84 protein-coding genes and 1 tRNA gene (2 of these 85 only partly in view) are annotated in these 115,343 nt (G+C 54.8%); 40 read left to right on the forward strand and 45 right to left on the reverse strand.

Annotated elements, in window-relative coordinates; genetic code table 11:
• Window positions 1-490: the 5' portion of an acetylglutamate kinase gene (gene argB, locus C5Y83_RS17540; protein ID WP_105331063.1), read on the reverse strand. It extends 389 nt beyond the left edge of the window; the window shows 490 of its 879 coding nt (coding positions 1-490); it begins with the start codon at window positions 488-490; its stop codon lies beyond the left edge, outside the window.
• A 745-nt stretch (window positions 491-1,235) separates the two neighbouring features.
• Here argB and C5Y83_RS17545 point away from each other — a divergent pair.
• Together C5Y83_RS17545 and C5Y83_RS17550 are read left to right on the forward strand one after the other, a co-directional pair.
• Window positions 1,236-1,793, forward strand: coding sequence for a peroxiredoxin-like family protein (locus C5Y83_RS17545; RefSeq protein ID WP_105331064.1), 558 nt, complete (start codon window positions 1,236-1,238; stop codon window positions 1,791-1,793).
• Window positions 1,794-1,892: 99 nt separating this feature from the next.
• Window positions 1,893-3,341: an MATE family efflux transporter gene (locus tag C5Y83_RS17550; protein WP_105331065.1), complete on the forward strand. Its 1,449-nt coding sequence runs from the start codon at window positions 1,893-1,895 to the stop codon at window positions 3,339-3,341.
• A 258-nt stretch (window positions 3,342-3,599) separates the two neighbouring features.
• Here C5Y83_RS17550 and C5Y83_RS17555 read toward each other — a convergent pair whose 3' ends face one another.
• A complete protein-coding gene (locus C5Y83_RS17555) occupies window positions 3,600-5,243 on the reverse strand; it encodes an FAD-dependent oxidoreductase (RefSeq protein ID WP_158262398.1) in 1,644 nt (547 codons plus the stop codon).
• Between the two features lie 214 nt (window positions 5,244-5,457).
• Between C5Y83_RS17555 and C5Y83_RS17560 the strand changes: the two genes are divergently transcribed.
• Window positions 5,458-6,222 (forward strand): MBL fold metallo-hydrolase, encoded by a 765-nt coding sequence (locus tag C5Y83_RS17560; protein WP_105331067.1) that lies wholly within the window; start codon window positions 5,458-5,460, stop codon window positions 6,220-6,222.
• 1 nt (window position 6,223) lies between these two features.
• Here C5Y83_RS17560 and C5Y83_RS17565 read toward each other — a convergent pair whose 3' ends face one another.
• From C5Y83_RS17565 to C5Y83_RS29865, 5 genes are all read right to left on the reverse strand, one after another.
• The gene (locus tag C5Y83_RS17565; RefSeq protein WP_105331068.1) at window positions 6,224-7,279 is read right to left on the reverse strand and encodes a dihydrodipicolinate synthase family protein; all 1,056 of its coding nucleotides are present in this window, start codon (window positions 7,277-7,279) and stop codon (window positions 6,224-6,226) included.
• A gap of 181 nt (window positions 7,280-7,460) precedes the next feature.
• Window positions 7,461-8,924: a glutamate synthase subunit beta gene (locus C5Y83_RS17570; RefSeq protein ID WP_105331069.1), complete on the reverse strand. Its 1,464-nt coding sequence runs from the start codon at window positions 8,922-8,924 to the stop codon at window positions 7,461-7,463.
• Window positions 8,917-13,527 carry a glutamate synthase large subunit gene (gltB, locus tag C5Y83_RS17575; protein WP_105331070.1) on the reverse strand — a complete coding sequence of 1,537 codons (4,611 nt, stop codon included), beginning with the start codon at window positions 13,525-13,527 and terminating at the stop codon, window positions 8,917-8,919. The genes C5Y83_RS17570 and gltB overlap by 8 nt, the downstream gene beginning before the upstream one ends.
• A 133-nt stretch (window positions 13,528-13,660) precedes the next feature.
• The gene (locus C5Y83_RS17580) at window positions 13,661-14,659 is read right to left on the reverse strand and encodes a LysR family transcriptional regulator (RefSeq protein ID WP_105331071.1); all 999 of its coding nucleotides are present in this window, start codon (window positions 14,657-14,659) and stop codon (window positions 13,661-13,663) included.
• A gap of 460 nt (window positions 14,660-15,119) precedes the next feature.
• Window positions 15,120-16,250 (reverse strand): peptidylprolyl isomerase, encoded by a 1,131-nt coding sequence (locus tag C5Y83_RS29865; RefSeq protein ID WP_233207268.1) that lies wholly within the window; start codon window positions 16,248-16,250, stop codon window positions 15,120-15,122.
• A gap of 304 nt (window positions 16,251-16,554) precedes the next feature.
• Between C5Y83_RS29865 and C5Y83_RS17590 the strand changes: the two genes are divergently transcribed.
• Window positions 16,555-17,487 (forward strand): metallophosphoesterase family protein, encoded by a 933-nt coding sequence (locus tag C5Y83_RS17590; protein ID WP_105331072.1) that lies wholly within the window; start codon window positions 16,555-16,557, stop codon window positions 17,485-17,487.
• Between the two features lie 8 nt (window positions 17,488-17,495).
• Here the strand turns inward: C5Y83_RS17590 and C5Y83_RS17595 are convergent, their stop codons facing one another.
• The 4 genes from C5Y83_RS17595 to argH form a co-directional block, all read right to left on the reverse strand.
• Window positions 17,496-18,512, reverse strand: coding sequence for an endonuclease/exonuclease/phosphatase family protein (locus tag C5Y83_RS17595; RefSeq protein WP_105331073.1), 1,017 nt, complete (start codon window positions 18,510-18,512; stop codon window positions 17,496-17,498).
• On the reverse strand, window positions 18,509-19,495 hold the full coding sequence (locus tag C5Y83_RS17600) for a sigma-54-dependent transcriptional regulator (RefSeq protein ID WP_233207312.1): 987 nt from the start codon (window positions 19,493-19,495) through the stop codon (window positions 18,509-18,511). Before C5Y83_RS17600 ends, C5Y83_RS17595 begins: the two co-directional genes overlap by 4 nt.
• A 108-nt stretch (window positions 19,496-19,603) precedes the next feature.
• Window positions 19,604-21,817 carry a hypothetical protein gene (locus C5Y83_RS17605; RefSeq protein WP_105331075.1) on the reverse strand — a complete coding sequence of 738 codons (2,214 nt, stop codon included), beginning with the start codon at window positions 21,815-21,817 and terminating at the stop codon, window positions 19,604-19,606.
• Window positions 21,818-21,891: 74 nt separating this feature from the next.
• Window positions 21,892-23,280, reverse strand: coding sequence for an argininosuccinate lyase (gene argH / locus C5Y83_RS17610; protein ID WP_105331076.1), 1,389 nt, complete (start codon window positions 23,278-23,280; stop codon window positions 21,892-21,894).
• 757 nt (window positions 23,281-24,037) lie between these two features.
• On the opposite strand from argH, the gene carB reads away from it, so the two are divergent.
• From carB to C5Y83_RS17625, 3 genes are all read left to right on the forward strand, one after another.
• Window positions 24,038-27,313, forward strand: a complete 3,276-nt coding sequence (gene carB / locus C5Y83_RS17615; RefSeq protein WP_105331077.1) for a carbamoyl-phosphate synthase large subunit — start codon at window positions 24,038-24,040, stop codon at window positions 27,311-27,313.
• Between the two features lie 184 nt (window positions 27,314-27,497).
• Complete coding sequence (locus tag C5Y83_RS17620; protein ID WP_105331078.1) at window positions 27,498-27,935, forward strand: hypothetical protein; 438 nt, start codon at window positions 27,498-27,500, stop codon at window positions 27,933-27,935.
• A gap of 285 nt (window positions 27,936-28,220) precedes the next feature.
• The gene (locus C5Y83_RS17625; RefSeq protein ID WP_105331079.1) at window positions 28,221-29,006 is read left to right on the forward strand and encodes a class I SAM-dependent methyltransferase; all 786 of its coding nucleotides are present in this window, start codon (window positions 28,221-28,223) and stop codon (window positions 29,004-29,006) included.
• Here the strand turns inward: C5Y83_RS17625 and C5Y83_RS17630 are convergent.
• The 3 genes from C5Y83_RS17630 to C5Y83_RS17640 form a co-directional block, all read right to left on the reverse strand.
• The gene (locus C5Y83_RS17630) at window positions 29,003-29,359 is read right to left on the reverse strand and encodes a hypothetical protein (protein WP_105331080.1); all 357 of its coding nucleotides are present in this window, start codon (window positions 29,357-29,359) and stop codon (window positions 29,003-29,005) included. The genes C5Y83_RS17625 and C5Y83_RS17630 overlap by 4 nt on opposite strands.
• 3 nt (window positions 29,360-29,362) lie before the next feature.
• Window positions 29,363-30,469, reverse strand: coding sequence for a DUF1559 domain-containing protein (locus C5Y83_RS17635; protein ID WP_105331081.1), 1,107 nt, complete (start codon window positions 30,467-30,469; stop codon window positions 29,363-29,365).
• A 163-nt stretch (window positions 30,470-30,632) separates the two neighbouring features.
• A complete protein-coding gene (locus C5Y83_RS17640; RefSeq protein WP_105331082.1) occupies window positions 30,633-31,121 on the reverse strand; it encodes a chemotaxis protein CheD in 489 nt (162 codons plus the stop codon).
• Between the two features lie 368 nt (window positions 31,122-31,489).
• On the opposite strand from C5Y83_RS17640, the gene C5Y83_RS17645 reads away from it, so the two are divergent.
• Window positions 31,490-31,771 carry a hypothetical protein gene (locus tag C5Y83_RS17645; protein WP_105331083.1) on the forward strand — a complete coding sequence of 94 codons (282 nt, stop codon included), beginning with the start codon at window positions 31,490-31,492 and terminating at the stop codon, window positions 31,769-31,771.
• A gap of 154 nt (window positions 31,772-31,925) precedes the next feature.
• The gene (locus C5Y83_RS17650) at window positions 31,926-32,312 is read left to right on the forward strand and encodes a hypothetical protein (RefSeq protein WP_105331084.1); all 387 of its coding nucleotides are present in this window, start codon (window positions 31,926-31,928) and stop codon (window positions 32,310-32,312) included.
• A gap of 24 nt (window positions 32,313-32,336) precedes the next feature.
• Here C5Y83_RS17650 and C5Y83_RS17655 read toward each other — a convergent pair whose 3' ends face one another.
• The 4 genes from C5Y83_RS17655 to C5Y83_RS17670 all read right to left on the reverse strand — a co-directional run bounded on the left by C5Y83_RS17655 (window position 32,337) and on the right by C5Y83_RS17670 (window position 34,877).
• Window positions 32,337-33,086, reverse strand: a complete 750-nt coding sequence (locus C5Y83_RS17655; protein ID WP_105331085.1) for a hypothetical protein — start codon at window positions 33,084-33,086, stop codon at window positions 32,337-32,339.
• A 44-nt stretch (window positions 33,087-33,130) separates the two neighbouring features.
• Window positions 33,131-33,613, reverse strand: a complete 483-nt coding sequence (locus C5Y83_RS17660; RefSeq protein ID WP_105331086.1) for a hypothetical protein — start codon at window positions 33,611-33,613, stop codon at window positions 33,131-33,133.
• Between the two features lie 113 nt (window positions 33,614-33,726).
• Window positions 33,727-34,044, reverse strand: coding sequence for a hypothetical protein (locus C5Y83_RS17665; RefSeq protein WP_105331087.1), 318 nt, complete (start codon window positions 34,042-34,044; stop codon window positions 33,727-33,729).
• 5 nt (window positions 34,045-34,049) lie between these two features.
• Window positions 34,050-34,877, reverse strand: coding sequence for a metallophosphoesterase (locus C5Y83_RS17670; RefSeq protein ID WP_233207269.1), 828 nt, complete (start codon window positions 34,875-34,877; stop codon window positions 34,050-34,052).
• Between the two features lie 320 nt (window positions 34,878-35,197).
• On the opposite strand from C5Y83_RS17670, the gene C5Y83_RS17675 reads away from it, so the two are divergent.
• From C5Y83_RS17675 to C5Y83_RS17685, 3 genes are all read left to right on the forward strand, one after another.
• Complete coding sequence (locus C5Y83_RS17675; protein WP_105331089.1) at window positions 35,198-36,097, forward strand: hypothetical protein; 900 nt, start codon at window positions 35,198-35,200, stop codon at window positions 36,095-36,097.
• Between the two features lie 258 nt (window positions 36,098-36,355).
• On the forward strand, window positions 36,356-36,574 hold the full coding sequence (locus C5Y83_RS17680) for a hypothetical protein (RefSeq protein WP_105331090.1): 219 nt from the start codon (window positions 36,356-36,358) through the stop codon (window positions 36,572-36,574).
• Between the two features lie 373 nt (window positions 36,575-36,947).
• Window positions 36,948-40,034 carry a Tex-like N-terminal domain-containing protein gene (locus C5Y83_RS17685; protein ID WP_105331091.1) on the forward strand — a complete coding sequence of 1,029 codons (3,087 nt, stop codon included), beginning with the start codon at window positions 36,948-36,950 and terminating at the stop codon, window positions 40,032-40,034.
• A gap of 68 nt (window positions 40,035-40,102) precedes the next feature.
• Here the strand turns inward: C5Y83_RS17685 and C5Y83_RS17690 are convergent, their stop codons facing one another.
• Complete coding sequence (locus C5Y83_RS17690) at window positions 40,103-41,131, reverse strand: dihydrodipicolinate synthase family protein (protein ID WP_105331092.1); 1,029 nt, start codon at window positions 41,129-41,131, stop codon at window positions 40,103-40,105.
• Between the two features lie 168 nt (window positions 41,132-41,299).
• Here C5Y83_RS17690 and C5Y83_RS17695 point away from each other — a divergent pair, with 168 nt between their 5' ends.
• The 3 genes from C5Y83_RS17695 to hpnH all read left to right on the forward strand — a co-directional run bounded on the left by C5Y83_RS17695 (window position 41,300) and on the right by hpnH (window position 46,783).
• The gene (locus C5Y83_RS17695) at window positions 41,300-43,477 is read left to right on the forward strand and encodes a hypothetical protein (RefSeq protein ID WP_146117817.1); all 2,178 of its coding nucleotides are present in this window, start codon (window positions 41,300-41,302) and stop codon (window positions 43,475-43,477) included.
• 85 nt (window positions 43,478-43,562) lie between these two features.
• The gene (locus C5Y83_RS17700; protein WP_233207270.1) at window positions 43,563-45,665 is read left to right on the forward strand and encodes a terpene cyclase/mutase family protein; all 2,103 of its coding nucleotides are present in this window, start codon (window positions 43,563-43,565) and stop codon (window positions 45,663-45,665) included.
• Window positions 45,662-46,783 carry an adenosyl-hopene transferase HpnH gene (gene hpnH / locus C5Y83_RS17705; protein ID WP_105331094.1) on the forward strand — a complete coding sequence of 374 codons (1,122 nt, stop codon included), beginning with the start codon at window positions 45,662-45,664 and terminating at the stop codon, window positions 46,781-46,783. Before C5Y83_RS17700 ends, hpnH begins: the two co-directional genes overlap by 4 nt.
• Before the next feature lie 178 nt (window positions 46,784-46,961).
• On the opposite strand, the gene C5Y83_RS17710 is transcribed toward hpnH, so the two are convergent.
• From C5Y83_RS17710 to queC, 5 genes are all read right to left on the reverse strand, one after another.
• A complete protein-coding gene (locus tag C5Y83_RS17710; RefSeq protein WP_105331095.1) occupies window positions 46,962-47,861 on the reverse strand; it encodes a hypothetical protein in 900 nt (299 codons plus the stop codon).
• 53 nt (window positions 47,862-47,914) lie between these two features.
• Window positions 47,915-55,606, reverse strand: a complete 7,692-nt coding sequence (locus tag C5Y83_RS17715; protein ID WP_105331096.1) for a type I polyketide synthase — start codon at window positions 55,604-55,606, stop codon at window positions 47,915-47,917.
• A 65-nt stretch (window positions 55,607-55,671) separates the two neighbouring features.
• On the reverse strand, window positions 55,672-55,944 hold the full coding sequence (locus C5Y83_RS17720; RefSeq protein WP_105331097.1) for an acyl carrier protein: 273 nt from the start codon (window positions 55,942-55,944) through the stop codon (window positions 55,672-55,674).
• Window positions 55,945-55,984: 40 nt separating this feature from the next.
• Entirely contained in the window at window positions 55,985-56,758 is a 774-nt protein-coding gene (locus C5Y83_RS17725) for a 4'-phosphopantetheinyl transferase family protein (protein WP_158262399.1), read from the reverse strand.
• A 468-nt stretch (window positions 56,759-57,226) separates the two neighbouring features.
• A complete protein-coding gene (gene queC, locus C5Y83_RS17730) occupies window positions 57,227-57,886 on the reverse strand; it encodes a 7-cyano-7-deazaguanine synthase QueC (protein WP_105331896.1) in 660 nt (219 codons plus the stop codon).
• Window positions 57,887-58,151: 265 nt separating this feature from the next.
• On the opposite strand from queC, the gene C5Y83_RS17735 reads away from it, so the two are divergent.
• The 4 genes from C5Y83_RS17735 to C5Y83_RS17750 all read left to right on the forward strand — a co-directional run bounded on the left by C5Y83_RS17735 (window position 58,152) and on the right by C5Y83_RS17750 (window position 64,922).
• On the forward strand, window positions 58,152-59,561 hold the full coding sequence (locus tag C5Y83_RS17735; protein ID WP_233207271.1) for a c-type cytochrome domain-containing protein: 1,410 nt from the start codon (window positions 58,152-58,154) through the stop codon (window positions 59,559-59,561).
• Between the two features lie 43 nt (window positions 59,562-59,604).
• On the forward strand, window positions 59,605-62,904 hold the full coding sequence (locus tag C5Y83_RS17740; protein WP_105331099.1) for a DUF1549 and DUF1553 domain-containing protein: 3,300 nt from the start codon (window positions 59,605-59,607) through the stop codon (window positions 62,902-62,904).
• Window positions 62,905-63,063: 159 nt separating this feature from the next.
• Complete coding sequence (locus tag C5Y83_RS17745) at window positions 63,064-63,951, forward strand: ABC transporter ATP-binding protein (protein ID WP_105331100.1); 888 nt, start codon at window positions 63,064-63,066, stop codon at window positions 63,949-63,951.
• Window positions 63,948-64,922 (forward strand): ABC transporter permease subunit, encoded by a 975-nt coding sequence (locus C5Y83_RS17750; RefSeq protein WP_105331101.1) that lies wholly within the window; start codon window positions 63,948-63,950, stop codon window positions 64,920-64,922. Before C5Y83_RS17745 ends, C5Y83_RS17750 begins: the two co-directional genes overlap by 4 nt.
• 217 nt (window positions 64,923-65,139) lie before the next feature.
• Here the strand turns inward: C5Y83_RS17750 and C5Y83_RS17755 are convergent.
• A tRNA-Arg gene (locus tag C5Y83_RS17755) sits at window positions 65,140-65,212 on the reverse strand.
• A 210-nt stretch (window positions 65,213-65,422) separates the two neighbouring features.
• On the opposite strand from C5Y83_RS17755, the gene C5Y83_RS17760 reads away from it, so the two are divergent.
• From C5Y83_RS17760 to C5Y83_RS17775, 4 genes are all read left to right on the forward strand, one after another.
• Complete coding sequence (locus tag C5Y83_RS17760; RefSeq protein WP_105331102.1) at window positions 65,423-66,112, forward strand: FHA domain-containing protein; 690 nt, start codon at window positions 65,423-65,425, stop codon at window positions 66,110-66,112.
• A 139-nt stretch (window positions 66,113-66,251) separates the two neighbouring features.
• Entirely contained in the window at window positions 66,252-69,794 is a 3,543-nt protein-coding gene (gene dnaE / locus C5Y83_RS17765) for a DNA polymerase III subunit alpha (protein WP_105331103.1), read from the forward strand.
• A 303-nt stretch (window positions 69,795-70,097) separates the two neighbouring features.
• A complete protein-coding gene (locus C5Y83_RS17770; RefSeq protein ID WP_105331898.1) occupies window positions 70,098-71,501 on the forward strand; it encodes a DUF1598 domain-containing protein in 1,404 nt (467 codons plus the stop codon).
• 185 nt (window positions 71,502-71,686) lie between these two features.
• On the forward strand, window positions 71,687-72,118 hold the full coding sequence (locus C5Y83_RS17775; protein ID WP_105331104.1) for a peptidylprolyl isomerase: 432 nt from the start codon (window positions 71,687-71,689) through the stop codon (window positions 72,116-72,118).
• 77 nt (window positions 72,119-72,195) lie between these two features.
• Here the strand turns inward: C5Y83_RS17775 and C5Y83_RS17780 are convergent, their stop codons facing one another.
• From C5Y83_RS17780 to C5Y83_RS17790, 3 genes are all read right to left on the reverse strand, one after another.
• Complete coding sequence (locus C5Y83_RS17780; protein ID WP_105331105.1) at window positions 72,196-73,584, reverse strand: glycerate kinase; 1,389 nt, start codon at window positions 73,582-73,584, stop codon at window positions 72,196-72,198.
• A gap of 36 nt (window positions 73,585-73,620) precedes the next feature.
• A complete protein-coding gene (locus C5Y83_RS17785; protein WP_146117818.1) occupies window positions 73,621-74,244 on the reverse strand; it encodes a hypothetical protein in 624 nt (207 codons plus the stop codon).
• A gap of 104 nt (window positions 74,245-74,348) precedes the next feature.
• The gene (locus tag C5Y83_RS17790) at window positions 74,349-77,078 is read right to left on the reverse strand and encodes a hypothetical protein (RefSeq protein ID WP_105331107.1); all 2,730 of its coding nucleotides are present in this window, start codon (window positions 77,076-77,078) and stop codon (window positions 74,349-74,351) included.
• Window positions 77,079-77,332: 254 nt separating this feature from the next.
• Here C5Y83_RS17790 and C5Y83_RS17795 point away from each other — a divergent pair, with 254 nt between their 5' ends.
• The gene (locus C5Y83_RS17795; protein ID WP_105331108.1) at window positions 77,333-77,632 is read left to right on the forward strand and encodes a transcriptional regulator; all 300 of its coding nucleotides are present in this window, start codon (window positions 77,333-77,335) and stop codon (window positions 77,630-77,632) included.
• A gap of 170 nt (window positions 77,633-77,802) precedes the next feature.
• Here the strand turns inward: C5Y83_RS17795 and C5Y83_RS17800 are convergent, their stop codons facing one another.
• The gene (locus C5Y83_RS17800; protein WP_199195067.1) at window positions 77,803-78,222 is read right to left on the reverse strand and encodes a carboxypeptidase regulatory-like domain-containing protein; all 420 of its coding nucleotides are present in this window, start codon (window positions 78,220-78,222) and stop codon (window positions 77,803-77,805) included.
• A gap of 62 nt (window positions 78,223-78,284) precedes the next feature.
• Window positions 78,285-79,298 carry a DUF1559 domain-containing protein gene (locus tag C5Y83_RS17805; protein ID WP_105331109.1) on the reverse strand — a complete coding sequence of 338 codons (1,014 nt, stop codon included), beginning with the start codon at window positions 79,296-79,298 and terminating at the stop codon, window positions 78,285-78,287.
• 558 nt (window positions 79,299-79,856) lie between these two features.
• Here C5Y83_RS17805 and C5Y83_RS17810 point away from each other — a divergent pair.
• The 3 genes from C5Y83_RS17810 to asnB all read left to right on the forward strand — a co-directional run bounded on the left by C5Y83_RS17810 (window position 79,857) and on the right by asnB (window position 83,030).
• Entirely contained in the window at window positions 79,857-80,351 is a 495-nt protein-coding gene (locus tag C5Y83_RS17810; protein WP_199195096.1) for a glutathione peroxidase, read from the forward strand.
• A 67-nt stretch (window positions 80,352-80,418) separates the two neighbouring features.
• Window positions 80,419-81,009, forward strand: coding sequence for a MarR family winged helix-turn-helix transcriptional regulator (locus C5Y83_RS17815; RefSeq protein WP_233207272.1), 591 nt, complete (start codon window positions 80,419-80,421; stop codon window positions 81,007-81,009).
• 98 nt (window positions 81,010-81,107) lie between these two features.
• Window positions 81,108-83,030 carry an asparagine synthase (glutamine-hydrolyzing) gene (gene asnB / locus C5Y83_RS17820; protein WP_105331111.1) on the forward strand — a complete coding sequence of 641 codons (1,923 nt, stop codon included), beginning with the start codon at window positions 81,108-81,110 and terminating at the stop codon, window positions 83,028-83,030.
• Between the two features lie 4 nt (window positions 83,031-83,034).
• On the opposite strand, the gene C5Y83_RS17825 is transcribed toward asnB, so the two are convergent.
• Both C5Y83_RS17825 and C5Y83_RS17830 read right to left on the reverse strand, forming a co-directional pair.
• Window positions 83,035-85,746: a hypothetical protein gene (locus C5Y83_RS17825; protein WP_146117819.1), complete on the reverse strand. Its 2,712-nt coding sequence runs from the start codon at window positions 85,744-85,746 to the stop codon at window positions 83,035-83,037.
• A gap of 139 nt (window positions 85,747-85,885) precedes the next feature.
• A complete protein-coding gene (locus C5Y83_RS17830; protein WP_105331113.1) occupies window positions 85,886-86,530 on the reverse strand; it encodes an RsmD family RNA methyltransferase in 645 nt (214 codons plus the stop codon).
• A gap of 91 nt (window positions 86,531-86,621) precedes the next feature.
• Here C5Y83_RS17830 and C5Y83_RS17835 point away from each other — a divergent pair, with 91 nt between their 5' ends.
• From C5Y83_RS17835 to C5Y83_RS17860, 6 genes are all read left to right on the forward strand, one after another.
• The gene (locus C5Y83_RS17835) at window positions 86,622-86,837 is read left to right on the forward strand and encodes a hypothetical protein (RefSeq protein WP_105331114.1); all 216 of its coding nucleotides are present in this window, start codon (window positions 86,622-86,624) and stop codon (window positions 86,835-86,837) included.
• Window positions 86,838-86,918: 81 nt separating this feature from the next.
• On the forward strand, window positions 86,919-87,491 hold the full coding sequence (locus C5Y83_RS17840; protein WP_105331115.1) for a hypothetical protein: 573 nt from the start codon (window positions 86,919-86,921) through the stop codon (window positions 87,489-87,491).
• A 274-nt stretch (window positions 87,492-87,765) separates the two neighbouring features.
• A complete protein-coding gene (locus tag C5Y83_RS17845) occupies window positions 87,766-88,275 on the forward strand; it encodes a TadE/TadG family type IV pilus assembly protein (RefSeq protein ID WP_105331116.1) in 510 nt (169 codons plus the stop codon).
• A 55-nt stretch (window positions 88,276-88,330) separates the two neighbouring features.
• On the forward strand, window positions 88,331-88,813 hold the full coding sequence (locus C5Y83_RS17850; protein WP_105331117.1) for a TadE/TadG family type IV pilus assembly protein: 483 nt from the start codon (window positions 88,331-88,333) through the stop codon (window positions 88,811-88,813).
• A gap of 90 nt (window positions 88,814-88,903) precedes the next feature.
• Window positions 88,904-90,781 carry a pilus assembly protein TadG-related protein gene (locus C5Y83_RS17855; RefSeq protein WP_105331118.1) on the forward strand — a complete coding sequence of 626 codons (1,878 nt, stop codon included), beginning with the start codon at window positions 88,904-88,906 and terminating at the stop codon, window positions 90,779-90,781.
• Between the two features lie 234 nt (window positions 90,782-91,015).
• Window positions 91,016-91,501, forward strand: a complete 486-nt coding sequence (locus C5Y83_RS17860; protein ID WP_105331119.1) for a DUF6960 family protein — start codon at window positions 91,016-91,018, stop codon at window positions 91,499-91,501.
• A gap of 40 nt (window positions 91,502-91,541) precedes the next feature.
• Here the strand turns inward: C5Y83_RS17860 and C5Y83_RS17865 are convergent, their stop codons facing one another.
• Together C5Y83_RS17865 and C5Y83_RS17870 are read right to left on the reverse strand one after the other, a co-directional pair.
• On the reverse strand, window positions 91,542-92,486 hold the full coding sequence (locus C5Y83_RS17865) for an endonuclease/exonuclease/phosphatase family protein (protein ID WP_158262400.1): 945 nt from the start codon (window positions 92,484-92,486) through the stop codon (window positions 91,542-91,544).
• Window positions 92,487-92,682: 196 nt separating this feature from the next.
• On the reverse strand, window positions 92,683-93,168 hold the full coding sequence (locus tag C5Y83_RS17870) for a hypothetical protein (RefSeq protein ID WP_158262401.1): 486 nt from the start codon (window positions 93,166-93,168) through the stop codon (window positions 92,683-92,685).
• A gap of 178 nt (window positions 93,169-93,346) precedes the next feature.
• Between C5Y83_RS17870 and C5Y83_RS17875 the strand changes: the two genes are divergently transcribed.
• Both C5Y83_RS17875 and C5Y83_RS17880 read left to right on the forward strand, forming a co-directional pair.
• On the forward strand, window positions 93,347-94,087 hold the full coding sequence (locus C5Y83_RS17875; RefSeq protein WP_105331122.1) for a sensor histidine kinase: 741 nt from the start codon (window positions 93,347-93,349) through the stop codon (window positions 94,085-94,087).
• Window positions 94,088-94,253: 166 nt separating this feature from the next.
• The gene (locus C5Y83_RS17880; RefSeq protein ID WP_158262402.1) at window positions 94,254-95,327 is read left to right on the forward strand and encodes a PP2C family protein-serine/threonine phosphatase; all 1,074 of its coding nucleotides are present in this window, start codon (window positions 94,254-94,256) and stop codon (window positions 95,325-95,327) included.
• A 3-nt stretch (window positions 95,328-95,330) separates the two neighbouring features.
• Here C5Y83_RS17880 and C5Y83_RS17885 read toward each other — a convergent pair whose 3' ends face one another.
• Window positions 95,331-97,406: a spermidine synthase gene (locus C5Y83_RS17885; RefSeq protein ID WP_105331124.1), complete on the reverse strand. Its 2,076-nt coding sequence runs from the start codon at window positions 97,404-97,406 to the stop codon at window positions 95,331-95,333.
• Between the two features lie 526 nt (window positions 97,407-97,932).
• Between C5Y83_RS17885 and C5Y83_RS17890 the strand changes: the two genes are divergently transcribed.
• The 3 genes from C5Y83_RS17890 (at window position 97,933) to C5Y83_RS17900 (ending at window position 100,080) form a co-directional block, all read left to right on the forward strand.
• Window positions 97,933-98,364 (forward strand): nuclear transport factor 2 family protein, encoded by a 432-nt coding sequence (locus tag C5Y83_RS17890; RefSeq protein WP_105331125.1) that lies wholly within the window; start codon window positions 97,933-97,935, stop codon window positions 98,362-98,364.
• Window positions 98,365-98,588: 224 nt separating this feature from the next.
• Window positions 98,589-98,975 (forward strand): aspartate 1-decarboxylase, encoded by a 387-nt coding sequence (gene panD, locus C5Y83_RS17895; protein ID WP_105331126.1) that lies wholly within the window; start codon window positions 98,589-98,591, stop codon window positions 98,973-98,975.
• Between the two features lie 790 nt (window positions 98,976-99,765).
• A complete protein-coding gene (locus tag C5Y83_RS17900) occupies window positions 99,766-100,080 on the forward strand; it encodes a hypothetical protein (protein ID WP_105331127.1) in 315 nt (104 codons plus the stop codon).
• Window positions 100,081-100,161: 81 nt separating this feature from the next.
• Here the strand turns inward: C5Y83_RS17900 and C5Y83_RS17905 are convergent, their stop codons facing one another.
• The 4 genes from C5Y83_RS17905 to C5Y83_RS17920 form a co-directional block, all read right to left on the reverse strand.
• Window positions 100,162-102,027, reverse strand: coding sequence for a transketolase (locus C5Y83_RS17905; protein WP_233207273.1), 1,866 nt, complete (start codon window positions 102,025-102,027; stop codon window positions 100,162-100,164).
• A 117-nt stretch (window positions 102,028-102,144) separates the two neighbouring features.
• Window positions 102,145-102,780, reverse strand: coding sequence for a protein-L-isoaspartate(D-aspartate) O-methyltransferase (locus tag C5Y83_RS17910; RefSeq protein WP_105331901.1), 636 nt, complete (start codon window positions 102,778-102,780; stop codon window positions 102,145-102,147).
• 123 nt (window positions 102,781-102,903) lie between these two features.
• Window positions 102,904-105,168, reverse strand: coding sequence for a DUF1549 domain-containing protein (locus tag C5Y83_RS17915; RefSeq protein WP_105331128.1), 2,265 nt, complete (start codon window positions 105,166-105,168; stop codon window positions 102,904-102,906).
• Between the two features lie 9 nt (window positions 105,169-105,177).
• Window positions 105,178-105,705: an RNA polymerase sigma factor gene (locus tag C5Y83_RS17920; protein WP_105331129.1), complete on the reverse strand. Its 528-nt coding sequence runs from the start codon at window positions 105,703-105,705 to the stop codon at window positions 105,178-105,180.
• 432 nt (window positions 105,706-106,137) lie between these two features.
• Between C5Y83_RS17920 and C5Y83_RS17925 the strand changes: the two genes are divergently transcribed.
• Window positions 106,138-107,586 carry a trypsin-like peptidase domain-containing protein gene (locus C5Y83_RS17925; protein WP_105331130.1) on the forward strand — a complete coding sequence of 483 codons (1,449 nt, stop codon included), beginning with the start codon at window positions 106,138-106,140 and terminating at the stop codon, window positions 107,584-107,586.
• A 271-nt stretch (window positions 107,587-107,857) separates the two neighbouring features.
• Window positions 107,858-108,607: a hypothetical protein gene (locus tag C5Y83_RS17930; RefSeq protein WP_105331131.1), complete on the forward strand. Its 750-nt coding sequence runs from the start codon at window positions 107,858-107,860 to the stop codon at window positions 108,605-108,607.
• 35 nt (window positions 108,608-108,642) lie between these two features.
• Here C5Y83_RS17930 and C5Y83_RS17935 read toward each other — a convergent pair whose 3' ends face one another.
• The 6 genes from C5Y83_RS17935 to C5Y83_RS17960 form a co-directional block, all read right to left on the reverse strand.
• Complete coding sequence (locus C5Y83_RS17935) at window positions 108,643-111,654, reverse strand: DEAD/DEAH box helicase (protein ID WP_105331132.1); 3,012 nt, start codon at window positions 111,652-111,654, stop codon at window positions 108,643-108,645.
• Between the two features lie 128 nt (window positions 111,655-111,782).
• Entirely contained in the window at window positions 111,783-112,532 is a 750-nt protein-coding gene (locus C5Y83_RS17940; RefSeq protein WP_146117820.1) for a hypothetical protein, read from the reverse strand.
• A gap of 113 nt (window positions 112,533-112,645) precedes the next feature.
• Window positions 112,646-113,392, reverse strand: coding sequence for a DUF1559 domain-containing protein (locus C5Y83_RS17945; RefSeq protein WP_105331134.1), 747 nt, complete (start codon window positions 113,390-113,392; stop codon window positions 112,646-112,648).
• Window positions 113,382-114,098, reverse strand: coding sequence for a DUF1559 domain-containing protein (locus C5Y83_RS17950; RefSeq protein WP_105331135.1), 717 nt, complete (start codon window positions 114,096-114,098; stop codon window positions 113,382-113,384). Before C5Y83_RS17950 ends, C5Y83_RS17945 begins: the two co-directional genes overlap by 11 nt.
• Window positions 114,099-114,138: 40 nt before the next feature.
• A complete protein-coding gene (locus C5Y83_RS17955) occupies window positions 114,139-114,891 on the reverse strand; it encodes a DUF1559 domain-containing protein (protein ID WP_105331136.1) in 753 nt (250 codons plus the stop codon).
• A gap of 11 nt (window positions 114,892-114,902) precedes the next feature.
• On the reverse strand, window positions 114,903-115,343 hold the 3' portion of the coding sequence (locus C5Y83_RS17960; RefSeq protein ID WP_105331137.1) for a DUF1559 domain-containing protein. 342 nt of this gene lie beyond the right edge of the window; the window shows 441 of its 783 coding nt (coding positions 343-783); the start codon falls outside the window, past its right edge — the gene reads right to left on this strand; its stop codon occupies window positions 114,903-114,905.

Consider the following 115,343-nt stretch of genomic DNA (forward strand, 5'->3'; position numbering starts at 1 on the left):
AGTTTTCGATCGTGGCTCGGTCGACTTCCGTCACGGTGCCTACGTGCCCCAGGTCGATCTCTTCGCCGTTCTCACCCGGCAAGGTCATCCGTTCACCGAATAGCACACATTGCGGATCGAGATTCAAGCTCATCGCGCGACCGCCGATATCTTCGACCTCTTGCGTAATGTGCTGACACACTTTACCAGCGAGGACTTCTTCGACGATCTTCAGCGTGGCGTCATCGGTATAGCGGCGTCCCTGAATGAAGTTGGGTTCGATCTTCGCTTCCGCCATCGCGCGGCTGATTGCTGCGCCACCCCCATGGATCACGACCGGACGCATGCCGACGGTTTCCATGAAGACGATATCAATCAAACAGTGGCGCAGGGCGTCTGGATTTTCCATGACGCTTCCGCCCAACTTGATGACCGTGACTTTGTTGCGGAAGCGGCGGATCCATCCCAAGGCTTCGATCAGGACGTCCGCTTTTTCAATGGCATCTCTCAATGATTGATCTCTCTCGTTGGAGCGAACTCCAAGGGGGAAAACCGGGGTGAACCTAGCAGGGCAGTCCGCGATGGCGACTCGAAGAGAAAAACCCTTATCGAGAGCCCTAGGTCCGGGAAAACCCAACATTTTACGGTTCGGGAATTCGCCCTGTCAACGCAAAACCCGGCTGGAATTCGACTTAAAGCCAACACTGGCCGAAGAGGTGGTTAAACATTGACCCATCTCGGAAGTCGTCCGTTAGCACATGACCATCGTCCGGTTATCGACGAACCAAATGTCCTGTGAGAAAGAACTTATCGCGACGCATACGCCTGCGGAACACCGAGGCTTCGTGCTAGCAAAAACCACATGAGCCAACCTTGGTTTCGCAGTACGAGACAAATGAAACATGACGTCTGTCCCGCCTGATTATCAAACAGTCAAACCGCCTTCATCAGTGAACAAACTAAGTATGAGGAACGGGTTACGTCAAAAAGACGAATGAACGCACCGACTCCTTCCTCGCTGACGGTGATATGCCTGTTAAATGTAAAGTCAACGCATGTCTTATTAGCGGCCAAGCCCAGAAAAAGCCGACCAAACCGACCGATCGGTACTGGGGCTAAAAAGAACGCGATTCCCGGAGGTGCGTCCCCCTTGAAACACTGCCCAGCGAGTAGAATTACTCAGACGATGCGGTCGGAAGTTGAGGCCTAGATGAACTGGGCCGAGACCCCGCCAACCACTTCCAGGCGTTAGTCCGATGCACGAATATTATCCTGCCGCGCCCGCCCCAAAAGGGGAACTGCTTACTGCGGACGGCCGTAAGGTTTCCGTATCGAGCCTCTACCTACTGCGACCAGTTCTGCTGCAGTTCTCTCGCCATTTGGGTTGCGTGTTTTGCATCGATCACGCCAAGCAGCTTCTCAAGCATTACGAGATGCTTAAGCGACACGGGATCGACATCGCGTTGATAATCATGGGCGATGCCAAAGATGCCCAGACCTTCCACGATACGTTGAAGCTCACTTACCCGGTTTACGCCGACCCGAATCAAAAGGTCTATCGGGCATTCAATGTGCCGCGTGGCAACGTGTGGCAAGTTGCCGGACCACAGTTATGGTGGGAAGGCCTCAAGGCCCTCTCTCGAAGCGGTATGGGGCGACCGCGAGGTGACTTAATGCAGCTGGGTGGGAGTTACCTGATTGATACCAACGGGCAGATCGTGTGGTCGTTCCGTCCCACTTCTTCGGTCGAGTTTCCGAACATCGACGAAATTGTCGTCGCTGCGGATACGCTTTCTCCGATCGCGGACGCCTAGAGATTTGGCTCTGTAACCGAACCCACACCCACTGATCGGTTTCTCTGTCTATAATTCACCCTTTTCCGATCTTGCGCCCTTTCGTACGAGAGCCCCTGCATGTCGACGACGCAGGCCGAGAAGACTGCGCCACGAATATCGATGACTTCGAAGGGGGACCTGCGCGCGGTGATGACCATTGCGACGCCTGCCTTGGCAGAGCAATTCCTCGAATTCTGCGTTGGCATGGTCGATACTTGGCTGGCCGGCAACGTTCTGTCCGAAGCGAACTCCGTCCCGGCGATGGCCGCCGTGGGTTTGATGGCCTACAGCTGCTGGATGATCTTTGTGATCTGTGCATCGGTCGGCATCGGTGCCACGGCCGTTGTGGCGCGACGCATCGGGGCCGACAAATGGGATGAAGCCGAACTGGCGACCGAGCAAGCGATTGCGTTGGCGTTGTTCTTCTCGGCAATCACGACCGTGGTGTTTTGGTTCTTAGCGCCGAACTACGTCAGCGCCATGCAGCTACATGGCCAAGCTTACGACATGGCGCTGCAATATTTATACATCCTGATTCCAGCAATCCCTGGGTTCATGATGATTGCTGTCACCACGGCTTGCCTGCACGGGGCAGGCGATACGGTAACCGGGCTGATGGTGATGACGGTCGTGAACGTGCTGAATATCGGTATCAGCGCGGCGTTCGCCATTGGCGTCGGTCCGATACCGCAGCTAGGCTGGAGCGGAATTGCGATTGGCACGTCGGTCTCGCACATTGTAGGCGGACTGTTGTTGTTAGCGATTCTGTTTCATGGCCGCTCCCATTTGAAAGTTCAATGGCGCGGCATGTGGCCGAATATTCCGCTGATGAAGCGTCTACTGAGCATCGGCCTGCCGGGAGGAGCGAACGATGCCATGGTGCTGGTTTGCCATCTGTGGTACTTGAGCATCATCAATAGCCTGGGCACAACGCAAGCGGCCGCCCATGGACTCGCGGTGCGAATCGAATCGCCTGGTTACCTTTCGGCTTGGGCGTTCGCAGTGGCGGCGTCCGCACTAACAGGCCAGCACTTGGGTGCGAACAATCCGAAGCGAGCTCAGCGGGCGACGCTTGTTTCGATGAGCATTGCGGTGACAATGCTGGCAACCTATGCGTTGATCGTTGCCCTCTGCGGACCGTGGCTGGCGGGCTTCTTTTTAGGCTTTCCCAGCGAATCAGCCGAGTCATTTCAAACAGGCGAGGCGGTCATCAAGATCGTGGGCATCATGGCATTGTGCTTGCCATTCTTAGCGATGTTTTCCGTCACCAGTGGCGCCTTGCGCGGCGCCGGCGATACGGCCTGGCCGCTGTTGATCACGATCATCGGCTTCCTTCTTATCCGCGTGCCGCTGGCTTACTGGATGTCGTGGAAAGAGGTTTCCATTCCGGGGACGAACTACGTTGTTCCAGGCCTCAACTGGGGACTCACCGGAGCGTGGTTGGCAATGCTGATCGATACGCTGGTCCGCACTGCGCTCATCCTCGGCCGCTATTGGCATGGAGCTTGGAAGCGGATTGAAGTTTGAGTGGGACGCCCACGACTTGCCACTTCCATCGAGCTCGAAAACATGCCGCTTGCGCTTCCCCACGACCTACAGGAATTCTTAGAGCACTTGGTGGCTGAAGGAAAATACGCTTCAGTCGAACAGACGATGCTGGATACGATCATGCTCTTGGAGCGTCGGGAATTGCTTCGTGTGAAGTACAGAAAGGTCTCGATGATGTCGATGCTGGCAAACTTTGCGTCAAGACCAGCAATCAGAATATCCAACTGCGGTAATCGGTCATTCGTCCGTCGCGCTATCCGCCGTTTGTTCCTCCCTGTTTCGCTGTAAGCGATCTTGATGAATCTTGTTCATCGCGTCAGCGGCGCCTGGGACGTACTTGATGATTTGATCGAACGCGTCACTCGGCAAGCTGACTAAGTCGGTTGGCTGCACCGCGCGGACCGTAGCACTGCGGGCCTTGTGGGCCAGCAAGGCCATTTCGCCGATGACGTCTCCTTTGCCGGTGGTCGCAATCACGTTACCGTCGACCTCGACCTCCACTTCGCCGTCGACCACAAAATACAAGCGATCGCCGAAGTCGCCTTGATGAAACAACGTTTGCCCGGCGGCGAGATGCTCGCGGCGAACTTGCTGTTCATCGTGCACGTTCAACTGTGTGATGTCGCGGGGCAGGAAGATGTCTTTCATCCAGTCGATAAACACACGAATCTTACGATCGAGACCGGGCATCTTCTCGACGTAGATAGCTCGCCACATCAACCAAGCGAAGAAGCCAGAGAAGGTGAAACCAAATACTTCGGCAATCGCACGCCGACCACCGAGCGAGGCCAATTTACCGAGCCCAGCAAACTTGAAATGACGTCGCGGTTGATTGCGAATTGTCGCCAAGATGTTCTCGGCACAGATCGTTGCCTGACGGACGGCATACTGGGCGGTTGGAGGACTCGTGTAACCTTCACCACTTGGGACGGCGGCGCAGTCGCCGAGACTCCAGACGCCAGGATGGCTGGCTGATTCCATTTCGTCAGAAACCACAATGCGACCTTTCTCGCACTGCAATGGTGTGTCCCGAATCACCGAATGAGGCTCGGTCGGGACGGTGGCAACGACGGTCCGCGAGCCGATCACTTCCAGCTCTTTGGTTTCCTTGTTCATGACGATCGCGCGGTCGGCCGAGACTTCGTGCAGTCGATGATTGAGCACGATTTGAATCCCGCGTTTGCGGAGCAACTTGTCGGAATACGCCGCCAGGTTTTCTTTCATTTCAGGCAAGATGCGGTCGGCACTTTGTACCAAGATCATCCGCAAGTCGGTCTCGCTGATATTCGGGAAAGCACGCACCGCTTTGCGGAGGAAGTCCTCCATTTCCGCAATACACTCGACGCCAGAGAAACCACCCCCAGCAACAGTGAACGTTAGCAGCCGCTGTCGCTCTTCAGCGTCTTCGCAGACGCTGGCCTCTTCGAGCATTTGCACGACGTGGTTTCGTAAGCGAAGCGCGTCACCCAGATACTTGAACGGGATCGCATGTTCGTACAAACCTGGCACCATTCCATGAGCCAAGGTATTTCCCATGGCGATGACCAGGTGATCGTAGTGAATCGTTTCCGTGCGTGGAACGCGGCCAGGAGCTAGCTGAATGGTTTTGTTTTCGACGTCAATCTTGTCGATATGCCGCACGTAAAGCACCGCCCCAGGAGCAATTCTCCGAATCGGGCTGATCACGTGCAACTGCTCGACCGCACCAGAGACAACCTCCGGGAGAAGCGGCTGAAAGGTGATGTAGTTTTCTTCGCTTACCAGAATGACTTCAACGTCGATTTCGTGCTTGGAAATCCGTTTGACACGGCGCATCAGTTCACTGGCCGTGTAGACGCCGCCAAATCCGCCGCCGAGAATTACTATGCGTTGTTTTTCCATCGCCATTTCCATGCCAGGTCAAAACTGCGGACTACGAAAGCTCCCCCTCGTTAGCCTTTTATTGTAGCCCTTTTCGTCGAGCCGATCGATTTGTCTTCTTGCTTCAGAAATCAGGGCTTTTTAAAGTAGGGACTCCGTTTTCACATCGTGGAAAGCATACCCCACCTTTTATGTCGTGCCCCTCGTCGGCCGGAAGTCTTCACCGGAAACCTGCATGAAAATTCGACTTCTGATGCCAGCGGCCGATCCTGCCAGCCCGCTACAATTTACGGTGTCAATGCTGATCGACGACCATATCGCTATCGATACAGGGGGCCTTTCTTATCTCGGCTCGATCGACGCTCAGAAACAGGTCGAGCACTTATTTTTGACACATTCGCATCTCGATCACGTTGGTGGGCTGCCACTTTTTTTGGATAACATTTTTCAGCCGGGGCTGGATTGTCCAGACATTTACGCGGGAGAAGCGACCTGGCAGGCGATTGAAACCGATTTATTGAACGATCGGATCTGGCCAGACTTGAATCGCCTTACCGGGGACGAGTTGGCCTTTTATCACAAGCATATTCTTGATGCTCATCGGCCCGTTCAGGTGGGTGAGTATCAAATCACGCCCATCCCCCTTGAACATGTCGTCCCCACGCTGGGCTACGTGATCCAAACCGCGCAAAGTAGCGTGCTGATGGCCTGGGATACGGCGCCATTTGTCGAGTTTGAATCGATTGTGACGTCGATCCCGAATCTGAAAGCGATCTTCCTGGATGCCAGCTTCCCCGATGAACTGCAGTGGCTGGCCGAGCGGAGCATGCATAACACGCCCGGCCGATTCAAACGGATGGTCGAGAAGGTGCCTGACGACGTACGTCTGATCGCGACGCATTTGAAACCGGCGTACTACGATCAGTTAGTCGAGCAGTTAAACGGACTCGAACTTCCCAACCTCGAGATTGCTTGCCGCGAGACGATTTACGAGTTTTAGTTCAGTACAGCTTGGCCAGGCGATCGTGATACGGCCCGTCTTGCATCAGATCCAGGCTTTGCGCGAGTCGTTTCTGATCGGACTTGCGCGGCAAGCGTTCGAGTGCGGTGAAGACGCGTTCGACCTTTTCGCGATCGAGGCCCGATGTGAGAGGCAATCCTAATCCCATGATGAACTTGGCTCGCTGCAAATCGGCGAACTTGGTGGGATCGTCCTGCATGGCTTCGAACAGCGCGGTTACCGCCTTTTGAGCGACTTCCAGTTCGTGCCAATCATGCTCGTTGGCCGCTTCTAACATGTACAGATATTGGTAAACGGCAAATGACATCGGACCGGAAGTGATGCCGACGCGCTGCTTGTTCTCGATATTCGATCGCGGCCCTTCCATTAGGGCTTGGGCCAGGTGAGGATCCCAACCTTGCACAATCTTCAGCTTCGAGAGTCGCGGACTTAACAGGTATTCACGAGTGCTCGAAACGTAGTCAGCTTCGGTGATCTTGGCGGCCACAATGGCATCGCCGCCAGGGACGTCGAGAAGCTTTTCGGTAGACGCAACCGGCAAACGGACGCCACTGACATCAGGGATCGAGTAAACCCCGACTGCCATACCAGCCGCGGCGATCATCTCGACCAGGGGTCGCATGTTCTCCGCAATTTGATTATCGGTGGCATGTGCTGGCAAGTTGGTCCCTGGCCGCACGAAGACGACGGGATAGTTGTTCTTTTGGAGTAAATCGACCAATCGCTGGTTCGCTTCCTCGCCATCTTCAGGACGAAGCAGCGCCATACGAATCAAGTTCCCGGCCTTGGCTTCCGCAGCTACCTCAAACCAACGCTCGAGCTCTTCGACCGTTCGCAGGTGGCCATGTCCGGTGGAAGCCGCCAGCAAGACGGCCTCGGCTCCAGCCTCCGCCAAACGCTCGAGATACCGCTTGAGACCAGCCTCGTCCAGTTTTCGCCGCGGAAGATCACCACACGTGGGATCAAAACAGGCGACAGTGGCTTGCGGATAGTGCTCGATCGGATCGCTGAGGATCTTGCGGACAACTTCGTTCATGACGACGCTCGGGGGGAAGCTAGGGTGAGTTCGTGATAACGGCTTACCCTAGCTTAGGGCATCTGAGCGGAAAGAAAACACCCGGGTATCGGAGTGCGTTGTGAATGGCGCATAAAGAAATCCCTTGACGAAGGGTAATATCGCCAAGGGATTCTCGTTTTCCGAGTTGTTCGACTGCTCGTTACGGAAGCGAGCTGACGCCCATCAAGTACTTATCGCATTCGCGAGCGGCGGCGCGGCCTTCGTTGATGGCCCAAACGACGAGGCTTTGACCGCGACGACAATCGCCAGCAGCGAATACGCCGTCGATCGAGGTGGCGAAGCGTCCGTAGTCGGCTTTGAAGTTGGATCGCTGATCCGTTTCCATGCCGAGCTTTTCGACCAGCGTTGCTTCAGGCCCAAGGAAGCCCATAGCCAGCAGGACAAGATCAGCCTTGAAGACCTTCTCGCTGCCAGGAACTTCGCTCATGTTCCAGCGTCCGCTATCGTCTTTGGTCCATTGAACCGTGACGGTCTTGATGCCAGCGACGTTGCCGTTGCCGTCGTCGATGAACTCTTTGGACAGAATGCAGAACTCGCGAGGATCGTTACCGAACTTCGCTTCCGCCTCCTGGTGCCCATAGTCGACGCGGAAGATGCGTGCCCATTGCGGCCACGGGTTATCGGGTGCACGCTCTGCTGGCGGCTTCGGCAGCAATTCGAAGTTGACCATGCTGGTGCAGCCATGGCGAATCGAAGTGCCGATGCAGTCGGTACCGGTATCACCACCACCAATGACGATCACATCCTTGCCTTCGGCCGAGATGTAGTTGCCATCTTCCAGCTTGGAATCGAGCAGGCTCTTGGTGTTGGCCTTCAGGAATTCCATGGCGAAGTGAACGCCCTTCAGCTCGCGACCAGGAATTGGCAGGTCGCGCGGCTTGGTGGCACCAACGGCCAAAACGATCGCGTCGTTCTTTTCTTTGAGCTCGGCGATATCGAGATTCACACCGACGTGCGCATTGGTGACGAACTTAATGCCGGCTGCTTCCATCAAATCGACTCGACGCTGGACGGTATCCTTGTCGAGCTTCATGTTAGGAATACCGTACATCAGCAGCCCACCGATTCGGTCGTCACGTTCGTAAACGGTGACGTTGTGTCCGGCTCGGTTGAGCTGTTCCGCAGCGGCCAAACCGGCAGGGCCGGAACCGATGACCGCGACCTTCTTACCGGTGCGATGTTCTGGCACTTTGGCATCGACCCAGCCTTCCTCGAAACCGCGATCGATGATCGAACATTCGATGTTCTTGATCGCGACGGGCGGATTGGTGATGCCGAGCACACAAGCATTTTCACAAGGTGCCGGGCAAACACGACCAGTGAACTCGGGGAAGTTGTTGGTCTTGTGCAAACGATCGAGTGCTTCCCGCCAACGACCTTTGTAAACCAGGTCGTTCCACTCTGGAATCAGGTTATCAACCGGACAACCGGTGGTGCTTTGGCAGAAGGGAACGCCGCAATCCATACACCGAGCACCCTGCGTTTGCAGGTGACTGTCGGTGACCTCGACGGGGAATTCGTTGTAGTCGTTGATACGGACCAGCGGATCGCGATAGGGAACCGTGCTCCGCTGAAACTCCATAAATCCAGTTGGCTTACCCATTGCTTTCAGCTCCGCTTAGTTGAACGTCTTCTTCTTCATCGTGTTGCATGCGCTCTTGGAGAACACGCTTGTAGTCAATCGGCATGACCTTCACGAACTGATTGACCGCGTTGTCCCAATCGGCAAGCACCTTTTCGGCGACCGGCGAATTGGTGTACTTGGCATGCATCGAGATAAGGCCTTTGACCTCCACGATGTCGCTGGGGTTGTCCAACTTTTCGAGCTCGACCATTCCCAGATTGCAGTTTTGCAGGAAGTTGCCTTCGTGATCCCAAATGTAGGCGACACCGCCACTCATACCAGCTGCAAAGTTGCGACCGGTCGAGCCCAGGACAACCACGCGGCCGCCTGTCATGTACTCACATCCGTGATCTCCGACTCCCTCAACAACAGTGTGCGCACCGCTGTTCCGAACACAGAATCGTTCCGCAGCTCGCCCTCGGAAGAAGGCCAAGCCTCGGGTTGCCCCATAGAGACAAACATTACCGACGAGCATGTTCTCTTCTGCCTTGAAGGAACTTTGCTTGTGCGGATAGATGACAATCCGACCTCCCGAGAGGCCCTTGCCGACGTAATCGTTCGCATCCCCTTCCAGTTCCAGGGTAACCCCGGCTGCTAGAAAGGCCCCGATACTTTGACCAGCCGAACCATGCAGCTTGACGTGGATGGTGTCGTCCGGCAAACCGTTTTCGCCGTAACGCTTCGCGATCTCATGGCTGAGCGTCGTACCGACGGTGCGGTTGATGTTGATGATCGGAGTTTCGATCTTCACCTTTTCTTTTTTATCGAGAGCAGGCTGCGACTTTTCGATCAGCATGTTATCGAGTGCCAGCTCTAAGCGATGATCCTGCTTCATCACGCAGTACTGCGGCGATTGAGGATTCTTATTCTGGGCTGGCTTCAAGAGCGGCGTCAGATCAAGGCCGTCTGCTTTCCAGTGCTGGATGGCCTTGTTTGGCTCGAGCAGGTCGACGCGGCCAATCAATTCTTCCAGGGTGCGGACGCCCAGCTTGGCCATCAGTTCGCGAGCTTCCTCGGCGACCATAAACAAGTAGTTGACCACATGTTCTGGCTGACCCTTGAACTTCTTACGCAGTTCTGGATCTTGCGTGGCGATACCGACTGGGCAGGTGTTCAAGTGACACTTTCGCATCATGATACAGCCCAGGGTAATCAGCGGAGCGGTCGAGAAACCCATTTCCTCGGCACCCAGGATCGCGGCGATCACGACGTCGCGGCCCGTCTTCAAACCACCATCGGTTTGCAGAACGACGCGGCTTCGCAGATCGTTCATGACCAGCGTTTGATGGGTTTCGACGATACCTAGCTCCCACGGCAAACCAGCATGCTTAATACTGGTTAGCGGCGAAGCACCGGTACCACCGTTATCGCCGGCGATCAGAATGTGATCGGCCTTGGCTTTGGCCACACCAGCGGCAATCGTTCCGACACCGATTTCGGAAACCAGTTTCACGCTGATACGAGCCGCCGGATTGGCATTCTTCAAATCGTGAATCAGCTGCGAAAGGTCTTCAATCGAGTAAATGTCGTGGTGCGGCGGAGGGCTAATCAGACCGACGCCTGGGGTCGAGTAACGGAGACGAGCAATATACTCGTCAACCTTCTTACCAGGCAGTTCACCACCCTCGCCCGGCTTAGCACCTTGCGAGATCTTGATCTGCAGTTCGTCGGCGTTGGTCAAGTAATTGATCGTCACGCCGAAACGGCCGGAAGCAATTTGCTTAATGGCCGATCGCTTCGAGTCGCCGTTAGGCAGTGGCTTAAAGCGGACCGAGTCCTCACCACCTTCACCGGTGTTACTCTTTCCACCGATGCGATTCATGGCGATCGCCAATGATTCGTGTGCTTCTCCGGAGATCGAACCATAGCTCATCGCCCCGGTGCAGAAACGTTTGACGATCTCGCTGGCTGGCATTACTTCGTCGACCGGAATCGACTCGGTGTTTTCGTTGAAACGAAGAAGGCCTCGCAACGTACAACGATTGCGAGCATCTTCGTTCATCAGCTTCGCGAAGTTGCTGTAAGCTTCCCGGCTGTTGGTGCGAGCAGCGACTTGAATATTAGCGATCGCGTCAGGGCTCCAAGCGTGGCGTTCCCCTTCGGCTCGCCAGTGATATTCACCGTGGTTCGGCAGAACCGGCAAACGACCATCTTCTCGCACGGGGTAACCAAGTTCGTGACGGCGAAGAAGTTCTTCGGCCAAGACCTTGAAGTTCACCCCTTGAACGCGGCTGGAGGTTCCCTTGAAGCAACGCTTGATCACTTCTTCTTGCAGGCCGAGGGCCTCGAAGATCTGAGCACCCTTGTACGACTGAAGGGTACTGATCCCCATCTTGCCCATCACCTTCAGGATGCCTTTGGCAACACCCTTGCGGTAGGCGGCAACCATCGAGTCGTCGTCAGGATAATCCTCTGCTTTGACCATACCTTCGGCACGGCACTTCCAAAGTGCTTCGAATGCCAGATAAGGATTGATGGCGTCCGCACCGTAACCGACCAGTAAGCAGTGGTGGTGTACTTCGCGAGCTTCGCCCGTTTCCAGGATGATGCCGATCTGAGTACGTTTGGCGACGTTGACCAGATGATGGTGAACAGCACCGCAAGCCAGCAGCATGCTAACCGGGACACGTTCGGCACCGATCTTGCGATCACTGAGCACGATGTTGCTGTAGCCTTCGTCGATGGCCGATTCTGCTTCCGCACAAATGCGATCCAGCGCGGTGGTCAGGCCAGCGGTACCTTCGCTGCGAGCGAACGTGACATCGATGACCTTCGTCTTCCAGCCGCGATGATCCATATGCGCCAACGCTGCCAATTCTTCATTGGTCAGAATTGGATGTGGAATCAGCAGACGATGGGCATGCTCTGGCGTGGTTTCCAGAAGGTTGTTTTCTGGGCCGATGTAGCATTCCAGCGACATGACCACTTCTTCACGAATCGAGTCGATCGCCGGATTGGTCACCTGAGCGAACAACTGCTTGAAGTAGTCGTACAGCATGCGCGGCTTATCGCTGAGGCAAGCCAGGGCCGAGTCGTTACCCATCGAGCCGACCGGGTCACGCTTTTGCTCGATCAGCGGCAATAGCATGAAGTTCAGCGTTTCGGTCGTGAAACCGAAGGCCTGCATGCGATTGAGCAAGGTTTCTGGATCGAAGCCGTGTGGTTCTTTATTTGGGCTGAGTTCAGCCAACTCGATGCGTTGCTCTCGCAGCCACTGGGCGTACGGACGCTGACGTGCGAAGTCGCTCTTAAGTTCGCTGTCAGGGATCAGGCGACCTTCTTCGAAGTTGATCAGGAACATACGTCCCGGTTGGAGTCGTCCCTTTTCGATCACGATGGAAGGGTCGACGGGAATCACGCCCACTTCACTAGCCATGATCACGCGGTCGTCAGAGGTGACGTAGTAGCGGCTTGGACGCAAACCGTTCCGATCGAGCACAGCCCCGATGTAGCGACCATCGGTAAACGCGATTGAAGCAGGACCATCCCATGGTTCCATCAAGCTGGAGTGGTACTCATAGAACGCACGCTTGTCCTCCGACATCGTTTCGTGCTTCTGCCACGCTTCCGGGACCATCATCATGACCGCTTCCTGCAGCGTACGACCGCCCATAAGCAGGAATTCGAGCACGTTGTCGAACGTTCCCGAGTCGGAGCATTCTGGCTCGACGATTGGGAACAGCTTGGTCAATTCATCACCAAACAGATCGCTCTTGGCAACACCTTCACGGGCTTTCATCCAGTTGGCATTACCGCGAACCGTATTGATCTCGCCGTTGTGCGACATGAAACGATTCGGCTGAGCACGGTCCCACGAAGGGAACGTGTTGGTGCTGAATCGCGAGTGAACCATGGCCAGGTGGCTGGTGTAATCTTCGCACTGCAAGTCGCGATAGAATGGAACCAGTTGGGCCGGGGTGAGCATCCCCTTATAAATGATGACCTTGGTCGAGAGGCTGCCAATGTAGAACAGCGTTCGCTCGGCCAGGTTCAAGTCGCCGCGCAACTTATGGCTGGCACGCTTGCGAATCATGTACAGCTGTCGCTCGAACGCATCCCCTTCGAGACTGTCGCCCGCCGAGACGATCAGCATCTCAATTTCTGGCATGCACGCGAGAGCAGTCGGGCCGATGTCGGCACCTTCCGGATTGATTGGAACTTTTCGCCAACCGACGAGCGTCTGACCATGATCTTCGATCAACTGTTCAACGGTTTGCTTGCAATGTTCGCGCGACTTGGCATCACGTGGCAAGAAGACGATACCGGCGGCAAACTTGCCTGGCTCAGGCAGTTCTTTGCCGAGGTCCTCGCGGGTCACGCGAGCGAGGAACTCTAAAGGCAACGCCGTCAACATACCGGCACCATCCCCCGTATTGGCTTCGCAACCGCAGCCGCCTCGGTGGTCCATGTTGATGTTCATCGCCTCGGCATCGAGGATCATTTGGTGGGTCCGTTTTCCCTTAATGTGGGCAACGAAACCGACACCACAATTTTCCCTCTCCATGGCCGGATCGTACAAACCTTCCTTACCGGGACGCTCGGTCCGATAAGTACGCGAAGCCGGTTGGTTTGGCTGGATCATGGTTCTACCTTCTTCTTGCTAATACTTCGGGCACGCGCCCGGAATGTCTCAGTGGGGTGTTGGATCGTGTCGGTAGACAAAATCTCCGCAGGCTAGTTCCCTGTGGAGATCGAGTCTTCGACCAGGGAACGTGTTAAGAGCGTGCCGAAACTCCGTTTTCTAGGTCGCTTTCGGCGCCCGCGGCTTCACCTTGGGCAAAGCTGGCCGCCACCGGTTTATCTTCCGCCTCGGCAAGCTTCGCTTCCGAGTGATCTGCTTTTTCGTGCAGCAGTTGAATGAAACGACGAGCCGTTTTCCCCAGCTCTTTACCTTGCCGGGTCACGATGCCCAGCGGACGGAGAAGGGGAGAACCTTCAATGGGAATTGCCACCAGAGAGCCAGTTTCCAGTTCGCGGGTAACCGTATCGATAGGCAACAGACCGAAACCGGCGTCAATTTCAACCGCCCGTTTGATGGTTTCGATGTTGTCAAATTCCATGACAACTTGAACATCCGCACCCGCCGAGGAAAGAACGAAATCGATCTCACGGCGAATCTGCAGACGGGTGTCAAAGCCGACCATGCGGCGACTGTCGAGCTCATCCAGCCAGATCGATTCCCGCTTGGACAAGTCACAGTCGGGTGCACAAACGAGGTAAATCGGTTCCTCGCGCCACATGTCGACTTTGATTGTTTTGGAAGCCTTGGGAAAGCTAACCAAGCCGAAATCGACCTGATCCGTTTCGACCAATTGGACGACCGTATCAGGATGATGGTACTGCAGACGAACGTTGGCCTTAGGATGCTTGGCCAGAAACTCTTGGACACAAGCATTCATGTGACTAAGGCCCACCGAATAAATCGAGGCGATCGTCACTTGGCCAGCCAATTCCTTGTGGAACGTGCGGACGTCTTCTTCGAGTGCGTAATAGCGTTGGACGAGTTGGCGACAGCCCTGGTAATACAACTCGCCTTCGGCGGTTGGAACCAAGGGGCGCTTCGAGCGATCGATAAGCTTCACCCCGAGTCGTTCCTCAAGCTGGTGTACAACCTGGCTGGCGCCAGACTGCGATATCCCGTTCTCGTCCGCAGCGCGCGAAAAGCTGCGCTGGCCGACAACGTCGCAGAACACCTTGAGGGACTTTACGTGCATGAATGACTATCGGAAGTGAAGGGGGCAGTATGCGGAATTTACATACTGGTGAAATCCAAGATTAAAATCCGAAATGTAAGGGTATTGATCGAGGCGCCCAGCGTCAAGCATGTCGTGGTTTAAATTCCCTAAGTTCTTTGTGACACCCTTATCAATCTTTACGTAACCCCAAAGATGGCCACAAATTAGCCACCCTCGCTTTGCCGACATCGCCACCCTTTTTATGGCCGCAAGGAGAAAGAAGTCTCCCTAGAGCATTTCTGGCTTTGCGTATGCTAGCTAATGCACGCGCATAAGTAAGGCACGTCTTAGGACGTGCCTTTTATAAGTTGTGCTGAATTCGCCTGATGTAGACGATTGCACAACATCTGATTTAGCGGAGTTCAGTCAGTCTTTTCTGCGCAGTTTTGAACAAACTTTAACTGCACGAGCACAACATACGACTTTGCGCAATTGTGATCTATGGCACTTTGTGTGGCTCGTATTTGTGATCTCGCTTGCGGATGACTTCCGCTTTCAAAATGCGATCAGGCTGAGGTGCATCGGCCGCTTCAGGATCGCGTCGCGTGATCTTGGGCAGCACGTCCATTCCTTCTACGACTCGGCCGAAGACTGTGTGAATGTTGTCTAAGTGAGGCGTTGCCTGGAAGGTCAGGAAGAACTGCGATCCCCCGGTGTTCTTTTGGGCTCCTTTGGCCATGCTGAGCGTTCCAGCAAAATGCTGTCGGGCATTGTCGTTGTAGGCTTCGCAGTAGATGTTGTAGCCAGGACCGCCGGTACCGTCCCCCTTCGGATCGCCACCTTGGGCCATAAAGTGGGGCAGAACGCGGTGAAATGCCAGTCCATCGTAGAACTTCTTTTCCACCAGGCTGATAAAGTTGCCAACCGTCTCCGGGGCTTCGTTCTCGTACAGTTCGATCACCAAATCACCGTGGGTGGTCGTCATTTTGACTCGGGGAAGGTCATTGGCTTCGGCTTCCTTCTTACGAATCTCTTCTTCGCGTTCCCACTTCTTTTGCTCTTCCGGGGCGGTAAAACCGGCCTGGGCAACCCGATCGCTGGCGGGCACTTGGCGTTCTTTGATCTTTTCAAATGCTTCGGCCGCTTCCGCGAATCGATCGGTACCGAAGGCTGCCAACACCTGCGGTGCCAGTAACGCGTTTTCGTCGAAGCCGCCATCCTTGAGTACGTGGATCAGCTTGTATGCCTTTTGATAATCGTCTCGCTCGACGGCATCGGTGACGATCTTATAGAGGAACATCGTGGCATCTTTGTCCTCGTTGTTCGCTTCGTATCGTGTGATCGCTGCTGATTCGATTTGCGGCAGCAAGTTCATCCCTTTCTCAAGGATCTTGTCGTAATCCTTGCGAAGCAGCGGCAATTGCCCCTCCGGAGCCAAGCGATATTGCTGCTGGATGGTGCGAAGTTCGGCGATAATTCCTTTCCACTCGGTCAGCAGCTTATCAAATTCGTCCTGTTCTCCCTTCGAAGCTTCCGCGGCTGGAGGAGCTTCTTCCACTGCCTGAGCGAGCAGGGTAGTGGGGGCGAAACAACATGTTAGAACGGCCATCCAAAGTAATCGGGCGGACACGAACAAACTCCTTCTTCATGAAAACCCCGACAACGGGGGCGTTTAATAGTATTGTGGCTGCTCAAGATTCTTTAATACTGCCGGTCACGGGTCAAGCAGCGTCGCAGAATTCGTTGGGAACAAACCATCTTACGTCGATTCGTCGCCTAGGAGACCAGGGACACGAAAAATTCATGCGCATTGAGCGAGAATACCTTTCGATGTCCGCAAAACGGCTGGAAACAGACGATTGTTCAGGAACAATGGCGCTAATATGCCGCCAGGCTCTGGGCACCTTCCTCGGAATTATTGATTGGAGATTACTATGCCACTTGTCCGTCGCTCGTTCCTGCAAACATTGTTTGGTGGAAGTCTGGCGTTAGGTAGCGGCGAGGCGTTTGCGGCCGATTCTAAGCCGAGTAACCAAGACGATTCGGTTCCCTTGGTCATGGCCTTTCTCACGGATACTCACCAACCAGCCGGTAATGCGGAAGTGATACAGCGGGTCGGCAAACTGATCGATCAAATTCAAGTGAGAAAGGACGCCCCGCAACTATTCGTCTTCGGTGGTGACAACGTGATGGCGGTCGACGGTAGTCAGTCGGACGAACAAACCGACATTCAGTTTAAGCAGTGGAAAGAGAACGTCATCGACCGCTTACAGGTCCCCAGCATCAGTTGCATTGGCAATCATGACATCCGCTGGAAAGATCGCGATGCAAACAATCCGGGTACTTACCAAGAGAAAGCTCGGGCGATCGAAACGTACCAGATGCCGTCACGATACTACAGCGTCGAACATGGGGACTGGACGTTCTTTCTTTTGGACACCTACCAATACGAAGGCTGTGAAATCGATGAAACGCAGTTCGCTTGGCTGGAGGAGGAGTTGAAAAAGAGTGACAAGCCGGCCCTCGTGGTCACCCATGCCCCTTTGATGTCGGTCACTCACTTCTACGAACCTTCCACAGACAAAGGCCTGGGCAAGGGATACCAGGTTCCCGGTGGTTGGTCGCCGCAAAGACTAACGCTAATGCGCGACCTGTTCCGACGGTACCCGCGTGTGAGATTGTGCCTGAGCGGCCACATGCATACGATCGACCGCTGCGATGTCGATAATACCACCTACATCTGCGGCGGTGCCGTAAGCGGAAATTGGTGGAGCCGTGGCGACTACCTCGGCTTCGCCCCATCTTGGATCGAGCTGAAGCTTTATCCAAGTGGCCAATGGTCGCACCAACAGCATGCTTGGACTTGAACGCTGGCTTAGTTGGATGCGCGGGGCGCGATTGTCACCGTCACACTGCGATGATCGGAACCGGTCGGGCCGCCGATTTGCTTCTCGGTGCAAACCAACTCGCTGCTGATCAAAGCATGATCGAGCACCAGGCCGAAGGGAAATACGGGAGCAACATACCAGGTCGGTGTGACATCGAATCGTGCTGTCGCTCGACGGAGACCGGAAACGGGATTCGCTATGTAGGTAAAGCATGGCGACCAGGGCGTCACGTTGAGGTCCCCCACGACGATTGTCGGCAGGTTCTCCCGGTGATTCTTCTTGTGCAGGACGCGATCGGTTAACTGGCGGAGATGTTCGTTACGCGACGCAAACCCAGCAGCGCGAACCGGCGGCAAAGGATGCGTCCCAATGATTCGATAACGATGCTGATCGATGGTGATTCGAACCTCAATCGAATCGATCTTCTCGTTCAACTGAAAGACTTCGGACGAATCGAACGGCACCTTCGAGTACAGCCCAATCCCAAAGTTGCCCCAATCGTCGGGACGCACAACAGCATAGGGGTAATCTTGCCGCGTTGCCTGGTCGACCTCGTTCGCCTGTTGACTGGTTAATTCAAGAATCACAAACAGGTCGGGATCGCCGCTCAACACATCGCTCAAGATCGCGTCGATGTTGGGATTCGATGAAAGAACATTCGAGACCGCCACTTTGATATGACCACTGTTTGAGGCAGCACCACCGCCAGTAGTGAAAGGTCCGAACCCTGGCACGTGAAGTAGCAAGCACACGAAAGCCGCCGCTCCCCATTTCCATTCTTGAAAGAGGGCACACATCGTAAGCAGAAACAGCCCGAGAATAACTTGCTGAACCCGCAGATTGGCGAGCAAATCTAACAGCCAATGATGTGGGGCAAAGAGCGTCAGCAGGGTCAAAGCGACTAGTAACACGACTAGCATCTTGGTACGTGCCCAGAAGAATTGGCGACTCCAAGTCCACCAAGATTTGGCAGGAGCCTCAGCGACAACCGCATCGTTGGTCACGACTCGATCTCGTACTCTTTCAGCTTCTTGTGGAGCGTATTGCGATTAATGCCCAAACGGGTCGCGGCCTTCGTTTGCACATTCGCACAGGAAGACATGACTTGGACGATCAGTTCCTTCTCGACACGATTGACGACACGCGAGTGAAGGTCTTCCGACTCCGGATCGGCATCTTGCAGACCTTGCTGAACGACCTCGAAAGCAAGTGTGTCGAAGTTAGCCGGACCACGTCCAAGACTCATCGCGGATCGGTTGTCACCGCTACGAATCTCTGGGGGCAACAGGTCAAGTGTCAGCTCGTCCCCTTCCGCTAGTACGACGGCTCGTTCGACGTAGTTCTGCAGTTCACGGACGTTGCCTGGCCAGTTGTGATCTTGCAGAGCATCCATCGCTTCGCGTTGAATGTGGACCACATGTCGGTCGTTCACTTCGCTGTAGACGTTTAAGAAGTGCGCGACCAATTCCGGGATGTCTTCTCGGCGTTCCCGCAACGGTGGAATCCGAATCGGTACGACATTAAGTCGCCAGTACAAGTCTTCGCGGAACTTCCCTTCGCCGACTTCTTCCATCAGCAAACGGTTACTTGCGGCGATCACGCGGGTATCGACCCGAATCGTGGCTGTATCACCCACGCGTTCAAATTCGCGTTCTTGCAATACGCGAAGCAGCTTGACCTGCAGATGGAGCGAGGTGGAATTGATTTCGTCAAGGAAGATCGTGCCACCGTGAGCTGCCTCGAAACGCCCCGTTCGGTTCCCGATTGCCCCGGTGAACGCGCCGCGTACGTGACCGAATAGTTCGCTTTCTAGCAAGCTCTCGCTTAGCGCACCACAGTTCACCTTTACGAAAGGGCCGGACGCTCGAGTACTGAGACGGTGAACCGACGAGGCGATCATTTCCTTACCGGTACCCGTTTCGCCAAGCAATAAAACCGATGCGTTCGTCTGAGCGACTTTCCGCGTAAGACGGTATACATCCCCCATCGCCTTGCTTGAACCAATCAAGCCAGGAATAGGTGGTTCGTTCCCAAGCGGTGCATACTCAGGAGCATAGCTGGATGTCGTTTCGGAATACAATCCCACGGTCATAACCTACGGGCCACTCTCGGCCGGTTGGTCGAAACGAACGTCTTGGGTCGGCGCCTCGATGATGTCCAGAACTTTACCCAATACTGCCTGCGTCCCGGAGTCCAATTCTTCCGAGTCGTTGTAACGATCGTATTGAGCGACAATCTGATCTTTCGTCAAGAGAATACCACGACGGGCAATCGCAGCTTCAAATGCAGCTGCACATTGCTCGCGGAAAGCCAGCGGATGGAATGGATCGCTTGCGTATTCAACCAAAGCCATTTGCGCGGCTGGGGTAGCCAAATGTCCCAACAGCTTCGCCATGCCAGGGGTAACGTTATCGTCTGCCAGACGGCGAACGGCGATTTCTTCCAACTTCGTGAAATCGTAGAACTGGTACTTCTCTGGCGTATCGAGCATTTGGTTCACAACGTCGATAGCGAACTCAGCATCTTCGGATCGCTCGATCGCTGACACGAGCAACCGACCTTGTGCTCCGTAAAGACGTTGTAATTGGAACGTAAAGCCCTCTTGGTCATGCGGACGAATGGTGGCGATCGTTAGAGGATCGCTCTTGGTCCGCAGTTCGTAGTAGTCGAGGTCGAGAATCGGCGAGACCACCGCGATCGGCAAGTCACCGGTGCGACGATCCTTTCGCAGCACCTGAACTGTCTCCATCATCGGAAAGCGAGCGAGTGGCTTGCTAACGAAGATCACTTCGACGTCGGCCGAGTCGTAGGCGGCTTTGAACAATTCGGCACCACCACCGGTGGCGACAACCTGGTAACCGAGCTGGGCAAGGGTTGCAGCCATACCTTGGCGGCGTTGTTCATCGAGTTCTCCGATCACGATCACACGTTTGCCTTGGGCGGTTGCCAGGAAGGCGAGCGTGTCCATGAACTCAGCCGAACCAGCGAAGGGCTGCTGAGGATTGATCGCGAGGATTGCCTTCGCTGCAGCTCGACGCACTCGATAGACTGGCGACTGCAAAGCTTGAGCCAGCGGACTTAGTCCCCCGTCCACGGCGACTAAAACGCTGGCATCTTGGGCACTACCGATAGTTTCGCAGCCAACGACCGCTGCTTCGGCAAACTTGCGTTTCTTCAGCGAACGCGCTAACGCTTCCTGGATCACGGGAAGTGTGTATTCGTCGATCAGGGCCTGATAGTCGATCTCGGCGTTTTCCAAGACGAAAGCACGCTGCATCGCTGCAAGAGCTCGATTGACTTGAATGTCAGCATCTTCCGCATCCAAGCGATGCAGCTCATCCAACAAGCGACCAGCGGTGATCACTTCGGCGTCTGCCAATGGCATCGTTTGCAGAACCGCCTTATGTTCGGCCGCATCCCAGACCCATAACTGGGCGTTGCCCAGATCATCAGCCGAGAACATCGGATCAGCGCCCAAGTAAGCTTTGACGCGACGGTTGAGATAGTCTTTGACCTGAGCGGCGTCAGGTTTCGACTTGGCGATTACTTCACAGTATTCCCCAATCGCATTTCGCAATTGTTCGTCGTCTGTGTAGATGAAACGCCCGACCAGAAACTGGGCAGCTGCCTTCAACCGGATTTGCTTCACGACGTCGGCCAATTGGGCAACGAGAAAGTTGTTGTCACTGGCCAAGGCCGCTTGAAGTGGGCCATAGATGTCTTGATCGATTCGAACCAGCATCTTCTTCGCTGGGGTGTGAAGCGTTTCTTGACTGGGATCGCCCAGGACGGCGAACAGAGGATTGGCAGCGTCGGGGCCCGCCTTTAGCAACTGTTCCATCGCACGCTTGCGAGTTAAGGAGTCGGCATCGCCAAGTTGCTCGACTAACGTCTTGAGTCGGGCTGGGTCGGTGAGGTACTCGTCCAGCTTCTCAAGCAGAATCGTGGCGGCTTCGCCACCGACTGGTTGCAATGACGTCTCGGTTTGCAACCGAAGCAGTCGTGCTGACCCAAGGTCTCGATAAGCGGCGACCGCTTGATCTTGCTTGGGATTACTGTCGATCAGTTTCTGAAGATATGCCTTCGCGAGATCATCTCGTCCGAGATCGTGTGTTACCAACGCGGCACGAACTAACTCGGCAGCGGTCGTTGGGTTGGACTCCTTGATGGCAGAGATTGCCGGTGAATCCTCTGGAGGCGCTTCCGCTGCGGGTGCTTCTTCCGCGGGCTCTTGAGCAGGCGCAGAGTCAGCGACGGCCAAACCCGACAGAATGGCAAAAAGGAAGGCAATCTTAGTCAAACGTTCCATGAGATCTTCGCAACGGTGTGGGGTGGCATTCGGAACAATGCCCGATCCTTGGCAACGACGTAAGTCCTGAGCAGTTAGCTCAATTCTAATTGCTCCTTCCAGCGAACAACTTGCTTTTTTACTTCCTCAGGCGAGGTTGACCCGTAGCTTTGGAAGGCAGCTACAGCTTTTGCCACGCCCAGCACGTCATAAACAGATTCATCCAACGAATCGTTAACCGCCATAAAATCAGCCAGCGGCAATTCAGCAAGTCGGCACCTCTTTTCCATCGCCGTAGCAACCAAGCTGCCGATTTGGTGATGGGCAGTCCGCTGAGGTGTACCTTTGCCAATCAGGTATTCCATTAATGTGGTCGCATCCAGGAAACCATCTTCCAGTCGCGAGTTAATGGATTCAGTATTCAGCTTTGCCCCTTCGACGATCGATGCCGCCAAATCAAGCGACCGATGAACGGTATCGACCGAGTCGAACAGCCGTTCTTTGTCTTCCTGCAAGTCACGGTTGTAGGCCAGCGGCAGCCCCTTAATGAGCACCAGCAAGGCCTGCAGATTCCCGATTACCCGGGCCGATTTCCCTCGAATCAGCTCGCAAACGTCAGGATTGATCTTCTGCGGCATGATCGAACTGCCGGTACAGAACTGCTGTGGGATCTGAATGAACTTGAATTCCACGCTCGACCACAAGACCCACTCGTCGGCCCAAACGCTCAAATGCTCGGCGATCATCGTCAGCACGAACGCATACTCGAGCACGAAATCACGGTCGCTAGAGACGTCGATACTGTTAGCCGCGACCCCCTCGAATCCGAGTCGTTGAGCGACATTCTCGCGGTCGATGGGAATGGTGGTTCCGGCCAGGGCGGCTGTCCCCAGGCTGCTGATATTCACTCGGCGGCGACAATCGGCCAAGCGATCGCGGTCGCGTTGCAGCTTTTCCGTGTAGGCCAGCCAGTAGTGGGGCGCGAGGACCGGCTGTGCCCGCTGCATGTGCGTGTAAGCAGGCAGAATGATATCGATATCCGCATCACAGCGACCCACGAATGCGGCTTGCAACTGTTTAAGCAGTCGATCCGTCTCGTCAATCGCATCGCGAACCCACAGCCGGGCATCGGTTGAGACCTGATCGTTGCGACTGCGCCCTGTGTGCAACTTGCGGCCGACGTCGCCGAGGCGATCGACCAAGGCGCTCTCGATATTCATGTGAACGTCTTCCAGCTTTTCATCAAACTGGAAGTCGCCGTTATCGATCTCGGTCTTAATCAACGCCAGAGCGGTGGTGATTTGAAGTGCCTCTTCTTGCGTCAGCACGCCAACGTCAGCCAGCATTTCGGCGTGGGCGATCGAGCCACGGATGTCCTGGGCGTACAGGCGGTGGTCGAAGCTGATGCTTTCGGTAAACTTTTCGACCCGAGTGTCGACTGCGGAGCTAAAAACGCCGCTCTGTGAAGGACTGTTCCGCGACAAGGTTGCCTCAGAATTATGCAAGAATAGACGTAGGTTCAAAATCGTAAACCACTTAAATGCTAAGTGGATCGGTGTTAACTGTCAACGTACTCGGCTAACGGCTGCGCAGTTATTAAGCATTACATAGAAAGAATCACCTACCGCTGATCGATACAGCCGGAAAGATGCGCGCAACTGGCGGGAAGCTGGTTGAAAGTCGGGCATCCCCTGACACGCGATGATTTCTCGATCTATCTCCAAGTTCCCCTTTTTTCCGATATTGCCAGAAAAACATAGTAAGCAAAGCGGTTTTCATACCTTACGAGAGACGGCTACCTATAGGAATCCAAGCATTGCACCAGATGCGGCAGAACGAGCGACCACCTGACGACCGTGGCTCAACCGTCCAATCACCTACGGTTTCCCGCGAGACTTGGCCGTTTGCAACGAACTTCGGCCGAGCAACGCGACCCACACCCCATTCAGGTCACTTTCTCTCTCGCCCAAGGCCTCACGGCTGTTCTGAGCTCTGGCCCTAATAATCGACACCAGAAGGGTGCGATTTGACTCTCACGAAAGGGTCGGTTGAGAATTATTCTGTTTATCGAATGCGTTACTACTTTGCATGACCGAAGTTAGCGTCTAATCGTCCTCACTGCCCCTTGTTATCGCGAGACGCGTAGGGTTAAATTGGTGGGATTTTGCACATCAAATAGCTGAGAACAGGGCGCTACGTGCGTCTGTCGACCATCAACTTCAGCCAAGGACTGAGCCCCCAGTGCCGCGACGCGACGATATCAAAAAGATCTTGATTATTGGTTCCGGTCCTATCGTGATCGGCCAGGCCTGCGAGTTCGATTATTCTGGCACCCAGGCCTGCAAAGCGCTTCGAGAAGAGGGTTATGAGGTCGTATTGGTGAACTCCAATCCGGCGACCATCATGACCGACCCCGACACGGCCGATGCCACCTACATCGAGCCGCTGACGACGGACATCTTGGAAAAGATCATTGCCAAGGAACGTCCCTGCGCTCTGCTGCCAACCCTCGGCGGGCAAACGGGCCTGAATTTGGCAATGGATCTCGACAAGCAAGGGATTCTCAAGAAGCACGGCGTTGAAATGATCGGGGCCCGAGCCGACGTGATCGCCAAGGCCGAAGAACGTGAGCAATTCAAACAGGCCATGGATAAGATCGGCCTGGAAGTTTGCCGCGGTGCCACCGTGCACACGGTGGCCGAAGCACGAGCCGTGCTGGATGAAGTTGGCCTGCCTGCGGTCGTCCGCCCCAGCTTTACGATGGGGGGCTCTGGCTCCAGCATTGCTTACAACCGGGAAGAGTTCGACAGCCTGGTTCGCAACGGTCTCGATCAATCGCCAGTCACCGAAGTGTTGATCGAAGAATCGATCATTGGCTGGAAAGAGTACGAGATGGAGGTGATGCGCGACAGAGACGACAATGTCGTGATCATCTGCTCGATCGAAAACTTTGATCCAATGGGCGTTCACACCGGCGACTCGATTACGGTTGCTCCGGCCCAAACGCTGACCGACAAAGAGTACCAGCGGATGCGCGATGCCTCGCTGGCTGTGATCCGCGAAATCGGCGTCGAAACAGGCGGCTCGAACATTCAGTTCGCTTGCGACCCGACTTCTGACCGGATGATTGTCATCGAGATGAACCCACGCGTGAGCCGTAGCTCGGCGTTGGCCTCGAAGGCAACCGGCTTCCCGATCGCCAAAATCGCCGCCAAGTTGGCCGTTGGCTATCGTCTGCACGAACTGCCGAATGACATCACTCGCGAAACGATGGCCTGCTTCGAGCCATCGATCGACTACGTCGTCACCAAGATTCCACGCTTCGCCTTCGAGAAGTTCCCTGAAGCGGATAGCACGCTGACGACCCAGATGAAGAGCGTCGGCGAGACGATGGCAATCGGCCGGACCTTCAAAGAATCATTCCAAAAGGCCCTACGCGGCCTCGAAGTCGGACGCTTTGGCTTCGGCTGCGACGGCAAAGACCTGTGGGGAACCGACGAACAGCCGACCGAAGACGAAATTCGTGCAAAGCTGGCTAAGCCAAACGCCGAGCGTCCTTGGTACTTGCGATACGCGTTGAAGATGGGCATGACCGTTGCGCAATTGAACGAGATCACGGGCATCGACCCATGGTTCGGCGATCAGATGAAGCAACTGGTCGAGTGCGAAGAAGAACTCGCGGCGGTTGGCAACATCAACAACATCAGCGACGAACTACTTCGTCGTGCAAAGCGTTGGGGTTACTCCGATCGCCAACTTTCCACGCTGCTTAACAGTAGTGAATTGGAAGTCCGCAGCGAACGGAAGAAGCGTGGTATTATCGCGACCTTCAAGTCAGTCGACACGTGTGCCGCGGAATTTGAAGCGTACACGCCGTATTACTACTCGACCTACGAAACCGAAGACGAAGTTCCGGCAAAGGATCCTGGCCAGAAACGGATCATGATTCTGGGTGGTGGCCCGAACCGAATTGGTCAAGGTATCGAGTTCGACTACTGCTGCTGCCACGCTAGCTTTGCCCTGAAGGAACTGGGCATTCAATCGGTGATGGTCAACAGCAACCCGGAAACGGTCAGTACCGACTACGACACGTCCGACCTACTGTTCTTTGAACCGCTGACTACAGAAGACGTGCTAAACATCTGCGATCGCGTGCAACCAGATGGGGTGATCGTGCAGTTCGGTGGTCAGACGCCACTGAACCTGGCTCGCGGCTTGGCGAACGCTGGCGTTCCGATCATCGGCACCAGTGTTGATACGATCGACGCCGCCGAAGACCGCGAACAGTTCCAGCAATTGCTGAACCGCTTGAACCTGAAGCAGCCTGCCAATGCGATCGCTCGCAACATGGGTCAGGCGCGGGCCGAAGCGGCCAAGGTTGGCTATCCGGCCCTGGTTCGACCAAGCTTCGTGCTGGGTGGCCGCGCGATGGAGATCTGCTACGACGACAAGCAGTTCGAGCGGTTCGTGGCCGAAGCGTTCCTGGTTGCCCAAGGTCAACCGGTGTTAATCGACCGCTTCCTGGAAGATGCCACCGAAGTTGACGTCGACTGCATTAGCGACGGCGAGAACGTCGTCGTTGCTGGTGTGATGGAACACATCGAAGAAGCAGGCGTGCACAGTGGCGACTCGGCCTGCGTGATTCCGCCTTACAGTTTGCCCGGCCCGGTGGTTCAGGAAATTCGCGAGGCAACCGTTGCCATGGCGAAGTACCTGAAGGTGGTCGGACTGATGAACGTTCAGTTCGCGGTCAAAGCGGAAGACGGCAAGATGAACGTCTACGTTCTGGAAGTGAATCCACGAGCCAGCCGTACGGTTCCGTTTGTGGCGAAAGCCACCGGCATGCCAGTGGCCAAGATCGCCGCCAAGGTAATGACCGGCTGCACGCTCGCGGAACTGGGGATCACCGGCGAACCGATCCCAGCGCACGTTTCGATCAAGGAATCGGTCTTCCCATTCCGCAAGTTCCCTGGTGTCGACATCGTGCTCGGCCCAGAAATGCGATCGACTGGGGAAGTGATGGGGATCAGCGATCGTTTCTCGCTGGCGTTCGCCAAGTGCCAACTTGCTGCCGGTGTTTTGCTTCCACTTCCCAAAGATGGCAAGATTTTTGTCAGCGTTTCTGGTCGTCACAAAGATCAGATCGCCGACATCTCACGCCGCTTGCGGGATATGGGCTACGAACTGTTGGCTACCGAAGGAACGGCTCGCCGTCTGGAAGAAGCAGGCGTTCACGCTCAGCGAATCAAGAAACTGGCCGAAGGACATCCGAACCTATTGGATCAGATGATCGATGGTAACGTTTCGCTGGTCATGAACACGCCTAACGGCAAGGGAGCTCGAACCGACGAAGGCCGCATCCGCGCTGCCGCGGTTCAGCACGGCATTCCTTGTATCACCACTATCCAAGCCGCGGAAGCCGCCACCAAGGCGATGGAAGCGCTGCGAGAAGGCGAGATGAACGTCGAGTCGCTGCAAGATCGCTTCCGTGAAGTGCGGATTCATCAGACAACGTAAGCGTTGTCGCACGCAAAAAAGTCAACCTAAAAGGGGATTGCCAAGCACTAGTGGTTAATCCCTTTTTCATGCGCATTACCTCCTGGTGACTGATCGGACCACCTCGAGTGGCAGGGGCGTTGGACAGAAAACAATATTTTCCTTAGCGTGTAGCTAGACGTACTAACGCCAACTTTCATAGCCAATGACTACCGAAGAACCCAATCCGTTTGACTCCCCAGCGATTGAGCAACCGATCGTTCGTTCGCGGAACATGTGGGAACAGATCGGGCGCGGATCGGCGTTCTTGGTTCTCTCCTTGTCGACGCTTCCTTTGGGCGTGATATTGTGGGGATGCGACTTTGGCTTCTTCGAAGTTCATGGAATCAGCGAATTACTCATGATCGCTCGCCAGGGGCTGCTGGAGTGTCAGGAAATTGCGTTTGAGTGGTTTGGCTTCGGCATTGCTGCATCGATTTCGGCGCTAATCCTGATCGATCCACTGCGGGCAATTTACCGGAAGGTCGGTTTCGACCGAGAATGGCAGATTGTGAGCTGGGCGATATTCGTCGCCAATCTCCCAACACTTATTGGCCTGTTTCTCATCAGCAGTATCATGCTCTATGCGATTTGGTCGGTGTAATGGGGAGGGTTCATGGAAACGATCCCTACCCTAAGACGACGTGAAAGCGCTAATCGAACTGACGAATACGCATGCTTCGCCAAAATCATGAAACTAACAGGGAAAGGCCTAGGCATCCGAAAGTCCGCGACCATCAAACCTGATTCGTTATGGGTACTGTAGTAGGAAGCTAATATCGACTGCGCAATCCCAAAATATCCGCGAACATGTTGGCCTATTTCTGTGTCGCAGAGCTGAAGTCACCGATGCACTACCAATCGACTCATTGATCGACGAAAGATATTCATGGATGTCCGCAAGTTCAATCAAGAAGCGTGGGACCGTGATGTCGATAACGGTGATCGCTGGACCATTCCTGTAACGCCGGAAGAAGTCGCCCAGGCGAGAGCAGGGGAGTGGTCGCTGATCTTGACTCCAACCAAACCGGTACCGCGACATTGGTATCCGGCTCGGCTCGAAGGGTGTCAGATTTTGTGCCTCGCTTCCGGCGGTGGGCAACAAGGACCGATTCTGGCGGCGGCCGGGGCCGACGTGACCGTGTTCGACAATTCACCGAAGCAACTTGGCCAAGACCAGCTCGTCGCCGAGCGCGACGGGCTTTCAATCAAGACCGTTGAAGGGGACATGGCCGATCTTGGTTGTTTCGCCGACGCGGAATTTGATTTGATCTTTCATCCCTGCTCGAACTGTTTTGCGGTCGACATCTTGCCGGTCTGGCGGGAAGCATTTCGCGTCCTGAAACCTGGTGGATACCTCTTGGCTGGGACCTGCAATCCTGTGCGATTCGTTTTCGATGAGATCGCTCAGGATGATCGTCACGAGTTGGTCGTGCGGCACAAGATTCCGTATTCCGACGTCACCGACCTGACCGCTGAAGAGCTAAAACGTTACCAACAAGTTCGACCGCTGCAGTTTGGACATTCGCTCGAAGATCAAATCGGCGGGCAACTGGCGGCCGGCTTCGTGCTGGTAGAAATGTTTGAAGATCGATTCGACGAAAGTGATCTCATATCGCGTTACCTCGATACTTTCATCGCCACGCGTGCTCTGAAACCGCACCCAGCAAGCTAATCGATTTTCGGTAATAAATCGGCATCGCGCGTTTGCTCTTCCATTAACCGGCGTACTGCGGAGTTGGCCGAGTTCCAGTCCCCATCGAGCGCCTGGCGAGCGATCCCTTGAAGCCAAGCCTTTTCTTGTAATGTCAGTTCTCCAGCACTTTCTGCCTCGTCGATCATCGTGCTGATCTGCTGAACCTTGGCGGTACTCTTCCCATTGCAGGCCGAATACAACGCCATTGCGTAGTCATATCCTGTGTGGCTAATCTCGCCGTAACTGGGACGGGTCAACCACCACGCAATCGCGCCGACCACAATCAAGGAAGCAACCATTATCAAGGTCACGTTTTTGCTGGAAGTTGACATGACTCATAATCCTCGTGAGGAAATCGCTTCCCCTTCGTTCATGCTGGCCAACTCCGCCGCTAAGATCAGATCGATCGTTTCCGACTGGAAATTGACTGAGCCGTCTCCCATCAGCACGTTGCCTCCCCCAGGATGCTCGGCGTACATCTGACCAACGTGAAGCGTAGGGAAGTTCATCGGATGGATGATTGGTGAGCCCGTGATATCGAGTTCGCCTCCGGAAGGCCCAACGTGCATCATGACCAACGTAGCGGCAGCATCGGGCCCGTTTTCTGGTGTCGAATACCGCGGATGCGTAAACGCCCCAGGCACAACACCAACCCAAGTCTTATCACTGAGCTTCGACGTATGTTCGCTAATGAACAGCGTGTTGGTCGTGCCATCGGTTACATCACGAAAGCTGACATGCGAGTTGCGGTAAAACGGACCATCCGCCACATTCGCTGCGTTGCCATGGATTGCGACCGTCTTCGTGGTACCGGAGTAAATATCGGTGAAGATTAGTCCCGTTGTCGCCGATCCACATTCTCCCCAACACGATTCCTGACCGTGACTGGCGATGTAATGCGATCGTCCGACTCGGATCGGATCGCCGTAACGGGTTAGTGCATTTCCCGATTGGTCGCGAAGCGTAAACGAATCATTTTCTCCACTTGAAGAAGGACACAAATAAGACTCCAGCCTATTCGAAATCACATCGCGATTAGCCGGGTCCCAAATGGGGCGATCCATTCTTAGCGTATCGGTGATGACGCGCTGCTCCATGAAGGGCAGGATCAGCGTGCCCCATCCCCAACCAGGCGCAGCATCCCACGTATTCGTATCGATCGCCGCCCAGCCAGGCCCGCTACCGTCGCGAGTTGTTTGAGAAACATAACCCGAAGGAAATACTCGGTGGGTTGACGCGTAGTTGTGGATTGCCAAACCGATTTGCTTGAGATGGTTCGAGCACTGCATCCGCCGCGCCGCCTCGCGTGCCTGCTGCACGGCCGGTAGCAACAAAGCGATCAGCACGCCAATGATCGCAATCACCACCAACAGCTCGACCAGAGTAAACCCCTGGGGCGACTTCACAGCGAGACCGTCTCGCCGGCAACACGTTTTACACATCGCTAAACCTATTGTTTGTCTTGCATCAATACTTTTTTTGATCACTCAAACAATAGCAAGCAACTGACCTGGCTGTCAATCGGCAAACTTCTCAGGTCTCGGTATGGAAAAAAGGATTGCGCTAGGATGACACGGGAATAAAGAGATTCCGCGGGTCGGCTGATTAGATTTCAGCGACGGTTTCGCGGCCGACTTTGACCTGGATTCGGCCCGATTCGAGATCGAAAGTAATCACGCGACCAGAATTACCACCGACGTGCTCGGCCAGGATGGGAATGTTGAGCTGCCGAAGTAACTCTTTGGCTTTCTCGATATTGCGTTTTCCGACGTCCTGGGAATTGGCGATTCCTTTGAACATGTTCGAGCCGCCGCAGATCTTGGCGACGAACGCCCGGCGGCGGGCGCCCCGCTTCGCTAACGTATCGAGCATCGTAGGGATCGCACTATCGACGAAACGGCCAGGCTGCTTGGTATCGCCGCGACATTCGCTGAGCATCGCATGGGCGAGCGCACCGTGTTGTGTTTCACGACACCATAGCGCAATGCCTACACAACTTCCCAGAAGCGTCTCGAGCGCATCGGGAGAGCATGCTGCCTCAATGCCTGCCATCGGCACGCGAATCGATGCTCTCTTAAGATTTGCCGTTGCCATGTTTTGCCTGCCCTAAATCCCACGTTCGAGATACCCGAGCAACACCGGGTGCCTCGAAATCTAGCTCACAACGGGTTAGCGATAACGGAGCGAAATCTTTTTCACGAAAACATTCTTAATACTTCATCCATGGCATGGCTTAAATAAAGGAATAATTCGCTTTCTAACGAAAAGTCGGATCGTACCTCCAGGGCATCATCAAGCCGAATCGATGTATCAAATTACGCATTATCGCCCAACAAATAGCTCAAGTGCTTGCAATTCAATATTGATTTTGCGTTGATTAATTGGTGCTAAATACTTTACAAGTTGCTCAGGCGCTGATAACCTCCGCTAGTTGCTTCCATACGCGTATATAAAGATCTGTCATGGCGAAAAAGAAGGCAAAACCGGCCCCAGCTGCGGACAACAAAAATCGTATTCCGCGGAAGGAACCTTACGATAGCGACCGCATGACCAACGTGGTGGAACGTTTGCGTGAACAGGCAGGTCGCCTCTCGCAACTGGCCCGCACATTGGACGACACCGACATTGATGAGGTCGTGATCGATGGGCATGCGATGCTGCTGCGTGGCTTGAACCAGATAGACAATTTCGCGGATAATGCAGCTCGTGCGGTACGCGAAGCTCGGACAATGAAGTTCGGATAGAAATTCGAAGTTCGGCTGGGCAGTAACCTTCGGCGCGACCCTATCTTTTTCCGCGTTGATTTCGCTTGTCAGCGAACTTGCTTTTAAAGCTTTGCCAGTATGCGATCGCGATCACCGTCTAGCTTAGGCGGGCGAAAGAGCCCCAGGAGAGCCAATGACACGGAAATCGGTCACCTGGGTCGCTTGGGGCTGGCTAACCCTTCTTGGCTTGATGCTGCTAATTCCGCTGATGGGGATTTTGGTTGATCAAGCTACCGCGGTTGGATCGCTGGTGTTTCCTGTCTTCACCGGTGCAATTCTCGGCGCGGCCTCATTGATCGTCGGACTTCACCTGCGAAAGCACCCATGGTCCTGGTCCTTCGTCCTGGGGCTCTGGGCGTTGTTTCTCGTTTTATTCCATCGCCAGATCGGCCTGCTCTTGATGGGCGGCGTCCTAGGCATCGCGCTAACTTACTTCCGCGCGCCAGTGTTTCGTGGAATCGGCAAGCTGATGAACTGGAGCAAAGAGCGTCTCAAGCGATCGACAAAAGAAGCGAAGTAAATCGCTACACCCATGTATCATGCGTTACGAGTCATCGCCATTGCCGGCATCGCCTGCTTTTTCTTCCTTGCTTTCCGTTGGCATTTTCCAAATCGATTCAATCAGGCGATAGCCTTCGGGATCGTGCTGTTTGAACTCAGCGTTGGTGAACGGATAAAAGTCATTCGTACCGAAGTAGGCTTCCGTTCCTTCTGCGAAATACTCTTTATGATTCTCTAATGCGTAGTGCTTGCGTTTACTGCCGTCGATGTGCAGCACCTCTTCGTAGCCACCAGCTTTCTTCGCGGCTTGATAGGCCTGCTTCACACGAGCATCGTCGAATCCCAACACGCGATCATGATAGCCGTGTGCCAGTTCGTGTAGGAGCATGAATGGTTGGCGATGGGTCCACTCAAGGAAAGTCTTCGCGCTGGCGATCTCGACACACTTTTCCTTTTCCAGCAGATAACCGTTTTCCTTCAACCAGTCGATGTCCGGGTGATAGCAAGCACACGGATTATCTTGGGTGTTATCTTGCTCGATCCAGATTGGAATTTTTTGTAACTCGGTCAGTGCTGGTTTGGGGATGCAGCGGACCACGCCATACAACTGGTGGTCCAACAGCTCCATCGTGGCGTCCCCGGTCTCCTTGTCTTCGCGCAGTAACGTCTTATGAACGTAAACATCCCAGCCACGGACACTGGTCAGATGATAGGCATCAACCGGATCAGGCGTAGCGGCAGACTCGTTAGCTTCGGCACCAACCAGTGCTGCCAGAACGACAAACCAATGCATGAACAAGTTCTCCAGGAACGGGGGAGCGAGTCGATCGCGTTATGCTAAGTCGCCGAATACTGCTCGGCATACTCGACAATCCACAGGTCGATCAAATCACGGAAGTCTGCTTCATCGACTTCGCTTAACTTCTCAAAGTGGCTGCGATTGAACAGTTCTTTGTTGCGGATCGTTCCCTTGGCAACCAGTTCGAGCACATGAACCGACGAATAAGGTCGAATCGCCATTTCCAGTCGGCTGTAAAGATTGCGACGTTTGCCTCCGGTCAGATCGATATCATCTCGAACACAAGCACCACCCCAACCCTTGTCGCCGAACAACGTCTCGTATTCGAAACCCGGGAAATAGTTGGGCAGCTTTTCTAAGCACTTGGCGATGTACTCCGACATCTTCAATCGCAAACTTCCATGCAATTCGCGACACTGCTCTTCAGACAAAGCAGCAGCGGCGGCGGCACGGCGTTTTGAGTCGTTCCGTTTTTCGCCACGTTCGATGGCGCGTTTCAATCGATCTTCAAAGTCGGACATTTGTAGCGTTACCCTACCGAGAATCTAGAGACGGGAACCGTCCATTATGCCTATCAAGGGCATTCGAAAAAACCACCGCTCAGGCAGAACCTGCCCAACCAATCGAAAGCGGCCTACCGAGAATTGCGGCTGCGATCTCGCGCACTCTGCTTCTGCAAGAAACGGAGAACCTCACGGCCGATGCTCAAAATCGTGACGATAATCATGGGAGCCGCCAGGGTGACGAACAAGAAGGCAAACCGCTTAGGGAGCAGCCCCTTATCGTCTCCATTGAGCATAAGATGCCCCATCACAAACACCACGCTCAGCAGCGTCGTGGCAAACATTATCGTGGCGATGCCGAACCGTGGGCGCCATGGCCGGCTGAATTGCGGCTCGTCTTCTAAGATTTCGGGCTGATCGTCGTCTTCAAAGAGTGGATCGCTGCCCATGATAACTACGGAGCCGCTACAAGCATTGGGTCGTGAAGAGAACGAATCCGATTTAACAGATCCTCCTGCGTCAGGTCGTCTGACATAGGTATCATCATATACTTGCCCAGGCGACTGCAACAATCTAGCACAATTTGCCGGGAGTTTGGCGAGGCAAATCCATATTGGCAAGGCTCGTGACCGGTGATGAACAGCTCGACACCAAGCTGCGATGCGAGGTGGTCGGCGTTTTCTTGGCGGAAATCACGCCCCCACACCATACGATGAAGCGATCCGCCACACGCTCGATCATGGGCATTCAACTCGCGATCGAAGATGCTGACATCAAACGGATCAGCGTCACACTGCTTGGGAAGGCTGTGAGTCACCATGATCTGCTTTCCAATCCGAATCGCGATCGGCAGACTGGCTAGGAACTCGAGTTGGGCCGCACGAATCATCGGCACCGCAGCGCCGTACATCTGCCCCATGCCACAGCGGAACATGAGGTTGAGCATTTTGCCCCCCTTCATGATCGGGTAATCGGTCAGTTCCGCTAGCTCGTGATTCGAGATCAAGAAATGAACTTGATGAGGAAACTCGACAATTAGCTTCGAAATATCTTCCAACATCAAATGCGACATGCACCCGCCCGCTTTGGGATAGGTGGGGCCGCCATGACAGACCTCTTGGAAGACAAGATGCCGGTTGGGATGTGCTTCGAGATCGGCAATTTCCAAGATACGACGGAAATTGGTGCGATTGCCATGCAGGTCAGCCGTCACCATGACATCTTCCGTGTTCGACTTATCCAGCTGGACGACGTTGCCCTTTCGCAGGGGGGAACTGCGCAAGATTCGCCCAGCTTCCTGGTAACACTCGGCTGTTTTTTGAGCTACTTCGGCAGCAACGCACATGAGTTTTGGCAAGAAAGAGCAAATAGGGACACAAAAGAACAGGCACACTTTTATTGTTGTCAGTTCGCCCTAGCGAGGCAAACCAGATTCTTGACAGTTCAGGTTATGCCGGTTTTAAGTCAAAAGCCCCACACCCCTCGCAGGACCTGGGCATTTATCGCTCGATTCCCAGGTTTCTTTCAAGAAGTTCAGGAAATTCCAATCCTATACTTGCAGTGAACTCATCCTCCTCGCTCCCTCGTCATACTTGATTGAACATGAACGCCGACCGACGAAATTCCACGCGATTTGCCGTCGCCCCAACTCGGGTAAAAGCCCGGTTGCAGGTTGGTCGCGACGTTTACAAAGCCGAACTTCTCGACGAATCGATGGCTGGCTTCGCCCTCTCCGTAGAAGTTCCCCGCCGAAAATTGGGTGAAAACGGCTTCACTTGCGAGGCCGATTGCCCCTTCTTCGGCGAAATCGCCCGTCTTTCGATCGAAGGCAACAGCCAATACGAAATTCAAATCATCAGCATCGTGCCGCGTGAGGACGAGTCGTCATCCGCAACACGAACGAAAGTCAGCTTGAGACTGGGAACCCGTGTCGTTCGCGAGATCTACCAAGAGGATCGTAATTCACTGGGCCGAAACCTGCGTTTGATTGGCGCGGTTGCCGTGGCCGTGATTTTCTCGTTTTATTGCACCGCCCACTCCTATTCTGGACAGCTTGCCGCCATGGTCCCCCAGGCCGAAACGGCGCTCGCCCAGATTTCGTCTCTCTGGTCCGGCGGAAACTCACCAGAACGGATCTATCGCAAAGAAATCGCCCATGCCTCGGCACACGGTTTTGTAATCCCGGGTAGCGATGCGATGAATGACCTGCTTGCATTGGCGCAGAAACAACCGTCGCTGCATCGCGTGCAAAAAGTCATGCTGTTCCAACAGGACAGTCCTTTCCTGGATCAGATGAATTTGTCGACCCTGCAACTTCGCGAGGTACAAAAGATTGCCTTGGAAGCGGGTGCGGAAATGGAACGGCTGTGGAAGCAACTTCAGAATAACCAGGAAATCTTTGAACAGCGGCTAGGTGAACTTCTAGTCAACCTAGAGACCCGCATCTTGGCGAACCTCACGCCAGCTCAAGCGGAAATGTGGATGCATGTTCAGTTCGGTTAATCGAGCGAGCTAGCAACGCGACATTCTTTCACCCTAGTTAGGGCCGCTTCGGGCCGATTCGCACGCAAATCTCGATCAGCAGGGTGGGATTGATACGAATTGTTCAATTTTCACGGTCTTGACGCCGATCAATCCTACTGGACTGGCCTTACGACACTGGGTCGGTTCGAAGTGGTATGCCCCCAGTTGGCTACCGTTTCCGCGTCTATGACCCGAACGACCCAACGCAGTGCCCGTTTCCGCGCGAGGAAATACGACATGAATCGCTTGTTCTTCATTTTGGCAGCCGTCTGCCTTTTGGCCGGTAGCGGTTGCTGCCATCACATCGGGTCTAGCCCTTGCAACAACCCGACCAGCGTCAGCGCACCTCCAGCCGCCGTTCAAGGTGGTGGAAGTGCTCAAGTGACGTACCCCTACTACACCACGCGTGGCCCGCGAGACTTCCTCAACCCGGCCCCGATGGACATCGGCTACTAAGTCGATCCGTAGTTGCTGAGCACACGAAGACGAAAGTGCCGCTTTCTGGAGAGTGGAAGGCGGCACTTTTTTTTGCGCGCCGACTCATTTCTACGCCAGCCAGGCCCAACTACGAAGTCATCTTGCGCAATCCCTAAACATCCCCTGAATTGCGATTCCAAACCACCAGAATTGGGACTCAAACCGGAAACACAAAAAACGTCGGTTAAATATGGGATCAGATCTTCACGCTAATCCTTGACAAGTGTCATTGCGCCCCCTATGTTGCCGTGCTGGTACCATCGATACAAAATATCGCTTTAGTCAAACAGCATTTGCGCTTACGTCATTTCTCCGACGCGCAAGTTTGCGACAGCTCCTACCCAGGCATCCCATGGATACGACAATCGTCACGGACCTTCAAATCGTCGCCCGTGAAGTTGGTATTCCTCTCGACAAAGTCCAGCGCACCGTCGACCTGCTCGACGATGGGAACACCGTTCCGTTCATCACGCGTTACCGTAAAGATGAAACCGGCGGTTTGGACGAAGAGCAGATCCGCGCGATTCAAAGCAGCACCACCAAGCTTCGTCAATTGAACGAGCGAAAACGGACGATCCTCAAGTCGATCCAATCGCAAGAGAAATTGACCGAAGAACTTGCCGACCAGATCCGCAAGGCACAAACGCAGAAGCTGCTGGAAGACCTTTATCTTCCTTTCAAGCCGAAGAAGCAAACTCTGGCAACTCAGGCCCGCGAACGTGGCCTCGAGCCGCTCGCCCTGGAAGTGCTGGGCGACGCAGAAGAGGCCAAGGATCTTCAAGCTCGTGCTGCCGCATTTGTCGATGCCGAGAAGTCGCTTGCCGATACCGATGCTGTTCTGCAAGGAGTTGGTTATCTCATCGCGGAATCGTTCTCGGAACACGCGATCCTGCGTGGACGCTTGCGAAAGTTGTTCTGGAAGACTGGTCAGCTAACCAGCACCCGCATCGAAAACAACGGCCAAGACGATTCGAGCGACGACGAAAACACATCGTCAGATGAAAACGAATCGACTTCCGACGATTCGACGACCTCGACGGATGCCGGCAGCGAAGAAGCCAATAGCAGCGAATCGTCGCCAGAAGCTTCTTATTCCAACGCAGCCGAATCAGAAGAAGCAGCAACCGCCGAAGCCACCAACGGCCAGTCCGCACCAGCCTCGGCGAAGAAAGATGGCGGCAAAAAGCCAACCATTCAAGAGATACGTCGCGAGAAGCGAAAGCGTCAGAAAGAGAAAGAGCGGGCCAAAAAAGATAAGGCTTTCCGCGATTACTACGACTATCACGAACCTGTCTCGAAGATTCCGCCGCATCGCGTCCTGGCAATCAATCGTGGCGATCGTACACGATTCCTGAAAGTTCGCATTGAGGTCGATTTCGACAAGGTCACCAAGACGGCAGAAGAAGCGGTGATCCCCGAAGGGCACACGCATGCTGCTTATTTGAAGCAGGTTTTGCGCGATAGTTTGAACCGCCTGATCATTCCTAGTATCGAGCGCGAAATTCGCCGCGAACTGACCGAAAAGGCCGAAACGCACGCCATCGAGGTGTTCGCCTGCAATCTGCGAAAGCTACTGCTGCAACCTCCGGTTCGTGGCAAACGTGTTCTGGCAATCGATCCTGGTTTCCGTAGCGGATGCAAGTTGGTCGCGATCGACCCGTTCGGCAACGTGATGGGCACAGGCGTCATTCATCTGATCGGCCCACAAGATCGCGTTGAAAAAAGCCGCTCCCGAATTGTCGAAATGATCAAACAGTTCGACGTGCAGATTGTCGCGATTGGCAACGGCACGGCCTGTCGCGAGACCGAGCAAATCGTCGCCGGCGCGATCACCAACGAGTTGAAAGATCGTGACCTCTGTTATCTGATCGTCAACGAAGCAGGGGCGAGCGTTTACTCGACCAGCGAGCTTGGCCGGGAAGAATTCCCCAAATTTGATGCCACGATCCGCGGCACGATCAGCATCGGTCGTCGCTTGCTCGATCCGCTGTCGGAACTCGTGAAGATCAACCCATCCAACATTGGTGTCGGTCTTTATCAGCACGACGTCAAAGCGAAGCACCTACGCGACTCACTGGACGACGTGGTCGAGTCGTGCGTGAACTATGTGGGTGTCGACGTCAACACGGCGAGCCCAGCACTGCTGAGCTATGTCTCCGGTCTGAACCAGCTGACGGCTCGACGGATTTACGAACATCGCCAGGCCAACGGGCCTTTCCGTTCGCGTGAAGAGATTCGCGAAGTGGCTGGTATCGGCGATGCAACCTTTGTTCAGGCAGCTGGGTTTTTGAAGGTCGTCCCGACGGAAAACCCACTCGACGCGACCTGGATTCACCCGGAAAGTTATGACGTCGCCACCAAGATCCTCGAAAAGCTTGGTTGCTCGCTAACCGAAGTATTGTCGACGGTTCCTTCTCCACCACCTATCAAAGAGAAGACCCCAGCGAGCGAGCTTTTAGCGCCTGCTCCTGAGGAAGTCGTTACCGAAGAGGCATCTGCCGAAACAGAAGCCGAGGTTGCCGAAGCCGTCGCAGCTGCCACAACTGCCACTGAAGCCGAAACACCTGTGGCCGAGTCCACGGAAGCTTCAACGGAAACGCCGACCGAGCCCGCAGAAGCGACGGACGACAGCCCAGCTGAACCAGAAACCCCAGAACCAACCACGGCGGACGATGAAGCGACCATCGAACCGCCAACGCCGCAACCGGCCCCGGTCGAGATTGCCGCTTCTGACGAACAGCACAAACAGTTGGTGGCCAAGATCACCTCGGCCAACGTCGAGCAGTTGGCTGAAGAACTGAACGTCGGTGTTCACTTGGCTCGTGACATTCTGGGAGCTCTTTCGCGTCCTGGCCGCGACCCTCGTGCCGACTTCCCACCACCGCTGTTCCGTCGTGGCGTGCTGAAACTGGAAGACCTTGAGCCTGGCATGGAAATGATGGGAACCGTGCTCAACGTCGTCGACTTTGGCGCGTTTGTCGATATCGGCCTGCACGATAGTGGCATGGTTCATATCAGCCGTCTGGCCGATCGCTACGTGGGTGACCCTCATGAGGTGGTCAGCGTGGGCGATGTGATCCGCGTCTGGGTGATCGAAATCGACCGAGAACGACGTCGCGTTTCGCTCACGGCGATCGATCCCGCTACTGAGGTTCCCAAGCAAGACAAGCCGCAGCGTCATGGAGGCAATCGTCCCCCACGCACCGACCGTCCTCAACGCCCGAAGCAGCAGAAATCTGGCCACAAGCCACACGGCGGCCACGGCAAGGGGAAACAAGGTGGTAAGCCGCGGCACAATGAGAAACGTTCCAAGCCGAAGCCGATGAAGCCGATCACCGATGCGATGAAGGAAGGCAAAGAGCCGCTCCGCTCGTTCGGCGACCTGCAACAGTTCTTCCAGATGCAGAAGGACGACAAGAACAAGCCGAAAGGCAAGTAATGCTTGGCGAACTAACAAGAAAACAAAAAGGGCCTCGATTTTTCGAGGCCCTTTTTCGTAAACGTTTCCTAAGTTGCTAACCCTCGGCGACGCAATTCTTCCACCACGCCTTGGACGATCTTCGCAACGTCGTCCGGATCAGGGTTCGACGCACCAGCGGGGCAGCCGCCGACCGGTTCGTCAACAAAGCCTTCAGCGGAGAGCATGCACTGAAGTTGATTCCGTAAGATGTCGACTTCCAGTTTCTGACTGGCCGATTGCGGCTGGCGACCGCTGCCTGGCTTGAAGCCACGCAGAGCCAAAGCGGCTCGGAAACCTTCGGGGAATTCGCAGTTCTGAATCATCGCATCAAACAGCGTCAGCAAACGATATTGCAGGTCACGTGCCTGATCGAGGCGGCCCAGCAGCGTCAGGTCGAACAATCGGCGCGTGATCTCAGGCACCACGCCACTGGTCGCGTTCGTGCCGCCATCGCAGCCGATCAACAGCATCGGCATCAAAGCAGCATCCCAACCAGTCATAAAGCTGAAATCTGGTCGAAGTGGGCGAACCGCCGTGATCATTCGCATCATGTGTGGCAGATCGCCGGACGAATCCTTAATGGCAACGATCTTCGGGCACTCTTCGGCCAAACGCTGTACGGTCGGCACATCGATTGGCGAGGCGAACATCGGGATGTTGTACAAGGTGACGTCGATCGGTGTATTGTCGCCGATCTCTTTAAAATATGCGTAGACCGCCGAGGGACTTAGTTTGTAGTAAAAAGGCGAGACAATCGCGACGGCGCGACAACCAAGCTCGTAGTACGCTTCACATGCCTTGAGCGTTTCCTTAACGTTGGCCTCGGCAGCGCCAGCCAGGATTGGCACTCGGCCACGCGTTTGGTCGGCGATGATTTCGATGATTCGGCGACGCTCTTCCACCGTGAAGCGCAGGAACTCACCAGTCGAACCGTTTGGATAGAGTCCGTGCACCCCTTTGTCGATCAGCCAATCGACATAACGCCGCAGTTCGGCTTCGTTGATATCGCCATTGGCATCCAAGGGGACGATGTTTGGAGTGAAGATACCGGAGAGTCGCTGGGAGGAAGGAGCCATCGAAACTATATTCCGCTTGGGCGTGAAGGCTGACGGGAAGGGAGCAAACCCGTTAGAATCTACGGGCTGGGCTTGTCGCAGGTAAATAGTGATTCAGAAACACTAGCATAGTCCGCCAGATGGGGCACGTCAGCCCGACGATTCCTTCAAAAAGCAGCTGTTCCCCCCGTGTCTCGCTCAAAACGCAATTCCGACACCCCATCCGAGGCATCCTCGCTGCTAGACGCCCCATTGTGCGTCTGGATGTTCGTAGCTGGGGCCCTTGTTTACGCCTATTGGTACTTCTCGGCGCCCATGCCGTGGCCTGCCCCAGCGCCCGGCCAGCCAGCGTTTGACCCGACACGCGGCGATCTGGTGCAGAATGGCTTGCTGCTGCTGCCTGAGATCGTCATGAACTGGTTCGGCGGTGGTGAATCGCCATTGGGCGGATTCGATCGACTCGGCATCGTCTTGATGGCGACCTTGATTCTACTGTTCAGCTACGCGTTGGGTGAGTTCGTGTTATTCCGCCTTAATCTGCTGAAACAATTTGGCCAGATCGACGGTTTTGTTCTGCGATTGGCAAGCGGATTGATGCTGCTCAGTTGGTCGACCTGTGTGCTAGGTCAGTTTGGATTATTGCATTACCCGCTGGCTTTCTTTGTTGTGCTGGCGACACTCTTTTTCACGCTGGGCATTGCCTGGAAAAAGCACCTCTTCGAGCGTGCAACCGAAGAACAACCGCCTGCCACTTACAAGTCGCAAGAACACGAGTCGTGGGCCTGGCTTCTTGCCGCGGTGCCTCTGGTGCTATTCACCGTCGGTGTTTCAATGCTGCCGCCGTACGAGTACGACGTCGTCGAATACCACCTCCAATTACCGAAACAATGGTACGAAGCAGGCCAGATCACCGTTTTGCCAGGGAACATCTACTCCGGCATGCCGATGGGCGCCGAGATGTGGGCGCTGTTGCCGATGGTGTTTCAGCCATGGGAAACGGACTGGTACTACGGAGCGCTTACCGGCAAGCTGATCGTGGGACTTTTCACGCTGCTAACTGCCGGGCTGCTGTATGGTGCTGGCAAACGCCTGTCTGGGGAGTGGGCAGCGCGTGCCGCTGCGATATCGGCGTTGGGCACGGCATGGCTCATCTATCAAAGCGGCACTGGTTTGGTCGACGGAGTTTGGGCGTTTTACACCTTGGCTGCCCTTTATCCCGTGCTGTTGGTATTCGCCGCTCAGCCGAAAGATAACGACGGACTACCTTTGACCGGCTTGGCCGTATTTTCTGGCTTGATGGCTGGGATGGCGTTCTCGGTGAAGTACCCAGCCCTTCTGATGGCCGTGTTGCCAGTCTTCGGGATGTGGATTTATGCGGTAAGAACCGACTGGAAACGACTTGGCCTGTATGTTGCCGCCGTTACCGTTGTCGTTTCACCCTGGCTGGCAAAAAACGTCCTCGCGACCGGGAATCCGGTTTACCCGCTTGCTGGAAACGTTTTTTCGACCGACATCCGTTCCCCGTCACAAATCGCCCAGTGGGATCACGCCCATCAGGTGCCCGAAGATGCCAACGGCAATCGCTACTCAACGAAACAATTGATCCAGGGGTTCTGGATCTTCTTGGGCCGCAGCGACTGGATGGGGCTAACAATTGTCCCACTTGCGATCGCCGCATTGTGGATTGCGCCACGTCGACTCTCGATCCCTCTCGCCGTCATGCTGGCCATCTCATGGTTAGTTTGGTGGGGGTTATCGCATCGACTAGAACGCTTCCTGATCCCGGCGATTCCCTTGGGTTGCCTATTGGCCGGATTGGGGGCCCAGCGCATCTCAGAAAACCGCCTCGGCCGCGTCGCTCTCCGTGTTTGGCTGGGATTGGGCCTTTTTACCGCGTTCGCGCTGGTGAACATGTACGATTCGATCAAGCTTGATCCGCAGATCTTCGTTTCGCTGGAAAGCGACAAGAATGTCCACATAACCGACGCCATCGCATTCCTCAATGAACAAGCTTCCCCAGAGGACGTTGTTCTAGCGACCGGTGATGCAGAGTTGTTTTACCTCCAGACGAAGGTCCTGTATCACACCTGCTTCGATGATGCCCCCTTCAAGCCGCTGCTTGCGATGACCGCTCAGCAGCGCCGTGACTGGCTGGCCGAACGCCATGTACAGTGGGTTTATGTCCACTGGGGCGAGATCGCGCGATTCCGCAGTCCCGGCAACTACGGCTTTCCTGAATATGTGACCCGCGAGTTCTTCGAGGAAATGGAGATTCAGGGCATTTTAGAGCGTACCCAGTTTGTACATGGCAACCCAGAAGAGCCTGCGGTGGTGATTTATCGTGTTCGACCTGCCGACGCCCCGTAAGTCTGCCTTGTTCAGTATGCGAATCTGTCATAGGCTGACGGTTTAGAAGAATTGATTCTGCCCCCTCGTTCGCAACGCATTTGCCATGATGGATGGATCCTCCTCACTAGCCCGGGACCGGCGTTCTCAATTAGACGCCGCGGCTAACGCCCCTTCGCTTTCCACCGCGATTCAGCGAACTTCCGACTGGCTGCTGGCCAATCAGCATGCCGATGGTTACTGGTGCGCTGAGCTCGAAGGGGATTCGATCCTCCAAAGCGAGTACATCCTGCTGCTCGCTTGGGCCCGCCGAGAAAACTCGGAAGTGGCTCAAAAGCTCTCGAAGAAACTGCTCAGTCAGAAGCGCGAGGATGGAAGCTGGGCACAGTACCCCGAAGGCAAAATCGACGTCAGCTCGAGTGTTAAAGCCTATTTCGCGTTGAAGCTGACAGGGCACCAGCCGTCGGCGGATTACATGGTCAAAGCCCGCGATGCCATCCTCGAAGCTGGCGGTGCGGACTCGGTGAACAGTTTCACCCGGCTGTACTTGGCACTGCTGGGCCAGATTCCCATGGAGCTTTGTCCGGCGATTCCGCCGGAGATGATCCTGTTGCCTAACTGGTTCCCACTTAACATCTATCGAATGAGCAGTTGGTCGCGGACGATCTTCATTCCGCTGGCCATTTGTTGGGCCCTTCGACCGGTGGTTGATCGCTCTGAAGATTGCTCGATCCGCGAATTGTTCACCAAACCGCCCGAACAGTGGCCGGAACTGCGCTGCCCCGGGCAGGAGAAGTCGAATCGCTTCTTCACATGGGATCGCTTCTTTCGCACCGCCGACAATACCCTGAAACGCATCGAAAAGTGGCGTTTCCGCCCGCTTCGCAAGCGAGCACTCAAAGCATGCGAACAATGGATCCTCGACCGCATGCCAAAGAGCGACGGGCTGGGAGCCATCTTCCCACCGATCTTGTGGAGCATCGTTGCCTTCCGAGCTCTCGGTTACGACGATCAGCACGAAGCCGTGCAGTCATGCTGGAACGAGCTCGATAAGCTGATGATCCACGACGATGAAGAAGGCACGATCCGTATTCAGCCTTGCAAAAGCCCGGTGTGGGATACGACCATCACGCTGCGAGCTTTGGCCGCTGGTCGCCTCGGGGCCGATGTCCCACGTGTTCGCAAGTCGCTCGATTGGCTGCTCTCGAAAGAAGTCCGCGACAAAGGGGACTGGACGAACAACGTTCGCAGTGAACCTGGCGGCTGGTTCTTTGAATTCAACAACGAGTTCTATCCCGATCTTGACGATACGGCGATGGCCTTAATGGCAATGCAGGAACAGTTGGCCGAAATCGGTGTAACGCTGGAAGTACATCCTGGTCAATCGTGGGAAAACACCACGATCCTCACCACCTCGAACAAGATTGCCGTCGAAGACGCGGTCGATCGCACGCTACTGCTCGACAAGATCTCAAGCGCCACCAAACGAGCCCTCGCTTGGAGTGCGGACATGCAAAGTCACGATGGTGGCTGGGGAGCATTCGACAAGAACAACGACGCCGAATTCCTTTGCAAGGTTCCATTCGCCGATCACAACGCAATGATCGATCCCAGTTGGCCCGACCTATCAGCTCGCGTGATCGAGTCGTTCGGGCTTTTGGGTGTGCATCAGCATAGCCGTGGTAAGCTCGGCGACGTAGTCCGAAACGCGATCAGCTACATCCGCGAAAACCAGCACTACGACGGCTCGTGGTATGGTCGCTGGGGCGTCAATTATATCTATGGTACTTGGCAGTGCCTGGTTGGTCTGGTTGCCGTTGGCATTTCGACCGATGACGAAATGATTCAGCGTGGTGCCAAATGGTTAAAAGGTTGTCAGCAGCAATCAGGCGCCTGGGGCGAAACGTGCGACAGCTACGAAAACCCGAACCTGAAAGGGATCGGCACACCGACCCCTTCGCAAACCGCTTGGGCACTGCTCGGCCTAATGGCCGCCGGCGAAGAAGAAAGCCCGGAAGTCCGCAAAGGGATTCAGTACTTGCTTCGTACCCAGAAGGAAGACGGCACATGGGACGAAGAGCCGTACACAGGGACTGGCTTCCCTCGCGTTTTTTACCTTCGATATCACTACTACCGCATCTACTTCCCACTGTTGGCCTTGGCGACATGGGCAAAGAAGACCAATCCAGCAACTGAGGCGTCTCGATGAGTGTCCCGATTTCGCAAATGTGGACCGTCGCGTCGTACGTCCTCAAACAGAAACTACTTGGGCGTAAGCGTTACCCGCTCGTGTTGATGCTGGAACCGCTGTTCCGCTGCAACTTGGCCTGCGCTGGCTGCGGTAAGATTCAGTTCCCAGTCGAGATCCTTCGCAAGCAGTTGACGCCAGAGCAATGCTTCGACGCGGTCGAGCAGTGCGGCGCCCCAATCGTTTCGATTCCAGGTGGCGAGCCCCTGCTGCATCCACAAATGCCGGAGATCGTCGAAGGCTTGATTCAGCGAAAGAAGTATATCTATCTGTGCACCAATGCGCTGAAGCTAGAAAAGGCGTTACCGCAGTTCAAGCCAAGTAAGTACCTCACCTTCTCGGTCCACATGGACGGACCGCGGGAAGAACACGACCATGCCGTCTGTCGGGAAGGTACTTACGATATCGCCGTGAGCGCGATCAAAGCGGCCCTCAAACAAGGCTTCCGCGTTACAACCAACACCACGCTGTTCGAAGGTGCTCAGCCGGAGCGAATCCGTGGCTTCTTCGACGAGATGATGAACTTGGGCGTAGAAGGAATGATGCTTTCTCCTGGCTACAGCTATGAGAAGGCTCCTGACCAAGATCACTTCCTGCAGCGGAACCAGACCTACCGCCTTTTCCGCTCGATTCTGTCGGCTCCGAAAAAGGCCTGGCAGTTCAACCAAAGCCCGTTGTTCGTCGAGTTCCTGAAAGGAAACCACGACCTCGAGTGCACTCCGTGGGGCAACCCGACGTACAATATCTTCGGCTGGCAAAAGCCCTGTTACCTGGTCGACGAAGGGCACACGCAAACCTTTGATCAGTTGCTGGAAGAAGTCGAATGGGCGAACTACGGCACGCAAAGCGGCAATCCCAAGTGTGCCAACTGTATGGTGCACAGCGGATACGAGCCAAGTGCGGTGAACGAAACCTTCTCGTCCCTGGGGGGCCTTCTGAAGACCGCTATGTTGACGTTATTTGGCCCGCCGAAGTCGAACCGACCATTGCCTCAGCTGGAATCGGACGATCGGCTTGATGATTCACATGGACCGAAACGTCCTGAGCACAAGCAAACGGAACTGCCGGTCCTGCAATAGGTAGGCCAGGCAAGGTTAACAGTCTGTTGATGTTCTGCTTCGTTAGCGAGTCATTTAGATTGGGACGAGGGCCAGGCGTGAGTCCGCAGGCATATCCACTAGATATGTCGAGGAATTCACAACGCCGCAATCGCCTCAATCTCAATTACATAGCCGATCTGAGAAATTCGACAGGCTGTTAAGCGTGATCAATCTGCAATCGCTGCGGCAAGCCTTCCGGCATGGGCGTTGAGTCTTGGCATACGAGGCGAACGACATTTCGCTTCGGGGCTAACAGAGCGTCATCGGCGAAAATGACTTGAAACTTAGTACCGTTGGGCCCATCGACGATGCTGCCGTCCACTAAGGCCTTTTCTGGCAGAGAGTGTTGCCAGCTCCAGCGGCGTAGCCAACTGGCAATCTCGTTGAGATCCTTCCCTTGGCTATCGGCGTAGACTTCCAAATCTGCCAAGTCGATTTGACGATTGCCAACGGTCTCGAAGATGATCCAGCGCTCGTCGAGCCACGACAGCCGCAAGTTGGCCAGCAAATCGAACGGCGGCATGCCGACCATCTGCGTTGTCTGAAGAACGTCGCCTAAAAACTCCAGCGGTAAAAGCACTTCCCCGCCTGGGCAAAAGAAGGCAGTGACCTCCGGCAATTCCGACAACGCCCTGACCAACTTCACCAAGGCCAAGAACGAATTAATCCGCTCGTCCCGAGTTTGTGGCGTGCTGGCTCCCTCGAAGAATCGCAGCAGCAGAAAGCCTTGATGCTGATCGACGAACTCGCGGGCCTCTTCCCAACCAGCACTGTGGCGAACGGCGCGAGCCAGGCTGTCGCTGGTTGTACACGGTCCCCACGTGGAAGGATCTTCTAAGGTTTCGGGCCAACGATTAGGAAAGGTATCGACGACAATCACGTCTCCGTCACCACGAAACGCACCGCGAATTTGAAGTCGCGCTGAGCCGTCTGGGGCGTTGCCCTCGATCAGTTCGCACACAAATCCAGCCGCCGTGAGATGCCCGAAAACCGATTCCAATTCCAACGGGCAATCAGTCAGCAGAGCGACCGCTTGTGTACATGCCGTATCGTTCACGGTCGATTCCCCCGAACAAGTTGGACGGATGCGTGAAGCGTGCCGCCAAGTAGTTACTTCGCTGCGTTCTCCGCTTCGGCTTTCAGTTTTTCCAGTTCCTCTGCCGTCGCATCCACGGTTTGACGGATCTGATCTTCGTTGTGACAGCTGGTAATAAAGAACCGCAACCGAGCTGCTTTCTCTTCGACCGCAGGATACATGATCGGTTGAACATTGATCCCGCGAGCGTAAAGGTTCCGCGACAGTTTGAGTGCCAGGAACGAGTTACCGGTAATCACAGGAACCACTGGCGTGTCGTCGCTGTGTCCCGTATCGAGCCCCTTCTCCTTGGCCAGCTTCAGGAAGAGTCGCGAGTTGCTGATGCACTTGGCAACGACTTCCGGATGCTTGTCGATTCGCTTGAGTGCAGCCAATGCTGCAGCGGCATTGGACGGAGGCATGCCGACACTGAACACGAATCCGGGAGCTGTGTACTTGAGGTACTCGATCATCGTCTTCTTGCCGGCGATGTAACCGCCGCAGCTGCCAAACGATTTACTGAGCGTGGCCATCAGAAAGTCGATCCGCGAACCGGGGATGCCGAAATGTTCGCAGATCCCACGACCAGTCTTGCCCATGGTGCCGATCGAGTGAGCCTCGTCGACAAAGAGCAGCGCCTTATACTTCTCTTTGATCTCGACCAGCTTGGGCAAATCGCAGTAGTCGCCGTCCATGCTATATACACCTTCGACGACAATCACGGCGCGGCGATACTTCCCACGCATCTCGGCCAGCATGCGTTCGCAAGCCGCGGTATCGTTGTGCGGAAAGGCGCGGCGTTGGGCCCCCGACAAGATGCAACCTTGCACGAGACTGTTATGAGCGAGTTCGTCGTGAAGGATCAAATCGCCAGGGTTCATTAGATGCCCAATAGTCGTTTCGTTGGTCGAGTGACCACCCACAAAACAAACGGACGACTCGGTCCCAAGGAATTCAGCGATCGCTCGCTCCAGTTCGCCGTGAATCGTTTTCTCGCCAGAAACCACTCGGCTAGCAGATACACTGGTACCGAACTTCTCGATCGCAGCTTCCGCAGCGGCGTTCACTTCGGGATCGCCACTGCTTCCGACGTAGTTGTAGCTACTGAAGCACACGAACTCGCGTCCGCCGATGATGGCTGTGTCGCGAGTCGTTCCCTCGTGAACATCGAAGTAAGGACTTTCCATTCCCATGCGAGCGAAACGCGCGATGCGTTCTTGCAGCTCGATCACTTCCGGGAATTGATCGGTCTGGTAGTCAGCCACTGGGATGTCTTCCAACGCTCGCGCAGGCTTCTCTTTCACCGCAGGAGCTGCCGCTTGGCCGCTGCTGGCGGAGAAATCGCCTTCCACACCAATCAAGCCCGCGACTGCTGTTGCGAGCGTGGTGACCGTCGTATCTTGCGAGAACTCTTCGACCGGGATATCGATTTCAAGCTCGGCTTCGATGCCGTTCTTCAGCTCAATCCCCATCAATGAGTCGAGTCCCACCTCGGCCAGTGGCTTAGAACGATCGAGCTGAGAAGCCGAAATACCAAGCGTCTTCGCTGCTTCGTCGGCGACGTAATCGGCGATGAGCGAAGCTCGCGCGTCTTCATCAGCTTGCTGTAAGCGATCTCGCAGCGAACCGCCACCGGAGCTGGCCACTTTGCGTTCTTGACGATGAATCCTGGCAAGTTCATCGAGTAAGCGGGGATGCTTGTTGCGACCGAATTGTTTGAGGAACTTCGACCAGTCAACAGGGAACACACCGACGTTTGCGTTTCGTGTCGGCAGCAGTTCTTCCAAGGCCAGCAAACCTTGTTGTGGGGCAATCATCCCCAAGCCGATTCCGGCGAACCGACGAGTATCGGCACCGGCCGCCATACCGCCGCCGCTCCATGGTCCCCAGTTCACACTTAGCCCAGGCAAGCCATCTGCCCGCCGCGATGCACAGAGCGCATCCATGAACGCGTTGGCCGCGGCGTAGTTCGCCTGGCCTGGTGAACCAATCATCGCGGCAATTGAGGAGAAGCAGACGAAGAAATCGAGTGGCAGCTGGCGAGTCTGCTGATGCAGATACCATGAACCGTCAACCTTCGCTGGAAGCACTTTAGCGAATCGATGCCACGTTTGTTGAGGCAACGTGGCATCATCGAGCACGCCGGCGGCATGGAATACGCCTGCCAAAGGGGGCAGTTCGGTTTGAATGAAATCGAGCACCGCCGCGACTTGGTCGTAATTGGCGGCGTCCATGGTCGAGATGGTGACTTTCGCCCCAGCCGCTTCCAACGCGGCAATACGATCGGCGGCATCGTCACTGGCTTTTCCACTGCGGCTAGTCAACACGACACTCTTCGCGCCTTGCTCGATTAGCCACTGGCAAACCTCCAGTCCGATCGCCCCGGTTCCGCCGGTAATCAGGTAACTGGCATCGCCCCGCACCAACGGACGTTCGCCCGCAGGAGGCGTCATCTGCAGAATCACTTTTCCGAGATGCTTGGCTTGTTGCATAAAGCGGAAAGCCTCGACGGCATCTTCAATGCGATAAGCTTGCAACGGCAATGGCGTCAATTTGTTGGACTCGAATTGCGGTAGCAAGTCGGCCAGCATCGATGCAATCAACCCCGGCGACTGGCGTTCTTCGTCTCCAAGGTCGAACGGAAAGTAGCTCGCCTTTGGACGAATTTCGGCGAACTGCTCAGCTGTCCAGATACCAATCTTGCCGATCTCGACAAAGCGTCCTTTCTCAGCCAGGCACTCGACGCTCTTCGGGATGAACTCTTGGTTCAAGCTATTTAGGACAACGTCGACGCCAGCGCCGCCGGTATCCTCAAGAATCTGCTGACTGAAGTTCGTCGTTCTCGAATCATAAATTTTTTCGATGCCCAGCTCGCGCAGGAAGTCCCATTTCCCTTGGCTGGCGGTCGCGTAGATCTCGGCGCCGATTGCCTTGGCGATGGCGACGGCAGCTTGACCAACACCACCAGCGGCGGCATGAATGAGAACGCGTTCTCCCTTCTTCAGTTTCGCCAACCGCACCAAACCGTAATGGGCGGTCAGGAAGGCCAATGGAATGGTCGCGGCTTGGTCGAAGGTCTGATTACTTGGCTTCTTCGCAACGTAGTTTTGATCGACCAATAAGTGACTGGTCATACTGGCGGTCGAAAGGGCGATCACCTCGTCGCCAAGCTGTACGTTCTTGACGTCTGGCCCAACGGCGGTAACAACGCCGCTACACTCGAAGCCGAACGTCACGTCGGCTTCACTCAGGATGCCGATCTCTTTCTCGTATTCCTGAAGCATGCCGAGCGCTCGCAGCACATCGCGAAAATTCAAGCCGGACGCTTTGACAGCGATTTCGACTTCCGTTGCGGCCGGCTGCGTGCGTCGTTTAGGTGCGAGCTCCAAGTTGGTCAGCATACCGAACTTCTTGAGTCCAAGCTGATACGACTGCTCCGGAACGATTAATTCGCCTTCGGCGGCCAATCGCATCGGAACCAGGCGGGACGAGTAACGCTTTTCGCCACGCAGCGCGATCTCGGTTTCTGCATCGGGAACCCAGATTTCACCGAAGACACGACCGGCCATGTCACGATCGTTGGCATCGATATCGATTCGTGTGCATGCCAATTTGGGCATCTCGTTAGCGATCACTCCGGCGAGTCCCCACGTCGTGCCTTCCAGCGGGTGACGAATCGCATCGCCAGCGACGACTGCTTGCCCTCTGAGAGTCACTACGTGTAGCCGCGGCGATTGCTCTTCGAGCTCGCCCAGGGCTTGGGCGATGTGCAGCAGTCCTTGGCAACCGAACGCTTGATCGACGACCGATTCGTTCGCGGGTCCTTCCCGATCGTCCTGAGCCCAAAGATAAATCACGCCACGTAGCTTCCGCGTCGCATTGAGCTTCAGGGCACCTAGCAAATCAGCGAACTGAGATGGGTCTCCGGGATCGAGGCTGGCATCTTCCTCACCGTATTCCAACTCGGCGCCGGGAAAGACCTGCATCACGTGCTGCTTGCGTTGCTGCAACTGCTCGGTCAGATACCCAGTGATCGGCTTGTTATCACCGAAGATCAGCCAAACGGACTCATCCTTCTCGTCGACGGTCAGCGGCTTGCCGATGCGCGGCGTTTCGATCCACTTAATTTCGTGGTACCAACGATCGACATCCGCGACGAGCCGCTTTTGCAGATCGATCTTGGCCAAGCGGGCCAGACGAAGGCCGCGAACTTCGGCCAGGACTTCCCCTTCTTCATTGGCCAACAAGATGTCGGCCTCGACCTGAGGCATACGGCCTGGCTTGCGAGCCGTGATCTTAGCCGAGCAGGCAACACGCGGTGGCGAGTGCTCCTCGAAACAGGTAATACTCTCGACACCGATCGGGATAAACGTCGTTCCAGGCGTCAGCTCGTCGGCCAACAAGCTACCTACCGTTTGGAAGCAAGCATCGAGCAGGGCAGGGTGGAGCGTGTAGTTACGGGCATCGCTTTGCAGCTCGCTGGGCAACGCAACTTCGGCCAGCGATTCATCCTCGCCGTTGCCCAATTGCTTAATCCCCTGAAATGCGTGGCCATATTGCAGTCCGCTTTGCTTCGCCCCTTGATAAAACTCGGCGACATCGACTTGCTTCTCCATGCGGAAGAACGCATCTTGAAGGTCGGCCTTTTCTGGACGGGCATCAGCGGGGATGATCTTGCCGGCGGCGTGCAACTTCCAAACAATTTCGGATGCTTCCGATGATTCGGCGCTGAGAATTCGGAACGAAGCGTAACCCAACTCTTCCGGCAACAGCACAACTTGCAACGTCTTGGAGTGCTGCTCGGCGAACACTAACGGCTGTTGAACTTGCAACTGTTGAACCGCGAACTGCCCAGCCTCGAAGTGGTTCTTTGCGGCTGCAAGGGCCAGCTCAACATACGCGGTCGCCGGGAACACCGGCTGACCAAATAACTGGTGATCATTCAGGTAAGCCGGAAAACCTGGAGCCAGATTCGTTTGGTACAACACCTCATCGGTTGCTGTGGGGATCTGCACGCCCAATAGAGGATGCGACGTGCGCGTCGGCATCAATCCGGTTCCAGTGCCGAAGTCTTCACCGGAACTAACCGGCATGGTATCGGGAGCCCAAAAGCGGCTTCGCACGAATGGGTAAGTCGGCAACTCAACGCGTTTCCGCGGGTAGGGAGAGTCGAAAGCATTCCAGTCGATGGGAATACCGATCTCGTACAGCTCGCCCAGCGAGTTAAGCATCATCTGCCAGTCATCGCGACCGCTGCGCAGACTGGGGAGCCAAGCGTTCTCTTTGCCGGGCACACTCACGCGCCCCAGTCCCGACAAGACCGGTTGCGGACCAATCTCAACAAATACGTTGCCACCCTTGTCGGCAATAGCTTGAATCCCGTCCGCGAAACGGACTGCTTCGCGGAGATGCTGCCGCCAGTAATCTGGCTTGATGAACGTGTCCTTTGATAGCTCACCGGTGAGATTCGCAGCGATTGGAAATGAAGCAGGCTTCATCTCAATTGAGGTAACGGCTTGTTCGAACTCGTCGAGAATGGGTTCCATCAGGGGCGAATGAAACGCATGGGAAACGGTTAATCGAGTCGCGCGAATGCCTTCGTTTTGACACAGCTCGGCCATCTCGTCAATCGCTTCGGCCGCACCACTAAGTACCGTTTGCTGCGGGCTGTTGACGGCAGCCACACTGACATTCGTCGAGTGCCCATTGACCAGGGTCGAGATTCGATCGGCACCGGCCGACACCGCAAGCATGGCACCACCGGCTGGCAGGCTTTGCATCAGCTTTCCACGCAGAGCGATCAAACGTAGCGCATCTTCCAACGAGAAGACACCCGCCGCACAAGCTGCCACGTACTCGCCAACACTATGACCGATGGCCATGCTCGGCGTCACGCCCCAGGACTTCCAAAGCTCGTACAGCGCGTATTCGGTCGCGAACAGCGTTGGCTGCGACATGGCTGTTTGATGGATCGTCTTGCTTTCGCTATCCGCGAACAGCACGTCCAAGAGCGGTACGTTATACTTGGCCAACTCTGCGGCACAGCGATCGATCGCATCGCGATACACGGGCTGCGTATCATATAATTCGCGTCCCATTCCAGGGTACTGCGAGCCTTGGCCGGTAAAGAGAAACACCACCTTGTTACGGCGACGCACAATCTCGCCGTTCGACGGCGTTTTCTCGGCCAACTTTTGTAGAGCCGCGACCGCGTCTTCTTTGGTTGTGGCGTTTACCGTTGTGCGAACGTCAAGCGTCGACCGGCCGACCGCGACACTATGGGCGAAGTCTGCCAACGAAACATCTTCGCTCTTGAGCGCTTCCAAATAACGTTCGGCCAACAGCGGCAAACCATCGGCCGTTTGCGTCGATAGAGGAATAATATGCCGCGGTCGTTCCTGCTCCGGCTTCTCGGTGCTCGGTGACGATTTCGAAACGTAGTCGCCAACGATCAAATGGCAGTTCGTACCACCAAAGCCAAACGCGCTCACCCCGGCGGTGCGCTCGCCCGGTTTGGAATTCCACGACTTCGCTTCGGTGACGATTTCGACCTGGGCGCCGCGAAGGTCAATGTAGGGATTGAGCGTTTCGAAGTTCAAATGAGGCGGAATTTGCCCCTTCGAGAGCGAGAGCACCAGTTTCAACAGGCCAGCGACACCAGCGGCTGATTCGAGGTGGCCGATATTGGTTTTGACGCTCCCGATACGCAACGGTTGCTTCTCGTCTCGATCGGTCCCCAGCACTGTCTTCAAGCTGCGTACTTCGATCGGATCGCCCAGCGAGGTGCCGGTCCCATGGGCTTCGATCAACTCGATCGCTTGGGGTTCCAGATTGGCATCGGCTAAGGCAGCGCGCAACACTTCTTGCTGCGACGGACCATTGGGCGCCGTAAGCCCGTTGGTCAATCCATCTTGATTGACAGCTGTCCCCTGGATGACGGCCAAAATCCGATCACCATCGCGTTCGGCATCGCTCAAGCGTTTCAGGATGACGGCGCCGCAACCTTCGCCGCGCACATAGCCATCGGCTTTCGCATCGAAGGTTTTGCAGCGGCCATCTGGGGCCATCATGCGGGCCTGACAGAAGGTGATCGTTCCTTCCGGTGTCAGGATCAGATTCACACCGGCGGCGACGGCCAGATCGGTCTCGCCCGATTGCAAACCTTGACAAGCGAGATGGGCCGCGACCAACGATGAACTACACGCCGTATCGACCGCAATGCTAGGGCCACGGAAGTTGAACAGGTAACTCAGACGATTGGCAGCGATCGAAAGACTGGTTCCGGTGGCGCTGTAAGCACTAAGCGATTCGAGCCCACGGAAGAGCAGACGTTGATAGTCGCTGTTGCTGATACCAACGTACACACCGGTGGCGCTATCGCCGAGCGACTTGACCGGAATGCCGGCATCTTCGAATGCTTCCCAAGTCACTTCAAGCAGTAAGCGTTGCTGCGGATCCATCTTCTCGGCTTCGCGTCCGCTGATGCCGAACAGGGTCGGATCGAAGTCGGCCACATTGCCGAGGAAGCCTCCCTTGCGGGTATACATCTTGCCAGGCGTGGCCGGCTCGGGATCGAAAAGGCGATCGACATCCCAGCGATCCGGCGGGACGTCACCAATGGCGTCGCGCCCTTCGATCAGAAGATTCCAAAAGGCTTCCGGGCTGTCGGCCCCCGGCAAACGACAACCGATTCCGATAACGGCAATCGGCTCATGTTTAGGCTGCATCGAAAAGACTTCCGTCGCAGGTTATTAGGTGCAGGCAGCGACTTGGTACGCCAGCGTCCAACGCTTTATTGACCCGCTAGATAGTTCGAGAACTCTTCGATCGTGGGGTAATCGTACACGATCGTAGGATCAATCCGTTTTCCCAACCAGTTCTCCAGGTCCCCGGTCATACCGATGGCGGTGGCTGAATCTAGGGCAAAGGAATCGAAGGTCGCGCTGGGGTCGATCGAGCTAGGCTTGGCGTCCAACTCTTTGGCTAGATAATCGATAATCCAATCTTGGATTTCTTCGGCGGATTTGGTTGCGTCGCCGGAGGGTCCGGATTGATCGGCAGTCATTACAAACCTCGTGGCTAAGGGTAACGCTTCAGTTTACCGCTTATCCGCCGAATCGACCACTGACCCAACCGAACGTTTTGATCTCAGGCGACTCGACATGCGTCGAGCCAACAGCACCCACAAACCCTTCGCACGGTGCGAGTTCCATCAATCGAATCGCCGGCTTTTCCGGAAAGAGATTGAAATGATTTACGACCTTACGCGCTTCGGGAGCCTGTAAATCAAGGGTCAGCCGATCGAGCGGAGCTCGCAGTCCCACGCCGACTGCCTTTAAATACGCCTCTTTGTGGGTCCAGAACCGTAAGAAGTGGCGGTGACGATCTTCCTCTTGCTGATCGCAGATGTCCTTACGCTCGGCATCGGAAAGGCATCTCTGGAGCATGCTAGCGAAGCTGCGAACCTCTCGGACCTGTTCAATGTCGACGCCAACTTCGGCATCTCGCGAGACGGCGATGACCGCCAACTCGCCCGAATGGGTCAGATTGAATCGAATACCATCCGCTTGAACGGCAACAACATTCGGCTTGCCGAACTGGCCAGTCTCGTAGGCGATCTCGCTAGGTCGCACACCAACATACCGCGCCAAGATATCACGCAGGGCAGCATGATAGACCACGAACTGTTGAGCTTGAGCTTCCCGGAAAAACTTCCCAGCGCGCAGCTGCTCGGCATCGGAGAGCTGCTTGTGAAGCTGATCGACGGAATCGATACCCTCGTCGAGGGAGATTCGCCACAAGTGAAGCTCGTTTTGGGCGATTTCCAGTTGACGCGTCGGACGCGGCAGTGGAAACGGTTTCGTGGAAAGCTGAATCATGAAGGTGGGCCCGTATGGGTGTGCCGTGATCGGACATGCGCCCGTCTCTGTGGACGGAATCGGCGTTTTTCGGGTCCCAGGGCCATTGTTTTCGACCAAGCGGGAGTAATCCGAAGAATCGCAATAGCTTCGCATGCGAAGCAAATCGAACTCACGGTTGTTGGCTGGGGTAGCGTCTGCCGATAAAGCCCCGACAATCCAGCCCTAAAACGAAGGTATCCCCGAGAGGCACTGGAACACAGGATCAAATAGGCAAACTAGATCAATATTTATGCGCCGCAACCTCAGCGCCAATCCCCTAAATTAAAATCCCCCTGAAGTGACTAGGCATTCCATCTCAAGGGAGACTGATCCTTCTAGTTATCTCGATTAATTCGAAGAGGTTGCTTCTAAAACGGACCACTTTTCAGCATCTCGCATCCCCCCAAACGAACGAGACACTCTCGACATCTCGCTTTAAGATGCCAATTAGTCGGCATACTGGGTCGGATCGAGCAGGCCGTTCCCGCTGAATGCTTCCTTTCGCTCGACGCAGGCCCCGCACTTGCCGCAGTGTAGATCGAGGCCTTTGTAACAGGTCCATGTCTTCTCAAACGGAACCCCCAGATCGACTCCCCGTTTGGCAATCTGTCCTTTGTCCAAATGGACGAAGGGACGCCACAATTCGATGGGATTCCAGTCGCAAAGCCGCGCGGCCTGGTCCATTGCCTCGGCAAATTCAGGGCGACAATCTGGGTAAATCGCATGATCGCCGCTGTGGGCTCCATAAGCGACGGCATTGAACTTATTGGCCGCTGCCGACGCAATCGCAACCGATAGAAGCAGCATGTTACGGTTCGGGACAACCGTTTGCTTCATACTTTCTTCCGCATAATGCCCTTCAGGAACTTCCATGTCGCGGCCAGATAAGCTGTTATTGCCGAAGATCGGATTGATCGCAGAAAGATCGGCAACCTGGTGCGGAACGTTCACTCCTTCACACAGTTGACGGGCATAATCCAACTCTTTCACATGGCGCTGCCCATAGTCGACCGAAATGGCCCGAGTTTCGTGACCTTCCGCCAGAATGTAATAAAGGAGCGTGGCCGAATCCATTCCGCCAGAAACTACGACCACAACCTTTGCCATGCGAATTCCTTCCATCAATTCCAGAAGCGAGTGAATAGTCCCCAGTCTAGCGCTTCGTCTGACAGCTGAAAACTGCCGCTCCCGGTGGCTTTTCGGAAGCGATAGCCGAAGACAAATAAACTTGCAAATCGGGCGAACGATTCATTACACTCAAAGTTGCGAATGTGCTCCCACCTTGCGGCATCCCCCTCTCGCCAATTCAGCGAACCTTGCCGTTTGCTCCTTCCTTTTCCTATTTCTTCGATTTCCCACCCCAGGTTACCTTATGGCGGTTTCTCGTGCATTTCTGACGATGATCCTCATCGCGCCGACCCTTGCGACGGCGGAAGAACTGGCCGATACTCCCGCGAAACAGGTCAGCTACTTCCGGGATGTTCGCCCAATTGTTCAAGCCAATTGCCAAGGTTGTCATCAACCGGCGAAACGGGGCGGCGACTATTTAATGACTGATTTCCAGGGGCTTCTAGCCAGTGGCGAGTCTGGAACAGCGGCGGTTGTGGCCGGCAATCCGGCGGAAAGCTATCTAGTCGAATTGATCACTCCGGTCGATGGCAAGTCGGAAATGCCGAAAGGGAAAGCGCCGCTGTCCGAGACCGATCGGCAAACGATCGTGCAGTGGATCGAACAGGGCGCGAAAGACGATACGCCGGAATCCGCCAAGGCGCAGTACGACGCCGAGCATCCTCCGACCTATGTTCGCCCGCCTGTACTGACCAGCGTCGCATTCTCGCCGGATGGAGCAACGCTGGCGGTTAGCGGCTATCACGAAGTGGTCCTTCAGAAAGCCGACGGTAGTGGCGAGTTCGGCCGTTTGGTCGGCATGTCCGAGCGGATCGAATCCATCGCGTTCTCACCCGACGGAAGTCAACTTGCGGTCGCTGGCGGTTCGCCAGGCCGGCTGGGTGAGCTGCAAATGTGGGACGTGACGGATAGGAAGTTGGCCTATTCGATTCCTGTTTCCTATGACAACGTCTATGGTGTCAGTTGGTCTCCGGACGGCAAATTCGTTGCGATCGGCTGTGGCGATAACTCAGTCCGCGGTTACGAGGCCGCAACCGGTAAACAGGTATTCTTTAACGGTGCACATGGAGATTGGGCGCTCGATACGGTCTTCTCGAAGGATGGATCCCACCTGGTTTCGGTCAGCCGTGATATGGCAGTAAAGCTCTACGAAGTGAAGACACAGCGATTCGTTGACAACGTCACTAGCATCACGCCAGGCGCACTTAAAGGGGGCATCAACGCAGTTGCTCGCTTCCCGGGGGAAGACCAGGTCCTGATTGGCGGAGCAGACGGGACGCCGAAGATTTACCGCCTGTTCCGCGAGAAGGCCCGTAAGATCGGCGACGACTTCAACAAGATCAAAGACTTCCCCGAGATGCCTGGCCGCATCTACGACGTCGCGTTTACTTCCGACGCCAAGAAGGCCGTGGCTTGCAGCAGCTTAGATGGCGATGGTTTCGTCCATGTGTTCGACGTCGAAAGCGGCAAGAAGTTGCTTGAACTTGAAGGTCCGCTGCATGCGATTTATTCGATCAGCGTTTCTCCTGACAACAAGCGAATTGCCTCCGTTGGCTTCGACGGCAAGATCGTTCTACATGATTTGGAATCGGGAAAGCAGTTAAAGCAGTTCGCAGCCGTCCCCATTTCACCACAGACCGCATCGACCAAATAACTTACTGCCTGACGGCGTTTTGCCTGATTAGGATTCGAGAAGCATGTTTCAAAAAGCCCTCCTCACCGGTCTGTTTCTGGTTGGTTTCGCCCTACCTGCCTTCGCGGAAGAATCGACCAATCGCATTCCCGCTGGCAAGTCGATCGAGAAAGTAACCGCCTTTCCGGAGAAGCTGAGTTTGGAAGGTCCGTTCGCCTATGCCCAGGTGTTAATCACAGCTCACCTGGAAAGTGGCGAACAGGTCGATCTGACGCGTCTGGCGAAACGAGTTGACACTTCCGGTGCGGTCGAAGTGAGCGAAAGCGGACTTGTCTCGCCGCTGATGGACGCCAGTGGCGAGTTGGTATTCGAGGCGGCGGGACAGGAAGTCAAGATTCCTTACGAGGTGAAGGATTCCCACGCCGACTATCAAGCCGACTTCGTTCGGGATGTCACCCCAGCGATGAGCAAGATGGGTTGCAACCAAGGAACCTGTCACGGGGCGAAGGATGGCAAGAACGGTTTCAAGCTGTCACTACGTGGTTACGATCCGCTGTACGATCACCGTGCCCTGGTCGACGACGTCGCTGGACGCCGCTTCAACCGAGCCGTGCCCGAGCAAAGCTTGATGCTACTGAAAACAACCGGTGTGGTTCCGCATGTTGGCGGTCAACTCACCAAGCCAGGCGAGCGACACTACGAAATCCTCGAGAATTGGATCGCCGGGGGTGTGCAGCTGAAACTTGATTCACCGAAAGTCGCCAAGATCGATCTCTACCCACAAAACCCAACCGTCCCGCTGCCCGGCATGACGCAGCAGTTTGCCGTCTATGCGACGCTGACCGATGGGAAAGTGATTGATGTGACCGCTGATTCGTTCATCAGCAGCGGAGATATCGAAGTTGCCACCGCCGATGAACGAGGCGTACTGAAACTGCTTCGACGTGGCGAAGCTCCCGTGCTCGCTCGCTTCGACGGAGCTTACGATGCGACGACCGTTACCGTGATGGGCGACCGTACTGGCTTCGAGTGGACCGAGCAGCCCGAGAATAACTACATCGACGAATTGGTAGATCAAAAGCTGCAGCGTGTGAAAGTGCAATCGTCCGGGCTCTGTACCGACGATCAATTCGTCCGCCGGCTCTATCTTGACCTGACCGGTCTTCCACCGACTGCCGACCAGGTTCGCACTTTCCTAGAAGACTCACGCCCATCGAAAGAAAAGCGAGATGCGTTAATCGACCAACTGCTTGGCAGTGGGCCGTATGTCGAGTACTGGACCAACAAGTGGTGTGATCTGCTCCAGGTCAATCAGAAATACTTAGGCGATCCTGGCGTGCATGCCTTGCGAAACTGGGTAAAAAATGCGGTCGCCTCGAACATGCCGTACGACCAAATGGTATACGAAATCTTGACCGCTTCCGGCTCCACACTCGATCACCCGGCTAGTGCTTACTACAAGATCTTGCGAACGCCGGAAGACACGATGGAGAATACGACGCAGCTATTCCTGGCGGTTCGCTTTAACTGCAACAAGTGCCACGATCATCCATTCGAGCGCTGGACGCAGAGTCAGTACTACCACATGTCGGCCTTCTTCGCTCAAATCGGCCGCAAGGAAGACAAGCGTTTCGCGGGTCAGCGTATTGGGGGCTCGGCCGTGGAAGGTGCTACGCCGCTTGTCGAGGTGATTTACGATACCGGCAGCGGGGAAGTGAAGCACCAATTGACCGGCAAAATCTCAGAACCGGAGTTCCCTTATCAACAAGACTTAGCCGAAGACAAGGGTTCGCGGCGTGAAGAACTGGCCGACTGGATCACCGACCCGAACAACCAATACTTCGCCTCGAGCTACGTGAATCGCATGTGGGGTTATTTGCTAGGCCGTGGCATCATCGAGCCAATCGATGATATCCGAGCCGGCAATCCGCCAACCAACCCAGAACTGCTAGATGCGTTGACGAAAAGCTTTGTCGAAAGTGGTTTCGACACACGTCACATTATGCGCGAGATCTGCCGTTCGCGCGTCTACCAGCAATCGATCAAGACGAATCAGTGGAACGAAGACGATGGCATCAACTTCTCGCACGCAATTCCACGGCGATTGCCTGCGGAGGTCTTGTTTGATTCGATTCATCAGGTTACCGGCAGCATGTACAACTTGCCGCAACTTCCTTCCGGCTTCCGGGCGGCTCAGCTGCCAGGTTCGGACGTGAGCATTCCCTTTTTGGACGACTTCGGTCGACCGGCTCGCGAAAGCTCGTGCGAGTGCGAACGAGCGACCGGCGTGATGCTTGGCCCCGTGATGAAGCTTGTCAATGGACCGGTCATCAACAACGCGATCTCGGATAGCAATAACGCGCTGTCAAAACTCTCGAAAGAGATCCCCGACGATAGCAAGTTAATCGACGAGGTCTTCCTCCGCTTCCTGGGTCGTCATCCGAGTGACGAAGAAACCAAGCTCGGAATCGATCTGTTAAACCAGCCGACGCCTGATCTGGCGATGGCGGAAACGGCACTGAAGAACTATCGCGATGAACTCCTGGCCAAGATGCCGCAATGGGAAGCGTCGTTGAGCCGGGTCGCCAGTTGGACAACCATGAAGATGGCCTCTGGCAGTTCACGTGAAGGGGCAACGTTTACTTCGCGCGACGACCAGGCAGTGTTAGTCTCAGGGCCGCTCAACAAAGATCTTTATGAAGTCGTTTTCGATCTCCCGGAAGGTCCGCTCACGGGGCTTCGCTTGGAAGTACTTCCAGATGACAGCCTACCTTCCAAGGGACCTGGCCGTGCTCCGAACGGCAACTTCGTGATCAACGAGCTCACGGCCGAGATTCGCCTGGCCGACGGCAAACCAAGCGAGAAGGTATCGTTCGGCAGGTCCGAAGCAACGTTCTCGCAAGCTGGCTGGGATGTAAGTGGCGCAGTCGACGGCAACCTTGGCAGTGGCTGGGCTGTTAGTCCCCGCTTTGGTGAAAAGCACACCGCACTTTTTGAGGTGGATGGAGACGTTTCCGTACCAGCTGGCGCCAAGTTGGTCGTGCGAATGGATCAGCAGTTCCAAGATAGCAAACATATTTTGGGCTGTTTCCGTCTGTCAGCGACCGCGAGCGAGCGTCCGGTACAACTGGAAAGCAACGTCCCGGCCGATATCCGTGCAATCGTCAGCAAACCTGCCGACCAGCGGACCGACATCGAGAAAGAAAAGCTGTTGACGCTTTATCTTTCCAAGGACAAAACGCTGAAGGACCTAGAGGCGAAACAAAAGCAAGCAGCAATGCTCGACTCGAATCGCCGCCTAGCCGGCCTGCAAGATCTGGCTTGGGCCCTGATTAATAGCCCGGCCTTCTTGTTCAATCGGTAACCGAAGCAGCAAATCGTGCCCTGCGTTCCACTCACAGGAAGGGGCCATGGTCGAACACCTCTATCAGTGGGCTCGACCGTCTGCCAAAATCAGCGCGTTAAAAGTAGGAAACCTTTTGCGGTTCCGTGCGGTACTAACTGACATAGAATTGACCGCTCCATGCTAATAACGCACGATTTAACGAAGAAATATGGCAAATTCCTGGCCCTCGATCATGCCAATATCGAGATTGCCGAGGGAGAATGTTGCGGCGTTCTTGGGCCGAATGGGGCAGGGAAGTCAACTCTTTTCCGACTTCTGATGGGTTTTCTGAGTCCCAGCCACGGTACGGCAACCATCGGCGGGAGAGACTGCCAGCACGACAAGGTCGGTGTGCACAGCCTCGTCTCGTATTTGCCTGGCGACGTTCGCCTTTTCGACGAAATGAAGGGACGCGATGTCCTGGAATTCTTTGCCGACATCCATCCTCGTGGCAACCGCGATCGCTCGTACGCAACGGCCAAGCGACTGGATCTCGATATTAGTCGACGCGTGGGCTACATGAGTACCGGGATGCGGCAGAAACTGGGACTCTCGATTGCGCTCTCGACAGACGCGCCAATGCTGATCATGGACGAGCCAACCACCAGCTTAGATCCCAACGTGCGGGCCGAAGTGATTCGGATGATCGGTGAAGCCCACAAATCTGGACGTACCGTCGTGATTTGCTCGCACGTGCTCTCCGAGATCGAAGACATCTGCAACCGTGCGATTATTATGCGGCAAGGCAACGTGGTACACGACCAGAATCTGCATGATTTGGCCCGGCGGCATGCCGTCAGCTTTGAGTTCGATAAACCATTACCGAGTATTCCGGAGTCGCTGCGTGATCGGATCGCCGGCATTCGTCAATCGGAATCGCAAGTGACTGTGGAAACCGAAGGGGACCTCCGCGACGTGATGGGTTGGCTCGCGCAACTTCCTTTAACCAATCTCAAAGCCCAACGATTAGGCCTTCGCGAAGTGTACGATCGATATCATGCTCCAGAAAGCGAGCGTGCCGCATGACGCTGGCAATGCTACGACAAGTTTGGCGAGAATCGCGACTATTGATGCTCGGCTGCTCGATCGTGCTATTCATCTTTTGCTGGATCCGAGTCTGGCTGGTGGGGAGAATCGACATGAGCCGTTTTCAGGGAATCCTGGAAATTTTACGGCCAGAGTTCGAGAATTTTTCGCCCGTCGACTTTGAGCAAGCCCTGACTTACCCAGGCCGTGTGGCATTTACGTTCACTGAGCCGATGGTCGTTTTTCTGATTGTGATTTGGGGTATCGCACGTGGCAGCGACGCGGTCAGCGGACCGCTGGGACGTGGCACAATGGAGATGATGCTCTCGCAACCAGTCAGCCGCTTTCGCTACATGATGTGTAAGAATGTCATTACGTTGATTGGTGCCATGGCGATCGCCGTGAGTGCTTGGGCTGGAATGGCCGGCAGTATCGAGACGACCACGGTTAAACGGGAAACGCAACCGATCAAAATGCAGATTCCCTTGGTGAAGATCGAAGTCGAGATACCGTTCACCAAAGATCCGAACGCGCCGGAAAGAACGCCTCTATCGGATTTCGTCGACAAAGAAGACATGCTTGCTTCGGCGTTGGATTTGATGTCACTAGGAATTTTCTTCGGCGGTTTCACCACGCTGATGTCTTCTTGGGATCAGTATCGATGGCGGACGATCGCGATTGCCACCGGGTTTCTCATCGCGCAGTTGCTCTTACGTGTGATGTCCCTTTCGGTTGAAGACATGGCATGGCTCAAGTACACAACCATCTTCTCTCTTTACGAACCGGAGGTTCTGGTCAGTTACGCTGTCCACCATCGGGGAGCGGAATGGAGTTTCTGGTTCCGCCCTACACCAGAAACCTGGAAATTGGGCGGCTTGGCCTACATCAGCATCCTGACCGGCGGTGGCCTGGCTGGCTTCGGTCTGGCGACATGGATCTTTTGTCGACGTGACCTTCCGGCCCCGGTATAAACGCGACCATTGAAGTCAGGGAGATGGCAGACCGCGCCTAAAAGACCGATGCTTTTTAGTTTCTTAGAATGGGGCCCGCGTGATGCCGTCGACCGACAACCAAGCGGATACGAATCACGCCGAATCGGACTCGCCGTCGCCATCGAGCACGACGGCCATGTTTGCGATAGAAACACAAAAAGCCACATGTAATCATGTGGCTTTTTGTGTTGCAAAGCACGGGAGGAGGGACTCGAACCCCCAACCCTTGGTTCCGAAGACCAATGCTCTATCCATTGAGCTACTCCCGCTTGCCTGTGCGGTAATTTGGTGATGATACCATTTTCGCGAATCACCGCAACTACAGGCCCAGACAGTCGGTGCACGTTGCTGGTTCGCTAGTAGCTGTTAAGATGTCCCACTTGCGCACTACTCGCGAAACGCCCCAATGTGAGGCATAATACGGTCGGCAGCCAGTTGCCGCGAACCCCATCGCTTCCCGAGCAGAACTCCTCAAGTCTATGGCTAGCATCACGTTGCGGATTATTGACGGCGCCGATCGGGGAGCAGTCTACGAGGGGCTAGAAACACCCGTTTCTATCGGTCGCGAAGAGGGTAACACGCTACAGCTGAAGGACGACCGAGTCAGTCGCTTCCATCTAAAGATTCAGGAAGATCACAACAAGATCGTTCTAACCGATCTGGAAAGCACCAACGGAACTCGTGTTAACGGCGAAGATGTCCACCTAAGAATCTTGCGCCACGGCGACATGATTCAGGTTGGCCGCTCGGTCATTATTTACGGCTCGGAAAAACAAATCGCGGTGCGTTTGGCCGCACTTCGTAAGCAACAGGAAGCCCAGAACGGCGACCTTCCAGACGACGATCGCACCTCTGGCCCAGGCGAATCGGTCGAGGCGGAGTCGTCACTCGAATTCGAGCTGAACTGGAACGCTCAGCAAGATGATCTGCAAGCGGCCATTTATTCGTTGCAACCGCCGGAACTCCCGGAACGGCTTAGCCCCGCCCAAGCCGCACAGCTTGCCGAATTGATGGACTACATCCATATTCGCATCCGGCACTTGCTAGTTAGTGTGGAAGTGAACGAGCGGACGGAGAACGTGGTGCTGGAAATGCGCGAGTGGCAAAGTTTGCTCGACCTTCAAGCGCGACTAGCCGTTCTACTACGTAGCATTGGCGAGCCAGAGTAAACTTCATCCTTATAGCCGAACGTGACTTACGTCTTTCGGTTTTCATTCTTCGTCAACGTGATAGAATCGTGGCGTTGATGATTCTTCTCGCTGCGGCAAATCTAAGAAGCCGCGGCCCAGTCCAGGGAGCGGAGCCTGAATGAGCCAGTCGTTCGTCCATTTGCATTGCCATTCGCATTACAGCCTTCTGGACGGAGCGGGGCCAATCCCCAAACTGGTCACGCGTGCCAAAGAGCACGGAATGAACGCCCTGGCCCTGACCGATCACGGAAATCTGCATGGGGCCTTGCAGTTCTACAACACCTGCAAAGCGAATGAAATCAACCCGATCATTGGGTACGAGGCCTACATCGCCCCCGGAAGTCGCCTGGAGAAATCAGGCGGCATGCGCGGGTCGAATTATCACCTGACGCTACTCGCACAGAACAAGATCGGCTTCAAAAACCTGATCAAGTTGGCCTCAGCGGCTTACCTGGAAGGTTTCTATTTCAAGCCGCGGATCGATAAGGAATTGCTGGAGAAATACAACGAGGGCATCATTTGCCTGAGTGGTTGCGTTTCCAGCGAATTCTCGAAGATCGTGATGCGCGGTACCGATACCGCGGAAGTTATCAAAGAAGCGAGTGATACGGCCGGCTGGTTTCGGAAGCTGTTCGGCGAACGGTATTTCGTCGAGATCATGAACAACGGCCTCGACATCCAGAAGATGCAACTGGACGGTGCCGTCGATGTTGCCAACAAGCTGGGCTTGCCATTGGTTGCCACCAGCGACACGCACTATGTCGACCAAAGCGATGCCGAGGCACAAGATATTCTGCTGTGCGTGAACACGGGTAAATTCCGGACTGACGCCTCACGGATGAAGATGGAGAACGACCAGTTCTACCTCCGTAGTCCGGACGATATGTACGCCAGTTTCCCTGGGCTGGAAGATGCTTGCTCACGCAGCCAGGAAATTGCCAACACGGTCGATATCGATTTGGAACTGGGCAAGCGTCATTTCCCGTCGTTTAAGATCCCTGGCGAGAAGACGGCCGACGAATATCTCCGCGAGCTGTGTATACAAGGGCTGAAAGAACGCTACGAGGGGAACGACGAGATGTTGCTTCCCAACGGCGAGCTAAGCGAGGTCGTGATGGCCCGCTTGGACCGCGAACTCGGCGTGATCAGCCGACTTGGCTTTCCGAACTACTTCCTCATCGTGTGGGATTTCGTGGTGGAAGCCCGGAAGCAGAACATTCCGGCCACGGCTCGTGGTAGCGGTGTGGGCGCGATTGTCTGTTACGCGCTTTACATGAGCCACGTATGCCCGATTAAGTATGACTTGCTGTTCGAGCGATTCCTTGATGAAAATCGCTTGGAAGCCCCTGATATCGATATCGACTTCGATAAAGAACGTCGGGGCATGGTCATCAAATATGTGAAGGATAAGTACGGCGAAGCGAACGTTGCCCAGATTGGTACGTTCGGTACGCTGGCGGCCCGGGCCGCGATTAAAGACGTCGGCCGTGCGATGGGCTTGCCGCTGGATATGGTCAACGAAGTGACCGGCATGGTGCCTGATCAGCTTGGCATCAAGCTGAAAGCGGCACTCGAGCAGAGCGAAGAAATGCAGGCCGCGTACAACGCGAACCCTGACATTCGCGAACTGCTTAACCTGGCGATGAAGATCGAAGGGCTTGCTCGTAACGTCGGGACGCACGCTGCGGCGGTGGTGATCGCCGACGAACCGCTGACCGAATACGTTCCGCTATGCCGCGTTTCGGGCAAAGAAGACATCATCACCCAATGGTCGATGAACGACGTCGAAGCGGCCGGCCTTTTGAAGATGGACTTCCTCGGCCTGCGTAACTTGACGATCCTGCGAAATGCGATCGATCTGATCAAGAAGGTGCGCGGCGAAGACCTCGACATTCTACGACTTCCGCTAGACGACAAAGCCAGCTTTGATTTGCTACGACGTGGCGAAACGAAGGGCGTGTTCCAGTTGGAAAGTGGTGGTATTCGTGATTTGCTCAAGCGAATGAAGCCGGACAGCTTCTTAGATATCATCGCGACGAATGCTCTTTATCGACCTGGTCCGCTGGAAGGCGGGATGGTCGACGACTACATCGAGGTGAAGCACGGTCGGAAGGAAGCCGTGTACAAACACCAGGTGCTGAAAGACGTTCTGGAAGAGACCAACGGTGTGATGGTCTACCAGGAACAGGTGATGCGGATTCTGAACCGCCTAGGCGGTATTCCGCTCGCAAAAGCGTACACCTGTATCAAAGCGATTAGTAAAAAGAAAGAATCGATCATCCAGGCCAACCGGGAACAGTTCCTGATTGGTGCCCAGGAGAAAGGTCTGTCGAAGCAGGAAGCGACTGACTTCTGGGACATGATTGTTAAATTCGCGGGATACGGCTTTAACAAAAGCCACTCGACCGCTTACGCTTTGGTCGCCTATCAAACGGCCTATCTCAAAGCGCACTATCCGATCGAATTCATGGCCGCGCTCCTTTCTGGTGACATCTCAGGGCGTAACTTCAAAACGAAGGATTCCCTGGTCGAGCACATGGAAGACGCCGAGCGGATGAACATCGAAGTTGCTCCGCCTGATGTGAACAACTCGGACGAAGAATTCACCGTTAAAGATGGTAAAATCGTGTTCGCGCTCAGCGCCATCAAGGGCTGCGGTGGCGGCGCTGCCGAAGCAATTGTAGCGGCTCGCGAAAAAGATGGTCCCTTCACCGATATCTACGACTTCTGCGAACGAGTCGATCATTCGCAATGCAGCAAGGCGGCCATCGAAACGCTGATCAAAGCAGGGGCGTTCGACAACATGGGTGGAACGCGTGCCCAGTACGCGGCAGCCCTCGACAAGGCTATCCAGTCAGGCGCATCCGCTCTGGCCGATCGGAAGTCTGGTCAAAAGAACCTGTTTGCCGCAGTCGAAGACACTGCCGAAGCTGCAAAGTCGGTCGTCCTGCCTGACGTTCAACCCTGGCCAGACAAGGAGAAGCTGGGCTACGAGAAGGAGTGCCTTGGTTTCTATTGGTCGAGCCACCCGCTGGCTGAATACTCACGTAAGTTCGAGATGTGCTGTTCGCACCGTACTTCGAATCTCGCCGGCGTGAAAGACAAGACCGAAGTCACACTGGGTGGCATGGTCTCGTCGATTAAGCTGGCACACACGCGGAAAGCTCGCCCCGGCAGCACACATACCAAATACGCCAACTTCGACTTGGAAGACGTCGACGGCGGCATCCGCTGCATCATGTGGCCAGAGGACTTCGCCAAGATGGGCGAGCAACTGCGTCCTGATGGGGTGTATATCGTCTCCGGGCGTCTTGATCGAAGGGGCAACGATGACGAAGCCAACTTGATCGTCAACGAGCTGATTCCGATTGAAGATGTCGAAACTCGGTATGCCCGTGGTGTGATGGTCCGGGTCGACGAGAAAACCCATGGCGAAAGCACCCTGGGCACCCTGGTCGAGATTGTCCGGGGTTATCCTGGAAATTGCGAATTGCGGCTGATGCTGGTCCTGGGAGACGGTCGTCAAGTTGCCTTGCGAAGTAAGAAGGGGGTCGACCTATCGCCGGAAATGAGAAACCGCGTCGACGAGCTTCTCGGGGAAGGAAATTTTGAGTTGCTTCTCAGACGCCCCGCGAACGGCGGGGTGAGAAACTCGGCATAGCGATCGCTAACCAATGGAATAATCGACACTTACATCAATTATTCCGGTTATGCATGGACCGTACTAGTCGTCGGCCAGCGAATCGATCCTCTTTTCGCTATTTGCTTGCCTTTCCTATTCCCTCAAATTAAGATCACTAGTATCCCTTGCCCAATTCTGGGTCAATTCAGGGACAGTATGCCTTGATCATGCCATAATTTGGATTGTGACAATTGAGTTTGTCACTCGTGTGAAATGGCCTGCTTGGACGAACGTCCACCAATCTTCCCCCTTTTCGAGCTCGACTGCATCCAGGGATCTATTATGGATTTGCGACTTTTGAAGCTGTTCTCGGCGCTCTCGGTCGCCATGGTGTTGCTCTGTGGAAACAACGCCTTTGCCCAGACCACGAATAACAATAATACAACCAACATCAACAACGTGGCTTCCGGTGTTTACGTTGACCCGCAAGGCGTGTTGAAGATGCGTCGGGCCAACGATCCGACGGGTCAGCTGATGCGTCAACGCGTTCAGCAGGCGACGGCAGTTCTGGCTCCGGAACTGAATCGCCCGAGCAAGCTTCGTAAGATCTCGCTCAACCGTCTCGAAAAGGCTGCCGCCGAAGCTGCTGCCAAGGGTGGCGGACTTCCAGAAGAAATGAAGAACCTCGCCGGTCTTACCGAGATCCGCTACGTTTTCTACTACCCTGAAACCAAAGACATCGTGATCGCCGGTATGGCGGAAGGGTTCGTGAAGGACCTCAACGGAGTCAACGTTGGTACTTACACCGGCAAGGCGACCCTGCAGCTTGAAGACCTGATCGTTGCCCTGCGTGCTTATGGTCCTTATACCAAGGGCGCTGGTCACGTCAGCGTTTCGATCGATCCAACCAAAGAAGGTTTGGAACGTTTGAACAAAGTGATTGCTTCGATCCCGCAGACGAGTGTCCGTCCTGGCGACACTGCGACCATCGTCAACGCGATGAAGAATGCCCTGGGCATGCAGAACGTTTCCGTCCGAGGCATTTCGCCAAACACGCACTTCGCACGCGTGATGGTGGAAGCAGATTACCGGATGAAGCTGATCGGGATTGGCCTGGAACAACCACCAGTCAATATTCCTAGCTACGTCGAGAAGGCCCGCCCAGGTTCGATCGCAGCCAATGCGATGCAGCGATGGTGGTTCGTGCCAAACTACGACTGTGTGATGGTTTCTGAGGATGGTCTGGCGATGCAGTTGCAGGGCGAAGGTGTTCAGTTGGTCGGCGAAAGCGAAGTCGTTACCAACCAAGGTGGTCGCCAGAGGACGAATGCTCAAGATCGCTCTAGCTATATCTTCACCAGCACGTTCACCAAGAAATATCCTGAGCTCGCCGAACGAGAAGCCGTTTATGGTCAGCTGCGTGACCTGATCGACATGATGATCTGTGCCGCTTACATCCAGGAACAAGACTACTACCAACAAAGTGGTTTCGACCTTGGTATCTTCGCTGATGAAGATGGCTACCCAGTCGAAACGGGCAATGCCCCGCAAACCGTGGAAACGGCTGTCAACGCAATCTGGAAGGGCAATCGCCTGCTAACTCCGATCGGTGGCGGTGTCGACATCCAAGCCAAGCTTGCCCTCACCCCAGACAACGTCCAAACGGATGAAAAGGGTGAACTGACCGAAACCCAGAAGGGCATCTCGCTCAACAATCTGGCCCCAGGTCAGTGGTGGTGGGACTAACGTTCTGCTCGCCGAGCAAACCCAATCGAACAGCGCCGAGTCCACAAAACTCGGCGTTTTTCGTTTCTTGGCCTTCCCATCAGATGGCTACCTGGTCGACGTCCGGTTATCGAGATGCCGCTGGGATCTTATAATGATGGGCAATCATCACAACGCACCCCCACAAGGTAACCAAGGGAATCTCGATGAAAACCGCCACGATCCAGACCAACAAGGGCACCATCAAGCTGGAACTGTTCGACGAAAAAGTCCCCAAGACGGTCGCGAACTTCGAGAAGCTGGCCGGCGAAGGCTTCTACGATGGCCTGAAGTTTCATCGCGTGATTCCCGACTTCATGGTCCAAACTGGTTGCCCTAGTGGAACCGGCACCGGTGGCCCCGGCTACAAATTTGCCGACGAGTTCCATCCTGACTTGAAGCATGACGGACCTGGCATCCTTTCAATGGCCAATGCCGGCCCGAACACCAACGGTTCGCAGTTCTTCATCACCCATGTCGAAACCCCTTGGCTCGACAACAAGCACTCGGTCTTCGGTAAGGTTCTGGAAGGCCAGGACATTGTCGACACGATCGAGCAAGGCGACGTGATGGAAAAGGTCACCGTCAGCGAAGGCTAAGATCAAGCCACCGCAATCAATTCAGCAAGCGACCTCCCCTTATGGAGGTCGCTTGTTGCATTTGATATAACCGGAAATCACTTTGGCTGCGGTTGTACCCGATCGACCACCACCACACGGACGTCGCACACGTTGGTATGCGTTGGCCCCGTTTTGATCAACCGATCGAGCGGCTGAAAGAAGTGATAAGCATCGTTCTTATTGAGGTACGCGGCCGGATCGAGGCCGCTCGCTTGCATCGCGTGGATAGACGAGGCATCCATCCAGGCACCTGCGGCATCGGTTGGGCCATCTTCGCCATCGGTTCCTCCACTGAGAATCGCGATTCCCTCGAGGGCCCCGGCACCTTGCTGTGAGATTGCCTCGGCAGTCGCGGCGAGGACAAGTTGTTGGTTTCGTCCCCCTAGTCCGCGTTGTGAATCTTCCACTAATTTGACGACTGGTTCTCCGCCAGTGATCAAACAATCGGGGCCTGCTTCACTTTGCATCTTGTAAGCCATCTTCAACAGATGCATCCCGACGTCCTCGGCTTGTCCTTCCATGCTGGTCGCGCAGTGCATCACATGCGAATAGCCTCGCTTTTCAGCCTCCACCCCAGCGGCATCAACGGCTACGGCGTTGTTGCCAATCACGTAATTCGCCACGCTGCATGTCGTGCGTGAATCATTTCGAGGGTAACGCTCGGCCTTTTCGCTGAGTCGCTTCACGATCGAGGCAAACTTTGGATCTTGATCGGCCGCTAGTTTTTTCAGCACCGCCAAAGCATGAGCTGCCGTGGTCGAATTTGGCACGGTCGGTCCTGACGCAATCACGTCAAGCGGATCACCGAGCACATCCGAGATGATCAAACTGACCAGATTGCCCGCGCGACAGGCCATCGCCAGACCATGCCCCTTGAATCGGCTCAGCTGTTTACGAACAGTGTTCAGCTGCTCGATGTTCGCCCCAGCAGCGCTCAGAAATTTGGTGATCTCCTGCTTCTCGCTTAGGCTCACACCGTCAATCGGAGCGGGCAGCAAAGCCGATCCCCCCCCCGAAATCAAGCAAATACAAAGATCGTGCACGGTCATCGATTCGGCCATCTGCAAGATTCGCCGTGTGATCTCGACACCTTTTTGCGTGGGCGAGTTTTGGCCCGCCGGGCGTCCTGCCTGGAGTTCGATATGGGTCAACTCTTGTACGCAATCTGCCGGCACGCTCAGTAGACCGCGCACCTGCTTTTCGTCGAGCAATTTTTCTCCGAGAGCCCTCTGCAGGCCGATTGCCATGCCGGCTCCCGCTTTGCCACCACCAACGACAAAGATTCGCTTTATCGCCGGCAGATAGAATTCGGACTCGCCGACAAAAAGGGTATCATCAACCACTTCAACGGCATCGTATACCAACTCATCACTACGAACTGCACTGACGCCGGCTTGCCAAATCGCTTGGACATCCTCGGCAAGTTGCTGAGGGGTTCGCTTCATGGTGAAACTCCTTGGCAAGAGAAAAGCGAGAACGGCTTACATGATCCGAATGATATCGGTCCATTGTTGCTTCTGTTCTACCAGAATCTGACCGAGCGGATTATCGTCGTCCGCGCAGCAAACTAAACCAATCAGATAGCCAGTTCCCTGATAATCGACGCGTCCCGACACGGCCGTCCACGGAGTCCCTTCACCATGATGCCCTGGCAAGTTGGCTTGCGTGAAAAAGCGTTGTGAGAAGCCACGTGTGCTCATCTGACCTGGCCAACGGTAAACATCGGGACGATGAGCACGAACAACCGCCATCATCTGCGGAAGGAAATGTTCCATCAAACCACGAAGGGTCTCTTCGCTGATCATATCGTGTCCGCGGCCTGCCTGCGCAACGACAATTGCCACAATCCTTACCGGCACGTTATAAATCCGTACCTCCGGTCCCAATAACGACTTCGGGCCAGAAGGAACCATCGGGTCGATGGCGATTTCAACCGGTTCGACTTCCGGCGGAAGATCCTTCTTTGGTAGCACGTACAGATAGACGATCACGCCCACGACAACGAGCCCGATCACCAATCCCAGCAAAATCGGCGAGATCACTTGTCCCACAAGAACGAGCATTGGAAATGACAAGTCGAAGTTGGCCATCATAGTCCTAGGCAAGCCGTTCGTCGGTCGAGGATGTCACGCAAAGGCAGCTATGCAAACGATCGTAGCGAATAGACACCGCTGATCGCAACTCCTGCGGAGAACAACGCGTGGCACAATTACGGCTGGATCGTCTGAAAACGATTATTACCGTTACCCGTATCGAGTCCAGGTGCGATCTCCGGTCCTCGAGCAGCTTCGTACATGTGGACGGTCACATCATCAAGAAAGACCTGACCGGTATCGGCTAGTTCGAACGTCAGCTGCATCGTATCGTTATTTCCGGTCGCCCGAATGAGCGTAAATTCGGTCCATTCGGCCGCTTCTTTGAGATGCAAACCGAGTTCGCGTCCGCCCAGCGAATCGTAAATCGCCACGCCTCCAGACTCGTCCGAAAGTCGTTGAGGAATGCGGATCCAACCTCGAATCAATACTAAGCGGTCATGCTCTAACTTCACCGGCGCACTATGAATCGCGATCGGCGCCTGCTCAGGTCGAGCATACAACCCTTGGGCGTCAGGTTTCACACGCATCGCCACTGCGTAGTTGCCGCTGTGAGGCTGCTGTGGCGTGAACTCGACCTCCGAGTCAAACCCTGGCTGTGGAGTTTTTACCTGAACCCAACCGCTGTTCAACAAGAACGTTGGATCTTCCATCTGGCCGCCAGGCAAGAGGTTGCCGGCTGGACGGAGATATTGCAAATTTCCCTGCAACCGCGATGCAAAAGGAATCAGGTCGTACGAGATCAGCGTAGGGTTCGTCAGCGGATACTCATACAGGGAAGCCCATTGTTGCCATTGCATCTTCTGTACGCGTGCTACTTTGTTTTCAGCCTGCATCGCCAGGCGATACGCCTCTTGAAGATTCTCCGCTTCGTACATTCGTTCAGCCTGACGCACTTCGGCCCAAGCCTGGTTGATGCCACGCGAGATGGCCGATGACTGGGTGGGGGACTCTAATGCACGGCGAACGCTCTCAGCCAAGTTGAACTCATGCTGGGCGATATCAATCCGCAGCTTCACCAAATTCACTCGGTTTCGCTCGCTGCGATTGATCAAGTCACGAATGACACGGCGATCTTGGGTAAGCACCACGAGCGAGACGTGCTCCATACGATCGAGATGAACTTGCATGTCTCCTAAGCCACGGCTTTGCTCGACCCAGTGAATGCCGGAATCGCCAATCAAATGCGCCTCGGCCGCCATCGGCACACCTCGCACGCTGACGGTAACCTTTCGCTCGGGAACCGGATCAATGACTAGGTGATCGTTCCGACCGGTTCGTACGGCGATTAAAAGAATAGCCGTATCCGTCGCCATGAGCGAAACATGGACGTTGGGATCGTTGCACGAAGCACCTTCCATGCGTCGACCGGCAGCGACCCAGGGCTGGATCAAATCAAGCCGACGATTGATCAGCTCCAATGCAAGCCCGCGCGCTGTATTCGCTGGATGTTCGGCATTGAGTGGCTCGTTGCTTTCAAACAGAACACCCCGAACGCCATTGGCAATCGCCAGGAAGGTTGCTTTCTCAAGTTGAACCGGCTGGAATCCCATCGGCACGCTCGACTGCTGTGCCAAAAGCGAAACTTGTCGCTGTGAGTTCGGGCTGAACTGGGTTGGGATAACCGCCCAGCGGATCGCATTGGGAGAAGCAAACAATCCCCACGATTGCATCCATTGGGCATAATCGGACAAAGACTGCGATGTCCCCAAGGTCGTTCGTCGGGTGGCGATCACATCGCTGTGCTGACTGAAATCGCGAATTCGGTTTTGCGTAATTGCCAAAATCGGTCGTGGTTTTGAACCATCAAGTAGTCGCAGATCAGACGCACGAATCGCAAAGTCGGAGAAGCCGTCTTCGCCACTGGTTACCGGAAGCTCCCAGGCCAACACGGCTGATTGATCGGCGGGCGAACGTTCTTCTGGCGGCGAACTGACGCTCCACATGTTGTAGCGAAGCAGTTCTTGTTGCAATCGCGGAGAAGGGGCCTGACTGGTTCGAATCGCGGTGAAGCCCAACTGCCGAAGCAGACCGAGCGGTTCGCCATTGTAGTCGATGATGCGTGGAACTTCCGGGTGATCGTTGACCTCGATCACCTGACCGTTGGTGGTTGAATCGGAACGCTGTGGAGCCAGCTGCACATTGACACCGGTCGTACCTGGCATCCCGCGAACTCCGCTGCTGGTCTCAGGACGCTGGGTCACCGTTGCCGTTTGCCCTACGTTCAGCATCCCTTCACCGTCCAGGTTATCGATCTGCACGTTGACGGGACCGGGCTTGGTATACAGGTTTAGCACGATGTAGTCGACGTACGCTTCGCGCGGATCGAACTCGGCACCATGCTCGCTTCGCAGGGCGGCCACTTGCTGACGAACTTGCGCATCGATGTCGCGAATTCCGATTGAAGACCAACGGTTGGGTTCACCATACCGATCACCGAAAACCAACGTCACGCGAGGTTGCCGGGTTTGAGGATCGATCGCCCGAGGAAAGACAACACGCGCCGCGACTTGAATCCCTTGTCGATCTGATTTGAGCCACACCGAATACTTGAGGTCGGTAACCACCCGCGCTGGCGGCACCGCGTGGCCGTAGTAAGCGTATGTACCAGGGCCACAGTGCAAACTGATCAATTCACTCGAGGCGCCCATATGAGAATCGCCCACTTTGCGTTCATGAGCAATTTGCGTAGCGCCAACGTCGTTAGGCATCTGAACCCAACTCGTTCGCGCGTTCTCGAAGTCGTCGATCACGTCGGCCAGCGCGCAGCGTGATAAGATGTCGCTTAAAAGCAACATCGCCACAATGGGAACGAGAATCTTGCTTGCCGCGTGACTGAATTGCACGCCCGGTGTTTCCTTATTACAACGCGATGTTTCCTCGGTCGTAAGTCGTGCTTGTACCGGGATTTAGAATCCAATTCCAGATCAATCATGGGGTAAAAATACAACATGTCGCCTTGCCACCACTTTTTCAAAGATTCTGCAAACCGTTTCATGGCAGCTACTTAGAACAAATCTGGCGTATGACAGCACGAACGTGGCACGGCGGGTGCAAATAATCGTGTCAGAAGCGAACATCACAATTGCGGAGAATCAACATGAGCCACGCCAACCAACCTATCGACGAACAAGCCGCCGCCCAAGAAGAATTGCCGAAGGACCTGGTCGAACTGGCGATCATGATCGCTAAGCTGCCAAGCGAGCACCGCGAAGTGCTGGAACCGGCCGTCAACAAGGTGATCGAGAACAGCCGACGTCGCCGTCGCATTTACACCTTGGTTCAAGAAGCATTGAGCCAGTTGCGGCTCGACATGAAGTACCTGATGTTCGACCTGGAAGCGACCCGTCGCGAACGAGACCAGTACAAATCGGAATCGGGTGGACACGACGAAGAATAATCGATTCGGTCTCACGCGAGTTTCGGAACTCCAACTCAGCGTGGCAATGTAACCCCGGCGGGAGTTTTTGCATTGCCACGCTTTTTCGTTGAAAGTAGCGACCCTCTTTTGTCGTCGCAGAAAATATCGCCTGCGGTTCCGTATTAATCCCAAGCTCCAAACGGGCGAATCTACTTCGACTCTAAGTCGAAATCGGCGACGTTTTCACCGTCAGCAGTCACCTCGAATTCCAATTCTGACTGATCGTTGTACTTCACCGGTACAATTTCAGGCACAGCCGCAACTGGCTCACCTTCCATGGTTTCGGTTGGTCCCTGAGCAGTTGTAATCTGAACTTTGTTAGGACCGATCCTGGCGCCTCTCTGGTTGCCGGTATAGTTTAACTCGTACTTTCCTTCTTCATCGGTAATCGCCCCAGACGGCCTCCCCTGGCCGGAAACAAACACCACCGTGGCGTTGGGTAATGGCTCTCCATCCATGGTCACGGTTCCAGTAACACCCACCACGTCAGGATCGCCACCTCCGCCACACCCGACGGCAAACGCAAGTCCGGCAAGAAGTGCGAAGTAAAAAACATTCACAGAACGCATCGAGATATCTCCTCGTAACAATTGATACAACATCTAGGGAAAACGCGGTTACGAGGTACCGGTTACTGCTGAGTAAATACTAACTTGTCTTCGATCGAGAACATGCGTTGGTACACACCATAGTTTGCACCACCGTTATTACGATCGAATGGATTACCGTTATTCCAGGCTGTCGCCGTGTGCTGAATGGTATCGCTAATAAATTTCACCGATCCATCGACAAAGCAGAATTGAGCCCCACCTGGATGCTGACTGCCGGCGGTGCGATGAGGCTGTGGATTTCCATCTGGTTGCGTCCAGTTCAGCGCCCAACGACCGTTGACCATCAGGCAGTTGGTCGCACCTTGAGCGTAGTCGACGATATCCTTCCCACAGTAAATACGTGATCGATTTCGACCGTTGTTGTCCATGTCCCAACGCGTTTCGGCAAGCATCGCGGTGTTGGTGGTGCCATCGATAATGTCTTTGAAGCCGGTTTCAAATCCTCGGTTAGTACGACCGAACACTCCATTAAAGCGAAGTCGGTTCGCGTTCTGATTCACCTTGTGATTCGACCATCCGTTGTAAGACGTACCGACGCCCTGGTAACTACTGGTCGCCGAATCAGGAATTGCTCCGTCCGTCCGTTGATCTGGCTTGGTATCGGAAGGGCAAGCGAAGATTGCCAGTGGGGTCTGACATACGACACGATTACCCGTGATCGTGTTTTCACCAGCCGGGTACCGTGGGTCAAAGCGATCAAACTGATTCCCTTGTTCGATGTACTCCAGAAGTCCGACAGCCCAACCAAAGCCTGTACCTCCCTTTTCGCTATTCGGATTGCCGTCGAAGTGTCCTTGATACTGATGACCTATGGGGAAGCTCTTGTAGGTATCGTGATAGTTGTGGAGAGCAAGGCCCAAGTTCTTCAAATTATTGCTGCAGCTCATACGCCGCGCGGCCTCTCGCGCTTGCTGAACCGCAGGCAACAACAAGGCAATTAACACCCCAATAATGGCAATTACCACTAACAACTCGACCAGAGTAAACCCGCGAGCCTGGCGCGCGGACCGCTGAGTGACTAAGATCTGGTGCATGAGAATCCTCCCCAGATAACAAGAAAAAGTGATGATGGAAATGAGAAAAGGGATCCAAGACCACTCTGCCTTGGATCAATGCCAAACATCGATTAATGAAGATGAGTAAACCGCTAACACGGCCTTAGTGACTCGGTGATACCACCTACAAGGAGATACGTCAAACACCATTAGCGGTGTTACTATTATTTTGCATAAATAACACATTTACATTCGCAAACGTGGATCTTAATTCTCGCTTGGAGGCATTAGTTAGAAAAACTCGGCAATTGGCGAAGACTTTTACAGACGAAACGCTAGGTAGTGTGCTTCACTAGAGAGTGAAAGCCAAAAGAACTGGGAGCGGTTGAAGATCTCGATTGCTCCGGTGAGATTTGTTTCTTTCCTACGGTTAGGTCGGTACACTGGGATGGATGGCTGTTGGGACAACTATTTGTATCCCCAGTCCTACCGCCCCCATACCATTCCCCCCGCACATGTTGAGGAGTTTCTCTGATGAAATCGGTTCTGTCCGTTTTTGCTTCGCTGGCTTTGGTTGCCGCGTTCTCGATTTCCGCAATGGCCGCAGAAGATGTCCTGAAGGGCGAAGTCAAATCCTTGGAAGGCAAGGAAGTCGATCTTTCACAGTACAAAGGTAAGGTCGTGATGATCGTGAATGTCGCCAGCAAGTGCGGCAAGACGCCTCAATATGAGCCACTGCAAGCGCTGTACGAACAATACGGTAAAGAAGGCTTTGTTGTCCTTGGCTTTCCATGCAACCAGTTCCGCGGCCAAGAACCTGGCACCGCCCAGGACATTCGTACGTTCTGCACCGAACAATACGGTGTGACCTTCCCGATGTTCGAGAAGATCGAAGTCAACGGTGACGGGACGACTCCGCTGTACTCCAAACTGAAAAGCTTCGACAAAGATCCTGGCGACGTGAAATGGAACTTCGAGAAGTTCCTGATCGGTCGTGACGGGGAAGTGGTTGCTCGCTTTCGCACGCCAGTCGAACCAGACGACACCAAGGTTGTGAAAGCAATTGAAGCTGAATTGAAGAAGAAAGACTAGGCAATCAAGTTCTTCAACTTGACTGCATCTCTGACATCGAAAGCCGCTAACTCAGGTTAGCGGCTTTTTGATTGAGTTGCCCACCCTCGGCGGCATTTCTGGTAATAATAAGGATGTCCCCCACGCTCTGACTTCTTCGCAGGAAGGTTCCAACGTTTTGCCTGAATCGATTCTTCAAAAGCAACTTAAGAAAGAGCAGCCGTTCGAGTCGCTCGAGTTGGAGACGTTTCTGAATTTGTTGCGAACGCACAACATGGTCGCCGCTGCGCCGGGCCGGCTCATGAAGCGGCATGGACTTTCCAGCGCGCAGTACAACATTTTGAAGATCCTCGATTCCCACCACGGGGAAGGCCTTCCCTGTTTGGAAATTGTCCAGCAAATGGTAACCCGTGTTCCCGACATCACACGCCTGGTCGACCGCCTGGCCGAAGCGCAATTAGTCGAACGAAATCGCAGCGAAAGTGATCGACGGGTCGTGATGATCAGCATCACGCAAAAAGGACACGAGTTGGTAGAGACGATTCGCGAACCGCTGATCGAAATCCATCGTCAAAACCTTGCCCACATGACTGAGGAAGAGCTTTCGCAGTTGAACCAACTGCTAGTCAAAGCGCGGGCCAGGGCGGAAGCGACGCCCCTGAGTGACGGTCCGGAATAATACCGCCGCAGTCCGTTTGTGTCCCAAACAGGTCTGCCCTATGATTGCTCTTCTCGTCTCTGCTGACACCTTGAACCACTCACTCAGATCGACAATCCATGTGTGGCATCGCCGGAGCATATTGGACCAATCCGCACCACGAGGTGAGTGCCGAAGTGCTGAAGCGGATGACCGACAGCCTTGCCCACCGTGGGCCGGATGATTCCGGCATCTATCAGCGTCCTCAGCAAGAGCATGGCCCATACGGCATTGTCCCTGGTATCGGTCTGGGGCACCGACGGCTGTCGATCATCGACTTGGCAGGCGGGCATCAACCGTTGGCCAACGAAGACGAAACCGTGTGGACCGTTTTCAACGGCGAGATCTTTAATTTCAAATCGCTGCGTGCTCGACTCGAAGGGGCAGGGCACACCTTCCGAACCGATTCCGACACCGAAGTTATCGTCCACCTATTCGAAGATGAAGGAGTCGATGCGTTTCGCCACTTCAACGGCATGTTTGCGATCGCTGTCTGGGATCAGCGTCATCGGCGGATCGTTTTAGGACGTGATCGCCTTGGACAGAAACCACTCTACTTCCGCGTACAAGACGACCAACTTCTTTTTGGCAGCGAACTGAAAGCCATTCTTCAAGTTCCCGGCGTACCACGCGAAGTAGACCCTGGGGGAGTCGATGCTTATCTAACATACCAATACGTTCCCCACCCGCGCACGATTTTCAAAGGGATTCACAAACTTCCGCCGGGCTGTTACCTGACGTTTGATGGTCAGAAGCTGGAGGTTATTTCGTATTGGAACCCTGATTTCGCCCGCGAAGAAAACCTGTCGCTCGCCGATGCGAAAGCAGAACTGTTGGAACTGTTTACCGATTCAGTTAAATTGCGGCTGCAAGCCGACGTTCCTCTAGGTGCGTTTCTTTCCGGCGGGATCGATTCGTCGCTGGTGGTTGCCACGATGAAACAGCTTACCGATCAACCAGTGAAGACCTTCTCGATTGGATTCCCTCAGAAAGACTACGACGAAACCAGCTACGCCCGAACTGTCGCCGAACACTTAGGGACCGAACATCACGAATTTCAAGTCACGCCCGACACGATTGAGATTCTGCCTAAGTTGATCCATCACTATGACGAACCGATGGCCGATAGCTCGGCGATTCCTACCTGGTACGTCTCGCAGATGACGCGTGAGCATGTCACCGTCGCACTCAGTGGTGACGGTGGTGACGAACTGTTCGCTGGGTATGATCGCTATAAAGCGGTTCGTCTGGCCGCAATGGTCGACAAGCTGGGTCCTTTCGGTCGCTTGGCTTCGCGGATCGGGATGAACGTCTTACCGGCTGGCGGTCCACAAAAGTCAATTCTGCGTCGCGGCTATCGCTTTGCCGAAGCGATGTCGCTCAGCCCGGCGCGGCGTTATCTCGATTGGATCAGCATCTTCAACGAAACGCGTCGGAGCGACCTGTACGAGGACGCATTCGTGTCTCAGCTCCCCGATTCCGATCCTTACACCTTCCTCTACAACGCATGGAAAAAAGTGGGGCGGCGTGATCCAATCAGTGCGGCTTCTTTAGCCGATCTGACGACTTACTTGCCTTGTGATTTGAACACGAAAGTCGATATCGCGGCGATGGCTAATGCTCTGGAGTGCCGCCAACCGTTCCTGGATTATCGCTTGGCGGAGTTTGCGATTCGTTGCCCTGCGAAATGGAAGTGGCGTGGCGGTCGAGGGAAATTCCTTCTGAAGCATGCCTTTGGTGATCGCTTGCCCAAAGTCATTTGGAACCGTAAGAAGATGGGCTTTGGTGTGCCGCTGAATACCTGGTTCCGTGGTCAGCTGAAAGAGATTTTGCACGATACGCTACTTTCAGAAACCGCCATGAGCCGCGGCTACTTCCAGCCAGAAGGCGTGAAGCTGCTGCTCGAAGAACATGACAAGAACCAGTTTGATCACAGCGCCCGATTATGGGCCCTGTTAGTCCTGGAACTCTGGCATCGCGAATGGGTCGATGGCCACGCTTAAGAGGTTAGCGTGCCGTATTCTCGGGTTCATCTGATACGCGGTAATCGTTGACTGCAGATGCTTGCCGAGTCGCTTTCGGCCCCAACGAAACGGCCATCCACCCTTCATGCAGCGCGAGCTGATTGATTCCGAAGGTTGTCAAACGCTCGTCGCTACCGGCTCCTTCTGGGAACAATGGGATCTCGTGCTTCTTCGAGAGCACCTTGAGGAACACGGCTCGCAATGCGATTTGATCGCGGAAGCCGAGTCGCTTCCCTTTTAAGAAGACCGTACTTTCGCGCACGATCTTGGCATCCCAGTCCATGCTGGTTGGACTGTAGAGTGCGGAGACTTCGAGATCTTCCCAGGTATTGTCACCGACCTGAAGTGAATCAAGTCGTAGGGTCAACTGGGCCTGGCCATCGCGGAATTCGACGCGAATCGGGTCGTGCGCATCGAAGGTAAATCTGACTTCGGTCGGCAACTCGTCATCCGCTTGCTGCCGAATGGCAGGGAACCGTGTGCTGATTTCGCGGAGAAATTCATGCGGTGTCAGTTCGCGTCCCCCCAGACGAAGCTGGCGGATCATGTTATTGATACCGCTTTGATGCAGCTGAACGCTCAGGACGCTATCGATTGGGCTACTCGGTCGTGGTGTGTGGGCAGCCAACTGCTTCGTGCCAGCTCCGCGGAATCGGCCAGCAATACTACGGTTGCCGGTGTTCAAATCGACAATCGACGGTTCCAAGCCGACACGCACCAGCGGCTCGATTACATTGACGTACAGCTTATCCTGCCACTGCTGAACCTTGGTATTCAATTGATCGTTTAACTCCGTCTCGGCCCGTCGACGTACGCGGGTTTCGACTTCGGCTTCGGCGGCATACTTCTTTTCTTCCGTTTGCCCACGAGCCACATTCCGTACGAGCGATCCAATCAGGGGAATGCCGTCGAAATCACTTTGTAAGTCATCCACGCTGGTCGTCGTTTCCGCTTTGGCAACAGCCGGAGAGACCCAGAAGCCCTTCGCGTTCACTACAACCTGCTTCGCGGCATGGTACCTCGATCGTCCTCGATTGAAGATCGTAACCGGGCCGCTGTGGCTGGACGTACGACTGTCGACGGCCCCGAGTACTTCGAGTTGCACGCGCCACTGCTGATTATCCGGAACCGGGCGAACATGCAGACGAGTCACGCTGCGACTGCGACCACGTACCCGCGCACCCAAGATAAAGTCATCGACCGCCTCATCTTCCGGACTAAGCTCTGGCATGAAGGCCTGCATGAAGTTCTGACTGACCTCAAACCGCGCGTTGGCATTGCGGTAGGTATGATCGATTAGTTGGCCATATTCGACGATCTCAGGCTGAGCATGATGCTGCAACAAGTTCGCTTCCTGAGCGATCTGCCGGGCATCGACAGCCGATTCTTGGTACTCGTAACGTTCGATCACCGCGAGTGTTTGCTCGGGATTGAACTCGATTCCGAGCCATGGGCGAAGCGACTCGGCCAAATTCAAGAATGCTGGCTGCGAAAGCAACTCTTTCTGAGCCTCATCGAATTCCGTCCCTTCCAGGCGAGCCAATACCTGACTAGCGACTTCTTGCATCTCTTGGGGCGACGCGTTTGAATCCATCGCTTGGTGCAGTTGCTTGAAGCGAAGATAATCGCTCCAACTGAGCAGTTGCCCACCATCTCGCAGAATGGTTTCCGCCGCTTCCAAACGTTGTCGCAAATCGCCTAAGGTCATAGGCGATGCGTAACGAGGGGCTCCGCTTAGGATGATCGCGTGGGCCTGATTCCATAAATCTAGCCGGCGAATCAACGCGTAATACGTTTGTGTGAGATCGGTCCGTTCCCAGCCCAGGCTGAGGTGTTCGACCATTGGCACGGCTTCCGCGGTCACCTCTTCCAACTGCTGCAGATAGGCCGTGGCTTGGTTGGTACCGATTGTCGAGTTCTTACGAAGTTGCCCAACAAGCGTTTTCACGCTGGCTGCCCACGCCTTCGTCTCTGGATAGGAATCTAAGCGTTTCAGCATCGCATCCAGCTGCGGTGTCTTCGGCCAGTTGAACGTCGTAGCCTGAGCTGCTTGCGCGGGCGGAACCATCGTCGGTGGTTCGAGCGCTGGCAGATTTTGAATCGCACTGGGCGGCTCGTCGGTAACGCGATACAGCTCGCTTTGGTTGCGCGTATCCGGCTTGTACGAAATCAGCGGCATCCGTTCCAGAGCTGGCAACGTCTTCGAGAGAGGCAGTGGCAGATGAATCGTCGGATCGCGCCAGGGATTCACCTCGACAGGGGGAAGCAATCCAGTATCGCCGGCGTTAAGAAGCGGAGCCGGCTCCACCTTTTCTTCGATTGGCTCGTCGAGTTCTTCGCTGGGTTGTGCAGGACTAATGACCGGCAGCAGCATATCACGAATGGACTGAACTGCTTTGGGAAGGTTTTGATGCAGTCGTCGCAGGTCGGGCATCGCATACCCGGGAGAGGCTTCAGCAGGATCGGCCTGAGCTTGAGGCTCGGCGGAAGTCGTTCCCTTGAGCTTCTCAAGCGGTAAGAACTGCTTCTGCGCAGCTGGCTCGAGAGGCAGCAACTTCGGTACGCCAGAGTCCTCACGCGGAGTCTCGGGAGGCGCAGCCGTTATCGATGCCGTTTGCCAGGCAGTAATCACGAATGCCACTACGAACCAAACGCGATATCGCGACTTGGTTTTTGTCCACCTTGTATTCTTCACGCTCAAGAAGTGCCCGGGGAAAGTCGATCGCACCCTGAAACCGTAATAAGCCGTCTCTTCCCTACATCGGTTACGATCGGGGCAAAACTAAACTCGGAGTTTCAAGATCGCGCTGCTAGCAAGGTGGATGCTTAGCAAGCTACTCTTTTTCGCCGACTCGATAGATCCCCACATGGGCTGGCGAATAGACGCGAACGTCCCAGTTTTCCGCGTCTGGCAGATTGGCGCCATCAAACTGGCTGTCGAATTCGACGATCAGCACGCTGTCAGCTGGCGCCTTCTCGATCAGCGTGCGAATCTGCTTGTCCATCTCTTCAGCCCGCGACACGAAGAACTCGTAAGGGGGGCAAATGAAGACAACCCAAGGTGTCTGCGGCAGCTTAGGAAGTTCGTTCTTTACCCAGATAAACGAATTGTGGGCATAGATCGTGACCTGATCGACGAGTTCGAGTGCTTCGGCGTTGGCCCGAATCAGCTTTGAGGTGGGAACATGCCGCTCGATCAGGTGAGCTCCGGTTGCCCCGCGGCTAATCGCCTCTAACCCGAGTGCTCCGGTACCGGCAAATAGGTCGATGGCCAGCTTCTCTTTGATGGAAGGTCCAATCAAATTGAAAACTGCTTCTCGTACCCGTTCTTTCATGGGACGCGTACGGACGTCGCCAGAATATTCGATCCGCTTGTTCTTCAATTGCCCGCCAATAATCCGCATCGGGGCATCGACCACCGGTTGTTGGGGTGGGTTACCACGGTTCGGTTTACGTTTGGACGAAGGGCGTTTGGCCATTGAAGGACTACATTTGAGGGAAAGACGCAGAATGAACAAGCGTTTATAGTACCATGCATGCCCCTAACTCGAACCCCCTAACGCTGCGACCATGAACGAAGAGAAACGAATTGCCATCGACCGCTGGCGAAAACGCCAAATCTATTGCGTGGCGACCGGGAACATCGCGGCGATCGTCTTTTTGATCGGCGTAGCGACGAACTGGCTTCCTTTGGTGGGCATTGGGGCAGGGGTGTTTGTGATCTGCCTGGCAGGAATTCTCGGGGCAGGGGTCATCACCGCGCGGATCGCCCGCTCGTCCACCTGATCGCTTGCAAGTAAGTCGAAAACGGGAGATGATGAGTCGATCCCTGTCTATTTTCTCAATCCCCATTTAGGCGATTGTTCTATGTTGCGTCTTGCTCTTCTTTTTTCGTTGACCATTTTCTTAGCTGGCTGCACTCAACCGATCGAGCCGTTGGACAAACCCGACACGGCAAGCAGTTCCCCAGCTGCGGAAACGACCGACTCTCCCAACCGCGATTCGGAACCCATGGCCGACGCTCCGATGGAAGAAAGCCCAGCGGAACAGCCGGCGCCGGAACCAACCCCAGAACCGAAGCCCAAGAAGGGGGTCATCCATCAAACGACCGACCAGGTGGTCGACGCCAAAGAGTGGCTGAAAAAGCAAGGAATCGAAGGGAAGGATGGCGACATTGAAGGAGTCGATCCTTTCAGTCGCGCCGCTTCGAGCTATTTCACCTTGGCGGCTCAGGCGAGCACACTTGGTTTGCAATCGGCCGTAAAGAACTATCGCGCTTTGAACGATCGCTATCCGACCTACGAAGAGTTCATGCAAATGATGCGGGAGAATCGAATCGAGTTCGCCAAGCTGCGATGGTATGAAATCTACGGCTACAACGAAGACACTGGCAAGATATTGGTGCTGGTCGATTCCGTTGCCAAAGAGGAAGGCCCATAACGTACCGAGCCACAGCTTCTTACGAAGTGCCCATCACACAGATCGGATGTGATGGGCTAAGCTTTAATTTTTCTCGGCCGCGCCCCACTTCTCTTAAAAGTGGAAAAAATCTTCCCGCGCCGCTGGATCTGTGACCTAGGCTTTCGTTAGTAACCAATCCGTTCTCTCTTATACGTCGCGATAGGTCGACGCATCGGAATTCGGAAGGGTTATTACGGAACCTAATCTAACCGACTTATCCGCGGAACCTCCGCACGAAGGAAGAGGACTCGCCATGTGGCGGCAGCGTCGCAATTCGCGTTTGGTATCTTCACCCCGATCGCATAAATCATGGGGCAAGCGAACCGGCGCGACGATTGTCGAAACTGCAATCGTGATGCCGGTTTTTTTCATGTTTGTGTTCGCGATCATCGAATTTGGCCATGCCATCATGATCAACAACGTGATGAAAAATGCCTGCCGCACCGCTGCTCGCTGGGGATCCGCAACTGGGGCAACCACGGCCGAAGTCGAACAATACGCCAGAGATCGAATGGGGGGCGCGGTGGACACCACGCTCGTCAATTTGCAGATCAAAGATGCCAGTCAATTCGACACGGGAGGCGATCCGCCGACCACGTTGGATGACTTTAATAATATGCCCGATATCGAATTAGAAGATGCCGAACCACGACAACTTTTCATGGTACGGGCTTCCATTCGGTATGGGGACGCTTCCTTGATACCACAACCTTGGTTAGGAAATGTCCTGCTCAGCGGCGAGACCTTCACACGCCATGAATAGGCACCTCACGCGGTAAACGCGTTTTTATAAAGTTCCTGAAACGAAACGTAGTGCCATGTACTTCTTTCAACGAAGACGCTCTGACGAGAAACGCCGCGGGACGGCGACGGTGGAATTCGCCGTGATCGCCCCGGTGTTCTTAACGCTGATTCTGGGAATGCTGGAAGCGAGCCGCCTGTTCAACACCTATGGACAACTCGCTCAAGTAGCCCGCGATGGAGGTCGCTTGGGCGCGATGGACCGTTCCGATTGGGTCACCAACGGAATTCGCTCGAACGACAAAATCATCTCGGACATTCGCAACAGCTTGACAGCCGCTGGATATGATCCAGAAAAGCTGGAAATCGCTATCGAACCCGCGGGGCAACCCGGGGAATCTTTTGACTTGGACGATCCTGTAAACGATCTCGACCTATTTCAGGTACGTATCTCGGTACCGTTTTCCGAGGTAGCGGCTATGCCCGTACCTAGCGACTTGGACTATTCACTGTCCAGTACGGTAACCTTCCGTAACACCAAGTCGACGATCGTACAGTAACTCTTCTTTTCGCTGTCCAAGATCCGCACTTCCCACGATTTGGCAATTCCCGGGATTGCCTTGAATTCCCCGGGAGAGAGAGAGCACATCATGTTTGGCAAGTCACACACTCCGAAAGGGCAACGGCACAACCGCCGCGGTGTTTTCATCGTCCTCGCATCGATCATCATGATCGTATTGTTTGCGTTTCTTTCTTTGGGGCTCGACACCGGTTTGATCTCCTTGGAACAAACACGTCTGCAAAACGCTGTCGACTCCGCTGCGCTGGCCGCCTCACAGGAAATCACATCCTCGGTGCATGCCGCCGGTACCGACGGGGCCGATCCGAACTCGATCGCCGTCGAACAAGCCAAAGCGATGGCCGTGGACGTGGCCCAGCGCAACGGTGTCTACATCGATCCCGCCAAAGACATCATCTTCGGTAAGCGAACCTACAACGAGGGCACCGGCGAATGGGACATCGCTTGGAATGCAGAGCCTTACAACGTGGTGAAAGTGGTCGCTCGACGTGATCAGCCTGACATGTCTCTCCGCGACAGTAAACTCCCGTTGGCATTTGGTTGGGCCGTTGGCAAACCAACGATCGACCTGCGATCGGAAGCGATCGCGTTCGTCGAAGCTCGTGACATGGTGGTCGTGCTCGACTTCTCCGGTTCGATGAACGACGACAGTAAATACAGCGCGATCAGCCGCCTGGGGCAAGGACCGATCGAAGACAACATGACCGACATCATCAATGCGATGAACCCGAATCTTGGTGATTTGACGTTCGAGCAAGACTATCTGCGAATCGTGGGTAAACCGCCGACACGCGGATACGAACCTCAAATCGTGGTGACGTTCAAAGACCGAGAAGTCTATATCGAGTCTTCAAAAGATCTCTCGAACGTGGTGCTCGAGTTCGATAACGGCTACCACTACAAGTTCGATGGACTATCGGGTCGCACTGGTACCTTCCGCGGCGTTGGAGGCTACAACGGTCGCAAGATTGTCGGTTGCTGGGTCAAATCTGGTAGCAATGCCAGTGGAGATGGCCCTGGCTACGGCGAACGATTCCGCGACACGAACTCCGCAGTGAAAGCGGCCTTTGGTCTGGATAACATTCCTTATCCCTATCAGCGTGGAAGCTGGGACGAGTTCATCAACTATTGCCGCGACAACATCGATCCTAATACGGGTAATCGCCATAAGTTCGGCAAGCTGAACTACTGCGACTACCTTCTGAACCGACGTTATCATGGTTACGAAACCGAGGACTTCTGGAAGGCGCCGCATTACCCATTCCATGCCGTCAAGGAAGGCTTCTCGCTTTTCCTGGGCTTCCTGGAAGATCTCGACTTCGGCGATGAAGTGGGCATTGTGTCGTACGATGAAGCTTCACGTGTCGAACACACGCTAAGCGATGGCGGCACCTACGCCAGTTTGAACGGCGATTGGATATCGGATGACTACACAACGTTAAATACGATCCAGCGACATAAACAAGCGGCCCATTATGGCACATATACCGCGATGGGATTTGGTGTGAACGAGGCAGACGACCTGCTGAAGACACATTCGCGTCACGGAGCCCGACCGACCATCGTGTTGATGACCGATGGTAACGCTAACCGTTATCCGAGTGGCTGGAACCTTCCAGCTGATTGGAACTGGAATGAGTTGACCGACTACGACGGTGACGGCCAAGCCGACTACGTCACGTACGATCGCTCGAAGCAGTACGCAATTTGGGAAGCGGTGGAAGCCCACAAACGAGGCTGCACCATCCACACAATGAGCGTGGGTGCAAGTGCTGATCGCCAGGTGATGACAGCGATTGCCAATGCCTGCGGCGGGATTCACATCGCCGTGCCAGGTGGTGCCACAATCGCCGAACTGCAATCTCAGATGCTGGAAGCCTTCCGGCAAATTGCCGCCAAGGTTCCACCACCGCAATTGGTTTATGAGCTGAGCCAAGCCACGGAGTAATTCATTCGACTCGGATCGATCCTGCCTAGATGAGGGGGCGGGATCGATCTGTTTCGGAAGTCACTGCGACGTGTCCTGCAAGGTGGTTGTCGTGATGGTTCGCCTCGCGACAACCACCTTGTGTTATTTCTTGCCAACCGCTTGGCGCGTTATCATCTAGGAAGTGAGTCGTCATGCCTAAGCGGGCATTACGGTACGACATCTTTTGTGGACGAAACGCGAGAAGTAACTTCCATGTCCTCATCCGACGACGCGACACCCATTCGCCATAGCGAGGCTTTCCCTGTTCGGCCGCCTGTCAGCTGGGTAATCTTCCCCCATTGGCCGGAAGATGGCGATCACTGGATTCATCCCGATGATCGATCCAAGGCCGAAGGCTTGATCCCGAGTGACTTCATTTTTCGGCGAGAGTTGACCGACGACGACTGGTATATGCTTAGCTACGGGGACGTCCACATGAAGACACGTCCCGTGATGGTCGACGAAGTTCCCGAGCCGAAATTCAAGATGGGTGAGATCGTCGAGTTAGCCCATCAGTTTGAAGTCGACAAGATTGCGATCGGGACGATCTATGCGATTCGCTATAGCGAGTATCACCGCGAACCGCAGTACTATCTGATCCGTGGAGAATTGAAGAGCCAGAATGCCTACTTGGCGAAAGACCTTCGGCCGTACGAACCACCGAAGGAATTTCATGCCATGCACGAGTTTGAACCCTAGTCGTCCGGCCGCTGTTTGCGAACGCCACGCGACGGTCAAACTAGCGAGCGGTTGCTCCTGGTGCCGAGGCCAAAGGACCATTGGTGAACTCTCGATTGGCGAAGGTTGCCCAGACCGGTAGATGGTCGGAAACTTCGAGAGCTTGCTCTTCGGTCAGCTTAAACGCCGCCATCAAGTCGAGCACGCCAGCTTGGCCGCTGAATTCAACCGTATGGGCCTGATCAAAGACGATGTTATCGTAGCTTTCCGTCTTCCGCGTATTGGTTGGCGTCCCTTGCACCGTGGGATAAATGCCAGGGATCTTCCCCAGCAAACCGAGCTTGGTGTAGTCGACGTTCAAGTCGCCGAGCAGAATGACATCGTCTTCGGCCGGGTTCGCCTGACGAACGACTTCATACACCTCAGCTAGGGCGTCGAGCTCTTCATCGGTTTCATCCGGGTCGGTATGAATGTTAATGAGCGTGAACGAAAATGGCTGCCCATTCGCAACCCGCGTTCGAAACGAAGCAACATACGGTTCGCGATGCAGCAAATCGTTCGGATCGTTGATGGTGAAGTCGGTCTGCGGAATGAAGTCGATCGTTTCTGTGTTGTACAGAAACACGTACTGCTCTTTGCTGACCGAACGTCCCAGGCGTGGTCCAACCAGGGAGGCCCACTTGGATCCGTCGGCATTGATCATGTCGAGCCAACGCGGAATCACATCTTGTTCCTTGCTGCGCAGCTCCTGAACGGCGACCACATCGAACGTCTTCACCACTTGGGTCAACGTCTTCATCACCTCAGGCTTGTCCAACTTTGATTGACCAAAGACTTGGATATTGAAGCTGGCAATGCGAATCGAATCGCCAGCCGGCAAGGCAGCGGTCGGTGATGTCAGGGCGCCTTTGTCTGGCAATTGCTCCAACATCTGTTCGACGTTGCAACCGGTAGCAGCAAATAGACCTGCCAGAAAAGCCAAACACGACAGTATAAGTGCGCGCACGAGAAGCCTCCTTGCCATGTGCGGACGAGATTCGCAGGGGCAACTTGGCTCTCCTTAGCCAAACACCCTAAACAAGCGGGGCAACCTTAGCGAAAGCAGTACGATGCTACTAGAGGAATCGCTACGAAGATTCTGCAAAAGCGAAGTTACGGCAGGAATTCCGATGCCAGCCTTTCGCCAGTATGGCTAGCGGAACTTACCCTTTTGACAGGGCCTTGGTTGCCAGACGTGACGTGCGTGGATTCTGACTTTGCGCAGCTTGCTCAAGTGCTTGCTGCACTTCAGGCCCGGATGAGCCGATTTGATCGATGGCCCAGATCGCTCGATTTCGCACTTCGTCAGGCGTTGGTGCTGCGACGATCAACTCCGCCAACCGCTTAGAAACGGCAACATCGCGCGGTTTCAAACGCCCCACCAAAGTAACCGCCCAATATGCGGTCGCTTCTTCGGCGGAGAACATCCCCACCAAAGCGTCCAGTTCATCGCTCGAGGGAGGTCCCATTTCCTCTAGAGCGGCAGAAGCCCACTCCACGACTTGCTCGTCGGGGTCTGACGCCACACGACATAGCGGGATCACCGCCATTTTCGCCAGTTCAGGCTGCTTGGCACACGCCTCGGCAGCAGCCAAGCGTTTGCTTGCCTCCGCCGCACTAAGGTCTTGGATAATCTGAGAAGGTTCCAAACAGTTCTCCTTGAGAGATGGCATCAAAACGCCCGATTTGCAGAAAATAGTACATGTTTCCCAGATTGCGCTTATCACTCCACCCACATGGGGGTAACATGCATTCTGGGGGGGACCCTAACAAATCTCCCGCCTCGATCAATTTCCCAAAGCAACGATTGCCTAGGCATCTAGCAACATGGCTTCCAACTCACTTAAACCGCCGACTCCATCTACTTCGGATGCTTGCCCCGCCAAGTCACCGGGCCCCCAAGATAGTGGTCGCGATAAAATACCACCCCTCAGCGAGCAAGCCCAGGCCGATTTATGGCGTTACATCGAGCACCTGGAGAAGTGGCGGCAATCGATCGGCTATGAAATCCATGACGGACTAACGCAGCAGATCACGGCCGCATTGCTGTTCCTCGAGTCCTTCAATTTGGAGAAGCCCGATCCGACCGCATTGGAACGTTGTCAGGCTATCTTAGAAGAAGCCTTGGCCGAATCACGGCGTCTTATCCAAGGTCTGAATCCAAAGAGATTGGACGAGGAAGGGCTGAGTGCCGCGATCGACGAGTTCCTTCAAATACCTTCGCTTTCCAAATCGCAAATCGCCTTGGATATTGACGAGGATTTGCCGTCGATGCCGACATGGCAGCGAACTACGTTGTTCCGTTTTCTGCAGGAAGCGATCACCAACGCCCGCAAGCATAGCGAAGCAACTCGCATCGATGTCGCCGTGCACGCTTCCGCGAATACGATCTTGGCGACAATTCAAGACAACGGCATTGGCTTCGACACCCAGTCAGCCTCGTTCGTAAGTCGTGGACTGAGAAGCCTGCAACAGAAAGCCGAATTGCTAGAAGCGAAACTCGAGATCGATAGCGCGCCCCAGCAAGGGACCAAGCTGACATTGCGTTTCCATGTTGCGGTAACCTAAGATCGGCATTCATGATACGCACGCGGCCTACCTCCTTTTCCCGCGTCACGCTGTTCGACCCTACGCATTACCCACCTGGCTACCGTAATCCCTTCTTCCGGCCAGCCATCGCGTCAAGTCATTGCAACGGGCATGCACTCAGCCTTGAATGGGAAATCGCCACACTATGGCATTCACGATCGCTTTGGGACTTGCCGCTCTATTCCAGTTCGCCGCGGTAGTGCTGGCGCTACGATTGAACGCGATCTACCATCGTCGGTTCGCTTGGTTGTTTATCTCCGGAGCCGGAATCTTGATGGCGCTCTGGATAGGCACTAGTTTCATCAGTACGATTCGCCACCCACCAGAGTCGATCGTTTGGGACCTGACGCTTTGGATTCAGACGTTAGCGACGCTGTTGACTTCGATTCTGTTCTTCGCCGGGATTGCAACGATCGAACCCCTCTTCAAAGAGAATGAAGCTGCTCGGCAACTATTGGCCAGCGAAAATGCGGTTCTCAATCGCGAAGTTCAACATAGTCGCGAAGAAATGCAACTCGCGCATCGTGTCCAAGCAAACCTGTTACCACGTTCCGCCCCCAACATCGAATCGCTCGATATCTCTTTTCTCTCACGACCAGCGGAATGGACCAGTGGTGACTACTTCGATTTTGTCCAAATCGATGACCACTCGCTATTGGTCACCGTGGCGGATGTTTGTGGGCACGGGCTTGGGCCGGCACTATTAATGACCACATCCCGTTCCTACTTTCGTGGTATCGCACGCACGCAAGAACAAGTTCAACCTATCCTCACGACCTGGAATTCCGAAATCAGCGAAGACGTCGAAACGGGCGACTTCATCACGGCGCTGATCGTTCGCATCGATCTTGGTAAGCGGCAGATCGAATACTTGGGTGCCGGTCAAAACGGACTGATCATCCAGCCTGATGGGACCGCAGTTGAGCTCGAAAGAAGTGGTCCGCCGCTGGGCATTATCCCAGACTTCGCGTTTCCGAAACCAAACGATTTACCCCTGAAATCAGGGCAAATTATGGTCTTCTGTACAGACGGAATCCATGAAACGGTCGGGCGAGATGGCACGCAGTTCGGCATCCAGCGAATTTGTGACTTGATCACGCGAAATGCCAAACTTTCCGCAGAACAGTTGGTCAATCTGCTCGATCGTGAAGTCAGCCGATTCGCTGCCTCGCCGCGACCTCAGGACGATCTTACGGCGGTCATCATCAAGGTCGCGTAAACATTACTTCAACACCTCTAGCAGATTGCTGAAGTTGTCCGTCCACGGTTTGGCGTAAACCATCTTCGGGCCCAAGTTGGTCGCAGCCGATTGCAGCGTGTCGTCCGAGAGGAACTGTTGATTCTGCGACGTAATGATCCATTGCGAGCCGGTCTGTTGGGTCGCGGAATCGGGAGCGGTGGTGATATACAGTGTTTCCAGATCGAACTCTTGGCATGTGCCTAAAACGACCGGTCGGAGATCTAAGTGCTTATTGCTGACGTGAATCGCCAACACGCCACCTTCTGCTAAATGCCGCATGTAAATCGCGAACGCTTCACGCGTTAAAAGATGCGTTGGAATGGCATCCCCACTGAACGCATCCAGCACCAACACGTCAAACTTCTGTTCCGATTCACGTTCGAGCGATAGTCGCGCATCGCCCAGTTCCAGTTCGACATCTGCCGGCGTGTCTTGCAGGAACGTGAAGTGCTGCTGGGCCATCTCAAGGACATCGTCATTGATCTCGTAAAAGCGGAAGGTATCGCCCTTTTCGCCATAGGCTGCCAACGTTCCAGCACCTAGCCCGACCACGCCAATCCGTCTTCCTTCCGGTCTATCAAGGCGCGACATGGTAAGGCCAATTCCCGTGTTAGCAGCATAGTACGAGGTTGGCGTCTGTCGCTTGTCTGGCTGTTGATACTGAAAACCATGCATGATTTGGCCATGGTACATCGCCAGGATAGGTTCGTTCGCCGCATTGGCAACTTCCCCAATGCTCAGCACACCGTAGAAGTTTCGCTGCGACTCGAGATAGCTGGAATGAAAACTACGTAACTGTCCTGACAAGGTCGCCAGCAATCCGAGAAAAAGTAACCCCATCGACCACATAGGAATCGAACCAAACCGCTTCTCGGTCGCGTTGATCGTCACCCACATCGCCAAACCAAAGGCCACAATCAAGCTAAGCGGCATTTCGTAATATTGGGAGAAGATCAGCGGGCAAACGAGCGAGACGAACATCCCTCCTAACGCTCCGCCGCCTGAGATCATCAGGTAGTAAAGCGTCAGATGGCGTGGGGCCGGCTTAAGCCTTACCAATTCGCCGTGACAGATCATGCAGACAAAGAACATGGCTCCAAAGTACGAGACGGCAACCCAGGCAATCTCGACCATCCCACCAAAGATTTGCAGCAAGCTGATAACAACGATGCTTCCCAGCGCCATCGGACCAATCCAACCGCGACGGTACCATCCGTCGCCATCGAAACAGAAAATGAAGGTAAGCAGATACAAGCTAAGCGGGACCACCCATAGAAACGGCACCACAGCCATGTCTTGGCAGACGTGATTCGTCGTGGCCAGAAGCATGATGCAGGCAAACGCCGGTAAGACGAGCCAAGCCGCCAGTGTTCTGGTATCAGGTACGGCAGCCTCGGTATCGATGGGACTCGCCAACGAGTCACCCTCCGGAAGAATATCGCTACGAACATTCTTCAGCACAGCCAAGGCAATTGGCAGCAATAACATCGCAAAGCCAACATAGCCCCAACCCCAAGCCTCGGCCTGCCACGGCAAAGTCCAGTTGGGCTCGACCAGAAAGGGATAGGTCAAAAGTGCGACCAGCGATCCAACGTTCGACAGGGCATACAAGCGATAGGGAACCTTGCCAGGCGCGAGCTCGCTGAACCAATGCTGCAGCAAGGGTCCGTTGGCACTGAGCAGGAAGTAAGGCAAACCCAAATGAGTTGCTAATAACGCCAAGATATACCCAGGCGGCCAGACATCGGCACCCGGCTTCCAAGCTTCGCCAGGCGAAATCGGCATCAAAAATAACGCCAGCACCATGAGCGCCGCGTGCACCACGGCTTGCCACTTCCGCGGACAGTACGTTGCTAGCAGGTGGGCATATAGGTAGCCGGTAAAGAGAACCACTTGGAAGAACAACATACACGTTGTCCACACCGTGGGACTCCCTCCGAACCAGGGGAGGATCGTCTTGCTGATTAGTGGCTGCACCTGGAATAGAAGGAAGGCACTCCACAGGACGGCCAACGGCAAGATCCAGCCGACCACCAGTTTTTGATTCGAATTCGACACCGATAAAGGTCCCGATTAGCGTTGCGTTTGCGTATTTCGCGCAACAATGCGCGTACTTGTTCAGACAAACGTAGGTCACGTTTCAACCAACTTTGCGCGTATTAATACCTTTACCTACCATCAGAACTAAAAACCGATTGCAACGTAAAACATCGACCCCTTAAATTGCGCGCAATGGTTTTCCCTAGAAATCTTTCTGATTTAATCAGCGCAACCGGTTCGTTTAGACTTGGAGCTGATGCCGATTGAATATTAAAATCAGTCGCGTGCCTTATCTTTTCTCCTTCTTTGGCCTGCGAATTCTGCCTCGTTTTCGTAGGAGAAGAAGATTCCTTAGGGAGAGTGTTTTCAGCCAGATGCTTCGGCGATCGAGCTAGTTACCGGTTCATTGCTACAAGTCACCGCGACTCCTTCACGCCTCACGAAAGTTTCGCAGTCTTTTAACAACTCCGGCCTTATCCACTTGCTTCCATCCCATTGCTACGAAACTGGATAAAGCACCCTCACGCATGACAGGGAGATTGTCGTGTATGCAACTGCTTCGGTAGAAGCGGATGTGATGAACGTGCTGCGCAAGTTCGCAGACGCTTACGCAAGCCGCGACAAACGGAGATTGGTTGAGTTGTTTTGCCAGGATCAGGACGTTGTCCTACTCGGCAACGGTTGCGACGAACGAAACGTCGGAATCAATGCTGTGCTGGGTCAGATCCGTCGAGACTGGGAACAGACCGACACCCTGCGGATGCGATTTGGCTGGAGAAGCGTTTCGACTATGGGTCAGGTAGCCTGGCTCGCAACCGATTGCTATCTCTTCGTCCAAGCTGGCTACCGCCGGGCCGAGATTCCTTTGCGAATTACAGCCGTGATGCTCCAAGCGGAGGACGGTTGGAAGATTGCTCAACTGCACTATTCCTCGCCGATTACGGTGGAAAGTGACGTTGATACTTGTTTGGAATAGCAAACTATCTGCCTATTTTTATAATTCTCTCACTATCCCAGCCATTCCAAACACAAAAAAGCCCCCAGGTTTCCACCTGGGGGCTTTTTCCATTTCGGACATTATCCGATATAATCTAAGGCTTGGCTTTTGTTAGCCATCCTCATAGTAGCGTGACTTCCGAACCTGGGAGCACGCTTCCATGTCCCACTGATAAATTGGGTAATCACTACGAAGGCAGTGGAATGCTTCGGACCTTTCTCCGATCCAAAATTCACCGCGCCACGGTCACACAGGCCGACTTAGACTACGTGGGCAGTATCACGATCGATTCCACCTTGCTGGAAGCCTCGCAGATCCTTCCTCACGAGCAGGTCGACGTTTTAAACGTGACTAACGGAAAACGCTTAACAACATATGCCATCCCGGGCGAAGCCGATTCTGGGGTGATTGGCATCAACGGTGCCGCTGCGCACCTGGTAAGTCCAGGCGACTTGGTCATCATCGTTTGCTACGCTCAATACACCGAGCAGGAGCTTCAAGGCCATCAGCCTCGCGTGATCCTGGTTGACGAAGCAAATCGTATTACCGACTGCATCGTGGAGTCCGCCTCCATGAACTCTGCCAGCTAGTCGCAAACTGGCTTTTCTACATTCGGACAACCGCACGGGTTTCGCCGTATCTGAACTGGAGGGCAGGCTACTCTTTAGCCGATCCTTCATACTCCAGGGGGCCGTTGGATATAGCCCATAGGTTTGGTTTTCCAATCGCCACCTAACGAAGTGTTCCTGGGTGAAACGTTGCCGGTTTTGGCCGGCTATGACTCTGTAAACGCAGTTGCTTGTTGAATTGATCTGTTCTGTGGGGCAGACCTCATTTACGAGGTGGCAGGTCATTCAACAGCAACTGCGTTTTCTTTTAGACCTACGGTTTTTCCTTTCCCCAGGGTGGAAGCCCGCACAATGGGCTCTAAATCCACATAAGCCGGTTGCGGTCGATCCGCAAGTACGGCACATTAGGGCTATCGTCATTGGGGGAACGGCAAAACTCATATCTTGCCTAACTCGAAAGATTGATGTCCGACCCGCAACATCTTCATCGCGGGCAAGGACTTAGGGACTCGAAGACGAGCTCCTGAATACCTGGCAAGATGCCACGATACATCCGACCACCAGGTCGGCAAGAGCATGAAGAGCCGGCAGGACGTGCAGCGAACTTGTTCGCATGCCTTGGGGCAGACGTCAGGCCGGCTCTCACCTTGCGCTGAGGTCTCGGAACTCTCATATCCGCCTTTTTTGCCCTTCTCGGTGAAAACTTTTCTGCGTGTGACCTGCCGTGTCAATCGACTCGCGATAACTACTACTGCCCCAAGGGGAATCGAGTTATCTAGAACCCAAACATATACACGGAAGGACAATCACCATGGCCAAGTTTTACGTCGAATCGGGATCGCTACGACTGATCGTTGACGCTGCAGATGCTCGTCGAGCCGCTCTGTGGACCGTTCATCGGGCGATGGAACACATTCTGCCAACGGAAGAGGAGGAATTGGACGTGGATAATCTGCCAGAGATTGAGCCAGTTGGATCGATGGTGTTGGGTGACGCAATTCGCTTGAGCGAACGCGGCTTCGACAACGAAGATGTCACCCATTACGAGACACTCGATATCGTCAGCGAGTGGAGCCAGCTAATGCAGGCCCTGACTCGTATGGAAAACGAACTACGTACGGTCTAACGCCTCATCCATGAATCATAGGAGCTGCAGCGACTTTCGCGGCAGCTCCATTCAATCGTCGAATTTGTTCGCCGTTGGTTCTTACTGCCAACTATGCGTCATTGACGTAATGGACTCTTTTACCGCTTCAACAATCTTTCCTGCCGAGATACCCTGCTGATCGAGAAGCTGTTCTGTCGTACCACTTCTCGGTCGCATGCTCACGCACAATGACCGAATCGTAATTGAGGTGTCGGACAACGCCCCGCATACGGTTTCACCGATTCCGCCAGCAGCAAAGTGATCTTCGATGGTCACCAATAGACTGGTTTCACGAGCCGCGGCCTTTAACGTCTCGACGTCGAGCGGTTTTACCGAATAGAGGTCGATCACTCGGACCGATACCCCAGAACGCCCCAACTCGTCGGCCGCAGAAAGTGCCTCATGAAGAGTCACGCCTGCGGCGATCAATGTCACTTGATCATCATTCGATCGACGCAGAACCTTGCTACCGCCGATCGGGAAGCGTTCATCTCGGCCATACAGAACAGGAAGCTTACCACGCGTTGTGCGAAGGTATGCAATTCCACAGCGATTGGCCATTTGCTCGACACACCGTTCCGTGGAAACGGCGTCGCTAGGATAAAGGACAGTCGAACCAAGCACAGAGCGGAACATGGCTATATCTTCCAACCCCATTTGCGAAGGGCCGTCTTGCCCAATTTCGACCCCAGCGTGCGATCCAACGAACTTAACGTTCGCTCCGGAATAAGGAGACATACGAATCTGATCGAAAGCACGCGAGAAGAACGCGGCGAACGTCGAGACGAACGGCATCTTCTCGCGGAGAGCCATCCCGAGTGCCGCACCAACCATGTTTTGTTCGGCTATATACATCTCGAAATAGCGTTCGGGGAATTGCTCTTGGAAGAACTCCGCGCGCGTCGAGTTCGACACTTCCCCGTCGAGAATCACCATATTCGAGAACTTATCCCCCAACCGCGCGACGGCATTACCGTACGCAGTTCGTGTGGCTATCTTTTCGCCTATCTCATATTTCAACTCTTCTGGTTGACTACGCTCCAAGACAGGAAAATTGACTTCTTGCGGTGGTTTCAATTCGCCTCGCAGATCCGTAGGCACTTCTTCGATTTCTTTCAGGGCTTGCTTGAGTTGCTCATCGTCGAGTGCCTTACCATGCCAGCCATTCTTGTCTTCCAGAAACGAAACACCTTTTCCTTTGATCGTGTGGGCAATAATCATCGTCGGACGGTCTTTGCATCTTTTTGCTTGCTGGTAGGCTTCGCTGATCTCACTCAGGTTATGTCCTTCAGGAACGATGACCGTGTTCCAGCCGAAAGCTTCAATCCGCTTTTGATAGACATTCAGGTTATGCCCTTGCATCGTCGGACCGCGTTGCCCCAAGCGATTGACATCGAGAATACCAACCAAGTTATCTAGCTGATACTCACTGGCAATTTGCATCGCTTCCCATTGCGAGCCTTCGGCCAGCTCGCTGTCCCCAATCAGGACATATGTGCGAAACGGGATCTCATCGACATACTTGCCGCTCATCGCCATTCCCACGCCGATCGACAGTCCTTGACCAAGCGAACCAGTCGCTGCTTCCGTGTATCGAAATCGCGAAGTGGGATGGCCTTCAAATACGCTGTCGAATCGGCGATAAGTCATCAGGTCGTCTTCATCAACGGCATCTGCCGCACACCACAATGCGTAGAAGAGCGGTGAAGCATGTCCCTTCGAGAAGATCAGTCGGTCGTTGTTGTAATGACGCGGGTGATCGATGTCGTACCGGAAGTGCCCGTCAAAGAAGAGAGCCACCATCAGTTCAACAGCTGACATGGAGGAGGTAGGATGCCCTGATCCAGCCCGGTTGGTGCAGTTCAATATCCACCGTCGAATGTTCGCGGAGATTTGTTGAAGCTTTTTCTTTTGTGTCATTTCCATCGACATTTCCTCCCAAAGGTGAACGCAACGACCTCAAACCAATCCCCGTGCGAATGAAAAGTGCAATAACTATGCCAGGGTGAGGCAGGGGAGTGGCTTAAGAAGCGTGCTACACCACTAGTCCGTGTCGGGAAGAAGGGGAACAAACCGCACGTTGCCAAGGTCATCCTCAACGTAGCGATCCTTCGCTAATTTCCGAATTCGCAGCAATTTCTGCGATTCTGGCACTGGTCCCAAGGGAATCACCAAGCGACCACCGATCGCCAATTGATCAAATAGAGCGTTCGGCACGCTCGTTCCGCCGGCAGCGACACTGATCGCGTCGTAGGGAGCTTCGTCTGGCCAGCCCTTGGTTCCATCGCCAAAGCGGATGTGGACATTTTGGATGCCAAGTTTGCGAATGACCTCCGCTGCCGAGATCGCCAGATCACCTACGCGTTCTACCGTATAAACTTCCCGCGACAACTGTGCCAGCACGGCAGCCGCGTACCCGCTACCAGTTCCGATTTCGAGCACATGATCGGTCGGCTTAAGCTCTAACGCTTGAGCCATGAGCGCTACGATATACGGCTGAGAGATCGTCTGCTTATGCGTCAACGGCAATGCCGAATCGCGATACGCATCATCACGAAAGTTCTCCAATACAAAAGCCTCACGCGGAACGGTCCGCATTGCGGCGAGCACTCGCAAATCGTCGACGCCTCGCTCTTTCAGCTGGTCGAGCATTGCTTCGCGTTGGAACTTAAGATCCATATCCGCAACAAGCGTCTTCTGCTTGGGTTTTTCGTGGCAAGAAAAAGAACAGGCCACCTCTTCGTTGAGTGTGGCCCAAATTACGCAGAGAAGCAAATCAACCGTCAATGCCGATCATCGGGATCAATGATCGAGGATGAACTCGTTGCTGTTGAGCAGCGCCCACCAGATATCTTGCAGGGCAGCTGCTTCGCTGCTGCGTGACTTAAGGATCTCGCTGATTGCGTTCAACTCTTTCTTGGTCGGGCGACGCGAGAGGGCGGCCAGGAACAAGTGTTCCACCTTATCAGATGGCGACATGTTCGAGGCGATCACGTTCTTCAATACGGCCGCTTGAGCATCGGTCGCTTGCCGCATCAACCCACCGTTCATCATCAGCAATGACTGAGTCACGCCGCCATCGAGCGTTGACGTCTCGCTATCTTCATCGTCTCCCATCTTCTGGTTGACCTGGCCAAGCCACGTGTGACGCTCGTCGCTCGACGCGATGATCGCACTACCACGCCCAGGATTCTTGGCCAGCATCTGTAGCGAATGAAAGAGCTGCTCCGCTTCCATCTGGCGCGCGTAGTAACGCGCAAACAATTGCTGACCCGCATCAGGGTCGTCGGCCAGGTTATCGTCAATTTGGCGACTCGAAAGTGCATACGGTTCGGACAGAACGATCCACCTCATCAGACGCTTCATGTCGAAACCTGATTCGGCGAAATGAACAGCCAAGTTATCGAGTAATTCAGGATGCGAAGCAGGATTGTGTGGCCCCATGTCATCGACCGGCTGCGTGAAGCCCACGCCAAAGAAGTGTTGCCACATTCGATTGACGGTTGCCTTGGGGAAGTCATCCGAGTTAACAATCAGTTGCGCCAACTCCTGACGTCGATCGACTTCGGCGACTTTACCCGAAGCTGGGATCTTCGTTCCATCGACGAATTGAGGGTAGGCAACTTTAACCAGCCCGTTGGGCTGTTCGTAGTAAACCTCGCCCGCGTCCGACGCTTGGTTCTTCACGAAGTCGCGATCGAGAATCGCCAACTTGCCGGAGTCACGATCTTTCGCCAGCTTCGTTTGGCGGAAGAAAGCGTTCATGCTCCAGAATTGATCCTGATTCCAACCAGTTGTTGGATGGTTGTGACACTCAGCACATTGAAGCTGTTGCCCAAGGAACGTCGAACAGGTCTTCGCCGTGGCCAGCTTGGCATCGCCATCGACCATGCTCACCAGGAAGTTCGTCGCAGGATTGAAGCTTTCGCTGCCAGGGCTGGTAGTGCCCGTCGCCGTGATCAGCTCTTTAACCAGCAGATTGTACGGTTTGTTCTTCTCGAAGGCAGTGGCCAAGTAGCCTTCCAGTGCAGAGCGATCGATCGGACTATCATCGCTCATGCCACCAGCGCGACCCACCAAGATGTTGGCGAATCGTGCACTCCAGAACGAAGCGAACTCCTGCTTGTACTTCTCGTTGCCGAGGATTTCGTCGACCAGCCAAGTTCGCTTGTCTTTGCTGCGATGCTTGGCATAGCTTTCGATTTCCTCGACGGTTGGAATCCGACCGAGTAGTTGCAGGTAAGTACGACGGCAGAACTCGTTATCGGTTGCGGCCGGCGAAGGTTTTACGTTTTCGCTCTTCCAGGCGTTGGCAATCGCGTTGTCGATCTCGCTGATGACATCGCGATCGTCCAGCCGCAAGCTATCCCACATGCGGGGCTTCACGTAGCTCGGGGCGGACTTATCCGCGATAGCGACTTGATCGACCGACTCGATTTCGCCACCATTCTGCATTCCGCCCACTGCTGGCGACATGCCACTGGATGGCGCATCGTTCGACGCGACCGTCTCAGGCGAAACAAGGTCATCCACGGAAGATCCGTTCCGAACGATCGCTTCGTTCGATGGAACGTTATGGTCAGCAAGCTGCGGATCGACATCCGGCTTGACTTCATGATCGCGGGCGCCGCTCGACGGTTTTTGATTCCCGTCGGCGGCGAGCGGAATGCCTTGCCCTGGCAAAAATCGTTGATAGGTGTAATAGGCCACGCCACCCAGCATTACCAACAGGCATAAGCTGAGGGAAAGCGAGCTGATCGCGGTGAAGAAACGCTGACGCTTCAAGCGACGCTTGAATTCGCCCGATCGCTTCGTTGGGGCGTCGGTCGCTGCGACACCACTTGTCGATTGCGATTCAACTGATGGTGTCTCAGGCGAAGTCGTTTGCGTTGCCGTAGAAACAGCAATCGACAGAGGCGCTTTGGCTTGACCGTTCTGCTTAGGCGATTGTTTCGCAGCTTGACGTTGCTGGTGAGCCTGAACGACGCGCGCAGTGAGATCCGGCATCTGCTGCTGGCCAAGCAGTTCCTCTAAGAGAGGATCGATGATGGGATCTTCGTGATTCATGTTCGTATCTTACGACTCGTCTTTCAGTTTCAGCTCGATGCAATCGCGAAGCTGCTGCTTTGCACGTTGCATCAAGTTCTTTGCTCCATGTTCGCCGATCTCGAGGGCCTCGGCAATTTCTGTCCGTGATTTCCGATCCTGGAAGCGAAGTTCCAGTGCCAAACGGGCCCGATCAGTCAAACCCTGCAGGCACTCGCCGAGCATTTCCAGCAATTCCTCAGGCTTCCGATCGTCGGTATTCGCCCAAAACTGGTCGATGTTCTCGACCATTTGGATGTTGGTCTGACGTCCTTCCTTGCGGCGACGATCGATCAGCAAGTGCCGGGCAACGGTTCGCAGATACCCCCTGGTGGCGGCATCTCCTTGGTCTTCGAACGGTTTTTCCAGGATCTTTAAAAAGGTTTCCTGGGTCAGATCCTCTGCCTCTTGAGGGGAACACCCCCAAGATCTCAAACATCGCCATACCGTAAGCTGATGTTGTGCAACGAGTTGCGCGACATCAATCGGAGGCGATTCGTGTTGCGAGAGGTCTTTCATCTATATGGAACGGTGCTCAACGGTGAAAAGTACTCAGAAAGCTGCTGGTCCGAAGAGGATTCGTATTGCCCACGGTGAACTGTTCCAGTGTATCCCGAGATCAGAAAAAAGAAGCAAATCATCCCCCTCCAAACAAGGGGAAACAGCAGCCGGTTCGTAGTAGAACTTGGTGTCAGCATCTGGCGATGTCGGCTGATAGCTGTGAGCAACTTTAGCTTTTTCCTTCGTTCTCCCGAATTTTGCCGCAAATCAATCACGATTGCCCTTGCTGGAATTGTACGTCTTGGACGACATTGTCCCGGCGATTTCCGACCCCCATTGGCCAGGATGGCCGAACGGGAGATCGCCGGGCCGAGATTACCCCGCTGGCCCACAAGGTAACCACAACCCTGAACAAGGGTTAGGCAAACACTCGCTCCAAGGAGGGATGCGATGAAGGCGGCTACTTCGCTACTGTTACTGCTAATTCTGACGGCCCCATTGGCCGCGGCCGACTCGGTTTTGTATTGCTTCACTGCCGATTGGTGCGTCTACTGCCATCAAATGAAGCCCGTCATTTCGCGTTTGCAGCAAGCGGGCTACCCGGTCCAAGTCGTCGATAAAGACCAGCATCCTCAGATGGCGCAGCAAATGGGCGTGCGCGGGTTGCCATACTTTGTGATGGTTTCAGGGAACCAGATTGTCGGCCAAGTCGAAGGTGCCACATCGTACGATCGCCTAGCACAGTTGATTCAAGTTGCCAAACCTCGCACACCTGCTCCTCAGCAGATGCCGATGCAAGCCGGTCCCCAACTGCGACCTGCGACCGGAATTGCTCGAGGTCAATCACCACAAAACCCAGCCGTAACGCAGCCAGCTGTTTACAGCCAACCCGTCGGTCCGTCGCCTAGCGGTGGTGGAAACGTTCAAGCTCAGGCCATGCAGGCCAGTGTAAAGTTGAAGGTTACCGATCCCGATGGGCACTCGTACGGAAGCGGCACTGTGGTACACACGCAAGGCAACGAAGCCCTGGTCCTGACATGTGCCCACTTGTTTCGCGACTCCAACGGTGAGGGGCCCTTGGAAGTAATCACCTATCAAGATTCCGAACAAGGGACGACGGTCCCGGGGCGCGTTCTCGTTTTCGATCTCGACCGCGACGTGGCTCTGGTTTCCATCCGAACGCAATCGCCGATCAAACCGATGTCGATCGGCTCAGCCACGCATCCGGTTGAAGTCGGTCAGCCAGCTTTCAGCGTTGGGTGCGACAACGGTGGGCCTCGCAACTTGTACCAGACACGCATCAATAGTTTGAATCGCTACGTCGGACACGATAACGTCCAAGCAGCCGGTGCCCCAACCGTCGGCCGCAGCGGTGGCGGACTGTTCTCGGCCGATGGCCAGTTGATTGGTGTCTGTAATGCGGCGGACGACGAAGACAATGAAGGAATCTACGCAGCTTTACCGACGATTCATGCCGTTCTGCAGAAAGCTCAACTCGCGCATTTGTTCCAGAACCAAAGCCCGACGCGTCTGGCATCGCACACGCAGCCAGCCACAGAATCACGACCAACACCCCCACGTTCGATTCCTCAGTCTCCACCCAGCAACTGGGATCGTCCGACTCCTTCTCGATCCGTAGCGAGTAGCTCAAGCACGATGCCTTCCAACGCCTCGGTGGAGAGCATGCAGGGTTTGAACGAAGTTGAGCGCGAGATGCTGCGTTATCTTCGCGGCCAGAAAGATGGGGCGGAAGTTACCGTGGTTTTGCGATCGAAAGACAATCCCACCGCACAACCCGCTGTCTTCACGTTGCCGAGCAGTCCTTCGCCGGCACTCATTCAGCAAGCGTCGCAAAACACCGGGCGGCCTGGTCCGATTATGCGGGGGCAAAGCCGCTAAGGGTCGCCACGCGATATCTCGCACTGCACAAATCCGGCAAGTCAAAGCCCTTTTTGTGGCTTTGATTTGCGATAAACCGTCCGAACCAACAGCTCGTTACTACGGTATCACCTCGATTCCGTTCTGGTTGTAACGGTTGCGCTGACCTCTGGTGAATTCTCGCTACGGCATTCCGTAGGGAACACGTACCCTGTCGCAGACGAAACGTATGATTTTCACGTAGGGAGGGATATCTCTCTTTTCGCGCCCCCTTTTCCTGGGTGATCGGACTGTGATTGTCGTTCTGCTTTTCGCTGTGATCAACTTGCTGGCTGGCTTTACGTGTGCCGTGCTGCTGGGCTACGGCCCACGCCCTTGGTATGCACTGTTCCTGCCATCTGGCGGTGACAACTTAGTCCATATCGAAGCCTTAGAATCGGAAGCCGAAACACAACCAGCGACTGAACCGGTTGCCGAGAAGGAAGCACCTCCGGCACCCAAACCCGAGCCACCACCAGCCCCCGCGCCGGAAACGGAACCAGAGCCAGTCGTGGCGGAGAAGCCGGAAGAAGCGCCCGTTGCGGAAACACCAGCGGAAGAAGCTCCAGATCCAGCACCCGAGCCAACTGCCGAAGAGCCTCCCAAAGCAGCAGAAGAACCACCACAACCGGTGGCGGAAGAGTCTGCTCCAACGGAAGAGGTTGCCGCCGAAGCTCCTGCGGAAGAACCTGCTGAAGAGGAGCCAGAAGTCGCGACGACTCCAAAGGCAGAACAAGATGCCAGCGAGAACGAACTCGAGGATTACCTCGCAGGCCGTCGCGACGAACCGGTGAAGAATCCGGAAGAACAACAGGCATCGATCGATGACATTGAAGCGATGTTTGCGTCCTCGGCAGAAGATGCCGCTTCGGAAGCGAAAGCTGAGGCGGACGAGAGCGAGGAAGACTCGGAATCTGCCAATCTCGAAGCAGAAGCGGACGAAGAGGAAGAACTCGAAGACCGACCGCTCGACCAGGACGACATCGCAGCACTCTTTAAATAGACCTGCTCCAACGGTTCCGCTTCCCACAACTCGGTTTAGCGGAAGATTTCTTTCTCGTGAAAGTCCCCTTCCGGACTCATCCCTTTCTTCAATGCGTCTCGCATGAGTGACTCGCCTTCGCCACGCAGGGCAAACACGGGAAAGCCAGGGCTGACGAATTCATTCCAGTATTGCTCGTAGACTTCGACCGTTTCCTTGTTCTTGGCCAAGACATTCGGCACGGCGTGAACCATTACGGTGCGATCTTCACTCTTCTCCAGATACTGCCCGAGCATGTGCGGCAACATCCGCGAGAGCCATGTGGTTCGGACAAACTTCAGCTTCCGCGGAATGATGTAACGGGGTCGATTCAGCGGACCGAGTGCTTCGTGCAAGGCCGTGACAAACATCCGACTGTCTTCCGACGTCGCGTCTTCCAGCATCACACGCACATAACCGCCGGCACGAGTGCGGGCGACCACCTCCGGGGGTGATTTAAGCAGCTTCAACTCGACCATCGTCCGGGCGATTGCTTCACCGATCGCTTGCACCAGCGAATCGCTCGACCACGGTTCGTTTGCCCCAGAGAACGGCGGGAAGCCACCTTCTTCGCGGGGCGACTCGTTAACGCGCATCTCGAGCGTGTGGCTTGGTTCACCTTGATAGGGCGTCCCAATTTTCCACAAGTCGCGTGTCTCTTGCCGCAGTGCGACGCGGTCTAGCATATCGCGATTTAGTTCCCGGACCGAGCCTTCCAATAGCTCTGGGCGCAGTTCGGTCAACGCAGGGTGGACGTGGCCGACGCCCTTCTCGATCATTGCGTCATCGGTCACCCCAAAGATGTTTTGATGCTTCTTGATAAACCGAGCATAATCGTCGAGCCCTTTGCTAAACTCGGGTGCGATGCACACGACGTCCCAGTTATTGGCTAATTTCTCCGGGACCACCGGATCGAGTCGAAAAGACCTTCCGCGTAGTTGCCGCACCGTCATGCTGGTGGTAACCGTCGTCAGATCGACCAACACGTTGATTTTGTTCGCATCCCAGCCTTCTCCCAGAAGCCCACGTGTGCCAACTAAACACTTGGTGAGGCCGCGTTGGAACAACTCGGTAATCATCTCGACGTAAACTCGCGGGCACCAATCGCGGCCACTCCCGCTGACGACATGGAAGCCAACCTCTTCTTCAAACGTAAGTGTCGCCTCGTAGCCCGCGTTGGATAGCCACTCCTTCGCAGCAGCTTCAAATCGTTGAGCTAAGTCGTCATCGACCAGCACACTACTCCCGGTGACCAGCACCGGATCGAGTTCGTCCAGCTTAGGGTCGCTAACCAAAACGCGAAACGCCGCGATCGCACCGCCAGCTTCGCTGCTCAGCAGATGCTCAACCTCCGAGATGGTAGCCGAAGTCTTCTCGAAGTCGGTCACGACAACGGCCCGAATCGTATCGCCTAGCGCGGCCATTTCGGCTGTCAGGATCGGAAGCAGGGCCTTTGCTTTTTCGCTGCTGTACGCCAACACTCGACCGACCGGCGAAGCACAGGCCTGGCAACCGGTTTCAGTGATCTGGACGCCCAGCATCCTAAGACCGGAGATTACCTTCTCGGATAATGCCCGATCTTCTGCGTTGGCGGAACGCCGGAGGGCGTGGCGGACGTAACGATCGAGCACCGGGATCACCACCGGGATCTGTGGTACTTCGTCCAAAGGCACTTCGATAACCACCGGCGGGACCTCAGGTGGCAGATCGATCTTACGGATTTGCAGGAAGACCCGCGCAGCATCGGCGAATTCTGGATCTCGACGATGAAACGACGACCAGGTCTTGAACGTGCTTGTCGCGTGACGGCGCGTTTCCAGTGTTTGCAACAGCCACGGCACGAGGGCTTTCACACGCGGGGCTTCGTCCACCGTTTCGACGACTTCGGTCTTCGACTCCGGCTCTGTTTTCACTAACGGTACGCTTACCGGAATGAGATCGGCGAACGGATCTTCTTCCTGGAAAACGGCCTCCGTCCCGCCAACATGGTGCAATAGGGGAACGTCCTGCTCTTCGACTTCCGGCTCCGGCTGACTGACGGCGGTCGTCTCGGACGGGAACTTCGTCTCCTCGCTCGATTCGTCGGAAGGCTTGTTGCAGACCAGTTCCAAGATCTCTTGCAGATGATCGTCGGCCTGGGCAACGAAGCGGAGTTCGGCTTCCGAAGGGCGAACGAAGTAAGCGAGGTCTTGGTACGGAGCAAGAAACCCGTCTCGCACGACCGCCGGAACGGGCACGTCGTGGTCGATCGGACCGAGGAACTGGGTGTAACGTTCGAAGTCGGCCGGGATCTTTCCGTCACCATCTGGTGGTGTTGCCGTCAGACCGATCACGATCGCATCGTCCAGCGACTCCATCGCGTCGGACAGCACGCGTCCCCAGTGACCGACCAAATGGTGACACTCGTCCAGGATCAATAGTCCGACGTCTGCCTCACGCAGCCGCTTCCAGGTTTGCAGACACGATTGATGCAGCATCTCAAACGATTCGCCGGCTAAGCCAGCTTCGTCGCGGACTTGCTTGCGGTAGGCGGACAGACGCTGGTCGTAGTAGTCGCGATTGTGCCGCTTCAAATCGCGAATCCACACCTTCGCTTCGGCTGGATCTTGGGCCTGACCTTTTTCGATCAAGCGATCTTCCCATAACGACATCGCTGCATGATCGAGCCCATCGTCTCCGCGGCGGGGCAGGGTAACAGCCTGGTAGGTGAGCGACGTAAGTAGCTTCGGTTCCTTCGCATCAGTGCTGACCATCATCGAAACGGGCACGTTCGACTCGAACAGATCCGTCCTGGCCGCCCATTGCGATTGAATCGCCGAGTTGGGACTTAGCACCAAGGCAGGCCGCTTAATCAATTCGGCCCACAGATAAAGCCCCACCACCGTCTTGCCCGAACCAGGCGGAGCGACGATGTGTAGCTGCCGTTCCCCCTGAGCTAGTTGCTGTGCCGCGACGTCACGCACTTGCAACTGCGACGGCCGCAACTGACCGCGGAACCGGATGGAAGGGAACGAGATATCAGGCGTCATGTCGGCGGTCGATCAGGAAGTTCATTCACGAGCTAGCAGCAATACGTATTCTTCTCTTCGGCAGGTAGCCGTCGATCGGATCAGCGAAACCTTGCAAGGGTTGCGGGGTGATGCGAGTTATGCCGGACTTACCGCCCAAAGGCTTCTTTTCCGGTTGCCTCGGCCGCGATTCCTTCGAGACGGATTAAGTCTTCTCTTGTTAACACTCTCTCACTGCCATCGGCAAAGATGAAGAGCGTTCCTTCCATCCGAGCGTCATGCAGGCTGACCCGCGATACTATTTCTTCAAGCGTAATCCCGTCTGGTTGCATCCAGAGAACCGGATTCGAATAATCTAGCACGATGATGGGTCGATTTTGTTTGCTAATATTCTTGCCCCAATCGCCTAACCGTTCGCGGGTATTATTGTTCCCACTCACGATCGCCCGATAAGGAGTAAGCCCTTTCCGATTGGCTTCGTCGTCCTGCCAAAAGTGGCTCTCATAAATATTCGGTGCATTTTCTAAGAGCCTACGGTTGTGCAGGCTATCCCAAGGTTGTTGAAGGGAGTATTGGTCCAACAGCTCTCCCATTTCCATCTCAGGCAACAGAAGTACACGCCAAGAATGCATGGGAGCCCCGTTCTCGTCATATTCGTTGACGAAGGGGAGGCGGTTACCAGGTTCGCTCAGGGATTTCATTTGAATGGCCATACCTATCAAACTCGCATAGATTCGCGAATCGTGCCTACTGCGGTGGTGATAGTGCCCATGCGTGCTTTGCCAAGCGACGTTCATCACTAAGCACAGGCATCCCACAACCGCGACAACCGCCATCAAGGTATGCAGACTGAACTTGCCGGGCTTTCTCTCGTGTCGCCGTAATGTTTTAACTTCCATCGATTAAAATCATGTTTTGAAATTGCGACCGATCCGATTCTCGGAAGGACTGAACGCCGCCAGCGATCGGATCAGCGAAACCGGACGTGGACTTGAGCATCCACCATGTTGTATCAATCTTTGCGATCAAAGGCACTCTTTCCTAACGCCTCGGATGCCAGTACTTCCAGTCGCCCGCGGTCTTCCTCGGCAACCACCTTGACACTGCCGTCAGTAAAAATAAAAAGCGTTCCGTTCATGCGGGGGTCGTCCAAGGTTGTCCGAGCGAGGATTTGATCGAGCATGATTCCGTCGGGCTTGGTCCATGGAACGGGATTGGCAAAGTCTTGTATGACGATCGGTCGGTTTTCCGGGCTAAACATTTCTCCCCAATCTCCTAGACGTTCCGTGGCATTGTCTTCTCCACTCCAAATCGTTCGATACGGGGTCAGCCCTTTTCGATTCGCCTCTTCGTCCTGCCAGAAGGGACTTGCGAAACAGTGGGGCATTTTATCGACCAGCTTAAGATTGTGGGGACTATCCCATGGCTGGTTGAAATCGTACTGATTGAACAAGTCCGTTCGTTCGAGCTCTGGTAGAAGGAGCACACGCCACGAGTGCATTGGGCGTCCTGCAGAATCATATTGATTAGCAACGCCTGAGGGGTTTGCTGTTTGGTTAATAAAAAGCCCAAGGGCAATCATCTTTGCGTCTTGTTGGGCGTGTGACTTTCGATCGTGACTGAAATGCCCGTATGTCCTCTGCCGAATTTTGTTGACCCCATAACACAACACGGCCACGACCGCGATGGAGGCCATCAAGGTCTGCAAACTGAACTTGCCAGGCTTTTTTTCGTGTCGCCGCAATGTTTTAACTTCCATCGATTGAAATCATGTTTTGAAATTGCGACCGATCCGATTCTCGGAAGGACTGAACGCGGCCATCTCCGAACAGGGTCGGTATGCCCAGTGGAAGATTAGCGTCGAAATCAAGATTCAGGAATTGCTGCGGAGTAAGATCGATAGGTTGGGTCCAAGGAACCGGATTACTATCGTCTTCCACCACCGCGACGACATTCGAGATACCGTTGGTAATATCCTTAAAGGCAACCGGGCCTTGCGTGTTGATCGCGGTATTGGGTCCGGCGATCGCGACATAGGTGGTGGTCCCAGGATTGAATTGATCGGCGTGAGCTGGGCTGACAAATGCCGCCGGTGTCTCGCGGGCTAACAACATGTTCTGAGGACTGTCCCACGGCTGCGATAGATCGTACTGCTGGTAAAGGTTGTTCTGCTCCAGATAAGGCAAGATGAGAACTCGCCAGGAAGTCATCGGCCGACCATTTTCGTCGGTTGTGTAGGCGGGAGGAAATGCGCCGTAGGTATCGTGATAGTTATGTAGGGCCAGGCCGATCATCTTCATATTGTTTTGCGCTGCAGCATGTTGCGCCGCGTGTCTTGCTTGGGTGATCGCCGGTAGAAGCAAAGCCGCCCCAAAAATCCCACAGCAGGCAAGCCCTGACACAAACAGAACCAGTACAACGACGACGATCACCACTTTGGCATTACCATGACGAAATCGCTTCACGAGAAAACTCCTTGACTGGGTGCAGGATCGGATGCAGGAACTAGCGGGCTGCGTTAGGTATTCGTCCTTCGTCGCAAAAGATTAGATTGCCAAGCCGCGCACACGCTTCTTCGTCGAAGTGCTCGACCTTGGCGTCGCCGTACAGAACATGAATACCGTGCAATTCATTCTGGTCGATCGGATCAAGCGAAAGCAATTGCTGCGGGCTGATATCGTCCGGTTTCGTCCAGATCACCATCCGTCCAGGATCGTCGATCACCATTACCGATTGGTCAATCGCATCCGTTTTCAGCTGGTAATTGAATTTCTGCCCCGGCCCTGGCCGAAGCACCGTTCGTCCTCTTTGGGAATCAACCACAGCTAGGTAGGGCGTTTTGCCCTGTGAACGTGTTTTAAAAAAGAATGGACTGGTAAGTGCTTCCGGCATTTGCGAGATCAGCGGTTTGTTCGTCGGGCTGTCCCAAGCCGCATCAAGATCGAATTGATCGTACAGGTCGCTTGCCTCGATGAACGGCAAGATCAAAACACGCCACGAATAAAGGGGCTGGCCCTGTTCATCGGTCACATAGGCTGGCGGGAACGCACCGTGCACGTCGCGGTAATTGAGTAAGGCCAAGCCGATTTGCTTGATATTGTTTTCAGACTGCATACGTGCCATTTCAGAACGCGGATGCCCTGTGCTAGGCAGCAGCATAAATGCCAAGCCAAAAAATGCAATGAACGCACCAAAGATCGTGATAACCGTGTCGTTCTTGCCTGGTTTAAATCGTTCGGGTGAGTGAGGCTGGTTCATGATGGCATACCTCAGCGAGAGACCACGCGACCGTCGTCGCAATAGATGAGGGCGGGCAATTCATCGGTGCGAAACGTGAACGTCACCGAACCGTCGGCCCAGAGAACGAACACCCTTTCAGGCTCATCACGGGAAGGTTGAACCTGGGCCGCAGAGGCGAGGAACTCGAGCGGATCGACATCGACCGGTGCGGTCCACGTCACGAAATGATCGGGTTGACTCACGACCATCCCGCTACTGGAAGCACCATCAGGGATTTCCTGAAGGGAACGACCTTTTCCAGCGCGAAGCACGGTACGTCCTTCAAACGTATCGACCAGAGCCACACAGCTTGTCTCGCCGTTGGCAGCCCGCTCGCGCGCGTAAGGGTTAACAAAGGCGGACGGCATTTCTGCGATTAATGCACGGTTCGTTTTACTGTCCCAGGACTGGGTTAGATCGAACCGCTGATA

The sequence above is a fragment of the Blastopirellula marina genome, from assembly GCF_002967765.1.
In the GTDB taxonomy this organism is placed as follows: Bacteria; Planctomycetota; Planctomycetia; order Pirellulales; family Pirellulaceae; genus Bremerella; species Bremerella marina_A.

Coding starts and splice junctions, on each gene's coding strand:
- C5Y83_RS17605 (WP_105331075.1), bottom strand. CDS start 21,817: ATGGAACGTTTGACTAAGATTGCCTTCCTTTTTGCCATTCTGTCGGGT.
- C5Y83_RS17775 (WP_105331104.1), top strand. CDS start 71,687: ATGAAAACCGCCACGATCCAGACCAACAAGGGCACCATCAAGCTGGAA.
- C5Y83_RS17660 (WP_105331086.1), bottom strand. CDS start 33,613: ATGTCCGACTTTGAAGATCGATTGAAACGCGCCATCGAACGTGGCGAA.
- dnaE (WP_105331103.1), top strand. CDS start 66,252: ATGAGCCAGTCGTTCGTCCATTTGCATTGCCATTCGCATTACAGCCTT.
- C5Y83_RS17800 (WP_199195067.1), bottom strand. CDS start 78,222: ATGCGTTCTGTGAATGTTTTTTACTTCGCACTTCTTGCCGGACTTGCG.
- C5Y83_RS17770 (WP_105331898.1), top strand. CDS start 70,098: ATGGATTTGCGACTTTTGAAGCTGTTCTCGGCGCTCTCGGTCGCCATG.
- C5Y83_RS17715 (WP_105331096.1), bottom strand. CDS start 55,606: ATGCAGCCTAAACATGAGCCGATTGCCGTTATCGGAATCGGTTGTCGT.
- C5Y83_RS17555 (WP_158262398.1), bottom strand. CDS start 5,243: ATGGAAAAACAACGCATAGTAATTCTCGGCGGCGGATTTGGCGGCGTC.
- C5Y83_RS17920 (WP_105331129.1), bottom strand. CDS start 105,705: ATGAAAGACCTCTCGCAACACGAATCGCCTCCGATTGATGTCGCGCAA.
- C5Y83_RS17925 (WP_105331130.1), top strand. CDS start 106,138: ATGAAGGCGGCTACTTCGCTACTGTTACTGCTAATTCTGACGGCCCCA.
- C5Y83_RS17940 (WP_146117820.1), bottom strand. CDS start 112,532: ATGGAAGTTAAAACATTACGGCGACACGAGAGAAAGCCCGGCAAGTTC.
- C5Y83_RS17645 (WP_105331083.1), top strand. CDS start 31,490: ATGGCGAAAAAGAAGGCAAAACCGGCCCCAGCTGCGGACAACAAAAAT.
- C5Y83_RS17690 (WP_105331092.1), bottom strand. CDS start 41,131: ATGGCTCCTTCCTCCCAGCGACTCTCCGGTATCTTCACTCCAAACATC.
- C5Y83_RS17680 (WP_105331090.1), top strand. CDS start 36,356: ATGAATCGCTTGTTCTTCATTTTGGCAGCCGTCTGCCTTTTGGCCGGT.
- panD (WP_105331126.1), top strand. CDS start 98,589: ATGCTTCGGACCTTTCTCCGATCCAAAATTCACCGCGCCACGGTCACA.
- C5Y83_RS17580 (WP_105331071.1), bottom strand. CDS start 14,659: ATGCACGTAAAGTCCCTCAAGGTGTTCTGCGACGTTGTCGGCCAGCGC.
- C5Y83_RS17860 (WP_105331119.1), top strand. CDS start 91,016: ATGTCCTCATCCGACGACGCGACACCCATTCGCCATAGCGAGGCTTTC.
- C5Y83_RS17625 (WP_105331079.1), top strand. CDS start 28,221: ATGGATGTCCGCAAGTTCAATCAAGAAGCGTGGGACCGTGATGTCGAT.
- C5Y83_RS17750 (WP_105331101.1), top strand. CDS start 63,948: ATGACGCTGGCAATGCTACGACAAGTTTGGCGAGAATCGCGACTATTG.
- C5Y83_RS17685 (WP_105331091.1), top strand. CDS start 36,948: ATGGATACGACAATCGTCACGGACCTTCAAATCGTCGCCCGTGAAGTT.
- C5Y83_RS17550 (WP_105331065.1), top strand. CDS start 1,893: ATGTCGACGACGCAGGCCGAGAAGACTGCGCCACGAATATCGATGACT.
- C5Y83_RS17725 (WP_158262399.1), bottom strand. CDS start 56,758: ATGATTCAGCTTTCCACGAAACCGTTTCCACTGCCGCGTCCGACGCGT.
- C5Y83_RS17795 (WP_105331108.1), top strand. CDS start 77,333: ATGAGCCACGCCAACCAACCTATCGACGAACAAGCCGCCGCCCAAGAA.
- C5Y83_RS17915 (WP_105331128.1), bottom strand. CDS start 105,168: ATGAATCACGAAGATCCCATCATCGATCCTCTCTTAGAGGAACTGCTT.
- C5Y83_RS17560 (WP_105331067.1), top strand. CDS start 5,458: ATGAAAATTCGACTTCTGATGCCAGCGGCCGATCCTGCCAGCCCGCTA.
- C5Y83_RS17955 (WP_105331136.1), bottom strand. CDS start 114,891: ATGAACCAGCCTCACTCACCCGAACGATTTAAACCAGGCAAGAACGAC.
- C5Y83_RS17620 (WP_105331078.1), top strand. CDS start 27,498: ATGACTACCGAAGAACCCAATCCGTTTGACTCCCCAGCGATTGAGCAA.
- C5Y83_RS17810 (WP_199195096.1), top strand. CDS start 79,857: ATGGCCGCAGAAGATGTCCTGAAGGGCGAAGTCAAATCCTTGGAAGGC.
- C5Y83_RS17600 (WP_233207312.1), bottom strand. CDS start 19,495: ATGGGGGATGTATACCGTCTTACGCGGAAAGTCGCTCAGACGAACGCA.
- gltB (WP_105331070.1), bottom strand. CDS start 13,527: ATGATCCAGCCAAACCAACCGGCTTCGCGTACTTATCGGACCGAGCGT.
- C5Y83_RS17900 (WP_105331127.1), top strand. CDS start 99,766: ATGGCCAAGTTTTACGTCGAATCGGGATCGCTACGACTGATCGTTGAC.
- hpnH (WP_105331094.1), top strand. CDS start 45,662: ATGAGTGTCCCGATTTCGCAAATGTGGACCGTCGCGTCGTACGTCCTC.
- C5Y83_RS17720 (WP_105331097.1), bottom strand. CDS start 55,944: ATGACTGCCGATCAATCCGGACCCTCCGGCGACGCAACCAAATCCGCC.
- C5Y83_RS17905 (WP_233207273.1), bottom strand. CDS start 102,027: ATGGAAATGACACAAAAGAAAAAGCTTCAACAAATCTCCGCGAACATT.
- asnB (WP_105331111.1), top strand. CDS start 81,108: ATGTGTGGCATCGCCGGAGCATATTGGACCAATCCGCACCACGAGGTG.
- C5Y83_RS17740 (WP_105331099.1), top strand. CDS start 59,605: ATGTTTCAAAAAGCCCTCCTCACCGGTCTGTTTCTGGTTGGTTTCGCC.
- C5Y83_RS17835 (WP_105331114.1), top strand. CDS start 86,622: ATGAACGAAGAGAAACGAATTGCCATCGACCGCTGGCGAAAACGCCAA.
- C5Y83_RS17700 (WP_233207270.1), top strand. CDS start 43,563: ATGATGGATGGATCCTCCTCACTAGCCCGGGACCGGCGTTCTCAATTA.
- C5Y83_RS17910 (WP_105331901.1), bottom strand. CDS start 102,780: ATGGATCTTAAGTTCCAACGCGAAGCAATGCTCGACCAGCTGAAAGAG.
- C5Y83_RS17945 (WP_105331134.1), bottom strand. CDS start 113,392: ATGGAAGTTAAAACATTGCGGCGACACGAAAAAAAGCCTGGCAAGTTC.
- C5Y83_RS17675 (WP_105331089.1), top strand. CDS start 35,198: ATGAACGCCGACCGACGAAATTCCACGCGATTTGCCGTCGCCCCAACT.
- C5Y83_RS17875 (WP_105331122.1), top strand. CDS start 93,347: ATGGCTTCCAACTCACTTAAACCGCCGACTCCATCTACTTCGGATGCT.
- C5Y83_RS17845 (WP_105331116.1), top strand. CDS start 87,766: ATGTGGCGGCAGCGTCGCAATTCGCGTTTGGTATCTTCACCCCGATCG.
- C5Y83_RS17735 (WP_233207271.1), top strand. CDS start 58,152: ATGGCGGTTTCTCGTGCATTTCTGACGATGATCCTCATCGCGCCGACC.
- C5Y83_RS17935 (WP_105331132.1), bottom strand. CDS start 111,654: ATGACGCCTGATATCTCGTTCCCTTCCATCCGGTTCCGCGGTCAGTTG.
- C5Y83_RS17545 (WP_105331064.1), top strand. CDS start 1,236: ATGCACGAATATTATCCTGCCGCGCCCGCCCCAAAAGGGGAACTGCTT.
- C5Y83_RS17630 (WP_105331080.1), bottom strand. CDS start 29,359: ATGTCAACTTCCAGCAAAAACGTGACCTTGATAATGGTTGCTTCCTTG.
- C5Y83_RS17840 (WP_105331115.1), top strand. CDS start 86,919: ATGTTGCGTCTTGCTCTTCTTTTTTCGTTGACCATTTTCTTAGCTGGC.
- C5Y83_RS17635 (WP_105331081.1), bottom strand. CDS start 30,469: ATGTGTAAAACGTGTTGCCGGCGAGACGGTCTCGCTGTGAAGTCGCCC.
- C5Y83_RS17745 (WP_105331100.1), top strand. CDS start 63,064: ATGCTAATAACGCACGATTTAACGAAGAAATATGGCAAATTCCTGGCC.
- C5Y83_RS17855 (WP_105331118.1), top strand. CDS start 88,904: ATGTTTGGCAAGTCACACACTCCGAAAGGGCAACGGCACAACCGCCGC.
- C5Y83_RS17640 (WP_105331082.1), bottom strand. CDS start 31,121: ATGGCAACGGCAAATCTTAAGAGAGCATCGATTCGCGTGCCGATGGCA.
- C5Y83_RS17655 (WP_105331085.1), bottom strand. CDS start 33,086: ATGCATTGGTTTGTCGTTCTGGCAGCACTGGTTGGTGCCGAAGCTAAC.
- C5Y83_RS17650 (WP_105331084.1), top strand. CDS start 31,926: ATGACACGGAAATCGGTCACCTGGGTCGCTTGGGGCTGGCTAACCCTT.
- C5Y83_RS17805 (WP_105331109.1), bottom strand. CDS start 79,298: ATGCACCAGATCTTAGTCACTCAGCGGTCCGCGCGCCAGGCTCGCGGG.
- queC (WP_105331896.1), bottom strand. CDS start 57,886: ATGGCAAAGGTTGTGGTCGTAGTTTCTGGCGGAATGGATTCGGCCACG.
- C5Y83_RS17830 (WP_105331113.1), bottom strand. CDS start 86,530: ATGGCCAAACGCCCTTCGTCCAAACGTAAACCGAACCGTGGTAACCCA.
- C5Y83_RS17880 (WP_158262402.1), top strand. CDS start 94,254: ATGGCATTCACGATCGCTTTGGGACTTGCCGCTCTATTCCAGTTCGCC.
- C5Y83_RS17850 (WP_105331117.1), top strand. CDS start 88,331: ATGTACTTCTTTCAACGAAGACGCTCTGACGAGAAACGCCGCGGGACG.
- C5Y83_RS17665 (WP_105331087.1), bottom strand. CDS start 34,044: ATGGGCAGCGATCCACTCTTTGAAGACGACGATCAGCCCGAAATCTTA.
- C5Y83_RS17565 (WP_105331068.1), bottom strand. CDS start 7,279: ATGAACGAAGTTGTCCGCAAGATCCTCAGCGATCCGATCGAGCACTAT.
- C5Y83_RS17760 (WP_105331102.1), top strand. CDS start 65,423: ATGGCTAGCATCACGTTGCGGATTATTGACGGCGCCGATCGGGGAGCA.
- C5Y83_RS17780 (WP_105331105.1), bottom strand. CDS start 73,584: ATGAAGCGAACCCCTCAGCAACTTGCCGAGGATGTCCAAGCGATTTGG.
- C5Y83_RS17570 (WP_105331069.1), bottom strand. CDS start 8,924: ATGGGTAAGCCAACTGGATTTATGGAGTTTCAGCGGAGCACGGTTCCC.
- C5Y83_RS17590 (WP_105331072.1), top strand. CDS start 16,555: ATGCCACTTGTCCGTCGCTCGTTCCTGCAAACATTGTTTGGTGGAAGT.